The following is a 115,343-nucleotide window of genomic DNA, read 5'->3' as shown; positions in this document are numbered from 1 at the left end:
AAATTTTCCTGTTGAAAGTTGAATGTCAAGAGACAGAAAGGAGGTCGACAATGGCCGACGCAAAACCGAGAGTCAAATTCAATACCGCAGGCGATTTACTCGTATCAAGTGCTCAGCTTTGTGACCTTCTACGAGTAACTCCTGAAATTATTTCCAGGCACCATAAATCAGGAATGCCGAAAGCTGCCACAGGGTGGTGGAATCTTAGAGAGGTGCTCGCATATCTCGGACATGCAAAAGGGGATAAAACAAAAGACCATTCTGCAGCCACTCGAAAGTTAGTTGCTGAAGCTGACTTAAAAGAGTCTAAAGCAGCGCGTGAAAAAAAGCTTCTTGAAATATTAGAGGGTGAATACATATCTCGTGCTGATGTGGCACAGGCATGGGCTAACCGAGTATTGGAGATGAAGATATCGTTTACCAAATTAGGTAAGCGTATCGGAAGTGAGTTCACGGATCCTGAAGAACGTGCTCGTATAGAAAAGGTGGTGAATGGCCTTGTCGAAGAATACCTCGAAAGCTACGCACGCGCAGGTGAGTACACGCCGAAAGTCAAAGCCAAGGGAAAAGGTAAGCCCAAAGGTTGACTGGTTCCCTGAGGAATTAGAGGCATTCAAGCCACCTGAAAGATACACCGTTTCAGAATGGGCAGATAAGTACAGGGTACTGACTAATATATCTGCCGAACCTGGGCGCTGGCGTACAGCACGGACACCATACCTCAAGGAGCCTATGGATAAATTCACAGACCCTCTCATTGAAAGCATCTCGTTATGTTTTGGTGCGCAGATAGGTAAGACAGAAACAGAACTTAATATGATTGGATATGCGTTACATCAAACCGCGTCTCCAACTATGATGGTTTATCCGACGGATACTATCGCGAAATTCGCTAGTGATAAACGTGTGCAGCCAATGATTAGGAGCGTAGAGCCGCTTGCGGACATGTATGACGAAAGCAGTAAGCTACTAGAGTTAGACTTCGTTAACGGGAATTACATGGTGCTCGTAGGAGCGAACTCACCAAGTAGCTTGTCAAGTCGGTCAATTAAGTACTTATTCTTCGATGAAATTGATAAGTACCCAGCTTTCTCCGGTAAGGAAGCGAATCCGATTAAGCTGGCTGAGGAACGTACCAAGACATTCGTTGATAAGAAGATTGTAAGGGTGTCAACTCCTACGATTGAAAGTGGCAATATTTGGCAATCCTATATGGACGCAAATGAACGTAAGCAGTATTACGTGCCATGTCCGCATTGCGGGGTGTCGCAGACCCTCAAATTCAAACAGATAAAATGGCCGGAAGAACACCATGGCAATGCGGATATGATACGTAATACCGCATATTATGAGTGCGAACATTGTAAGCACCGTATTGATGATAAGCATAAGATGGATATGCTCCGGCAAGGTGAATGGCGGGCGGTGAATGAATCGCAAGTTCGAGTCGTCCGGTCGGTCGCCTATCATCTATCATCTCTATATTCTCCATGGGTCACCTTCGGGGATGTAGCGTATGAGTTTGTCAAATCAAAAAATACGCCAAGTGAGCTAATGAACTTCATCAATTCGTGGCTAGCAGAGCCGTGGAAATCTGCGAAAACTAAAAGCACGCAGAACCTCGTGTTTACGCAATCGGAAGTTCCTCGAGGTATTGTGCCACAGCATGCGCCACTACTTATTGCATCTGTCGATGTGCAGCAAGATCATTTCTGGTGGGAGGTTAGAGCCTACGCTCATGGTGTATCAAGTTACTTAGTCGATTATGGTCAAGCAAGTAGTTGGTCAGACTTAACCGAGATACTCATCGATAGAGAATATCCATCAGAGTATGGTGAAGCTCGTAAGATTGTGAGGGCCGGTATCGATAGTGGCTACCGAACAGATGAAGTATATCAGTACTGTGCGCAGTACCCAGAAGTATGTGTGCCGGTTAAAGGCGATTCTTCGCACAGTCCTCTAGCGCCGCCTTATAAGATGAGCAGCATCGAGAAGGGCGTCATCGGAGGCATGAAGCTGTACGTAGTGAATACCGATTATTGGAAGGACTTTATATTTGCACGTATGGTACGTCCGGCTAATGAGCCTGGCACAATTCATTTATTTAAGGATTGCCCAGAGGAATATTCGGAGCACCTCCGGTCGGAGGAAAAGCAAGAAATCCGAAATGTAAAGACCGGAGCAGTTACAGTGCAATGGAAACCATTAACCAGTCATCCAACAAATCACTTGTTGGATACGTGTGTATACAACGCCATGGTGGCGGACTCGGTAGGTGTTAAATACTTACCCGAATATAATCTGGATACCGATGAGGAGGACGAAGATACGGATGCTGAAGATTTTAATGCAGATAGTCGAGGTTGGTTTAGTTAAGAAGGAGGTGAGACCATGAGCGCAAGAGAAGACTTGGAGCGTATTCGAACGATAATCGAGGAAATCGAGACGAATGGATACGCCGAGATGTCTGTAGGTGGTAAGCGATTTAAGACGCATGACCTGCCGACATTATACGCCCGTGAACGTGAGTTAATGTCTCGCGTTGATGATGAGGAAGGCAATAGCACGACATCCTACGTGTCATGGGAGCGACGATGAACATACTCGATAAGGTAATAGCATATTTCAATCCAGAACGAGCTGCCCGTAGAGCATATTTCCGTAGTTCGCTTGAACGTGGATATGATGCGGCGTCAACAGACCGATTGAGTGGCGACTGGATGCCAGTATTTGGTACAGCTGAACAAGTAGCATCAGGCCAACGTGATTTGATCCGAGGTCGTGCACGTGCAGCAGAACTTAATAGTGACCTCGCTGAAAGTGTTGTATTGGCATTACTACGGAATGTAGTAGGTACCGGAATAAAGCCACAGTGCAAAATCAAGACCCGCGCAGGAAAGCTGAACGAAAGACTCAATAAGAGAATTGAGGAGGCTTGGTCTGATTGGGTGGATAAGGAGAATGCGGATATCCGAGGAATATCTACATTCTATGAATTGCAAGAAATGGCTCTACGTCGAATGGTCTATGACGGAGAAATCCTAGTCAATATGACCTCCGAAGGTACAGATATACCACTATCGCTACAGCTTATCGAGGGTGAGAATATCGGAGCCGTATCGGTAAGCGAGAATGGCAACAATATTGTTAATGGTGTGGAAGTTAATAAATATGGAAGACCAATAGCGTATCACGTATTCCAAACTGATCCGTTAGGGATACGGTCATTTAACGAGGCACGATTACCAAGTACTAGGGCTTTCCTATTACATAAACCGCGTAGGCCTAGTGAACTGCGCGGGGTTAGCATGTTAGCCCTCGTATTAAAGCGCATTCACGATGTAGATGAATATATGGATGCCGACCTTATAGCGGCTCGTGTAGCCGCATGTTTTGGCGCGTTTGTAACAAGTAATACTGGGAACGCTCCTATAATTTCTAACAAAACGGACGGCAAAGGTAAGAAAGTTCGTTCAATGGCACCAGGGATTATCCAACATCTACGTGCAGGTGAATCTATTTCGTTTGCGGAACCTAAGCGAAATGCAGGAACCGCATCAGAATATTCGGCGACCCAAACAAGACGCATAGCGTCGGGCATGGGCTTAAGCGCGGACATAGTGACGCGCAACATTAGTGGTAACTTCTCCGCAGCTCGGCAGAATATGCTGGAGGACCAGCAATCATTCAAGCAGATGCAGCGTTTTATAATCGAGCATTTTTGCATGCCTGTATGGCGGGCTTTCATTGAAGCATGCTACCTAAAGGGAATTATCCCGGCCAATGACTATGCAGCAAACCCAAAACTTTATAAGAAAGTAGCGTGGTTAGCTCCAGGCTGGTCTTGGATTGACCCTGTTAAGGAAGTTAATGCTAACAAGGAAGCTATTAAGGCAGGACTCACAACGCTCGAGGACGTATGCAGTGCATCTGGTAAAGACTGGGAAGAAGTACTTGAACAGCGGAAGCTAGAACAAGACCGCATTAAGGAATTGGGTGTTGCCCTTGATATGAATGGGGACATAACGAATCTAGCGGATGATACCACTACTGATATGAAAGGAGATGATAGCTAGTGGGGAAATTTGCAAAGAAGCAGCTCTTAGGTAAATATGCCCGAGAGGCGCAAATTACAAACATCGAGGCGAATGATGACCGTACCGTCGAATTGTCCTTTTCCTCTGAAGAACCATATGAAAGATGGTTCGGAACAGAGATATTGTGTCATGACGAAGGATGCGTTAACCTAGACCGATTTAATAACGGTTTAGGAACATTGCTATTCAATCACAATCGCAGTGCAGTTGTTGGTCACATCGATAAAGTGTGGATTGAAGATAATCGCGGCAAGGCGATTGTTCGATTCGATGAAGATGATGAATCTGAAAAGATTTATCAAAAAGTGTTAAAAGGCACGTTACAAGGTGTGAGTGTCGGATATGACATAAGTCGATATGAGGAATTAATCGATTCCGATTCTAAAAGTTCCAACGGTCGATTTACTGGTCCGGGTTATGTAATCACAGACTGGGAACCGTTGGAAATTAGTATTGTGTCCGTCCCTGCAGATCCAAGTGTAGGGGTAGGCAGAAGTGTAGATGATAATGAGGAGGAACCTATGAAAGGTGATGCAAATGCAAAAGGCACTGAGCAAAACGTGCCACAAGTAGTACCGGAAGTACCAGAGTCCGGAGTTAAAGGTTTTAATGCGGATGACGCTAAAAAATTGATTGCGGCAGAACGTGAACGTGTATCCACAATCACTAGCCTATGCCGTGATTTCGAAGTTGACGGTGTAGATGAATTCATCAAATCCGGCAAATCTGTTGCCGAAGTTCGTGAGGCAGTAATGGATGCGTTGCGTGAACGCAATAAACCAGTATCCGTTAAAGTTGGTGAAGCAGATTCTGATAAGTTCCGCATGGCTATGCAAGATGCTTTGATGATGTCTGCAGGCATCCCTGTTGCGAACCCTGCACCAGGCGCAAATGAACTTCGTTCTATGTCCTTGATGGAATTAGCTCGTGAGTCCTTAGTTCGTGAAGGCTTAACCGCTAACTATGCTGACCGTTTGGAATTGGCACGTGAAGCGATTAACTCCACATCCACATTCCCAATTGCTTTGTCTAACGTAGCAAATAAGTCCTTGGTACAAGGCTATGAAACTGCACCAGCTACATTCGATGCATGGACCGGCAAAGGTAGTAACCGTGATTTTAAACCGGCAAAACGTATTTTACTTTCTGAAACAGCTGAATTGAAACTCGTTCCTGAAGGTGGACAATTCAAGGATTCTAAGTTGGAAGAAGCTGGTAACGACGTTCGTGTATTAACATACGGTCGTACATTCAGCTTAACACGACAAGCTATCATCAATGATGATTTGGGTGTGTTCAAAGATATCGCTTCCAAATTTGGTCGTTCTGCAAAGGATACCATCAACAGCATGGTGTACGGGTTGCTAACAGGTAATACCGTATTGAGTGACGGTAAAGCACTATTCGGTACTGACAGAGGCAACTTGGCGGCTACTGGTACTGAATTAAGTGTTGTATCCTTATCTGCGGGTGTAGCAGCAATGCGCCGTCAAAAGCATATTGGCGAAAATCGCAATTTGAACATCGCACCTACATATTTGATTATTCCGCCAGAACTCGAAGCATTGGCTTACGAATTGGTTAAATCCACAGTGGACCCAGCTCGTAGCAATGCTACAGTTAACCCATTCGGCGGTCGATTCACTATTGTAGTTGATGCGGCATTAACAGATCCACATGCTTGGTATTTAGCCGCACGTCCTACAGATGTTCAAACCATCGAAGTAACGTACTTGAACGGTGTTGAAACACCTCGATTGGAAACACAAACAGGCTTTAAAGTTGACGGCATCGAGTACAAAGTAGCAATGGATTGCAACGCAACAGCGCTCGACTTCCGTGGCTTGTACAAAAACCCTGGTAAATAATTAGTAATTGATTTAGGAGGTAACTAGATATGGCACAATTCATTCAAGAATTAGATCGTATTGATTTTAAAAATACAGCATCCGATATGATTGCCGTAGGGGATATTGTCCCTGTCGGCAAAATGCACGGCGTGGCAATAACTGATATTGCGCCTGGTGCAATCGGTGCGGTTAAGGTCACAGGATGTTTTACAGTTGATGCAGTTGTGACAGATGCATTTGCAGTAGGTGATGTTGTGTATTTTGATGAAACGCAAAAGCGTGCAACTAAAACTGACACAAATCCAGTATTGGGCATTGCCATTTCTTCAAAATCTGCAAGCGCTAAGACCGTTGATGTAGCTCTTTGGCCTAATGTAGAAAAGTAATGTAAGGGCGGGCATATGCCCGCCTACTCCATAGGAGGTAATGCACTATGAAATTAGGGTATAAGCCTAATGCACTGCTTTCTGTATTTGGTGAACGAATTACCTACAAAGGCCAAACTATCAAAGCTAGCGTGGAGATTGGCGAATATGATGGTAAAGGTTCTGGATTTGTCGATAAAGCATTAGCTGATAAAGCTCAGATTTGGGTGCGTGCTAAGGATGTTCCTGAACCACGATCAAAAGACGAAGTGTATATCAATGGCGAGAAATGGTACGTTGATCACGTTTCAAACTTTGACGGCACGATGTATTGCCTTGAAATCGTCCATAACGTGAGGGCGGTGAGACCGTGAGTAATGAACCTATTACGATTACAGACACAGCCACACCGTATCTGAATTTCATTGCAGAAACAAAACCGGACTGGATGCGTAAGGCATTAAAGTCAACAGGTTGGATGATGCAAAAGGAAATTAAGCAGGGTATTCGGTCGGGTGCACCAGGTGGACGTAGATATCCAAATTTCATGGCACCAGCTCGCCGAGCTGCGTTCGAGTCAGCATTCGGTGCTAAACTTCGTAAAGCTTATCAAAGCGGAGGACGGGCAGAACGGGAAGCCTGGGGTTCGAAATCGCGAAATGCCTTACTTGATATGGGCATTAGCGCCAGGACAATCGGCTATAGTCCACTCGGTAAGCTATCGAATGCAGTCGGATATCAATATGACAAAGGCAAGCAATCCGTCCGTGTCGGGTGGTTATCAAATTCGGCTAAACGGTTAGGTGAACGTATCGAGGAAGGATACACCAAGCAGATTACGGAGCCTATGCGTAAGAAGTTATTTGCTGCAGGTGTACCGTTACCGAAGGGAAAATCGATGTTCAAAATTCAGCCGCGTCATACTTATGGTCCTATGAAAGCAGCGTTACAGCCTAAGCTTAAACCTTATATCGAGGATAAGATAGGCGACTACGCTATTTATGGACCATCTGCACAATCCGCATCTCGACGTAACTACAAGGTAAGGTGATTTGATGCAACAGACAATTCCAATGTCACGCATTGTCAATCGATGGGCTGAAGCTTTATCGACGGATGAGGCGTTGACTAAATTTTGCAATGAAAAATACGGAAAGCCGGCGCAACTGTATGTCGGCTACGACGATGTCGATGCTCCGCTTGAGGATGATTGCCCTTGCATCATATTACTACCAAGTAGTAAAAGCGAAGGACTTGCGGATACCTACACATATTCATTAATGATTGTATGGGGGATTGTCCATAAAGGTGCAACGCGCATTAAGAATATTATTCGTTACGATGGAGCGCTAGAATCGGACAACCTAGGGCAGCTAATTATTGAATGCATTTGTAAGGTGAATCCGGCGTTCCCAGTAATCGACATTGACTATGAATTAGACTCAATGAATTGGCGCCCAGTGTTTACTGGACGATTAACAGCTACTATAGAAATCCCGCATGTAATCGGCGGAAATATTGAATATTAAAGGAGGAAATGCATATGGCAACAGCGAAACGCGCACAGGGCTCTCAGTCCCATGTGGCGATTGCGTTTGAGGCGGATTTTGGTACAACGCCAACCACTGGCGGTGTAATCACTCCGATTATTTCTAGCTCCGTAAAAGCTAGTCAAAATTTAAACGACTCCACAGTAATCCGTGGCGATCGTAATCCCGCAGCGCCATTCCGTGGCAACATTGACACGTCCGGTAGTTTAACCGTGCCTGTTGGTGTAATCGATATCGGATATTGGCTAAAAGCTGCATTCGGTCAACCGACTTCTAATACAACTGGCCAAGCACCAAATAAGAAGTCTGAGCACGTATTTAAAATCGGTAATACGATGCCGTCGTTAACTATTGAACAGGGCTATCCTGATGTTAACGTGTTCCAACAATTCGCCGGTGTGCGAGTTAGTAAATTAGGCTTTAAATTTGGCGGTGATGCTGAATTAACTACATCTGTGGATGTAATGGGCTGTAAGGAAACATTAGCGACCACTACATTTGATGCTGCAGCTAAGGCTGTAAATTTCTTACCATTCCAAAATCTTAATGCAACCATCAAAGAGGGTGGCGTTACTGTGGCCAATATACTAAGTTGCGATATCAATTTTGATTTTGGCCTGGATGGCGATTCTTACGCTATCGGCGGTAAAGGTTTTAGAACATACATCGACCCAGGTATTGTATCAATTTCAGGGACGATTAAGGCGTTCTTCCAAAATAAGGACCTCTTGAATAAAGCGATTAACGGTACAGAATCTAGCTTGGAATTGCGACTTGAACAAGATGACTGGTCGCTTACATTCAAGTTGCCTGAACTTGTATATGAACGACAATCTCCAGGCATCGATGGTCCGCGCGGCGTCAATATTGAATTGCCATTCAAGGCGTACTACCGTGCAGATACAGGTAGGTCCGCTTCTGTAATCACATTAGTTAATAATCAAGAACAATACTAGGAGGTGCCAACATGGCATTTGAAGATATCAAAGTAAGAGGCTTAACATTCGCCGAACGTGGTGAATTAATTAAATCCGGGTTAGACCCATTGTATACACCTGTTCCTGAAGAAGCACCGGATACAGAACGCTTATTGCGTTCTCGTGAACTTGCGCAGTGGATTATGCAGCGCATCTACGGCTTGACTGAAGATGAAATCAACGCAGCACCAGACAATGATCTTATGGAAGTTGCGCTTGATACAATGCGTTTTACGCATGAAAAAAAGGCTGAAATCGAAAAAAACTAATTGATGCGTGGAGTTGGCTCAGCTCCGACAAACCAAAATACTGCTCCGATTGTATCAAGATGCAACGTGAGACTAAACAGAATTTTGATTGCTCGGAGTGTGAGTTTAATTCCCCGCATCAATTAGATGGAACGAGACAAGCCATGCGAGTATACAACGCTAGCCGGATGCAGCGACGTTGGCATCCTGGTGGCATTGCTGGATTCGATATGCCTGCGGTGTTAGAAGTGGCGAGGGCTTACGGCATCGAGCCACTACCTCACCTTATCGATTTACTTGTATTATTAGAAGCCAAAGAATTGGAGGTGGCGCACAAGAATGGCCAATAATTTAATTGATATTGTCGTTCAGCTGACAGATAAGAATACGGAAGCCGGACTCAAGAAAATTACAGCTAGTGCTGAAGGCGCCAAATCCGCCCTTGGCAAAATGAAGAATGACCTCATGGCGATAGGTGCCGGTGTCGGTGTTGTAGGCATCGGCGCTAAACTTGCCAAGGAGGCTATCCAGTGGGATGTAGCTGTTAAGAAACTATCGGGAATTACTGGTGCTACGGCAAAAGAAACCAGTGAATTATTAGCTGTGTCTAATTATATGGGCGTTGCTATGGAGGATAGTGCAGGTGCATTTGCTAAGTTTTCAAAAAACGTCGGAGTGGCCAAAGAGAAAATGGAAGTCGCACGGGCTGAGGGTAAACTTAGCACTGATATATTCAGTAAATTAGGTTACTCGCTTGAAGATATCCAAGGTAAGAATACCGTTGAAGTGTTCAAGATGATACAAGAACGCTTAAGAGGGATGAAGGACGGAGCTGAGAAGACTCGTGTCGAAATGGAACTCTTTGGACGTACTGGGTATCAGATGCACGCCATGCTTAACATGTCCGCTGAACAGATGGATAAGGTGGCTGAACGTGCCAAGGCAATGGGGCTTATCATCGACGATGAGACTGCAGCTAAATCCGCAAAGCTAAATCGGGAATTAAAGGATTTAGAAAATACAGGGAAAAGGCTTGCAGTATCTATCGGCCATGAGTTAGTTCCTGTGTTTAATGACTATGCAAAAGGCGTGTTAGATGTAGCTAAAGAATTCGAGTCGATGACTGCTGAGCAAAAGGAAGCTATCGGCGGAATAGTTAAATTCGGCGCAGAAGCTGGAGCTGTAATCGTAGTTATGAGGTCACTAACCAGCGCACTCGGATTTATGCGATTGGCCACACTTGCTGCAGCCGGTCCTTGGGTAACATTAGCTACGGTAATTGGACTTGCTGGGAAAGCATTACTCGATTTTCGCTACAACGAAAAAACATCTGGCTCTTATATGGGTGTAGATGTTGACGGGAAGCGTATTCACAAGAATACGAATTCGACACAAGGAATGTCTGATAAGTTCCGTGAATCACATGACGCACGTTATTGGGTAGAAGACTCAGCTTTATTCGGATTCATTAAAAATGACCGCATGGCTACCAAAGAAGAAGGTGCTAGAATCGATGCAGCGCTTAAAGAAAAGGAAGCTGCAGACGAGGCTAGAAAGAAAGCTGATGAAGAGCTTGCAAAAGCGAAAGAGGACCTTGCCAATGGCGGATTAACAAATACCGAAGCTATCAACAAGGCGAATGAGGAAGCAGCAAAAGCAGCCAAAGCCCAAGAGCAGGCAGCTAAGAAAACTCAACAAGCGGCCGAAAAGCTGACGAGTGCTGTGGAACGCATGGCGGATTTGTACCGATCACTTACCTTGCAAAGCTTACAAATTGACGGCAGTCAATACGAAATTGATAAGCTAACAGCTAAAAACCAGTATGAATCCAACAATAAGAATATCCGCGATATCATCCGTTCCGTTTCAGGACTGGGTGGAAGCGCTACTGGCGAAGCCGTGAGTGTGCTAGATGCAGCTAATGAACAACTCGGTAAGGCATATGAGTTAGGTGCAGATGGTACATGGGCTACTGACTGCGGAAAGCTATTCTCCGACTCTGTATTGCAGGCATTTGGTAAGGACGTACCTCGATATGTCCCATCTATCATGGATGCAGCTAGAGCCGCAGGCGCATGGCACGATGCAGGCGACGGGTACACGCCTAAGGCCGGCGATGGTGTCGTTGTACTTGGTGATAATCACATCGTCATTAGTGATGGTGCAGGAGGGTATACGGGGGCTAACTCTAGTACTGGAGTAGTTGCCAAGCCATCTGTTGAAGGTGATTTCGGTGCTATCACAGGGTACGTAGACACTAGCTTGTTAGCAGGTGCTACATCGAGTACCTTTGCAGACACAGCAGGTAGTGCAGCAAATGCTAAGAAGCTTGCTGAGTCAAATCTAACTGCCCAAGTTAGAGCTAAGAACGAAGAGGTGTATCAAAAGAGACTTGCTGAAGCTGAACGAAATCAAGCTATCCGTGTTCGTAAGATGAATGAGGATATTAAGAAACTCGATCTTGAACGCACAGGCGACCGTTTGCAATTACTCAAAGCGGAATCTGAAGCACAAAAAGCTCAAATTGATGATAATGTTCGTGAGTACACAAAGGCAGTAGGGGATAAGGAACTCGCTGAGAAGAAAGCTCAAGCAGAGCGTTTAAAATTGGCGTCTGACACTGAGCAGAAAATCAGGGAGTTGGCGTACACCCAAACGAGTGAAACCGTTGACCACTTAACCAATATGGTTACTCTTGGTCGCTTATCTCGTAGTGATGCGGACGCACTGCTTGCTGAAGAGCTAAAAGCTTATATTGACTACGCACGTAGTGAAGTCAATGAGGCCCAGTTAAGTGCTACTCAAAGACTGCAGATTGAAAAGAACCTGTTAGAGTCCCAGCAAAAGCTGTGGGAACTCGCAGGTCGCAGTCTTAAAACAAGCCTACAAGAAGCAGCTCGACAATATAAGCAAGAGACTACCAATTATGCGGACCTTGCTAAATCGACTTTCGATAGTACGATGAGCTCTATCAACTCAGCATGGACGAATAATCTCGAGGCTATGGCAACAGGGACGAAATCATTTAGTAAAGGTATTAAGGACATATTCAAGGATATGACAAATGCCATTATTAAGATGATGATTCAACTAACATTCCAACAATATGTACAGCCTAAACTACAAAGCCTATTTGGTGGTGTAGTAAGTGGTATCGGTGCTATAGGTGCCGGTCGTGGCAATGTATCTTCGTTTGCTAGTGGAGGTTCTTTCAGCAAAGCATTTACAGGTAATAGCTTTGGTAAGTTTGCTAGTGGTGGTATAGCACCTGCAGGTATGACATTAGTTGGTGAGAATGGACCAGAGCTCTTACAGTTCAACTCCTCACACCGCATTTACAACGCTAGCCAAACACGTAAGATGATTGGCGGTGAAGGAGCTAGTAAGGTAACGGTTAACATCATTAATCAATCTGGCCAACAGCTTGATAGCCAACAACAAGAAACTAAGTTTGATGGCGAACAAATGATAGTTGATGTAGTAGTATCTAGTCTTATGACAAACAAAGGAGGTATGCGGGACGCTGTTAAAGCGGCCGCAGTATAGCGTATGTTAGAATTTCCAAACATAAGATATCCGATATACCCTATCGATGAAACAACACCTGATGTGAGTCGTAAGGCTCAGGTAGAAAATATGACGATGCTAACCCATCGCAAAACTACAAAAGCGTTACGATCATATTCAGTAAATTACAAGATACCGACTTCGGAATATATCAAGTTAAGGGATTTCTTTGACCAGGTAAATACTGCAGAGGTATTCCTTTGGACACATCCGGAGACATTAGCGAAGGTGAGAGTAAGGTTTGCGGACCAACTCCATTTCTCCGCTAGTGATTACGGTATATGGAATGGTTCTATTCAATTACAGGAGGCTTAGATGTTAACGCTATCAACTGCATCTATCATCGAGAAAAATAAGATATCCTCCACTGGAGCATGGGTAATGGCTATTGAACTTCATCATCCGGAAGGGAATATCCTCCTCGTGAATAATACGGAGGACTTAACCTTAGCCGGAAAGAAGTACACAGCCTTTCCCTTCAAGCTAGAGGATATCAACGAGGACACTAAGCAGATGCCTAACGTTAAACTCTCTGTAGCGAATGTAACCGGTACTATCCAACGGTTGGTAGAAAAGAATAAAGGCCTCACAGATTGTGAGGTCAATATTCGAGTATTTAATACTAACTTACCGGACATTATTGAACTAGAAGAAACGTTCATCATTAATGCATCCCAATCTAAAGCAGACTGGGTGGTGTTCACATTAGGTACAGACTTCTCATTCTCTCGTAGGTTCCCACCTGTTCGAGTAATGAAAGACTACTGTCCTTTCAAATTTAAGTCTGTAGAGTGCGGATACAAAGGGTACGCACAATCATGTAACAAAACTCTAAAACGCTGTCGTGAGTTAAATAACAGCGTTAGATTTGGCGGTGAGCCAACAATACCACAAGGGGGCTTATATGCGTCTAACTCTAAATAACCTAGTAGGTACTCCGTGGAAAGAGTTGCCTTGTTGGGAGCTTGTGGTAGAGGTGTATAAGAGAGCCGGTATTCAACTTGAGCCATACGCAACGTATTGGCCAGATATGAACTCTCCCTGGCACGAAGTCAAGGAGCCGGAAGTAGGGGACATAATTGTCATGAACCTCTACGGTAATAATGCTGATCATATCGCAGTGTATGTCGGCGAAGGTAAGATGATACATTCTACCGAATATGCAGGCGTATGTATCGTACCAATAGACAGACTAAGAAAACGTATATTAGGAGTGTACAGGCACAAGGAGGCTCAAAATGATTAGATTAGTAATTGCTCGAAACCCATTCGACCTTACCACTAGACAAGAGACTCTTGTGCCTTTTGTTGAAGGTAAAAAGCTTAACCAATATTTCACTGAACCCGGTGAATGGGTGTACTCCATAAATGGTGAGTTAGTAGATGATACCGCATCACCTACAGATGAAGCCTATGTGGTAGTACTACCTAAAGTTGAAAAGCAAGCGCTTGGTATTCTGTTATCTATCGGTTTATCTATTGCGACTGCCGGCATCGCCTCAGGGGCGATATTCGGTATTACTAGTGTATTAGGTCGTACGTTAGCAGCAATGGCTATCGGCATGATTGGTAATGCGATCATATCTAAAATATCTGCACCTAAGACAGATAGTTCTAATACCGAGCAGTCCGCTACTTATGGGTGGCAAGGCGCACAGACTGTTATTGGCCAAGGTCATCCTTTAGCCATTACTTATGGTAAGTGTAAAAGTGCGGGTATGCTTATATCACGTCACGTAACGAGCGACGGAAGTAAGCAATATCTTAACCTATTATACTGTGCCGGAGAGGGCCCTATTGACGCTATAACGGACGTTAAATTAAATGGTAACCCTATCGGTAACTATAAAGAAGTTCAACTCGATGTAAGACTGGGAACAAATGACCAAGAGATTATCCCTAACTTTAATGATAACTATGCAGACCAACCATTAACGTATGAACTTAACAACGACTGGTCTATACATCAAACGCAAGGTAACTTATCTACTGCGCTAGAGGTTACTATATCACTCCCTAACGGTTTGTATTATTCAAACGACCAGGGCGGACTAAGTGAAACTTCAGTCACTATTGAAGGCGGTTATCGTAAAGTTGGTTCTGCAGAGTGGATACCATTACCGATTAGTAACAATGGTGGACAAAGTGCCATGATTGAAAAGACAGATAATCGTTGGTTTAAACGGAACAGTCATTCAAGAACATCCATCGATAATAGCCAATATACTGGCGTTATCAAGGATAGTTCAAATAAAGCTATCTATCGTGTGTTCCGGTTCGATGTAAAGGAACCAGGACAGTACGAAGTCCGTATGCGGTGTGCACATAAGGACGGTAACTCTAACCGCCATGTGAACAAAGTATACTGGTCACAGTTAACTCAAATTGTTTATGATGACTTCATTCATCCTGGTAAGGTTCTCATTGGTATTAAGGCATTAGCGACTGACCAATTAAATGGTAATGATCCAAATGTAACATGGATACAGGAGCGCAAAACAGTATGGGTATTTAATACCTACACCGGAGCGTATGAGTCTAAACCGGCTAATAACCCGGCATGGGCTTGCTACGATATTCTTCATCATTGCCGTAAGATTGGCGATGAGTATGTAGTTAAAGGCGCTCCTCGTGAACGCTTCGTATATGACGCATTTAAGGCGTGGGCTGATAAGTGCGATGAAAAGCATATTACATTTAACTACATTTACGACAATGCCAGTCAAGTATGGGATGCACTTAAATACGCTGAGAATGTAGGTAGAGGCAAGGTAATACCTTTAGGTACTCGGTTTAGTTGTATATATGACTATGCTGCTACACCTACTCAGCTATTCACTGTAGGCAATATCAAGATGGACTCTTTTATGGAAGAGTTCCAGGCTACATCATCTAGGGCAAACGCTATCGAGGTATCTTTCCTTAATAAGGCTAAAGACTATGAGCGTGACGTACTCCCTGTATTCAGTGAAGAGTATGATGTAACTACATCCCTTGCTAGCCCGGCGCAAGTCGAACTCATGGGATGTGTGGATGTAGACCAAGCCTACAATTACGCTAAACACTACCTAAGAGCGAATAAGTACGAGGTGCGTACTTGTACCTTCGAGGCTTTCACAGACGCCATAGCGTGCACGATAGGGGATGTAATCCTATTACAGCATGATGTGACAGACTGGGGGCAAGGTGGCCGTGTAGAGTCTGCCGTAGGTAATAAGGTAATCCTTGATAGAGAGGTTACTTTTGAACAAGGTAAGACTTATAGGCTCATGGTACGCAATGCTAAAACGGATGCATTAGAGTCTTACGACGTAACTGGTGTAACTGGCAGAACCTTAACGCTTGCTAGTAATGCAGTTATTCAGACTGACGATTTATATACCTATGGTGAAGCTACAAAAGAAGCTAAACCGTTTAGGGTATTATCCATTAGCAAGTCCAACTCTGAAATGACACGTAAGATATCCTGTATCGAATACTACCCTGAGTTGTACGCCGGTGATGATGGATCAGTGCCAATCATCGACTACACGACGAAGTCTGACGTGATTAAGGTTATTAACTTAGTCTTAATTGCTGACGTTAAGACCTTAAAGGACGGTACTGTACTTTGTGATATTAACGGTACTTGGCAACTACCAAGGGGTAAAGTGGCCAAAAATATCATCGTATATTACAAACCTGTTACTGCTAAGGAGTGGCAACAGTTCAAGGTATTAGATGGTAGTGCTACTAGCGTGACTATTCCAAGTGTAGCGACTGACGTCAACTACGACGTTAAGATTGTATGTACAAATAATACTGGTGCTGCGTATGAAGGTGTGGAGCGTGCAGTGTATGTGAGTGGTAAGGAAATACCACCGGCTACACCTAAAGGCTTTAAGGTAACGCAGGATGCAGTAAATAGTAGCGTACTTCACTTATCATGGGAACCTAATACAGAGGCTGACCTACATGGGTACACGCTATATGACGGTAACGATGTAGTGTTAATTAAGCATATAGGCGGTACTTCGTACTCGTACTTCATTCCTAATACTGGTAATTACCAATTCAAGATATCTGCTATTGATACATCCGGGAATGAAAGCGGTAAGGCTGAGGCCCGTATCACAGCAAGTGTATCCGCTGAGAGTGTGGCTACACCTAAAGCACCGGCTCGTGGTGAGGTAACAATCGGTAAGACGATCGTTGCTGCATGGGACCCAGTAGAAAATACCTACATCGATTATTACGAAGTTCGACTTGATAGTAATGTTGGCCAAGCTAACAATAGACTTGCCAAGACTACAGATATTCGCTCTGAAATTAAGTTATCGGCTCGTAGAGATGCGGTATTCGTTTACGCTCACAATCCTGTTAAAGGTTATGGTCCGGCTCTTAGACTTGACTATAACGCAGTAGTTCCTAAAGCTCCGACGAATGTCAAAGTAAAAGGTAATATTACTGGCGTTAGCGTGGTCTTTGATAGCATCCCGGATACTTGCATAGGCGCTAATATCTACATCGGTACAGAGAAGTATTTCGTTACTACAAACGTAAATATGATACCTCATGACGCAGGTGTATTTGATGTTAAAGTCGCTTATGTTGATGTATTTGGTGAGGGTGCGTACTCTGATATCGTTGGGACTTCAGTACCGGCTAGCATTGACCCGGCTTTAATCGATAAGGAAGCTCTTGGCATTAAGTCTATGGATGAAAAGATTAAGGAGCTTACAAAGACTGCTAATGAATATTCTACCGAAGTTAAAAGCTTAACCACTAATATGGCTACTCAATTTAGCCAATTAGAAAACGGCATTGACTTAAAATTGAAAGCATTAAATGGTGATGAGTTAGTTAGTCGAATCAATCTGAGTTCTGCAGGAACAAGAATTGACGGTAAGTTGCTTCATGTAACCGGTGATGCTCTGTTTGACAATAACATCATTACTAAACAGATGCTGGCTGCTAAAGCCGTGTCTGCAGATAAGATGGACGTCGAAGAGTTAAGCGCGATCAGTGGTAACCTTGGGACTGTAACAGGTGGTAAGATTATCGGCGGTACGATCCAAAATAAAACCGGTACATTCAAAGTTGATGCTAACGGTAACATCATAGGCGCTAACATCACAGGCTCACGTATTGATGCTCAGTCAATTATGCAAGCTGGGTTTAAAATCAGAAACATTGATGTACAAATCTATAAAGTACGTCATGGTGACTGGTGTCCACTACCAGAAGGGTTTAATGAAAGTCAATGTACGTTTATTCCTGTCGGTTATATAATGACCGAACGTTATTTTGACAGCGACTATAACTACTATAAAACCAAAGTGCCAAGTCCATGGGAGAATAAAACTCCTTATAAAATCAGCAAAGATGAATATAACCAGCAAAAAGCTCGATATATTGGCTGGTGTAGCGTGTATATGCAAAAGGATGAACGAACACAATCTAATATAGGCGTTGCTGACAAACGCAGAGCGGTAGTAGAGGCTAAAGGGGAAAGTTCACATAGCAGTGAAAATAACGATTTTTACACTAAATCCTATTTCTACGGTGAGCTGTACATATTAGTTATTGCACGACAATAAGGAGGCTATATGGTCGAACAAGATTTTACACTCCACTCCGGGCAAGATTTTGATATTACATATGTCGTACCACCTGAAAGTGATATGACATTAAGTCAATATAAAGGCGCTTGTAAAATTCGCAAGCGCCCATATGACGATATGATATTAGAGTTGCATCCGGTGGTAGAGTCAAAACAGGTAAGGTTTTTCATTTCTGGCCAAGAGTCAGCGAAGAAGAAGATAAAGGGTGGCGATTACATCTACGACGCATTCCTTTATAACGATGAACACTGGCTAAAGATTGGTCAAGGTACGATTACGATCGTGCCGGATATTTCTATGCATGATTAAAGGGGAGGTAACTTATCATGGCGGATAACACATTAACTTTGAAATTTGATGAAATCTCAGCAATGGCCCTTATCGAGAAGGTAGGAAAAGGGATTATACTGCCTATTGTTAATGACGCAGGTAAAAGTGCATACGCAATAGCCGTTGCTCATGGCTTCCAAGGCAGTGAGCAAGACTGGTTAAATAGCTTACGTGGTCCTAAAGGTGATAAAGGTAGCGCGGAAGAGACGGCTCAAATATTAAAGAAAGATGGCGAATTTCTCAAAAGCGTAAAAGGTCCTAAAGGTGATGCGGGTAGTGCCGAAAAAGCAGCTGAGCTTTTGAAATCTAAAAATATTTATTTAGAAAATACAAAAGTAGATACTATACTCACTAAGTTGATCGAAACGCTGTCAGAAAGTGGCTATATCGCAGACGCTACTTTTAGACAACTCGAATATACTCAACCACGCACAGGGCAAGATTATATCGACCTCACAGGAGAACCTCATTTTAAAGTTGCCATTAATGATGGTGAAAAACGAGAGTTTGAAAGCGATAATATGCGAGTGGCTATCGAGCCGTTTGGGCCTAAGAATATCGAGCTTAAATATTATGATCTAAACGATAACGAGCAACTAACTCTTATTATTAGAGGTACAAATGCGACACCAGACAAAGCAGAAACCGCTACCAATGGCGTAGTGTATAAGAAGTTTGGCGACGATTTAGAAATTGATGTATCTAATTATGATGGAACATCGGTATTTAATTTCGGACCTAGTGCGTGGACTGTTAGCAATGAAGCTCATATCACTATTAAGACCAACAAGAAGGTGGTTCTATTGCTTAACGATGCAAGCATTAATAATAATCAGTCAGCGCCAATCATTGACCAATACAGCAAGATGTCAGTTAATGAACCTACGTTGATTATATTTAAAGCTGTTAATTCTGATACGCATATGTTGATAGGTTTTGACAATGCTGACGGAACTCACACTTATGCTTATACTCGTGGTAGAGATTTATATATCACTTGGGATAGCACCCAAAACAAATATGTTAACAGTGCTACAGAAACACTTTAATAGTAATGTAAGGGGAAACAATGCAAGTAATAACAGATTTTCTATGCGAGGCATGGCGAACTCTGACAGACTCATTCGCTATTAAAGCCCTGCTTGCTGTAGTGGCAGAGGTTGGCATATATATGCTAGGGCTCAAACATGTGCAGGTGCTAGGGATATTCATTATACTGGTATTCCTAGACCTTATAACACGCTGGGCGGCTATTAGCTATCAAATGCTTATTGATATGGGGGCGAACCCAGAGAATATAAGCGGTTATGATAAATATATAGCCATTCCTGCAGCATGGGGTAAAGGCTTAATCTCATCTAAGCATATGCGAAAGCCCTTTATTACAAAGGTGCTAACATATTGCTTAGCAACGGCTGGGGCGTGGTGTTTTGATTTTATGAGTGGTCAATATGCTTTTGCAGTCAATCTAGTTTGGCTATATCTTGGCTCAGTTGAGTTTCTAAGTATCCTCGAGAATATGAGGGACGGAGGAAATAGCACAATCGCAGGGCTTTTGGATGTAGTGCATTCTAAAATAGATAATATAGTAAAGAAGTAAGAGTGGCCCTACGGGGCCCTCTCTAATGGAGGTGCATATAATGAAAATTGGTACATACTTTGATGATTATGAGTTCGCTTGCAACTGCCATCGTCATGAAGTCGATGAAAACGGACATAATAAACTGGATCACGTCATCGACAAGCGTTTAGTAGACTTGTTAGACGCTATCCGTGAACGTTTAGGGGTACCATTATATATCAATAGTGGTTACCGTTGCCCAGAACATAATGAGGAAGTAGGGGGCGTTTCTAATTCTCGACATGTAGAGGGCACAGCGGCTGACATTACATACGATGGCATTGATGTTGACTATCTTGCACAGATTGCCGAAGAATGTGGTGCAGACGGAATTGGTTGCTATTATTATCAGGACTTCGTACATGTTGATGTACGAGGTTACGAGGCACGTTGGTCTGATCTTGATTAAAAGGGGGCTATGTATGTATGAGAAAATCACGAACTACCTCAAAGCAGTTAAATCTCAAATTACTGTTAAGCGGTTTATTCTTATTTGTGGTTGTGTGTTGCTCCTCATTGGTGCATGCCAACTCGTTGACGGCTACTTCACCGCAAGAGGCAACTATCAACGTGCCGTTGACAAGTTGGAACGAACTCAAAGGGAACTTGATACAAGCAGACGCCTTAATCAAGAGCTCAAACTTGTCATTGAACGAGGCTCAGACCTTAACCGCCAAGCAAGCGATAGAATTGGACGAATTGAAGATTATCAACGAAGAACGGAGCAAGGAATTGGCCGAGCTCAAAGCTATCAACGAGAAACAGGGGCAAGAGTTAGCGAAAGCATCGGAGCTAACAACCAAGCAAGCGAACTCATTGGAAACAGCCTCCGTATCATTGAACGAGTTGAAAGCGGAACTAAAGAATAATAAGCGAACAGAACAAAGGTTACGCAGGCAACGTGATACATGGGCAATTAGTAATGCTGCATTATTTCTTGCGGGTGTGTTGCGTAGATAGACGGAGGTGATCCAATATCTCCTTACCATGTGAAGGTGGACACATGGATTGATTTCAAAAGATTAAAAGAGCCTACTAACTTAGAAAATATCTAGGTCAGTAGGCTCTGTTTTTGTTTGTAAAAATCAAAATAAACACTTGCTTTTATACACGATATAGGGTATAATAAAGATGTAGAAAGGAGGTGATAAACATGGACATAATAAAAGAGCTAACAAGCTTAGTAAATGAGTTAACGCTACTGACACTAGCAATCATCATTTTAAAACTTGTTAGCAAAGAGTAAAAAGCAGGCGGGTGAAAGCCCCGCCACCTTCTCAACATCATTGTAAATCAACGAGGTGAATTATGCAATATATAGAATGGCTGATTAATATAGCAACTCTTATTGTTTTGATATTAGTAATTAAACGTTTAGTTAGAAGGTGATGAAATTGAAATTTGAACTAGATGATATTATGACTACACAAGAGGCGGCAGAACGTTGGAATGTTACTGCTGATTCTCTTAAACAAAACTGTAGAGGTCGTGTAAAGAATGGATTTAAAGAGGGCGAGTTTAAGAAGTCTGGGAAAATGTGGCTAGTTACACGTCAAGGTATGGAACGGTTATACGGAAAAGAATCCGCTTTAAGTAGTGTAATAAAAAACGTGTCAGACGATCATTAGGCCTTTAAATCTCTGCATAATTTGTAACGGTTGCTTAACCGTTGCTCAACCTAAAATTAAAGAAAAGCAGTGTTTATGCGGATAGTTAGCTATATATGATTATCTCTGCTGAGTAATCACAAATAAAACACGCCCCTCATTGAGGGGCTTTTTATTTTGCCTAAAATTGTGTAACTTAGTATAATAGGACTATTAAGATATATATTATAGTAAGGGAGTTAATCTTGTTTTATATTGTACTCATTATTTGGCTTTTATTAGATCAATTATCTAAATATTATGTAATGAATCATTTTTTGTTAGGGGAATCGTTACCGGTTATTCCTAATGTATTCCATTTAACATATATTATTAATCGTGGTGCTGCTTTTGGTATGCTCGCAAATCAACGTTGGTTCTTCTTGCTCGTAGCGGTTATTCTGCTTGGTGTATGTGTTTACTATTGGAAGTACTTGTCTAAAGGGCCGTGGACATTGCAAATCGGATCTGCTTTATTAGTGTCTGGTGCCATTGGCAATGGTATTGACCGTTATATGATTCATGGTGTTGTGGATTTCTTTGATTTCCGTGTATGGCCTATTTTTAATATTGCAGATATCGGTATCTGTGTAGGTGTAGCTTTTGTGGTTTATCATTTATTTACTGTGAAAGAAGACCATGAGTAATTGATACTTTCACAGTGCTGAAAGATTTTTGAAACTTCGGACATATGCGGACGTATGCGGATATATTATATATAATACGTAACTATAAAGAGGTAGAGGATGAACGAATATATTGTTAGTGCTGAACAAGAAGGCATGAGACTAGATGTGTTTTTAACGGAACAGATGGAAGGTTCTCGTAGCTATATTCAAAGTTTAATTAAAGGCGGTCACGTTATCGTTGGTGGTAAAGTAGGTAAGGCCAATCTTCGTCTCACTCCTAACATGGTCATTCAGGTAGAGATTCCCGAACCTGAATCTGTAGAGGTAAAGCCTGAAGATATTCCATTAGATGTATTGTACGAAGATCATGATATTATCATCGTAAATAAAGCACGTGGTATGGTGGTGCACCCAGCGGTAGGTAACTATTCCGGTACACTTGTAAACGCCTTATTATTCCATTGTAAAGATTTATCTGGTATCAATGGTGAAATTAGACCTGGCATCGTTCATCGTTTAGATAAAGATACATCTGGTGTTATGATGGCTGCCAAAAATGATGCTGCTCATATTGGATTGGCGGAACAAGTAAAAGAGCATTCTGCAAAACGTACATATTGGGCTCTTGTACAAGGTAATATCGTAGAAGAGAAGGGGACCATTAAGGCTCCTATTGGTCGACATCCTAAGGATCGTATGAAAATGGCTGTAGTCTTTGAAAATAGTAAAGATGCAGTTACTCATTTTAGAGTATTAGAGCGTTATGGTCATCAAACCTTGGTAGAGTGTAATTTAGAAACAGGTAGAACACATCAAATTCGCGTTCACTTTGCTCATATTGGGCATCCTGTTGTTAATGATCCATTCTACGGCTATCGCCGTATGGACTTCCCTATTGAAGGGCAAGCGTTACATTCTCGCTCTTTAGATGTAAAACATCCGATTACAGGCGAAGACATGCATTTTGAGGCACCAGTACCAGCTGATTTTGAGGCGTGTTTGGAATTCGCTAAGACGTATCGCGAAGATAAACGAAAATAATCTGATAGAACACATTTTGTACTTAATTTTGTACTTAGTTTACTACTTATTGGTATATAGGGGCATAGAGATAGCTATGCTGTAAGGGCGTATATATGGAAAAGAAACGCTTACTGATGGACCAAGACGCTATTATGCGTGCTGTTCGTCGTATAAGTCATGAAATTTTAGAACGCAATAAAGGTTTATCTGATGCACTTATTGTCGGCATTGAACGACGTGGTGTTATCTTGGCAAAACGTTTACAAGCCGAAATCGAGCGCATTGAAGGCATCCATATTGACTGTGAGTCATTAAATGTTGCTATTTACCGTGATGATCGTGATGCCCGGCCTAAAGAAGGGGAGCCGTGTACGATTGATACAACGGAAAAGACGATTATCCTTGTGGATGATGTGCTATATACAGGTCGGACCATTCGTGCTGCCTTAAATGCATTGATGACAGCAGGTAGACCTAAATCTATTCAATTAGCGGTGCTCGTCGATCGTGGTCATCGTGAACTACCTATTCGAGCAGATTATGTAGGTAAAAATATTCCTACGTCTCATCTTGAAAGCGTATGCGTTGCTGTCGCTGAACTAGATGGTGAAGAAGGGGTTACAATACAGGAATAGCCTGTATTGTAACCCCTTTTTGAGTTCAGATGATGTACCCCAGTTTAGTTGTATAGATTTATAATAGAGTATGTAAGTACTTGTAAAACAGTTACTTAATATATTGCGGTGTATAGGAATAGTCCCTATGACCTATACGATTACTTTCATTATGAAAGCATAAGACTTGGATATCGGTAGCTAATGTATCGATATGATGCATTGTTTGTCCTAATGCGCTTAGTTCATTAGGTGCTTTAGCCCATTTTTGAATCAGTGGTATTTCGTATTCGTTACGGAGCCATTGACGACCTCGATCGTTAAAGGCTAATAGTCGAGCATATTGTGGGCCTTCTGCCATGGCGTTTTGTAATACATCTTTGGTTATACCTAGTGTGAGATAAGCGCCCATTCGTTGTAAGCGGGCATAGGTATAGCGCTTAGATTTAATTTCTTCTGTGGCTGTAGTCCAAGACGTCTGTTGAGCTGCTTTTGACCATAAATGCTCAATTCCTTCACTGAAATCACCAAATTTTTCTAGCTCTTTTGGCGTTGTACGCCGACTTAAACTGTGTATCATATCGTGGTAACGGTTATAATTCACATAATTACCGTTTTCTATTACTTGAGTCATATCAGATGCAATGGATGGAGGAATAATAGATTGAAGTTGAGAGGATAGATTACCAGTGCTAGTGATACATTGAGAGGATAGATTACCTGGACTAGTGATAAGTTGACGCAATGCTGTGCCGGATGGCAATTCATCAGTAAGCATTTCTTCGTGATGATTAGAAGTACGTAAAATAGGTATGTATTCAAGCTTTGCATTATACGCCAAGCCTGCGCGAATATATTCAAGGCCTAATAATGCATTTGGTGTATTGAGTATTTCCGTATCTAAAGCTTTGCGGAAAGCCGCACCATAGGACATGCCTTCCTTAATATAGGTTCGCAACTGTTCTTGTGTACTTTTACAATCCATACGTTTGGCTATGTCTACGAGAGCATCTAAGTCAGCCGTCTCAGAACCAAAGGAGAGGGCGTCCATAGATAGCGCTTTCACCATGCGAATGGCACCAGTCCCAAATAATTGTGCGCTACCTGTAGAATAGAGGGTAGGTAGCTCAATGACAATATCTGCACCACCGAGAATGGCCCAACGAGCGCGATCAAATTTAGAGAAGAGTGCAGGTTCCCCGCGTTGCACAAAGGAGCCACTCATGATACAAATGCGCAGGGCATCAGGATGTAGCTGTGCTAAGCTATGCAGTTGATGAGCGTGACCATTGTGAAATGGATTGTATTCGCATATAATACCGATTGTTTTCATAGTGCCTCCTTTCATTAGTGTTAGTGTAACAAAGCGAAGAGGGACTGTAAATAAAATTTCATAATATCTATATAAATAGCTAGTTTATATGGGGAATATTGTGTGTAAATATTAAGTTTAGTATAGATTTTCTTGTCTCTATAAGCTATAATTAACTGTAAATGCTGAATTGATGTGAGGTATATGATGAAACAAAATTGGAAACGTACATTACAAGGGGCTCTGCTCGGTGCTGCGCTACTAGCAATGGCGGGATGTGGGTCAAATAATGTAATGGATACATATAGTTTTGGCCATCAAGTTATCCGTGCTGGTCAATCTGAGATTACCATCGCTTTGCCGTATGAAATGGGTAAAAGTACAAAAAATATGACTGATGATGGATATCCTATCGATATTTATGGGTCTGTTACAGAACATATGGTAATTGAAGTTGAAGCATTGCGTGCTGGTGAAAATAAACCATTACCTACAGTTGATGAATTCTTAAATCGTAGCAAATCTGAATTCACTAAACTGGGTGCAACCATCAAGGAAGAGTCCGTAGCATTAGGTGGAACATCTGCTAAGAAGCTAGATGTAACGTATGCAACGCAAGGGCAAACATTTAGATTTTCTCAATACGTATTCTTAGATCAAGGCGTATTGTGGAATATAATCTACCAATATCCTGAAAAGGATCAGGTAGGTGCTGATATCAGCAAAGAAATTCAAAACAAGATTCAAGTTACACAACAGAAAGAGGGTTAATCGATGAACGTATTAGTAGTTAACTGCGGTAGTTCTTCCTTGAAATATCAATTACTTGATATGACAACTGAAACAGAATTGGCAAAAGGTCTTTTTGAAAAGATTGGTGATCAAGACGCTATGTTCACTCACAAACGTCCAAACGCAGACAAATTAGAACGCGTTGAACCAATCTTGAACCATAAAGAAGCACTTCGTATTTTGCTTGATATTTTAGTTGATGCTGAATATGGTGTAATTAAGTCTATGGACGAAATCGACGCTGTTGGTCATCGTGTAGTACATGGCGGTGAAAAGTTCGCTGACTCCGTATTGATCACTCCAGCTGTTATGGATGCATTAGAAGAATGCAGCTCCTTGGCACCATTACACAATCCTCCAAACATTCAAGGTATCGAAGCTTGCCAAGCTATTATGCCTAACGTACCACAAGTTGGGGTATTTGATACTGCATTCCACCAAACAATGCCTAAAGAAGCTTACATGTATGCGCTTCCTTATGAATACTATGAAAACTATGGTATCCGTCGTTACGGTTTCCATGGTACATCCCACAAATATGTTGCACAACGTTGCGCTGAATTGATGGGTAAACACATGTCCGATCTTCGTATTATCACATGTCACTTGGGTAACGGTTCCTCCTTGGCAGCGATCAAAGGTGGTCGTTCTATCGATACTACAATGGGCTTCACTCCATTGTCTGGCTTGATCATGGGTACTCGTTCTGGCGATATTGACCCAGCTATCGTTCCATTCTTGATGAATAAAACTGGTATGAACTACGAAGAAGTAGACACTGTCATGAATAAAAAATCCGGTGTACTTGGTATTTCCGGCGTGTCTAACGACTTCCGTGTAATCGAAGAAGCAGCGGCTAATGGTAACAAACATGCTCAATTAGCATTGAATATGTTCCACTACAAAGTTCGCCGTGTAATTGGTGCATTTGCAGCAGTTATGGGTGGTGTTGATGCTATCGTATTCACAGCTGGTATCGGTGAAAACGGTATCGGTAACCGTGATGCAATCTGCAATGGTTTAGAATACTTAGGTACTCGTATTGACTCCGAACGCAATAATGTTCGTGGTAAAGAACAAGAAATCAGTGCTGAAGGCTCCAAAGTTAAAATCTTCGTAATCCCTACAAACGAAGAAATCATGATTGCTCGCGATACTCAACGTATTACATCAGCTTTGAAAAAATAATATAGTTCGTATCTGAACTAGGTGACTAATAGAGTCATTAAACCCCGTCTATATCTAAGATATGGACGGGGTTTTTGTAGTTTTTATGCATAGAATACCTTATAATAGGATGTATAGTTATAAAGTAGTGATTTCTTTTAAAGGGGTAAAGTATGACGGTATTATATGAAGAGAAGTCTCAGCGCGCTAAAAGTGCAGAGTTATTAGTAATGTGTTTTGTATTCTTGTTGCTGTGTGCAGTAGCATATACAACATATCGAAGTATTCAATTACATACGGTATTATTAGCTGAGTATTTCATTGAAATTATGGCTATCATTGTTATTGTTAAACAAGCGGTTAGTCGATATACATATATTTTGACAGATACAAAACTCATCATTGAAGAATCCTCTTTCTTTAGAAAACGTCATTTTGAAGTAGATTATGACATGATCGATGGGGTATTTAAGTTCGAACGCGAGCTATTGTCGAATATTAAATATCGCTACAAATATAGAAAATGCTCCACCTCTGATCCACGTCCTATCTGGTCTTTGGTATATGCTATTGTAGAGGACAATAAGGTTAAGAATGGTCGCTTATTGTTAAAAGCGGAAGATAGATTCTTTGAAATATTAGAAGAAAAAGTTCCAGGCCGTATTCGTGTGCCACAAGCAGATATCGTCTTTTATGCATCAGTTCGTGCTGATGCGGTAAAACACGGTGAAGATGTACAAGAATACTATAAAAAGTTAACAACACCTGAAAAGGATGGCCCTGATATTCTTGTTTAATTTACAGATATTTTCTAATGTATATTATCTAAATTAATTGGAATGGTTTTATTTATAAAACGGTGAAATTAACTAAAATTTGTATATGATAAAGGAGTGTAAATGGCTGGATTATATTTGGCGAGCCAATCACCACGCAGAACTGAATTATTAACACAAGTTGGTATTGACCATACTGTAGTATCGAGTAGTTACGAAGAGCCTAATGAAGGTTACGATAGCCCTATTGAGATGGTAAAAGCTCAAGCTCTAGGTAAAGCTCGTTGTGCTGTAGGCATTCCTAAAGGTGGCATCGTACTAGGTGCAGATACTATTGTGGTCCTAGATAACGAAGTACTAGGTAAACCTCAAGATGAAGCTGATGCACGGCAAATGCTAGAACGTTTGTCGGGTCGATCTCATTCTGTAGTAACTGGCGTAGCACTGCTTATCAAAGGGGATGAAGTAGTATTTCACAATGAAACAAAGGTGTATTTCAAAGAATTAGCACCTTTTGAAATTGAATCTTATATTGCCAGTGGCGAGCCTATGGATAAGGCGGGTGCCTATGGAATTCAAGGTAAAGGGGCACTTTGGGTAGAGAAAATAGAAGGTTCTTATACTAATGTAGTAGGATTGCCAGTTGAGCATGTATACGACGAACTATGCAAAGCATTAGGAGCTAAATAACTCTATCATTTTATAGCTATAATGTTATAATTGGCTGTGCTGTGCTGTGCTGTGCTGTGCTGTGCTGTGCTGTGCTGTGCAAGAAATATATAGAGAGAGTAGATGTGTTGGTTACTTGATAGATAGATAGATAGATGGGATAATCTTTTTGAATGGAGAGATTCTATGGAAGTACCAACAGTAAGTGTAAAAGACATGTTGCCATTTCAACGGCCCCGAGAGAAGTTTCTTACTCTTGGACCATCTCACCTGGCAATGGAGGAGTTATTAGCTATTTTATTGCGAACAGGCGTAAAGGGGCAGTCCGCCATATCACTGGCCAGTGATATTGTGCAATCCTTTGACGATGGTGTATATGGTCTCAATCGAATGACCGTTGAAAATCTCGTGAAAATTAAAGGTATTGGCACCGATAAAGCGGTGACCTTATGTGCAGCTCTTGAAATGGGACGGCGCCTAGGGGAGCTTAAAATTAAGGAAACATACCAAGATTTTTCGCAGCCTTTTGTCATAGCCCAATACGTAATGGAACGACTTCGCCATGAAGATGTAGAGCATGTGTGGGCTGCGATGCTCACATCGCGCAATAAGCTTATTCAGTTAGAGCATATTTCTAATGGTGGTCTAGTATCGAGCCTTGTAGAGCAACGGGCGGTCTTTAAAAAGGCCATAGCTTGTAATGCTGCGGCTATCATCTTGATTCATAACCATCCGTCAGGAGATAGTCGGCCTAGTGATGAAGATATACGCCTTACCAAGTTATTTGTCAGTGCTGGTCAATTTATGGGGATTCCCGTGCTTGATCATATTGTCATAGGGGACAATGAATTTACTAGCCTCAGTGAGATAGGTAAACTTAGCTAGGAGAATGAAATATTAGAAAACCATAAATTTTTACGCTCATATATTAACTAAAAGCACTCATTTTGATGAGTGCTTTTTACTATTTTTATGTATGACTTATGAGTACATGACGTATGCGTTATCAGTGCTTTTACCATAGGGGAAAACCCTCTATATCAATGGAAAAAGTCTCTCTATCTATGGTAAAATGGAATGATGATGTAATGAAGGAGAAATTACTATGAGTTCCATTTTACCTACTCTAGGAAGAGATGTAAGTATAGATATTGGTTCCATACAAACGCGCCTCATGGGTGGGACGCGAGGAACCGTTATAAGCGAACCATCGATTATAGCAACAGATACAAAACAAGAAAAGGTAGTTGCCGTTGGGGATGAAGCAGCACGCCTTGTATTGCGCATGCCAGATATGTGGCGCCCTTTGACGCCTTTAAAAGACGGCTTTATCGTCGACTATCGCGTTATGCATACCATGCTTAACTATTTTTTAAATAAGGTTTCTAATGCATTGCGTCGTGCTCGAGTTCTCGTAGGTGTTCCTTGTGGCATGACCGATGTTGAACAAAGAGCTATGATGGATGCTGTTATTCAAGCTGGTGCTCGAGAGGTATTCCTCATTGAAAGACCTGTAGCGGCAGGCATTGGTTGTGGGGTACCTATCTTTGAAGCCCGTGGATCTATGATTATTGATATCGGCGGCGGTACCGTTGATATGGGCATTGTTTCCTTAGGCGGCATTGTAGATAGTAAAACCATACGCTTTGGAGGTTCTGATATTAACAATGCGCTTTTGCGTTACGTTCGAGAGTGCTTTGGTGTTATCGTATCAGATGAAACTATCTTAGATATTAAACATACCGTAGGTACTGCCATTGCTCCATTAGAGGATGCTGAGTATGCCTTCCAAGGTCGTGATATGATGAATGGCTTAGGTAGACGATGTGTAATACACCAATCTGAGGTATATCAAGTAATCAACGATTGTATTGTGGGCTTACTTGATGAAGTTAAGCAAATGATTCGTTCTGCAGCTCCTGAGATTGTAGCGGACATTATGCAACATGGAATTTGGCTAACAGGTGGTACTGCTAGACTAGCTGGTTTAGCCGATCGTATCGGCACTGAGTTAGGTGTGCCTGTTCACGTTCCAGAAGCGCCTGAAACAAAGGTCGTTGTGGGCCTTAACGGTGCATCTTCCGATTTAGTGAGCTTATCGCGTTTTATTGTAAATTCTAAGAATAGAAAGGGCCGAGACTAGTATGATACAGTCAGATAAAAAATTAATTATCGTCGTTGTCATTAGCTGTATCCTATTGGCATTACTCGGCTTTGCTTGGAAACAACGAACTAGTATTCCTTTTGTTACTGTTACTCTTGAAGGAATTACGACTCCTTTTGCCTATGGCTCTGCCCGTCTATTAGAGGGCGTACAAACAAGCTTTACGGTGCTGAATAATGCTATTTCTTCTACCATTGAAAGCGAAGCAGAAGCGTCTCGTAAAGCTGCATTAGAGCAAAAGGTTGTTAACTATGACGAGGTTGTAGCAGAAAATATTCGCCTACGTCAACTTTTGAACTATAAGAGCAATCATCCAGAGTTTTCCATGACTTTGGCTGGCGTTATTACTAAGGATTACGGTACATGGACCAATACTTTCACCATCGATAAAGGTAGTGAAGAAGGCATGGCCGTAAATATGGCCGTCGTTGTGCCAAGTGGTGTAGTTGGTTTTATTACTGACGTGTATCCACACTCTGCTCGAGTTCAAACAATTCTTGACCCTCGTAGTGCAGTAGGCATTCTCGTACAGCGTCCCGAATCTCGTTTGTCTGGGGTTGTAAAAGGTAATGGTAATACACCGCGCACACCGTCCATGGTGAACATCGCTCGCGATGGTGACGTATTGGTAGGGGATAAATTGATTACCTCTGGTTACGGTGGTATCTATCCGAAAGGTTTACCAGTAGGCAATGTGCAATCTATTGAAAATGACACAGAAGGCTTTGTAAAAAATGCAGTAGTTACACCGAGTGTTGACTTCCATCGCATTGAAGAGGTGTTCGTACTTACGTCATCCTCCCTTAGCGCACCGCAAAAGCCTGAGCTTGAGCCTAAACTTGTGCCTCAAACGCAACGAGATCAAGTAGAAGGGGTAAAGGGGGCCGTTAAACAATGACGCGTCTAGCTTTAGTCCTTTGTGGATTTTTAATTTACTTTATTCAGGCTCAACTGTTGCCTGCTATATTCCATACAAACTGGTTACCAAACTTGATTTTAACCATTACTGTTATGGTGACTCTTTTTAAAGGGCGTCGCATGGGCATCATGGTAGCCGTTGTAGGTGGTATCGTTCACGATGTACTGATATCTAACTTCTTTGGGCTCCATTTATTCCCCTATGTAATCGTGGTGTATCTCTTATCTGCAGTGAAACATCGCATTTATGAAGAACGTTGGTATTGGTCGAGCGCCATAGTGGCTATCTGTACATTATTAGATGGCTTGATTCGTAGCTTTATGATATTAGCTAGTGGTGGTGACTTACACCTAGGTGTATATCTATTACATATGGTCGTACCTGTTCTATTTTGGAATGGCGTATTGGGAGCTATTGTGCATGGCTTATTGTGGCGTAAAGAGGAACAGCAAGATTATATTTGGTAAGTTTGGTTAGGAGGTGAAAGAGTGCTAGAAGGCCTCTATAAACGGAAAAAAACGAGTCGCTTTGATGTACTCTTTTACATTGTAGCGGCCATATTTATAGTGTTAGCTCTGCGTTTGTTGACGTTGCAAATCTTGGCTGGTGGTTATTATCAAGCTAAGGCGGAAGGCAATCGATTGCGCATGGTTACAATGACAGCTGCTCGTGGTATTATGTACGATCGAAATGGTCAAATCTTAGTCGGTTCTAGACCAGCTTATACTATTTCTATTATGCCAACTGGTAAGGCCTTAGATGAAGGGGAAGTTGCTAAATTAGCAGCATTACTAAAAATGAAGCCTGAGGATATTACGAAAAAGGTGAATGACCACAAGTATGGTTATGAGCCAATTCGTATTGCCAACGATATTTCAATGGACGTAGTAACGACTATTGAGGAACACCGTCATGAATTACCAGGCGTAACGATTGATGTGGAGCCACTTCGTTATTATCCATATGAGACTATGGCATCTCAGCTCTTTGGCTATGTAGGGGAAGTGAGCGAGGAAGAATTAGAAGAGTTAAAACAGAAGGATCCGAATACCCTTGTTAGTGGCGGCACTATTCTAGGTCGTTCCGGTCTTGAAAGATTATATGATTCTATTTTGCGCGGTACCGATGGTGGTAAGCAGGTAGAGGTAGATGCTACAGGTCGCCCTGTGGCGGAGGTGGACCGGAAACATACGGTTCCCGGCTCTAATATTCATCTAACCATTGATGTGAATTTACAAAAGGCTGCAGAAGAAGCTGTTAAAAATCAACTCGATCAACTGCGGGCCCAAGGTATTCCAGCCCAAGGGGCTGCTGTAGTGGCCATGGACCCTAATACAGGCGCCATTTTAGCTATGGTTAGTGCTCCTGAGTTCAATCCAAACTGGTTTGCTAAAGGCATTACAACAGCTCAGTGGAATCAGCTTAATAACGATAAGAATCATCCTTTTGACAATAAGGTTATTTCTGGTGAGTATCCACCAGGTTCTCCGTTTAAGATTATTACGGGGACGGCTGCGCTAGATCTTAAAAAGGTTACGCCTGAAGAGATGATCTTTGATAGCGGTAAACATTGGCTTATTGATAAGCGTAATGCGGAAGGTGAAGCATTAGGTTGGCTTAACTTTAATAAAGCCCTTGCCAAGTCTGACAATGTTTACTTTTATGAAATGGGTAATCGCGTTGGCATAGAAGAGCTTGTAAAATATGCAGGCTATTTTGGTATTGGTGAAAAAACGGGTATCAATTTGGCTGGCGAGGCTGCTGGTAATATGGCAAGTCCTGCGTATAAGCGTAAAGTCTTTGATGAGGATTGGTATTTAGGGGAAACCTTTGATGCAGCTATCGGTCAGTCTTTCACCTTGACTACGCCGTTACAAATGGCAGTTATGCTCAGTGAAGTCGCCAATGGTGGTATTAAATATCGACCATATGTGGTGAGTCGTATCGATAATAAAGATGGTACTCCTAAAGAGATTTTTGGACCTGATAAATTAGGTATTTTACCAGTTCCTAAAAATATTATGGATCTTATCCGAGAGGGCTTGCGAGACGTTACTAATGAAGGCGGTACAGCAGGGGAATTATTTAAAGGTTTCCCAATTCATGTAGCCGGTAAAACTGGTACGGCGGAAAATGCTCACGGTCGAGATCATGGTTGGTTCGTAGCCTATGCACCATATGATAAACCACAAATAGTTGTGGTTGCCCTTGTTGAGCAAGGTAGTTTTGGTGCCGGATCTGCAGGTCCTATCGTACGTGATGTATTGGCTGCGTACTTTAATGTACCAGTGAATAAGAAATCTAATGATACAAATAGTAAAAGTAACAAAGAAACCGCTACTGGGGCCAATACTACTAATGGACAGAAGCCGCAGAATACGGTAACGAGTGGGCAACCAAGAAAGGATTAGTATGGGCGAAATCATCGGTGTTGTATCTGGTAAGGGTGGTGTAGGTAAAACTACCATTACTGCTTGTCTAGGTGCAGCCTTAAGCCATGCAGGGCATCGCGTATTGCTCTGCGATGGAGACTTTGGATTGCGCGATTTAGACCTTGTATTAGGTGTGGCAGATGAAATAATCTATGATGCACTTGATGCGAGTGAAGATAAAGAATATACAGATGACGCGATCGTATCAATCGTTGAAAACTTAGATTTTTTACCTGCTAGTCAAAGTGCTCGCTGGGAAGATATAGGTCGCAAGAAATACAAAAAGTTAGTACGTCGTCTCTGTGATACATATGATTACATTTTAATCGATGCACCTGCAGGTATCGGCAAGGGAATAGAGTCCATTTTAGACTTAGTAAGTCGCTGTATCGTTGTGACACATCCTTTATGGGTGTCTTTGCGCAATGGGGCTCGTATGATTCAAGTCTGTCAGGAACATAACATTCGCGACTATGCCATAGCATTTAATGCAGTGCCTATGGAAGGTGAGGACATCAATTTATATGATATGTTAGAGGTTCTACGCGCTGAATATGTAGGGGCTATGATTCCTTACGATGAGGATGTATTGACTTATACGCAAGAAGGTCATTTATTAGAACTTGTTTCTAAGGATCTAAAATCAGTATTAGCACCTCTTGTAGATTATGTTGTGACTGGCGATTGTTGGGAAGATTATGATGTACAAAAGCAATTTGATGATTATGTAGCTAACAAGAAAGCTAGTAAGGCGCAAGCGAGTACACCTAGTCTTGCTACAACAGGTGAGTCAATCTTTGACGATTCTAGCAATGTTCATTACATCAATCGTGGTGGTTGGACTACGCAACGATTGTTGGTACAAGGTAAGCAAAGCTTGTGGCGTCGCCGCAAGTTGAATTAGGTGATATGATGTGGCAGAAAATATGGACAGATAGTGATTGGACTATCATCATATGCACTCTATTACTCGTTGGAATTGGCCTTACCGCTATTGGTAGTGCTACCCATGTGAATCAAGAGTCCATCGGATTCGGTAGTTTAGTAGTAAAACAGCTAGTATTCTTTTTAGCCAATGTAGCTGTTGTTATAGGCATGCAATTTGTTGATTACCATCGCCTTAAAGGGTGGGGGAATATCATTTATGGCATTACCTTGCTCATGCTAATAGCCGTTATGGCGGTTGGTACCTCTGCACTAGGGGCACAGCGTTGGATTCAATTGGGGCCTATTACAATTCAGCCATCAGAGTTTTCTAAACTATTGATGATTATCTGTATGGCAAAAATGCTAGAGCCTCGCATTGGCAAGTTAGATACCTTTAAATCTCTACTCTTGCCAGTACTATACGTAGGTATTCCCATAGCGCTCGTATTCTTGCAGCCTGACTTGGGGACATCCCTCGTGTATATTGCAATCTTTGTGGGGATGCTTTTTATTTCTGGCATTAAAACGCGATTGATTAAAATTATTGCAGGCACGGCTTTTCTTTTGATGCCATTAGGCTGGTTTGTACTGAAAGAATATCAAAAACAACGTATTCTCGTATTTTTAAATCCCGATATCGATCCTTTTGGATCTGGGTATCATATTATCCAATCTAAGATTGCCATCGGTTCAGGTATGATTTTTGGTAAAGGTATCTTTAATGGTACACAAAGTCAGTTGAACTTTTTACCAGAAAATCATACGGACTTTATTTTCTCTGTCATCGGTGAAGAATTTGGCTTTGTTGGATGTATTGTGGTATTGCTCTTATTGTTTATGTTGATTTATCGCAGCATTCAAGTAGCATATACATGTAATGATAACTTTGGTATGTTATTAGCGACGGGGATTGGTACGATGTTTGCCTTTGAGGTTCTCGTAAATGTAGGCATGACCATTGGTATCATGCCTGTAACGGGTATTCCATTGCCATTCCTAAGTTATGGTGTTAGTGCATTAACCACTAATATGCTGAGTATCGGTATTTTATTAAATATTGCTATGCAGCGCACAAAATATATATTTTAATATCCTTTTGTAGGATTGATTGTGAAAGAAGTCTTTCAAAAAGATGGAGGATGTATGGTTCAATTAGATACGTCATGGTTACAACATGTCCAAAAGCCCGCTCGTTATACAGGCGGCGAATATAACAGTATCGTAAAAGATCACAGTACTGTTGATGTAACAATGGCATTAGCTTTTCCCGATGTGTACGAAGTGGCAATGAGTCACTTGGGCATCAAAATTTTATATGGTTTAATAAACCGTCGTGAAGATGCGGCGGCAGAGCGCGTATTTGCACCGTGGCACGATATGGAAGAAGAAATGCGCAAGCGTAATATTCCTTTATTCTCCTTGGAAACGCGTACACCTATTAAAGACTTTGATGTGTTAGCGTTTACACTTCAATACGAAATGAGCTTCACAAACATTCTAAATATGCTCGATTTGGCAGGTATTCCAATGTACGCTAAGGACCGCGATATGGATTTTCCATTATTAGTATGTGGTGGCCCATGTGCGTTTAACGTAGAGCCTATTGCAGATTTCTTTGATATCGTATCTCTTGGTGAATCTGAAGAGTGGGGCGATGAATTTGTTGACCTTTATAAAGCTGAAAAAGCAAAAGGATTCCCTGGTGGTAAGGAAGGATTCTTACGTAAAGTAGCTCAAATTCCTGGTACCTATTGTCCGGCGTTATACGATGTAGAATACACAGAACAAGGTGATTTTAAATCGATTACACCTCGCTTTGAAGAGGTGCCACCGGCTGTGGCAAAACGCATCGTAGAAGATGTAGAAAATGTGTTCTACCCTACAAAACCTGTAGTACCATTCTTGGATATCGTGCATGACCGCGCAGTATTAGAACTGTTCCGCGGCTGTACACGAGGCTGTCGTTTCTGTCAGGCTGGTATGTTATACCGTCCTGTTCGTGAAAAGACACCAGAGCGTTTGCTTCAAATTGCTAAGGACACGATTGCTAACACTGGGTATAATGAAATCTCTTTGATGAGCTTAAGCTCTGCGGACTATTCTAAATTGCCTGAGCTAGTAGACATGCTCATGGAAGAGTTTAAAGACAAACAAGTGAGCGTAAGCTTGCCATCCTTGCGTATCGATAGTTTCTCCATCGATATTGCGAAAAAGGTGCAACAAGTGCGTAAGAGTGGTCTTACCTTTGCTCCTGAGGCCGGTACACAACGTATGCGCGATGTTATTAACAAAGGCGTTAGCGAAGAAGACTTATTGGCAGCGTGTACAAATGCCTTTAAATCCGGATGGAATACAGTTAAGCTGTACTTTATGATGGGCCTTCCTACAGAAACTGATGAAGATTTAGCAGGTATTGCTGATTTGGCGTATAAGGTGCTTGATTTGCATCGTGACATTACAGGTAAACGTAATGGTTCTGTAACTGTCAGCGTATCCTTCTTCGTACCGAAAACACATTCTCCGTACCAATGGTATGGTCAACAAGATGTAGAGGAAATTCATCGTAAACAACGTTACTTGAAGTCTCTCATCAATAATCGCAATATTTCCTATCATTACCATGATGGCTATACTGGCTACATGGAGGCTGCCTTTGCTCGTGGGGACCGTAGATTATCTAAGGTTCTCGTAAAAGCCTGGGAAGCAGGTTGTAAATTTGATGGCTGGACTGAGTTCTTCAATTATGAAACTTGGTTAAAAGCCTTCGCTGATTGTGGTTTGGATCCAGCATATTATGCACGCCGTACACGTGACTTTGATGAGCCATTACCTTGGGATCATCTAGACTGTACGGTAAGTAAAGCATTCCTAAAACGCGAGTGGGAACAAGCGGTAGAAGCAAATCTTACAGGCGATTGTCGTCGTGCTCCATGTAAGGGCTGTAATGTATGTCCAGAGCTTGATACAGCTATAATTGACTATAAGGAGGGTGGCAGAGTTGAAAAAGTTACGTTTGGCCTTAAATAAAGGCGAAGAATTGAGATTCTTGTCGCACCTTGATTATGCACAAGCTGTAGAGCGTATGATTCGCCGCGCCGGAATCAAAATGGCTTATTCTGAAGGTTTTAATCCACATATGAAAATTAGCTTCTCCTCCGCACTTGCTTTAGGCGTAACGGCAGCGGCTGAATATATCGATATGGATGTACTAGAAGAAGATTCTTTAGAGTCCATCATGGCGCGTTTAAACCGCGTAGCACCTCCAGGTCTTGAGGTGCTAGGTGGCAAAGAAATGCCTGAAAAGGTGAAAAAGATGATGGCTATCTGTAACTTTGCTATTTACGAAGTTACAGGTCCTGTAACGGATGAAAATGCTGATTGGGATGCATTACTAAAACCTTTCAATGAAGCACCGGAAATTTCTTATGAAAAGGTAACGCCTAAGAAGACTCGCACCATCGATGTGAAAGAATTTGTAAAAGAACCTATCGTAGCATCTGTTAAGGATGGGATGGTAACCCTTACGATGGGCATCGGTATCTATCCGCAAGGTACAATTAAACCTAGCGAAGTGTGGAACCTTGGTAAAGAACAATATAACTGGCCTATTACGACGGGCTATGAAATTCACCGTAAAGCCATTATGGTAGAAAATGAAGAAGGTCGTTACACTCCATTGGAAATTAATTACTAATACTTTTTACATAAATTTTAAGCGTTTATATAAGCTTTAGTGATTTAAAAGACCTAAATATTTTGAATTTAAGGAAGGGAGGGATAGGATGCATAAAATTTTGGTCAATGTTATGCGCGAAGAAATCCGCATGGCTGTTATCGACGAAGAAGGACAGTTAGTAGACTTTGTCTTAGAGCGTACTGATGAGTCTCATATGGCAAATCATATGTACAAGGGTACTGTTAAGAACGTACTTAACGGCATGCAAGCGGCCTTTGTTGATATTGGGGGCTCTCAAAATGCGTATTTGAACCTTCAACAAGGGAAGGAACAGAAAATCTTGCCACGCCTATCTGTGGGGCAACAAGTTCTTGTGCAAGTCGTAAAAGAGGAAATGCTCGGTAAAGGGGCTCGCGTTACTGCTGATGTAAGCCTTGCCGGTCGTTTTATGGTACTTTTACCATATTCTGAAGGTATGCACATCTCTAAAAAGATTACCGATGAAGCGTTACGAGCAAAGTTGCAAGAGTTGGCGGCACCATATGTGCAAGAAGGTTGTGGTTTTATTATCCGCACCGCAGCGGCTAAGGCCAGCGCTGATGAAATTGGACGAGATATGGACTACTTGTGGCGCACATGGCAACATGTGTTAAAGCGCTTTAAGGTGGCTAAGAGCGGCACTGATCTCTATAGTGATGCGGACTTTTGGTTCCGTCTTGTGCGAGATTATGCGCATCGCAATGTAGAGGAAATCATCGTCGATTCCGATATGGGCGAATCACGATTGATGGACCTTTTAGGTCATGGCCCTACATCACAGCAAATTAAAGTGACACGCCATCGTGACAGTACGCCTATCTTTAAAGCCAATCACATTGAACCTCAATTAGAAGATCTTATCTCTCGTGATATCAATCTTCCTTCTGGCGGCTCTATCCGCATTGATCATACGGAGGCACTTACCGTATTCGATGTGAACTCTGCTCATTATACGGGTAAATCCAATAAGCTAGAAGATTTAGCTTTCACCGTTAATAAAGAGGCGGCTAAAGAAATTTGTCGACAATTGCGATTGCGCGATATTGGTGGTATTATCGTTGTCGATTTTATTGACATGAAGGATAAACAAAATCAACAAGAATTGTTGAAAGTATTAAGTGCGCAAGCCAAGTTAGACAAGATGAAAACTGTGGTATGTGGTATTAGTTCACTGGGTCTCGTGGAAATGACCCGTAAGCGTGCACGCCAAGGCTTGCAGACCTTGATGTTCGATACCTGTCCTCAATGTGGAGGGACGGGGTATATGTTGTCTGGTAGAACTGTATATATGCAGATTGTTCGACGTATCCGTGAATTATTTAAATCGGGCCGCATTAAATCTAATCTAGAAATTGAAGTCCATCCAGAAGTAGCTCAATATTTAACAAAGGCCGTTCTTGAGGACCTAGGCGAGTCTATTGGCCGGAAGATTTCTATTGTGGTAAATCCACAAATTAGTCGTGAAGGCTATTCTCTAATGGCTGTAGCAGAATAAAGTAAGTAGTTTGTTTATAGAGGAATATTGTGTCAGTATTTGAAATTGTATTAATTAGTGTTGGTCTTGCTATGGATGCCTTTGGTGTCTCTATCGGTAAAGGTTTATCCATGCCCGTAGGTGAGAATGGTCGAAAAGTGACCTTAGCGTTTTTATTTGGTTTGTTTCAGTTTCTCATGCCCGTTATAGGCTGGCTTATAGGCCGTCAGTTTATTGATGTCATAGCTGAATGGGATCATTGGATTATCTTCGGTCTTCTCGGCTATTTAGGTATTGCTATGATTAGAGAAGGGCTTAGCGACGAAACTGATGAAGACGATGATAAGCAGTTTTTAGGTGCTTGGGAAATGATGATGCTCTCCGTAGCCACCAGCCTTGATGCAATGGCTGTAGGGCTTACCTTTGCCTTCATGCCCATCAATGTGTGGGAAGCATCTACCATGATCGGAGTTATTACCTTTGGTATTTCTTTAATTGGTGTATACTTAGGTAAATTTATGGGCCAGTTTGTTGGGAAATATGCAGATATTCTCGGCGGTGGCGTATTAATTCTCATCGGTACTAAGATACTCTTACAACATCTTGGGATTATCGGAGAGTTTTAAAGGTTTGTATATATATGAAAGTATTAGAAACTGAGCTGTTTATGTTGAATTTAGTTTGACATGGATAGGTAAATAGGATATACTATATCAGTATTAGTTCGGTTTACTGAACTTTGCAATCCGCGTGAAGCAGGTTTAAACGCCCGACCGAAGTTCGGGTCGGGATACCGAATTCAGCGAGTTCGATAACAAGGAGGTGTTCTCATGTACGCAATTATTAAAACTGGTGGTAAACAATATCGCGTTGCTGAAGGCGATGTAATTACTATCGAAAAATTGGAAGCAGCTGCTAACGAGTCCGTTACATTCGAAGAAGTTTTGACTGTAGTGAATGACGGCGACGTTAAAGTTGGCGCTCCTCTTGTAAACGGTGCAAAAGTTACAGGTACAGTTCTTGAGCATGGTAAAGGTAAAAAAATCTTAGTATTCAAATACAAAGCTAAATCCAACTACCGTCGTCGTCAAGGCCATCGTCAACCGTTCACAAAAGTTCGTATTGAATCTATCCAAGCTTAATTATGGTTTCCATTGGAATCCAGCGGAACAGTGACGGTCAAGTGATTGGTTGTCATATGTCCGGTCATGCAGGATATGATGAGCATGGCTTCGATATCGTATGTGCTGCAGTGTCTGCCTTATCGGCAACGGCAATGTTAGGACTTACCCAAATTGCTCAGCAAGAAGGGGAATACACGAATAGCGAAGGTCAATGTGATATGGTTCTCTCTGGTACGATTAACCAGAGTGGACAGGATATTCTGGGGACTATGATCCTTGGTTTAAAGGAAATTAGCCGTCAATATCCAGAGTTTGTCCAAATACACGAAATATAGGAGGTGAACTTAATGTTTACTTTTGATTTGCAATTGTTCGCACATAAAAAAGGTGTGTCCAGTACTCGTAACGGTCGTGATAGTGAATCTAAACGTCTTGGTGTTAAATGCCATGATGGTTCCATCGTAAAGAGCGGTAACATCATCGTTCGTCAACGTGGCACTCACTTCCACCCTGGTACTAACGTAGGTATCGGTAAAGATGACACTTTATTCGCACTTGTGCCTGGTAAAGTAGCATTTGAACGTGCTGGTCGTTATAACCGTAAAGTTAGCGTATACCCTGTAGAAGCTTAATTTTACAAAGACTATTAATCCCTAGTGGTTTTCCACTAGGGATTTTTTGCTTTTCTGTAGTATGTGTGTCTTATAGAAATATTATAATTAAGGTTACCATTATTATTTTGACAATGATATAATATTTAAAATCATTATAGATTGAAATAACTGAATAACTAGCCACAGTGAGGAGATGTTTTGGTTTTAATATACATATGATGAGATAGGGGGCATTATGACACTGCTAGAATTATCTAATATATCTTATATTGTAAAAGATAAATCTATTATCCGAGACGTATCACTATCAGTAAATCAAGGCGATTATATTACTATTGTAGGCCCTTCTGGGAGTGGTAAAAGTACACTTTTAAAATTATGTAGTGATCTGATTAGTCCCACTTCGGGGATTATTACTTATAAGGGGAGAGATTTAGCTACTATAGACCCTGAAAGCTATCGTAAAGAGGTGGGCTACTGCTTTCAAAGGCCGTATTTGTTTGCGAAAACAGTACGTCACAATATTCTATTTCCTTACGATATTCGCGGTTTAGAGCCGGATATGAATCGTATAGAATATCTCTTTGATCTACTACATATGCCACTAAATTATATGGAGCGCCGTAATGATGAGTTGTCTGGTGGTGAAATGCAACGAATATGCCTCATTCGGAGCCTTATTTTTGAGCCTAAAGTGTTGCTTTTAGACGAGGTTACGTCTGCCTTGGATGCGACGAATACATCGATTGTAGAAAATGTTATTGATGAGCTTCATAAAAAGGGAATCACCATTATCTCCATTACTCATAATGAAGAGCAAAGCTTGCGTACTGCAAATCGCCGCATCACTATCGTAGACGGTCAATTAGCTAAAGAGGAGGTACTGAGATGAGTCAGTTTCAAACTATTTCTGCTACTTCCTTATGCCTTGCATCTGTATTAGTGATTATCAGTATACTGATATCTTATAGACAAGAGTTGAAGCTAGAGAAAGATATCTTTATAAGTGCTGTGAGAGCTACTATACAGCTCTTTGTTATCGGCTTTATTTTATCCTATATTTTTAGCACGGAAAGCCCTATATTTATAATTGGGCTATTAGGCTTTATGGCTATAAATGCAGCCTATAATTCTTCTAAGCGCGGAAAGGGAATTCCTTATGCTCTATGGATTTCTTGGTTTGCTATAACTGTAGGTGCAAGTATTACTTTAACAATTCTACTTTTAACGGGTGTGCTTAACTTTACTGCTTATCAAGTGATTCCTGTTGGTGGTATGGTCATTAGTGGTGCTATGGTAGCGATTGGGCTTTGTTATCGTCAAATGCTATCGAATTTTGAATTGCGTAAACAAGAGGTGGAAATTAAATTAGCCTTGGGTAGTACACCTAAACAAGCTTCGAAAGCGATAGTTCGTGATGTTATAAAGACGGGTCTACAACCTACTGTAGATAGTGCCAAGACATTAGGTATCGTAGCGCTGCCGGGGATGATGACAGGCCTAATATTGGCGGGTATGCCTCCTTTAGAAGCTGTAAAATATCAGATAATCGTTACATTTATGTCACTATCTACCATATCTATTGCTTGTTTTATTACATGTCAATTAGCCTATAAAACATTTTTTAATAACCGAAATCAGTTAAATAAGTAGTTTTAGATATATTTATTTAACATCATAATTTACTAATAGAATATTTATTCAATTTTAGCGTAGTATCCGAAAGGGTACTACTCTTTTATTATAGTGTGTCAAATTCCTATGTTTTTTAGTAGGAATAGTGGTATACTATATACAGTATCAGTGAAATACCAGAAGACTGGTTGTCATATACTTTCATAAACCTAAAGAGGGGTGGCATTGCCACTAGAAAGAATTGAGGTAAGTACTATGTATGATGTAAAATCTCCAAAGGCGGAGGAGTTTATTTCCCATCAGGAAATCCTTGATACTCTTGCTTATGCAGAGGAAAATAAGGAAAATCGAGAGTTGTTAGATGCTATTTTAGCAAAAGCTGCTACGTTTAAGGGGTTAAACCACAGAGAGGCAGCAGTTCTCTTAGAATGTCCGTTACCTGAATATAAGGAAAAGCTCTTTGCGTTAGCAAAAGAAATCAAGAAAGCCATATACGGTGATCGTATCGTATTATTTGCACCATTATATTTATCTAACTATTGTATCAATGGCTGCGTATACTGCCCGTATCACTCTAAAAACCGCGATATTAAACGTAAGAAGTTGACCCAAGACCAAATTAGGGAAGAGGTTATTGCTTTAGAAGCGATGGGCCATAAGCGTATCGTAATTGAGTCTGGTGAAGATCCTCTTAATAATCCACTTGAATATATTTTGGAATCCATTAAGACTATTTACAGCATTAAAAATAAAAATGGTGAAATCCGTCGTGTAAATGTAAATATTGCAGCTTGTTCCGTTGAGGACTACAAGAAATTACATGAAGCCGGTATTGGTACGTATACACTGTTCCAAGAAACATACAATAAAGAAAACTATGAAGCATTACATCCAACAGGCCCTAAGAGCGACTACGCCTACCATACAGAGGCGATGGACCGCGCTATGCAAGGTGGTATTGATGATGTTGGTATCGGTGTTCTTTACGGCTTAGAACATTATAAATATGATTTTGTAGGTTTGTTGATGCACGCAGAGCATTTAGAAGCAGTATTTGGTGTAGGGCCACATACTATTTCTGTACCTCGTATTTGTCCGGCTGATGATATTGATGTAGATGATTTCAGTAATGCAGTACCTGACGATGTATTTGAAAAAATTGTTGCTCTCATTCGTGTATCCACACCATATACAGGTATGATTATGTCCACACGCGAAACTCAAGAAATGCGTGAACGCGGATTGGCTCTTGGTATCTCCCAAATCAGCGGTGGCTCTCGTACTAGTGTAGGTGGTTACAAAGAAGAAGAGAAACCAGAAGATAATTCTGCTCAATTTGATCGTAGCGATACGCGTACATTAGATGAAATCGTAGATTGGTTATTAGACCTTGGTTATGTACCGAGCTTCTGTACTGCATGTTATCGTGCAGGTAGAACAGGGGACCGTTTCATGGCCCTTGCTAAATCCGGTCAAATTCACAACTGTTGCCAACCAAATGCGTTGATGACATTAAACGAATACATCATGGACTACGGTGATGAGAAGACTAAAACTCATGGTGCGAAGGTTATCGAACAACAGTTAGAAAATATTAAAAATGATTTAGTTAAAGAAAAAGCTAAAGCTTATATTGCACAGATGAAAGACGGCGAACGGGACTTCCGGTTCTAGGTAATTCACTGATATAGAACCTCCTATTGATAATGGGAGGTTCTTTTTTGTTGAGAAAATGTCAAAAGTTAAATGAGAATTAAATATATAAAATAGTTTATTTTATTCGCTTTTTGATGTATAATAAATAAAAATGATAATGATAATACGTTGAAATTTTATACTAATATTGATTATAAACTACTGAGGGATATGATGATTAAGAAAAAACGTTGGCGCCTCTGTGAAGGTGATCGAGAGAAAGAAAATATCTTAATCCGTGAACTTGGTGTGAACCCTATTGTGGCAAAATTAATGGTAAATCGCCACATAGATGTTGACGAAGGGCGGAAGTTTTTACAAAGCTCTTTGTCAGATTTGTTAGATCCATTTACCTTAAAAGATATGGATGTAGCTGTTTCGCTAGTTCAGGAGACAATTGAAAAACATAAACCAATCGTTATTTATGGCGATTATGATGTAGATGGTATTACGGCAACATCTGTACTCTATCGATTTTTAAAGAAGCTAGGTGCCGATGTTACCTATTACATACCAGAGCGTCAAAGCGAAGGATATGGTCTAAATTTAGAGGCTTTAGAGCACCTTATAGAGAGGGAAACTTCTCTGGTTATTACCGTAGACTGCGGTATTAGCTCTTACGATATTGTAGAGGCTGTACGTGACCGTATCGATATGATTATTACGGATCATCATACGGCACCAGATTTGATCCCACGAGCAAAGGCTGTTATTAACCACAAGCAAAAGGATTGTCCATATAAGGATAAAAATTTATCTGGCGTCGGTGTGGCTTTTAAATTATGCCAAGCATTGTGGCTTACCAAGCATGGTGAATGGTATTTAGATGATTTAGATATCGTTGCTTTAGGTACTGTGGCGGATGTAGTGCCTTTGGTGGGTGAGAACCGCATCATCGTAAAAGCAGGCCTTGAGAAGATGAATAGTCAGCCTAATTTAGGCATTAAAAAGCTCATCGATGTAGCGGGACTACATGAGCGAACTATAACATCTGGGCATATTGGTTTCACCTTAGCACCTCGCCTGAATGCAGCTGGTCGTGTAACGCATGCTACGCGTGCTGTTGAACTACTCGTGACCGATGATGGTGATATAGCAGAGGCGATTGCTGAGGAATTGAACGAAACCAATCGTGAGCGACAAGAACTAGAGCGTAATATCCACGAATTGGCTCGCATTGATGTGGCTAATCAAGGCCATAAAGCTGACTATGTAACTGTTGTAGCTGGTGAAGAATGGCATCCTGGTGTCATCGGTATTGTTGCTTCTCGTCTCGTGGAGGAGTTTTATAAACCGACCTTAGTTATCAGCATTCATGATGGTGTTGGCAAAGGCTCTTGTCGTAGTATCGACGGTTTTAATATGTATGATGCGTTAAAGTCTTGTGAAGACCTTTTGCTACAGTTTGGTGGTCATTCTGCAGCAGCAGGCTTTAGCATTGACGCAAATCGCATTGACGAATTGCGAGAGCGTTTAACGGAGTATTGTAAAAAGATTGTTACTGCCGAGGAATATATTCCTGTAGTGGCCATTGATGCGGAACTACCTGTTGATGATATCGATGTTGATATTATTGACCGCGTATCAGCCCTTGAACCTTATGGGATGGCTAATAGCACACCGATTTTTGCTGTAATGGAAGCTACGGTACAGGATATTATGCTCATGGGGCAGTTAAAAAATCATTGTAAGGTGATTTTTGCAACCTCGAATGGAACCGTAGATGCTATCGCTTGGAATCGTCCAGACTTATTTAAATCTATATTTGTAGGTTCTGTTGTGAAAGTAGCCTTCTCCTTGCAAAAGAATGAATGGCAAGGTATGGTTTCTCCACAACTCATGATTCAAGCGACTGAGCCACTGACTGAAGAGCCCATAAAACTGACTACAGAAGGGCTTAGACAGATGTATGTTATTGTAAAACAGTCTATGCGTGGTCACAGTCAATCGCTTTATAATGTAGAACAAGATATATTGCGCCGTAAGCCGGCAGATCAAAATAATCGCAGTGCTCTTACATCTATCGATGTCTTTAAAGAATTGGGCATTGTTGAAGAATATACAAGTGATGATGGTCAATTAATGCTTAGATGGAATGCCATTGAAGGAAAATTAGATCTTGTCACATCCGTAACATTCCTTACTTATAGTGTATAGGAGGTGACACCATGACAACTGTAAATGAAGAAGGCAAAGCTTTGGTTGAACAAAGCACTTTTGATAAAGAGAAAGCCTTAGCTGAATTTATGGAGTATATCCATACGTATTTAACAGATGACGAGTGTAACCAAGTATTAAAGGCGTTTGAACTTGCTGATAAAGCTCACGAAGGTCAGTTTAGAGCTTCTGGTGAACCTTATATCATGCATCCACTAGCTGTAGCTGATATTTTGGCACACTTACAAATCGACCATATTACGCTTATGGCAGCGCTTATGCATGATGTGGTTGAAGATACATCCTATTCCAAGGAAGATTTAGAGGAAATGTTTGGCTCTGAAGTAGCATTCCTTGTTGATGGGGTAACAAAATTAAACCAATTCCAATATGAAACAAAAGAAGATCGCCAAATGGAAAATTATCGGAAGATGATTTTAGCGATGGCAAAGGACGTGCGCGTCGTTGTTATCAAATTGGGTGACCGTTTACATAATATGCGTACCTTAAAGCATATGCGCAGTGATAAACAAAAACGCATTGCTAAGGAAACGCTCGAAATCTTTGCTCCCCTTGCTCATCGTCTCGGTATTTTCAATGTGAAATGGGAGTTAGAGGATTTATCCTTCCGCTATTTAGAACCGGAAAAATATTATGATCTCGTAGATCAAATGAAGCAAAAACGCCAAGTCCGTGAAGATATCGTTAATGATACGATGAGTCAACTCACTAAGGCTTTAGGTGAGGCCCATATTAAGGCAGATATCAAAGGCCGTCCTAAACATTTTTACAGTATTTACAAGAAGATGAAAAAGGACAATCGCGATTTGTCACAAATCTATGATTTGCTTGCAGTTCGCGTAATCGTTGATAGTATCCCTGATTGTTATGCGGTACTCGGTATTGCTCATAGCTTGTGGAAACCATTGCCATATCGATTTAAAGATTATATTTCCATGCCAAAATCCAATATGTATCAATCCTTGCATACTACGGTTATCGGTACCATGGGACAACCTGTAGAAATCCAAATTCGTACTTGGGAAATGCATCGTGTATCCGAATACGGTGTTGCTGCTCACTGGCGGTATAAAGAAGGTAATAAAAACGGCGATAAAGAGTTCGACCAAAAGGTTGCTTGGTTGCGCCAAGTTCTAGAATGGCAAGATACAAGCAATCCAACAGAGCTCGTTAATGCTTTGAAATTAGACGTATTCTCCGGTGAAGTATTCGTATTTACACCTAAGGGGGACGTAGTTAAGCTGCCAATTGGTTCTGTACCATTAGACTTTGCCTATCGTGTTCATACCGATGTAGGTCATCGCTGTGTAGGTGCTAAGGTAAATGGCAAAATTGTACCGCTTGATTACACCTTGCAAAATGGTGATATCGTCGATATTATTACGTCTAAAACGAGTAAACCAAGCCTTGATTGGCTTAACATTGTAGGTTCCTCTGAAAGTAAGAGCAAAATACGCAACTGGTTCAAGCGCGAAAATAAAGCTGAAAATATTGAAAAAGGCTTAGAAGCTCTTGAAAAAGAAGCAAAACGATTAAATTATAGCTGGAAAGAATTGATTGCAGATAATCGACTTCAACAGGTTACGAAACAGCTCAAAGCAGGTATAGAAGAAGAAATGTTTGCTGCTTGTGGTTATGGTGGTATCCCTGTAAGCACTGTTCTCTTGCGTTTAATTGAACTCTATAAAAAATCTAAAGAAGCAGAAGAATCTAAACGTAGTACAGCGCAAATTCTTGAGAAATTAAAATCTCAAGGCCAAAAGAAAACGAAAAATGGCACTGGTGTCCTTGTAAAAGGAGAAGCTGGCGTTATGGTGCGGATGGCAAAATGCTGTAATCCTGTACCTGGGGACGATATTATCGGTTATATCACTCGCGGTCGTGGTGTTTCAGTACATCGCAGTGATTGTTGTAGCCTAGGACATACACCTGAGGATTTAGAACGTATGATAGAGGTGGCTTGGGATGGAGCTTCTAGTGAATCCTTCCACGTAGGTATCGATATTCAAGCTTACGATCGGGCTGGTATTCTTATGGAAGTTATGGCTGTCCTTTCAGAGTTGAAAATTACCATTACCAATATCAATGCTAAGGTCCAAGAGGATACAAAAAATGTAAGTATTAATGTTACGGTTGATATCCGTGATATTTCACAATTAGATTTTGTAATGACTAAGTTGCGCCGTATTCGTGAAGTGTATACGGTACAACGTAGTAGAGGAGGGGCTTAATGAGCGAACAACAATTAGTGCTTATGCGCATGCCTTTAGGTCCACTAGGAACCAATTGCTATGTCATAGGCGATAAAGCGGTTGGTGAGGCTTTCATCATCGATCCTGCCACACCGGAAGTATTAGATGCGATAAAGAAACATGACTTGAAGCCAAAAGCTATTTTGCTTACACATGGTCATGGTGACCATATTGGGGGCGTTCAAGACATTGTAAATGCTCATCATGTACCTGTATATGTGCATAAGGGTGATGTGCCGTATTTATCTGATCCTGAGCTTAATCTCAGTGCCTATAGCAATCCTACGCCAATTAAAGTGAAGGCTGATATTATTGAGGTACAGCAAGGTGACCATATTACCTGTGGTGATATTGACCTAGAAGTCTTAGAAACACCAGGGCATACGCCAGGTGGTGTGTGCTATTACATGGAAGGTCTTGTATTTGTAGGGGACACTCTCTTTAGAGATTCCGTAGGTCGTACAGATTTTCCAAATGGATCATATGAGACGTTGATGGAATCCATCAAAACTCAGCTTTATAAACTGCCTAATAATACGATGGTATATCCTGGTCACGGGCCAGAAACCAATATAGAGTATGAAAAACAATACAACCCATTTGTTGGGCAGTAGGTTTAAATGAAGTATTTTTACAAATTGTAGAGGGGATAATTATCATGAACACAACATTAGAAAAATTAAAAGAACGCATTAAAGACAAAAAATACAAATTAACAACGCAACGTCAAACAATTTTACAAGCCTTCATCGATGCTGATGAAAATCATTTAAGTGCAGAAGACGTATATGTACTTGTAAAAGAAGTGGCTCCTGATATCGGCTTGGCTACTATTTACAGAACACTTGATCTCTTCACTGAACTTGATTTGTTGAAACGTCTTGATTTTGGCGATGGTCGTAACCGTTACGAATTGAATGACGAAGAGTTTGCTCATTTCCACCATCATTTGATCTGCGTAAAATGTGGCAAAGTATCCGAGTTTGAAGACGATATGCTTGAAACATTAGAGTCCATTATCGCTAAAAAATTGAACTTCCGTACTATTGACCATCAATTAAAAGTATATGGTTATTGCAGTGATTGCCAAAGCCATATGACTGAAGCAGAGCTTGAAAAATTAGAGCGTATGGCTCATCACCATGGTTAATACATATCTATATACGGGGCCATTACCCCTTGGCTCCGTAGTAGCTCATAACTGTGGTGCAGCGGGGCTCTTTTCTGACAAGGTGGAGCCAGATGTAATCCTTGAAGCTTGTGAAGTGGATGGGAATTATACACTAACTGTTACCATTGGCGATACAATTCAGACGTTTGATGGGCCTGTTTCCTCTATGGGACGACGTCAAATAGGTCAAGCCTTACTGCGCTACTTGCGTGAATATCAAGGTTTACCAGCTGAGGCTCCTTGGGGGACTATGGTAGGTGTACGCCCAACTAAGCTACTACATAAATATATAGATACATATGGCTCTGTCCACGCAGCAACTCGTCACATTAGGGACGAGTTTTCTGTGTCTATGGAAAAGCTTAATACATTAGGGGCCATCGGTGAGTATCAACGGCCATTTTTAGCTGATACAGACGATAAAAAGGTGAGTCTCTATTGTGGTATTCCATTTTGCGATACTCGTTGTGTATACTGCTCATTTCCTTATGGACTCTATCAGGACTATGATGGAAAAAGGCAATTTTTAACTGCCTTAGGCCGGGACATAGAGGATATGAAAACTATTGTTGAATCTTATGGTTTAACGGTAGATACTCTTTATATGGGTGGCGGTACTCCGACGGTGTTAGGGGATGAAGACTTTCACCAAGTTCTAAAACAGCTGTCTATACTTGTTCCTGAAGGTCATGAGTTTACCGTAGAAGCAGGGCGGCCAGATTCTGTGAATTCAGTAAAACTACGATCTATGTTAGAGCTAGGTGTAAATCGTATTAGCATTAATCCGCAAACGATGCAAGACGATATTTTGCGGCGCATTGGTCGTGGACATAGTGCACGTGATATTGATGAGTTGTTACAATATGTAAAAGCAAATACGTCTCTAGCGGTAAATATGGATTTTATTGCAGGCTTACCGAATCAAACGATGCAAAACATGGTAGAGAATATGGATTATGTATGTCAAAATCTGCCGGAAAATGTTACAATTCATACGTTAGCATTAAAACGTGGTAGCCCATTGTACGATTTAAATATGCAAGATGATATTCCAGCGGAACATCTGGTAGCAGAAATGGTACAATATGGTAAAGAGCGTCTTGAAGCGGCTGGTTATGTACCATATTATCTATATCGCCAACAATATATGCGGGGGCAGTTAGAGAATATCGGTTATACCTTACCAGGCAAAGCATGCGAATACAATATTCAGATTATGGAAGAGCGTCAAAACATTCTATCCATGGGGCCAGGAAGCTCGTCTAAGTGGATGCGCGCCCCTGAATATCGGCAATTGAAACAGCATATGCCAAAGGATGTAGATGTTTACCACGGAACGATAGATGCACTATTAGAGAAACGACATAGAATTTGTGAAAAATTTTGGGAGGTTGTGTAATGGCTATTAGAAAACCAAGAGGTACACAAGACTTTTTGCCAGAGCAGATGATAAATTGGCACTATATTGAACAACGTATGCGCGAGATTTGCAAAGTATACGGGTTCAATGAAATTCGCACACCTGCCTTTGAAGATACTAAATTATTCTTACGCGGCATCGGTGAAACTACAGATGTAGTACAAAAAGAGATGTACACCTTTACTACAGGTGATGAAGGTGGTTCTAGCTTCACATTGCGCCCAGAAAATACAGCATCCGCTGTGCGCGCATACTTAGAAAATAAAGTATATGGTAAAGAAGGCCTTACAAAATGGTATTACATGGGGCCTATGTTCCGACATGATAAACCACAAGCAGGGCGGTACCGTCAATTCCACCAATTCGGTGCAGAGGTACTAGGTTCTCAATCTCCAGTGGTAGATAGCGAAGTTATCTGCATGGTCGTACAATTGCTAAAAGACTTTGGCCTTAAAGACCTCAATGTAGAGGTAAACTCTGTAGGTTGTCCAACATGCCGCCCTGTATACCGTGAAAAATTAATTGAGTTCTTTGAACCTAAAAAAGAACAATTATGTAGCGATTGCCAAGAGCGTTTATACAAAAATCCATTGCGTATCTTGGATTGCAAAAATGAAACATGTAAATCTTTGTCCGTAGGTGCTCCTGAAATTCACGAACATTTATGTGGCGAGTGTCATGATCACTTCGAAGAATTGAAAACATATTTATCTGCTGCTAATGTACAATATACATTGAACCCTCGTCTCGTACGCGGTCTTGATTATTACACTAAAACAGCGTTTGAAGTGCAATACACTCCATTAGGTGCACAAAGTGCCGTAGCCGGTGGTGGACGTTACGATGGCCTCGTAGAGGAACTCGATGGTCCTCATACGCCAGCGATTGGTTTTGCTATGGGCATGGAGCGTTTATTATTAGCTCTTGAAAAACAAAACTTATTGCCTGAACCAACTGTAGAACCATCTGCGTTCGTAGTAGCCCTAGGTGATGCGGCTAAGGTAGAGGCTTTCAAAATCTGCCAAGCATTACATGATGCCTATGTAACCGTTGAAATGGACGGACAGGGCAAGAGTATGAAGGCACAATTAAAATATGCTAACAAAATTAATGCAAAATATGTTATCATATTGGGTGATGATGAATTGGCTCGTGGAGAAGCCATTATCCGATTCATGGATACTAGTGAACAAGAGACTGTATCTCTCGATGCAGTGTCTGAGCGTATAACTTCTTTGGTGAAAGGATGACAATTAGAATGGAAACAATGCAAGGCTTACACCGTACGCACGGTTGTGGCACCATCTCTGAACAAGAGGTAGGTAAAGAGGTCGTATTATGTGGTTGGGTTGAACGCCGTCGTGACCATGGTGGTTTGATTTTCTTGGACTTACGCGATCGTTCTGGCGTAGTACAAATAGTAGCGTCCCCAGATCATAACGTAGAATCTTTCCACAAAGCAGAGGATGTTCGTAATGAATATGTTCTTTGCGTGCGTGGCACTATCACAAAACGTGATGATTCTGCTATCAATCCAAACCTTCCTACAGGTGCATATGAAATGTTCTGTGAAGAGTTGCGCGTATTGAACTCCGCTAAAACGCCTCCATTCTATATCCAAGATGATATCGATGTAGATGAAAATATTCGTTTGAAATACCGTTATCTTGACTTGCGTCGCCCTGAAATGCAACGCAACTTGATTTTACGTCATAAAGTAACAAAAGCTATGCGCGACTTCTTCGATAGCCGCGATTTCTTGGAAATTGAAACTCCAATGCTTACTAAATCTACACCTGAAGGTGCTCGTGACTATCTAGTTCCTTCCCGTGTAAATGCTGGTACATTCTACGCATTGCCTCAATCTCCACAAATCTTCAAACAAATCTTGATGGTTGCTGGTTATGAAAAATACTTCCAAATCGCTCGTTGCTTCCGCGATGAAGATTTGCGTGCAGACCGTCAACCTGAGTTCACTCAGCTCGACTTGGAAATGTCTTTCGTAGACGAAGAAGACATCTACTCCATGCTTGAAGAAATGGTAGCTCATGTATTCAAAACTGCAATGGGCAAAGAAATCACGTTGCCTATGCCTCGTATTACATGGGATGAAGCAATGGATAAATATGGTTCCGACAAACCAGACCTTCGCTTCGATATGGCGTTTACTGATGTAACTGATCTTGTAAAAGATACAGAGTTCAAAGTATTCCGCTCTGTAATCGACAATGGTGGCGTAGTTAAAGGTATCGTAGTACCTGGCGACGCTGGCATTCCTCGCCGTGAGCTTGATGACCTCGTTGAATATGTAAACCGTTATGGTGCAAAAGGCCTTGCATGGGCTTGCTTCAACGAAGATGGTTCTATCAAGTCTCAAATCATGAAGTTCTTAGGTGAAGATACAATCCGCAATATCGGTGAAAAAATGGGCGCTAAAGGTGGCGACCTCGTATTGATGATTGCTGATAAACCTGCTACTGTGGCACGTGCATTAGGCGAATTGCGCCTTGAAATGGCACGCCGCATGAACATGATTGATCCTGATAAATTAGCATTCACATGGGTAACTGATTTCCCTATGTTCGAATATAACGAAGATGAAAAACGGTATGTTGCAATGCACCATCCGTTCACAATGCCACGCCATGCGGATCTTGATAAATTAGAATCCGATCCTGGCAGCGTAAAAGCGATTGCTTATGACATGGTATTGAATGGCGTAGAAATCGGTGGCGGTTCCTTGCGTATTTACCAAGCTGACGTACAAGAAAAAGTATTCAAAGCAATTGGTTTATCTATCGAAGAAGCAAGATCCAAATTCGGCTTCATGCTTGACGCATTCCAATATGGTGCACCTCCTCATGCAGGCTGTGCATTCGGCTTAGATCGTCTTGTTATGTTAATGGCAAAACGTCAATCTATCCGCGACGTAATCGCATTCCCTAAAACACAATCTGCTTCTGATGTTATGAGCCAAGCTCCATCTGAAGTAGAACCTAAGCAATTAAAAGAATTGCATATTAAACCAGATATTGAGGAAGAAGAAGAGCAATCTTTAGTGTAAAAACATAGGCAAGAATTGATTAAAATTGAAATGTCAAGTCTTGTTAATTACTAATCTTTCTGATACTATTTATGTATAAGATATCCCTGCCATGTGCGTGTGATATCGCAGTTTTGAGCCAACACATTTACTTCGGGAGTCCGGACTCTCGTCTGAACGTTACGCCCTTACGGGACAACCGCAGGATGAGGAGGGCACCCACCTGCCCTAAGCAGGATCAAAACGCGGTACATTACGGCATGGTGGGGCTTTTTTGCGTGTAAAAATAGCGTTAAAATATAAGAAAATAGTTAATATATTATGGATTAATCAATAGTTAAGAACTTATGGATTGAGGTGAGAGAATGGATAGTTTATTTGATTTGACGCCTACAAATACATATGAGCCGCTTCCTGTGCGGATGCGTCCTACTAAATTAGACCATTTATATGGTCAGGAGAAGGCTGTAGGAAAGGGAACTTTCTTGCGTGCTATGGTAGAGAAGGATACTATACCATCCATGCTTTTTTATGGACCTTGTGGAACGGGTAAAACTACATTAGCTGGCATTATTGCCAAGATGAGTAATAGTCATTTTGTAAATTTAAATGCTACTAATGCAGGCATTGGTGAATTGCGCACCATCATTGAAGATGCGCGTAAGCGTGTTCGTTCTCTGCAACAGCGAACCATTCTATTCCTCGATGAAATTCATCGTTTTAATAAAAGCCAACAAGATGTGCTGTTACCTTGCGTAGAGGATGGCACAATTATTCTTATTGGTGCAACTACAGAAAATCCGTTTTTTGAGGTTAATAGACCTCTTTTATCTCGATTGAGACTTATCACATTAGAGGCCCTTACACCAAAGGCTATCGGTCAAATTCTGCGTCGTGCTATTACCGATGAAGAGGCAGGTCTTGGTAAACGTCGTTTACAAGTAACCGACGAAGTACTAGAGGATGTAGGCATCTTCGTCAACGGTGACGGTCGGATGGCCCTCAATATTCTCGAACAAGCAGCAGCTATGGTTCCCGACGAAGGTACTATATCTATTGAGGTCCTTGAAAAGGTTGTAGGCCGCCGTATTTATACATACGACAAAAAAGGTGATAGCCACTATGATACGATTTCTGCTTTTATTAAAAGTATGCGCGGCTCTGATGTACAAGCGACAGTGCATTATTTAGCTCGTATGATTGAAGCAGGGGAGGACCCGAACTTTATCGCTCGTCGTATTGTGATTTGTGCCGCTGAGGATGTAGGTCTTGCTGATCCACAAGCATTGATTTTGGCAAATGCTGCAGCTCAAGCGGCTCATATGGTAGGTTTTCCAGAGGCGCGTATTATATTGTCCGAGGCTGCATGTTATGTGGCGTTAGCGCCAAAAAGTAATTCTACCTATATGGCAATCGATGCAGCTATTGCCGACGTGCGCCACAAGGATTGTGGGCAGGTACCAGATCATTTGAAGGATAGTCATTATAGTGGGGCTAGCAAATTAGGTCACGGGAAAGCCTATAAGTATGCTCATAACTATCCGAATGGCTATGTAAAACAACAATATTTACCGACACCTCTAGTAGATGCCACCTATTACAATGGCATAAAAAGAGGTAGAGAAGAACAATTGCTTAACGACTGGGAAGAACGTCGTAAAAGTTAACTAAATACTTCGATATATGCTATAATATAATGATAAGTTAATTTACTGTAATGTTATATAAGTAAGGGGTTTGTATAGATTTATGGCAGAAGAAAACACTTCCACCAAAAAACGCAACACACGCCGCAAGCGAACAAGTACAAAACAGCAATCAAAGTCTCAAGGCTTTTCTTTGCGCAGCGAAGTTAAAGGCCTTATTGTCATTGCCTTTGCAGTGATCTCTTTACTCGGTTTCTTTGGTTTTGAGCTTGGTCTTGTTGGTCAAATTTTAACAGGTATATTCCGCTATGGCTTTGGTTTAGGTGGCATTATTCCTTGTTTATGCGTTTTCTGGGTAGGTTGGCGATTATTATATAAGGGCACATTTATTTCCTTTACAAAACGCGGTGTAGTAATGACCTTGTTTTTCCTATTCTTGTTAGCTCTTGTTCCATTGTGGCGTGTTCCTGAGGGGCAGGAACTCATTACTACCCAATTGGCTAATCAAGGTGGTGTAGTAGGTGGAGCTATTGCAACATTTATGCGCACTTTATTAGGTAATTTAGGTGCCATAATTCTCGATGTGTTCTTGTTATTAGCCTTTGGTCTTCTTATTACTAGATTATCCTTGCGCAGTGGCTTACAAAAGGCAGCAGATAAAACTCAAGTAGGTTTAGACGTAGCAAAAGAGGTAGCCGCTGAGAAGGTGGCAGTTGCGAAAGAGGTCTTTGAGGACTGGAATGAGCAACGCAAAGAAGCTGCGGAACAACGTAAAGCCTATAACAGAGAAAAAGATACACGCTTTGAAGATGCTGCTGATCAAGCATTAGATAGCTTAGAAAAACGTGGTATTACTACCGATAGAGATATCTTTGAAACTGATACTTCTGTAGATGTAGAACCTATACCAGACACAGTTACAACTGTAGAGCCGCCAAAAGCGCCTACATCTTGGAAGGAATTAGCTGAATTAGAAGCGCGTAATCGTGCAGCTGAGCAATTAGCAACTATTTCTGATGCATCTGGCGATGCTAAGACGTATGATGCTGATGATTTTGATCAATTTTCTGATACGCATCGATCTACTGGCGATGATTATGTGTATGTTCCAGATGAGGATTATACATATACACCAGACGAAGGCTATACTGATGAATCTGAAGCAGCAAGAAAGACTGAAGAGGAAGAACCTGAATTTTCCTATCAAGATACAACGATTGGTCCATTGGAAACTAATCATGGGGCTATTGCGTCTGCCGTGCCAGGCACGGGTGCTGCTGCTAGTTCTGTAAGTGCTGGAGCCGGTATGGCCGGCATGGGCTTACAAGTGCCATCCATTATTAGCACTACAGAGGATACAGCCCAAGTTGCAGTATCTAAAGACGGTCAAATTCACCGTACTTACGATAGACCTTACCATTTCCCAAGCCTTGATATTTTGGCGAAAGGGAAGGGGAGTCTAAATAATGGGGAAGAAGTAGCTCACAATGCGATGATGCTTGAGAATGTATTGAGTAACTTCGGTATTACGGCTAAGGTTGTAAATGCTACACAAGGTCCGACCGTTACGCGTTATGAAATCGAGCCTGCTCCTGGGGTGAAGGTTAGCCGTATCGTTAATTTAACAGATGATATTGCTCTTAATTTAGCTGCGCAACATATTCGTATGGAGGCTCCAATCCCAGGTAAATCTGCTATCGGTATCGAGGTACCTAATAAGACAACTGAAGCCGTTCATTTGCGTGATGTTTTAGATTGTAGTGACTTTAAGGATGCTCGAGGTGGTATTCCTGTAGGTCTTGGTAAGGATATTGCAGGGAAACCTGTGATCACAGACCTTGCAAAGATGCCTCACTTGCTCGTAGCAGGTACGACGGGTTCTGGTAAATCTGTATGTGTAAATACTTTGATTTCCAGTATTCTCTTTAGTCGTAAACCAGAAGAAGTTAAGCTTCTATTAATTGACCCTAAGATGGTTGAATTGTCTATTTACAATGGTATCCCTCATTTGATGGCACCAGTTGTAACCGATATGAAAAAAGCAGCAGCTGTATTGCGTTGGGCCGTTCGAGAAATGGAGGCGCGCTATAAAGCTTTTGCAGCATCTGGTAAACGTGATATTAAGAGCTATAATGAAGCACACCCTAAGGCAGCTATGCCGTTGATCGTACTGATTATCGACGAGTTAGCTGACCTTATGATGACTGCTCCAGATGACATTGAAGAATCCATTAGTCGTTTGGCACAAATGGCTCGTGCTGCAGGTATCCACATGGTACTTGCTACGCAACGTCCATCTGTTAATGTTATTACTGGCTCTATTAAAGCCAATGTACCAAGCCGTATTTCCTTTGCTGTAGGCTCTCAAATTGACTCCCGTACTATCCTCGATATGGCGGGGGCCGAGAAATTGCTTGGTAAAGGTGATATGTTATTTGCTCCAATTGGGGCGAATAAACCAATTCGTGTACAAGGTGCATTTATCTCTGATGATGAGGTTGAAAACCTCGTAGAATTTGTGAAAGCTCAACGCGAGCCAGAGTATGATAATACGGTAACGCAAGAGGCAGAAAAGGAAGCTGAAAAAGAAACTTCCGATGATAATGATGTATACCGCGATGAATTATTAGAGCGTGCGGTAAATCTTGTTATGGAATCTGGTCAAGCCTCTGTATCCATGTTACAGCGTCGTTTCCGCATCGGTTATACCCGTGCAGCACGACTTGTAGATACAATGGAAGACCTTAAAATCGTTGGTCCTAGCATGGGCAGTAAGGCTCGAGAAATTTTGATGAGCCCTGAACAAGCGAAAGCTAGATATTTCTCTGACTCCAATGATGAGCAATAATTGAATGAGTATGATATTACGTAGATTTAGAAAGGAACGAAAATGGCTGAATTAGGCGAAGAATTACGACGTGAACGGGTAAGACGTAATCTAACCTTTAAAGATGTGGAGCAGGTGCTACATATCAAAACAACCTATTTAGAGGCTATCGAAGATGGCAACTATGACATCATTCCTGGACAGGTCTACGTAAAAGGCTTTATTCGTAATTATGGCAATTACTTGGATCTAGATGGAGATCGTTTGGTGAAAGCCTATCAAAGCCAAGTAGGAGATATTGACACCTTTTCTTTGCGCTCTGTGACGAGACAGAAAGCTCAAGCCGCTCCTACTTTGGTGCAAAGCGAATTCGTTGAATACCAAACCTCTAAGAAGCGTATGTCCTTAGAAACGCGACAACGAAAACGCCAACGTTCTATCGTTCAAGAGCGTATTGTTTTGGGCATTATTTTATTCTGTATGGCATTATTTTTACTGTGGTTATTCCTTTTCTAATAGTTGATTAGGAATGATAGAAAGGCATTTGCACAATCAATGGATAGATTTTTAGTAACAGAACCTTCGGATATGAAGGAACGAGGTTGGGCCGAATTAGATTTCGTTCTCATCAGTGGGGACGCCTATGTGGATCATCCGTCCTTTGCTCCTGCGGTTATCGGTAGATACCTAGAATCCAAAGGCTATCGTGTAGGCATTATAGATCAACCAGATTGGAATGATGTAGAGGCTTTCAAAAAACTAGGTAAACCGCGTCTAGCATCCCTTGTTACGGCAGGGAATTTAGACTCAATGCTCAATAAATTTACGGCGGCAAAGAAAATTCGCCGTCAAGATGATTACTCGCCAGGCGGTGAAGCTGGTCATCGTCCAGATCGTGCTACCTTGGTATATGCAAACCGCATGAAGGAGGCTTATAGTGATGTGCCGCTCATTATCGGGGGCATAGAGGCATCCTTACGCCGATTTGGTCATTATGACTACTGGTCAGATACAGTGCGTCGCTCTATCTTAGTCGATTCTAAGGCGGATGTACTCGTTTACGGTATGGGTGAACTTCAAATCGTCGAACTAGCTGATGCGTTAGATCAAGGAAGATTTAAAGAGTCCTTGCCATCTATTCGTGGTATTTGTTATATGACCAAGGAAATCCCTACTATAGACTATGTTGAGTGTCCATCTTTTGAGGAAATTAAAGCGGATAAGATGGCTTTTGCTGATGCATTCCGTATGCAGTATGATGAACAAGACCCATTCTATGGTCGTATAGTAGTACAAAAACATGGTGATAGATATCTTGTTCAAAACACACCTGCATTGCCACTTACGCAGGAGGAAATGGATGGGGTGTATAATCTGCCCTATACTCGCAAGTGGCATCCTAAATATGACGATAAGGGTGGCGTACCAGCATTAAGCGCAGTACAGTTTAGCCTTGTGAGCCAACGTGGTTGTTTTGGCAGTTGTTCTTTCTGCGCTATTACAAACCACCAAGGTCGTATCATCCAAAATCGCAGTCATGAGTCTTTGATTGACGAAGCTCAGATGATGATTAATATGGATAACTTTAAGGGGTATATTCACGATGTAGGGGGGCCTACCGCGAATTTCCGTCATTTAGCCTGTGATAAACAAGCTGTATATGGTGCTTGTAAAGGGCGTACTTGTGCCGCACCAGAGCCTTGTGAGAACTTGAATACAAATCATGATGATTACATTGCTTTACTTCGTAAGTTGCGCAAGTTAAAAGGTGTGAAAAAAGTATTTGTTCGCTCTGGCTTGCGCTATGACTATGTGCTAGCGGATAACAATAAAGACTTTGTGCGCGAGCTCTGTGAGTTTCACGTCAGTGGTCAGTTAAAAGTAGCTCCAGAACATGTGTCTAAACGTGTAACCAACATGATGGGCAAGGCTGGAAAGGAAGAGTTCCTCACCTTTAAATCTTGGTTTGAAGAGGCTAATAAAAAACTTGGTAAAAAGCAATACTTAGTACCATACTTTATGAGCTCTCATCCAGGCTGTGCCTTGGAGGATGCTATCGAATTAGCGGAGTTTTTGCGTGATCACCATATGTACCCTGAACAAGTACAAGACTTTATTCCTACACCGGGTAGTCTGTCTACTTGTATGTACTATACAGGCATTAATCCTTTAGATGGAAAGCCTGTATATGTAGCTAAAAAGGGTAGAGATAAAGCTAAGCAACGCGCTTTGATGCAGTTTAAAAATATTGAAAACTATGACCTTGTTAAAGAGGCCCTCATAGAGGCTAATCGACGTGATTTAATTGGTTTTGGCCCAGAATGTTTAATTCCGCCACGCCCAATTGGTCGCAATAGTAATCGTACTAGTAAGGGGAGACCATCTCGTAGTGGTATGACTAAAGGTCATTCGCCTAATAAAAGCCGTGGTGGTCGTTAATTATAGAGATTAGTTTTACTAGTTTCGTTGGGGATACGTTATGTCTTATAGGAGGCATATATGAAACGGTGGATTGCTCCGGGCGTTTTAGCCCTTTTTGTAGTAGGGATGTTGACCTACGGCATGAACTTTTACCATCAAGAACAAATCGAACATGCAAAAGAACCTGTTCGCGGTGAAATCACAGTCTATACAGACTTGCCAAATAATTTAACTACAATGCTGGCTGACCGTTATGAAGCAGAACAAAATGTAAAGGTTACGATCATGCCTCTTACAGAGGATCAAATGGCACAACGGTCAGCATCAAATGTGGCTGACACATCTGGGGATTTAGTACTCACCTCTGAGGATAATCTCGTTGTAGGTGCTAATACTGGTAAATATGCACCAATCGTTAATGAACGAATTGATGAAGTACGAGATACATTTAAAGATCCTAATGGCTACTGGGTTGGCCTTTGGTATGATCCTATCGTATTTGTTCAGAATGATACCTTTTACAATGGTATTGGCAAGTATATTACTACTTGGGAGACACTGGGAAAACAAGGTGACTGGTCTATTATTATGACGGACTTTGTAGCGTCTCAGAATGCGGCAAATTTGCTATACAATATGGTGGAGTACAAAGGAGAACCAGAGGCTCTTGAATATTTGTATAGCTTGAAACCACACGTAGTACAACATGCTAAATTCCTGTCTACTCCAGTACGCTTAACTGCATTAGGGGAGACAAATATTGGGATTGGTAACTTATCTGATGTAGCTCAGTATAATCGTCATGGGTATCCAATTAAGTTCATATACCCTAAAGATGGCACATCTTACTATGTGACCGGTGCTGCGGTGTTAAAAAACTCAAAGCATAAAGCAGATAGTGTTGAATTTATTAATTGGTTGTTATCTACAAAAACAGCGAAATATATGGTAGAAAATAATTTTACCTTTATGTTCACCAATCCTGAAATGGATGAGCCGAAGGATTCTATAGGTCAAGATTTAGTGCTATGGCCTGTTAATGGCGGCTATACTACGGAAGGTAAAAAGTTATTGTTAAATCACTGGGTTAGTCAAGTACGGTTCCGTAAAGACTAAGTCCGCTGAATGGATCCTAGAAATAGGAAAAGAGATAGAGACAGAATCGAGTGAAGAAAGGATATAGAATGGGTAAGAAATTAGGGTATGTTAGCCTAGGTTGTGCTAAAAATTTAGTAGATACTGAAGTAATGTTAGGTTTGTTGAAAGACAATGGCTATACCATTACAGAAGACCTAAGCGAAGCAGACCTTATCGTTGTTAATACCTGCACTTTTATTGAGAAGGCAAAGGCTGAGTCTATTAATACCATCCTTGAAGTTGCTCAATATAAGGAAGATGGTCGCTGTAAGGGCCTTATTGTAGCCGGTTGTCTTAGCCAACAATATCAGGATGAATTATTCCAAGAAATTCCTGAAATTGATGCATTAATCGGTACTGGTGCATGGGACCAAATTATGGTAGCCGTTGATGCCATTGAGCATGGCAATCGCAGTTGCATTATGGAGAACATTACGAACATCTATGATGAACGTATGCCTCGCATTCAAACTACACCTCGTTACAGTGCATATGTAAAAATTGCAGAAGGCTGTAATAATGGTTGTACTTTCTGTATTATTCCAAAGGTGCGTGGTGCATTCCGTAGCCGTACAATCGAGTCTATTAAAGCCGAAGTAAAACGCTTAGCAGCATCTGGTGTTAAAGAGGTCGTTCTTATCGCTCAAGATACGACTAGCTATGGTATTGACCTCAACGATGGTAAACCATTGTTGACTACGTTGTTAAAAGAATTAACTACAGTAGAAGGCATCGAATGGATTCGTATGCTCTACTTATATCCAACATTCTTCTCCGATGAATTGTTAGATATTATCGTTAATGAGCCAAAACTTTGTAAATATGTAGATATTCCGTTGCAACATGTTAATAACGATATCTTGAAGCAAATGAATCGCCGCGATGATCGTAGTGATATTGAGCGTTTGCTTAAGAAAATTAGAAATGCACCTACACATATTACATTGCGCACATCTATCATCGTTGGCTTCCCTGGTGAAACAGACGAGCAATTTGAGGAACTTTGCGACTTTGTAAAAGAAATCAAATTCGATAATATGGGTGTGTTTACTTACTCTCAAGAGGAAGGTACACCTGCAGGTGCTCGTGAAGACCAAGTTCCAGAAGAGATTAAAGAAGAACGTTACCATGTTCTTATGTCCATCCAAGCTGCTATTTCTGAAGAGAATAATCGCGACTTAGAAGGTACCATTGATTATGCGATGGTCGAAGAAATCGAAGAAGGCGATAATAATACATTGCTTGCAAAAGGTCGTTTGAAATCTCAAGCTCCTGATGTAGATGGTAATATGTACATTGAAGACTGCGGTGAAGATATTAAACCTGGTGACATTCTCAAGGTACAAGTAGAACAAGGCTTTGCTTACGATGTAGTAGCTACGGTTGTAGAATAAAACACAGCTCGATTCTTTCGATTGTGGAGGTGATCTGATGATTGTAGAACTTATTTCTACAGGTTCAGAATTATTGCTAGGCGATACAGTGAATACGAATGTATCTTGGCTAGCACAAGAATTAAATAAATTAGGCTATACTATTGCTCATCAATCTGTAGTGGGGGATAATCCTAAGCGCATGGCAGAGGTCTTTCAATTAGCTAGCTCTAGAGCGGACATCGTTATTAGTACTGGCGGATTAGGACCAACGCAAGGAGATATTACACGAAATGTATTAGCCAACTCTATAGGTAGACCTATTGTATTTAATCAAGAGGCTATGGATGAGGTTAAAAAATTCTTTGACCGTGTAAAACGTACCGTGCCAGATGCAAGTCGTCGAGAAGCTGAGTTGCCTGAAGGTGCAAACGTATTACATAATCCTGTAGGTGTAGCACCAGGTGTTGTCGTAGAAGATGGTGATACTACATATATACTTTTGCCTGGACCTCCTGGAGAAATGAAGGGGATGTTCCAAGAGAGCGTAGTACCTTATTTAGATAATCGCTTCGGTTCGCAAGGTGTTGTCACATCCTATCGATATGGCGTATACGATATCCGTGAAATCGACTTAGAGAACACGTTGATGGACCTCATTAAGAATCAATCGAATCCGACCATCGCTTTGCTCATCAAAAAGGGTTATATCGAGGTTCGTATCACCGCTAAGGCTGACACTTTAGAGGCGGCACAAGCACTTCTCAATCCTTGGGACGCTATTATCCGAGAACGATTAGGCTCTCGTGTAGGCCGTGATTTGACTGTTTCTATGGAGGAAACCCTCGGTCGTGCTCTACTCGAGGAGCACAGTACAATAAGTACTGCTGAATCTTGTACCTCTGGTTTAGTCGGTAAATTATTAACTAATGTGAGTGGCAGTAGTGAGTACTACATGGGTGGCGTTATTTCATATAGTAACGACATAAAACATCGTGTACTAGGTGTACCTCAAGATATGCTCGATACGTATGGTGCCGTAAGTGAACAAGTCGCTAAGGCTATGGCGGAAGGGGTAAAATCTATTGGCCAAACGACCTATGCCGTTTCTACGACGGGCATAGCCGGTCCTGGCGGAGGTAGTCCTGAAAAGCCAGTTGGTCTAGTGTGGTTTGGTGTTACTGGGCCGCATGGCACCGTAGCTCATAAAGCAAATCTAATTGGTAATCGAGATGATATTAGACAAAGTGCAGCAGAGCTAGCACTATATTATGTGTATACTTATATAACAGAAAAGGGGAAATAAAATAATGGCTGTAGATGGCAGACAAGCAGCGTTGGATAACGCGTTAAAACAAATTGAAAAAGACTTTGGTAAAGGCGCTATTATGCGTCTTGGTGAAGCGGCTGATCGCATGAACGTAGAGGTTATCTCCTCCGGTTCTCTTGCTATCGATATCGCTGTTGGTGTAGGTGGTTTCCCTCGTGGTCGTGTGATTGAAATTTACGGCCCAGAATCCTCTGGTAAAACAACAGTAGCACTTCACGCTGTAGCAGAAGCACAAAAACAAGGTGGCATTGCGGCATTTATTGATGCGGAGCATGCGATGGATCCAGTATATGCACGTAACTTGGGTGTAGATATCAATAATTTATTGATTTCTCAACCAGACAATGGTGAGCAAGCTCTTGAAATTACGGAAGCTCTTGTTCGCAGTGGCGCTGTAGATATCGTCGTAGTTGACTCCGTTGCAGCTTTGGTTCCTAAAGCTGAAATCGAGGGTGAAATGGGCGATGCTCACGTAGGTTTACAAGCTCGTTTGATGAGTAAAGCATTGCGTAAATTAACTGGTATCATCAGCAAATCTAAAACGGTTGTTATCTTCATCAACCAATTACGTGAAAAAGTAGGCGTAATGTTTGGTAACCCTGAAACGACAACTGGTGGTCGTGCGTTGAAATTCTATTCTTCCGTACGCCTTGATGTTCGTAAAGGTGAATTAATTAAAGCTAATAACGAAAACGTTGGTGCTCGCACTAAAGTTAAAGTTGTTAAAAACAAAGTAGCACCTCCGTTCAAGACAGCTGAATTCGACTTGATGTACGGCGAAGGTATCTCCAAAGCTGGTACGCTTATCGATATCGGTACAAATATGGAAATTATCAATAAATCTGGTGCATGGTATTCCTACAATGGGGAGCGTATGGGCCAAGGTAAAGAGGCTGCTAAACAGTACTTGCTTGATAACCCACAAGTAGCAGACGAAATCGATCGTATTATTCGCGATACATTGGCGGTAGGTACAGAAGAAATCGACGTAATCGGTGAAGAAGTAACTGAAGAAGAATAATCATGAGTGACGAAACGATGCAAGCTGCTATGGATCAAGCGTATCGCTTCCTAGCTCAACGATTTCTTAGTTCCCATGAACTAACACAAAAAATGAGACGTAAACAATTCGAGGACCCAATCATTGAGAGGGTCCTTGAACGCCTTAGAGAGTATGATTATATCAACGATGAGCGCTTATCTGAGCAGGTATTAGCGTACTTGATGAAAGAGCAGAAATATGGGGCCTACATGATTAAACAAAAGATGAAACTTCGGGGCCTTGAGATTCCCCAAGAAATTTCTTCTTATGATGAAGTAAAAGCGGCCTATCGAGTGGTGGAGAAAAAATTTGGCTCCATTCTCAATGAGGACCGCACTCCTCGTATAAAAGTATTCAACTTTCTCAAATACAGAGGGTTCTCAACAAGTACAATTCAAGTCGTATGTAATGATTTTTATGAATAAAGTATGCTTTTTGAGAGCCCGTACTAGGCTTGTAAAATCTTGACAGAAAGGACGTTCAAGTCTAAAATTAATAATAGCTTTATTTATTTATATGATGATAAGGCTAATTGATAATTTAATGCATGAAAGGCATAAAAAGGAGCATGAAAGCTCGATTTTGAGAATTTAAGAGGAGGTGAGACAGATTTTAGAGGATGTGGGACATATTTTAGAGTATTGTCTAATTGCAGTGGTAATGGTACTGATTGGACTAGGGGCAGGCTATTTTTTTAGAAAAAATATTGCTGAAGGAAAACTGAATCAAGCTGAGCAAGAAGCTGCACGCATCATCGCTAACGGTGAGCGCACAGCTGAGTCTAAAAAGAAAGAAGCTTTATTAGAAGCGAAAGAAGAAATTCATAAGCTCCGTTCCGATGTGGAACGAGAAAATAAAGAGCGTCGTTCTGAACTTCAACGTATGGAACGCCGTATTCTTCAAAAAGAAGAATCTTTGGATAAAAAATTAGACAATATTGAACACAAAGAGGAAGCTTTACATCGCAAAGAAGCTGAATTAGTCCAAAGCCGTGAAAAGGTAGAAGCTTTGTACGAAAAACAAATGGCAGAATTGGAACGCATTTCTGGCATGACTTTCGAAGAAGCGAAAAATATCTTGTTAACGAATGTAGAACAAGAAATCCGTCATGAAACGGCGATTATGGTTAAGGAAATGGAACAGCAAGCTAAGGATGAAGCGGAGAAAAAAGCGAAAGAAATTATCTCCTCTGCAATCCAACGTTGCGCAGCTGACCATGTAGCGGAAACTACCGTATCCGTAGTGGCATTGCCTAATGATGAAATGAAAGGTCGCATTATCGGTCGTGAAGGCCGCAATATTCGTGCACTTGAAACATTAACAGGTATTGACTTGATTATCGATGATACACCAGAAGCAGTTATTCTTTCCGGCTTCGATCCAATTCGTCGTGAAGTGGCTCGTATTGCATTGGAAAAATTGATTGTAGACGGTCGTATCCATCCAGCTCGTATTGAAGAAATGGTTGGTAAGGCTCGTAAAGAGGTGGACCAAACTATTAAAGAGGCTGGTGAACAAGCGACATTTGAAGCTGATGTTCACGGCTTACATCCTGAAATCGTTAAGATCTTAGGTCGTTTGAAATATCGTACTAGTTACGGTCAAAACGTATTGAAACATTCCATCGAAGTATCTCATTTAGCAGGTTTAATGGCAGCTGAACTTGGCTGTGATGTAACATTGGCTAAACGAGGTGGCTTAATTCATGATATCGGTAAAGCATTGGACCGTGAACTTGAGGGCTCTCATGTTCAAATCGGTGTTGATGTAGCTCGTAAATATCGTGAAAGCGCAGCAGTAATCAACTGTATTGGTGCTCATCATGGTGATGAAGAGTTCCAAAGTGTTGAGGCTGTATTAGTAGCTGCTGCTGATGCTATCTCCGCAGCTCGTCCAGGAGCGCGTCGAGAAACATTAGAAAACTACTTGAAACGTTTATCTAAATTGGAAGAAATCGCTGAATCCTTCGAAGGCGTTGAAAAATGCTTTGCTATTCAAGCCGGTCGTGAGATTCGCGTTGTAGTAAAACCGGATAAGATTGATGAAGCTGAGTCTACATTACTCGTTCGGAATATCGTAAAACGCATCGAGTCTGAACTCGAATATCCAGGCCAAATCAAGGTCGTAATTATTCGTGAAACTCGCGTTGTGGATTACGCAAAATAATATGCAATAAGCGATAAGTATAGGCTGCAATGTTATCATTGCAGCCTATTGTTATCAAAATATTGGTAATGGTATTGTTTAATACGGCGTATAGGAATCCTTATGTATTTTAGCTTGATAGATAAGGATTCCTATGATTCGTATATGGGTTTTATACTATTTTAATAATTTAACTGATTAAAATCTTTTACAAATAGAGGATTTTTTATTTGTATATCGAATTAATATATATATGGGGAAGGAGGCGTTGGCTATGAGTCGATATTTTGAAAATGAATTGATTGAACAAATCAAAGATGCTAATGATATTGTATCAGTTATATCCGAGCATATAGCCTTAAAGAAACGCGGCAAGAACTATTGGGGTTGTTGTCCTTTCCATAATGAAAAAACGCCATCCTTTAGCGTTGCCCCTGAAAAGGGTTTTTATTATTGCTTTGGTTGCCATGCATCGGGAAATGTTATTAAATTTCTTATGGAGTTAGAACATTTAACCTTTGTAGAGGTACTAGAACGGCTAGCCAACCGAGCTAATATTCCATTGCCAGAGGCGAAGCTTTCACCTGAGCAGCGAGCTCGAGATGAAAGGCGTAAAAAACTATATGAAGCTTGTGATTTAGCAGCCACATTTTTCCATAACTGTCTCACGCAAACCTCTATGGGAAAGGTGGGGCTCGATTATTTGAAGAAGCGGGGACTTACGAAGGAAACCATAGAACAGTTCAAGCTTGGATTTGCCCCTGATGGTTGGGACAAGTTATATCGTGCCTTCCATGAGCGCGGTATTGATGATTCAATTTTATTAGAGTTGAATTTGGTACGTAAAAACCAGAAGGGACAATTCTATGATTTCTTTAGAAATCGTATTATGTTTCCTATCATGGATGGTAAAGGGCGAGTAGTTGCGTTCGGTGGTCGTGTCATGGATGACAGTACACCAAAATATTTAAACTCCCCAGAGTCATCTATCTTCGAAAAGGGTAAAATACTATTTGCTTTTGATAAGGCGTACAAATCGATTCGTCAGGAGAGACAAGCCATTCTCGTAGAAGGGTATATGGATGTTATATCAGCCCATAACCATGGCGTTACGAATGTGGTCGCCTCTTTAGGGACTGCTTATACAAGAGATCATGGTCATATCTTGATGAGACAGGCTGATGAAATTGTACTAGCCTATGATATGGATGGTGCTGGACGCCAAGCGGCTGCTAGGGCCATTGAATTATTACAAAATACAGACTTTAAGGTGCGTGTTCTCGCCATGCCAGATGGAAAAGATCCTGATGATTATATACGTAATCATGGTGGGCAGGCATTTAAAGACTTAGTTGCAAAGGCTGTGAAGCCTCTTGACTATTTATTGAGTGAGTCTTTAATTAAGCACGATACAAACGATACTGAAGGAAAACAAGCCGTTATGGCTGATGTGTTCCCATATATTGCAAATATAGATAGTCAAACACAGCGAGATGACGCATTAAAAACATTGGCACTGCCACTATGGCTTGATAATAGTAGCATATTTAGATACTTCCGAGATTATGTGAAAAAAGGACAAATTGAATTAGTAGATACTGCATCAGCACCTTTGCCAACACAGGATTTACCTAAGGGGGATGCGGAAAAATTATTGTCCTTAGCTTTCACTGATGGGGAAATATTATCTCATATGATGAGCTATTTGCCGATAGAAGACTTTCAAAAAAGTGAATATCGATGTATAATAGAAAAGATTTTCTCCTTATACAAGACTGAAGGTCATCTGGATGAAACAGCAATTCAGTCTGTTTTAACGCCGTCAGAGTATGATATTTACTCTAGATTGGTTGTGATGAGTGACGATGAATATAAGGTGCAAGTGCCTGGATTAATCCGCAAGATAAGGCTCCATTCATTGCGTGAACAGTATAAAGCGCATTCAATTATGGCGGATCAACTAAAACGGGCAGGAGATTCGACGTTTATTAGCGAATTACATAAATGTCAGGAAATACAGAATTTAATTAGAGAATGGTCTAAGTAAACAATACTATAAAAAGGAGAGCGCTGTGGCTAAGAAAGTACAAAAAAGTCAAATAGAGGAGATTGTGGAACAACTTCTTGAAAAAGGCCGTAAGACCGGTGTGTTGACACAATCCGAGATTTCAGATGCTCTTCATGAGCAGGCGGAAATCACTGCAGAACAATTAGATGACATTTATACCACTTTAGGTAAATTAAATATTGAGGTTATAGCTGACATCGATGCAGAAGATGTAGATGAAAATCCAATCGTACCAGAAGAAGATGCTGAAGAGGTTGTTAGCGAGAAGAGTATCTCCATCGACTTAAGCGTAGACTCTGGTGTTAATATCGATGACCCAGTGCGTATGTACCTCAAAGAGATTGGTCGTGTTCCTTTGCTTTCTGCGGACGAAGAAATCGTTTTAGCAAAGCAAATTGAAGCTGGCGCAGCAGAAGATGCTACATATAAAGATATTCAACTTGCCAAAAAGGCTAAGAAAAAATTGGTAGATGCTAACTTGCGCTTAGTTGTAAGTATCGCAAAACGCTATGTAGGTCGTGGTATGTTATTCTTGGATTTGATTCAAGAAGGTAACCTTGGTCTGATTAAAGCGGTTGATAAATTCGACTATACAAAAGGTTACAAATTCTCCACATATGCTACATGGTGGATTCGTCAAGCGATTACGCGTGCTATTGCGGACCAAGCTCGTACGATTCGTATTCCTGTACATATGGTAGAAACAATTAATAAATTGATTCGTATTTCTCGTCAGTTATTGCAAGATAAAGGTCGCGAACCATTGCCAGAGGAAATTGCGGAAGGCATGGGGATTACTGTAGAGCGCGTGCGTGAAATTCAAAAAATCGCACAAGAGCCAGTATCCTTGGAAACTCCAATTGGTGAAGAAGAAGATTCCCATTTAGGGGACTTCATCGAAGACCAAGATGCAATTGCTCCAGATGATGCAGCTAGTTACATCTTGTTGCAAGAGCAAATTGAAGATGTATTTACATGCTTAACGGATCGTGAGCAACAAGTATTGATCTTGCGCTTTGGTTTGAAGGATGGTAAACCTCGTACATTAGAAGAAGTGGGTCAACACTTCAATGTTACTCGTGAACGTATCCGCCAAATCGAAGGTAAGGCGCTTACTAAATTGCGTAATCGCGGTAAACGCGATAAAATCAAAGACTTCTTATAAGATAAAGAATCTCGTAAGGGTTGTAATGCAGTGTTCTTTAACACTGTGTTACAGCCCTTTTGTGTTAAAATAAAGATATGATTCATCGTTTTATGCTTATGAAACAGTTATAGAAATGCGGTGTACCTTGACTTAGTACTAGCCTATTCGGTATAATTAATAAGCTAGAAACTAACTGTGGGCCTATAGCTCAGGGGTAGAGCAACCGGCTCATAACCGGTCGGTCCCTGGTTCGAACCCAGGTGGGCCCACCAATTATGTTGATATCTACCGTCCTTGAGAATTCAAGGGCGGTTATTTTTATATACTAATAGTAGAGGATATTATGGAACCTAGACCTATGATGGACCGCTTGGAAGCGGTGTTTTCAATCGTGCCAAAGGCTCATGCTATTGCAGATATCGGTACTGATCATGGCTACTTAGCGGTAGAACTCATTAATCGTGGTCGTGCTGAATTTGTCATCGCTGGGGATGTGCATAAAGGACCGTTAGAGTCAGCAAAAGAATATGTTAAGTCCCGTGGGCTTGAGTCTAAGGTAGATTGCCGTTTTGGGGATGGTCTAAAGGTAACGCAGAAAGGCGAGCTAAATGGTGCCATCTGCTGTGGTATGGGCGGCTTTTTGATGCGCGATATTGTAGATGCAGGACCTGAAGCATTAGAGTTCTACGTGTTACAACCACAAAATGGGCAAAAAGAATTGCGTCAGTATATGGTGCAAAAAGGCTATGTTATCGTTCTTGAAATTATCGTTGAAGATGCAGGTAAATTATATACTGCATTTTTAGCGATTCGCGAAGATTGTGTAGAAAAGTATACTGGTACACCAATTCAAGAAAATGTGTATGCCGCATTGCCTGAAGAATCCTTATTGTGGTCTGTGGGGGCTCTTCTTGAACAGGAACGTCCACCTCTTTGGAAGAAATACATTGACTATTTGATTTACCAACGCCAATGTGCACTAGATGGTATGACTGATAAATTGAGTCATACCGATAAATATAAGGAACTAGATGCTGAAGTGGCATTTCTTTGTAGTCTTTTAGAAAATAGATAAAAGGAAGTGAGTTATATGACAACGGTTCAACATGTTATTTCATTGATGGAACAATTAGCACCGCGTTCCTATGCTGAATCATGGGATAATGTAGGTCTTATGGTAGGTGATCGTAATACAGTGGTTACAGGTGTATTAACGACCTTAGATGTTACAGCGGAAGCTATAGCCTATGCTATTGAGCATAACTACAATATGATTATTAGCCACCACCCATTAATCTTTAAAGGTTTAAAACAGTTATCATGCGATACGGTGCAAGGTCGTATGATTAATCAGTTGATTCAGCATAAGATTGCCGTTTATAGTGCTCATACAAATCTCGATATCGCACCAGGTGGTCTTAATGATATGTTGGCAAATCAATTAGGTCTTATTGACATAAAAGGTTTTGTTAAAACTGGTGAAGAAGTGCTATATAAGGTGACTACCTTTGTACCTGAAAGCTCTGCTGATGTGGTTCGTCATGCTATGGGGGCCGCAGGGGCAGGAAAAATTGGCAACTATGAGTACTGTAGCTTTAGTCTTCACGGTGAAGGTCGCTTCATCGGTAATGAAGCGTCTCATCCTGTCATCGGTGAAGCAGGTGCTTTAACGGTAGCACCTGAGGTACAAGTGAATGTTATCGTTGATGGTACTCATTTAAGCCAAGTGATTGAGTCTATGAAAGCAGCACATCCTTATGAAGAAGTGGCTTATGAAGTGGTGTCCTTAGTATCTCCTACAGCATCTACTCAGTATTTAGGTAGAGTTGGCCGCTTGCCAAATGCATTAAATTTGGATACCTTCCGTGAATGGGTACAAGAAGCTTTACCATTGGCAAATATTCGCTTAGCAGGTATTGGACCTAAGGAGATTCAATCTATTGCGTTATGCTCCGGAGCTGGTGCTGAATTTATTAAAGATGCGGCTCGATTGCATGTGGATGCATATATTACAGGTGATGTGAAGTATCATGAGGCCCAAATGGCTAAGGAGTTAGGACTCCTTGTAGTTGATGCAGGGCATTTTGGTACAGAATCTATTGTAGCTGATGGTTTGCGGGACTATTTGCTCGGAACAGGTCTTTCTATTCCTGTTCAAGCTTTCACAGAGCAGAATGATTTCTTCTTTTTATAATATTGCATTTTCTTGCAACAAATAGCTTAGCTATGATAAACTGAATTGAAGCAAGTATGAAAGACGGTTGCGAGTCCATAGGACTCGAGGAAAGTCCGAGCTCCATAGGGCAGGATGCCAGATAACGTCTGGCGAGGGTAACCTTAGGGAAAGTGCCATAGAAAAGGAAACCGCCACGTCAGTGGTAAGGGTGGAAAGGTGAGGTAAGAGCTCACCAGCAGTCTGGTAACAGGCTGGCTCGGTAAACCCCATCCGGAGCAAGACCGAATAGGGAAGGGTTAAGGGTGGTCCCGCCTACCTTCCGGGTTGTGTCGCTCGAGCGTGCAGGCGACTGTACGCCTAGAAAGATAATCGTCACCGCGCAAGCGGAACAGAACTCGGCTTATTGATTGCTTGCTTCCATATTTAAGATATAATTTATAGTAGTATATAAGATTGTAGATCTTTGTTAGGAGAACTTCATGGCAATTACAGCGATTACTAGTGTACAAGAATTTGATGAAAAAGTACTTGGCTCTAAAGGTTTAGCTATTGTTGATTTTTGGGCTGCTTGGTGCGAACCTTGCACTGTTATGCGTCCAGAGGTAGAAGCAGTAGCAGAACGCTTCGAAGGGCAAGTAGAATTCTTCAGTGTTGATGCAGAAGATAAAAATCTTCGTGGCGTTTTGTTGAAAGAAGACATCGATGGCATTCCATCCATGGTATTCTTCCGTGATGGCAAAATGCTTGATTCCCTTGTAGGTTACAAAAAAGCTGACGTGCTTGAGGCCCTAATTAAGGAAATCATGTAACAGGCTAATAACTGTTAAAAATTACAAAAACATAGCATACAGAGCTGTATATAAGAGAAATTACCTCTTATATACAGCTTTTTTGCTTAAATTCTATAGTTATTAGTTTTATAAAGTGTTATAATAAAGTAATAAGAATGTGATTGTTATCATGTATTTTTAACTTTATCGTCTGATAAATTAAGCTTATAAAAATGATTCTATCATATCGTTGTAGTTTATTAAGTAATATACATATATTGCGCAAAGTTGTTGTAAGGAGGCTATATTCCGTGAAGAATCGTGTAAACAGTCTATGGACACTCTTCCAAGAGCGCCGTTTGAGTCGACGCACATTTATGAAATCCTGTGTAGCACTCACCGCCATTTTAGGTCTACCACCAACGATGTTAGACACCGTTGTTAAGGCTGCTGAAACAACTGAATTGCCTACGGTAATTTGGTTACATGGTCATGAATGTACTGGTTGTAGTGAATCTTTTATCCGTTCATCCTCTCCATTTACCTCTGATGTTATTTTGAACATGATTTCTCTTGAATATGATGATACTTTATCTGCTGCCTCTGGTGCACCGTTAGAGGAACATCTAGAAAAAATCATCAAAGAAAAAGCTGGTAAATATATCTTGGCGGTTGAAGGTGGCGTGCCACTTGACGAAGATGGTGTTTACTGCACTGTAGGTGGTCGTACATTTAAACAATCCTTGTTAGAAGCGGCTAAAGGGGCTGCAGCGATCATCGAATATGGTTCTTGTGCTTCTTGGGGTGGTATCCAAGCGGCTAAACCAAATCCAACAAACACAGTATCTGTATCTTCTGTTGTATCTGGTAAACCAATTATTAAAGTTCCTGGCTGTCCTCCGATTCCAGAGGTTATGACTGGTGTAGTAATGCACTATGCATTGTTCGGTCAAATTCCACCTCTTGATGCACAAGGTCGTCCTAAACAATTTTATGGCAATCGTATTCACGATACTTGCTACCGTCGTGCCTTCTTTGACTCTGGTCTATTCGTTGAAAAATTTGACGATGATGCATCCAAATCTGGTTGGTGCTTGTACAAAGTAGGTTGTCGTGGACCTCAAACATATAATTCTTGTGGTAACTTGCGTTGGTGGAATGGTTTGTCCTATCCAATTCAATCCGGTCACGGCTGTATTGGTTGCTCTGAAAAGGGCTTCTGGGATAATGACGTATTCTATAAACGCTTACCTGACATTCCATTAGCGAATACCATTACAACTGCTGATACAATTGGTACTGTAGCTGCTGTTGGCGCTACTACAGCGGTTATTGCTCATGGTGCTGCAACCCTTATTCGCAATAAATATCTTGATATTCAAGAGGAAAAACGCTTGAAAGAACAAGGTTTATGGGATGAAATGAAGCATAATAATGGAGGAGGTCACTAATGAAACGCGTAGTAGTAGATCCGATTTCCCGTATTGAAGGTCATTTACGGGTAGAAATAAAAGTTGATGAAGCAAGTGGTAAGGTAGAGGACGCATTGTCTTCTGGTACTGCTTGGCGTGGTATCGAGCTCGTTGCAAAAAACCGTGACCCTCGTGACTTATGGGCCTTTGTACAACGTATTTGTGGCGTATGTACAACAACACATGCTTTAGCATCTTTACGTGCTGTAGAGGATGCATTAGGTATTACGATTCCTAAGAATGCGAACTATATCCGCAATATTATGCATAGCTGTTTAGATGTACATGACCATATCGTGCATTTCTATCACTTACATGCTCTTGACTGGGTTAGCCCTGTAGCGGCTCTTAGTGCAGATCCAGCTAAAACAGCGCAATTACAAAATGACGTATTAGCTACTTATAATATTAGTGGTTTAGCTCCGGCAGAAACAGCATCTAAAGATTCTGCATATCCTAAGGAGTTCCCTAAAGCAACTACTGCGTATTTTACAGCAGTACAACAAAAGGTTAAGAAAATTGTTGAATCTGGCCAATTAGGTATTTTCTCTGCTCAATGGTGGGATCATCCAGATTATAATTTATTACCACCTGAGGTTCATTTGATGGCTGTATCCCATTATTTGAATATTCTTGACCGTCAACGTGATATCGTAATTCCTCATGTTGTATTTGGTGGTAAAAACCCTCATCCACATTACATCATTGGTGGTATGCCATGCGCTATCTCCATGAATGATATGAATGCGCCTATCAATACGCAACGTCTTGCTGCAGTGGAACAATCTATTGCATTGGCTAAAGACTTGGTAGATAACTTCTATGTACCCGATCTTTTAGCTATCGGCAAAATGTACGTAGAAAAAGGCATGATTGATGGCGGTGGTCTTGCGAAAAAACGCGTTATGTCTTATGGTGACTATCCTGACGATACTTATACAGGTACTTCTGATGGTGACTACCATAAAAAATGTATTGTTCGTTCTAATGGTGTAGTAGAAAACTTTGCATTAGGCGTAGATAAAGCTACATTTATCCCACTGGAAGGTAAGGATTTCATGGATCCTCAATACCTTAGTGAAGAGGTTGACCACTCTTGGTTCACATATCCAGATGGTACGAAAACACTTCATCCTATTGATGGTGTTACAGATCCTAAATTCACAGGTCCTAAATCTGGTACTAAAGAGAAATGGGAGTATCTTGACGAAGATAAAAAATACTCTTGGATTAAATCCCCAACTTTCAAAGGTAAAACTGCAGAGGTGGGTCCATTAGCAAAATATATCGTTGTATATACAAAAGTAAAACAAGGTATTATTAAAGAACCTACTTGGGCAGAAGCTATGATTGTTCGTCAAATCGATACAGTGTCCCAAGTATTGGGTGTACCTGCACATGTATGGATGACAACTATGGTAGGTCGTACAGCATGTCGTGGTCTTGATGCACAAGTAGCAGCAAATATTAGCCAATACTTCTTTAATAAACTTGTATCCAATATCAAAAATGGTGATACTGCAGTAGCAGATATGACTAAGTTTGAACCAAATACATGGGAAAAAGATGCAAAAGGCGTTGGCCTTGTAGATGCGCCTCGTGGTGGTTTGGGTCACTGGATCCACATCAAAGATGGTCGCTCTGCAAACTATCAATGTATCGTACCGTCCACATGGAATGCATGTCCTAAGACTGCAGCTAATGAACATGGTGCATACGAAGATTCCATGATTGATACAAAAGTAAAAATTGCAGATAAACCACTTGAGATTTTGAAGGTTATTCACTCCTTCGACCCATGTCTTGCCTGTGCAACCCATTTATACAATAAAAAAGGCGAAAAAATCGTTTCCGTCAATACTGATGCATTGTGTAAATAAAGGGTGGTGGACTTATGTTAATACATACTGACAAAAAGGCGTATGTCGTATTTAGTTTATGGCTGCGCATCTTCCACTGGACTATGGTACTTAGCGTAACAGCTTTATTCTGGACGGGTCTATATATTGGTGACCCAGGTTTTGCTGCCATAACAGGTAATCCGGAGCCAACCTTTGCAATTGATGGTTGGTTTTCTATGGAGACTATGCGCCGAATTCATTTCGGTGCAGGGGCAATTTTAACATTCTCCTTTATTTTCCGTATTGCTGCAGGTTTCTTTAATCGTGGTGATAGATTATTACCTAAATTCAGCCAAAAACGATATTGGTATGGTCTTAAAGAAACTACATTGCACTATTTGATGATTCCTCAAAAACATGAACATCATTGGATTCGTAACTCTTTGGCGAGAACGGCCTATTTGATGGTATATATTATGTTCTTCTTTGAAATCGTTACAGGTGCTACCATGTACGCTATGATCGATCCGAATGGCTTCTTAGGCACTCTTTTGTCTCCTTTAGTTGGCCTATTTGGTGGGGAATATAATATTCATATAATCCATCACTACATTGCTTGGGGCTTCTTGTTCTTCACAATTGTGCATGTGTACATGGCATTCCGAGAAGACGTTATGGAAGAATCTGGAGAGGTATCAGCTATGGTTTCTGGTATGAAATACTATGCTCACGATCCAATTGATATTGAGGACCTCAATGGTAAACGCCGTCGTGGTGAACGTATTGATAAACCATCCTTCACTACGTATCGTCCAAGCAATCCTGACGATCCAAAAGAAAGAGAATTAAAGAATGATGACTGATACAAGTACTGACTTCATCAGTGGCTTGGAACAATACGCGGACTCTGAGGGTCCGCGTATTGATTTAAGTAGCCTTTATGATGATGGAAATAATGAAATTGTTCTGCTTGGAGTAGGGAATATATTACTTACCGATGAAGGGCTTGGAGTACATGTTGTAAAAGACTTAAAAGAGTCTTTTACTTTTACACCTGCCATTACCATTATAGATGGTGGCACTATGGGGATGGAATTACTGACCTATATGAGAGGTATGAAGAAAATCCTTCTCGTAGATGCAATTAATGGAGGGGAACCGCCTGGAACAGTTTATGAGTTCCTTCATAAAGAGTTAGAGCAATATTTTACTGAGCATATTTCTGTGCATGAAGTAGGTATGCAAGATATTTTACGTATCCGCGCCATTCAAGAGGAGCCTCTAGAGGATGCTGTAGTCATTGGTGTAGAGCCAGAATCCCTTGAGATTGGTTTTGAACTAAGCGAGGTTGTTCAACGGGCCTTACCAGAGGTAAAAGACCGTGTCCTTAATGTACTTCGACAATGGGGCGTACAAGTAGAACCGAAATTATAGGAGTATATATGATTGAAAATTACAACAATGTAAGGGCTGTATTAAATGAATTGCGTTTAGCTCTTAAAAACTTACGTGAGACTGGTGAAACCTATTCTATTTATATTGAAAAAACAGGCCTTACAGAGGAAGAACAAGTGGAAGTATTAGAAACCCTTGGACGTGGTCATATTACAATTAGTTTTAATGAAACTGATCAACCTGTAGAGTGGTATGAATCTCAATTCTCAGGGATTTGGATTGGTACCTTTAAAAATGGTCGCGATGACTCAATTTTGCACACTGTAGAGGTAGCAAAATATCCTGTTGTTGCTGGTGCGTACGAAGAAGATATGGAAATGGCAGAAGAGGATTTACAATCCTGGATTGATGCTGCAGGACTATAACAGAAAAGGACCTTTGAAGTGGATTCCCAAATTAAACATGATTTGGGGATCCATTTTATGTTGGGCCTCCTTTTCATTTGTGGCCTTTTTATATAAGTGAAACATGTATTTTTGTATAAGTGAAACATGTATCATTGTAAAAGTTATGAAATTGTATTATTATATAAAGCCTCTTTTCTTTTAAGAGAGTTTTGTGGAATAAAAATTTTAATTCATAATAGTGGGGCTAAATTAATAAAATAACTAAATTTTATATGAATATAAAATGAAATAAGGGTGTTTTGATGCGTTTAATAACAAAAATACATCGGATATTTTGATTAATACTTTATAAAAGTAGAAATAATCATTATTCCTTAATTTAGTGGAGAAATAAAATTATTTTATAATTAGCTGTATTGAGTAAAATTTTAAATAAATATATGTGTTATTAATTTGCTATACTTATATATAAGCTAAATGAAGCATGTTTTTAGTAATTTCTTAAAGAATAGCTTAATTACTGGGTTTATAAGTAGAATTTTGTCTATTGTTAACCTTAATAATTTGCCTTAATTTACTAATTAACATAAAATATGTGAGTAAAATACTTTGGAGGATTTATGTTACTTTCTATTGTAGTACCTGTATATAACGAAGAGGAAAACATAGCAATTTTCTATGAAGCCATCACTGATGTTATGTCAGGTCTCACGTACGATTATGAACTAATCTACGTAGATGATGGATCTAGTGATTCGTCAGCTATGATATTACGTGAAATTGCATACAACGATAAACATGTAAAAGTGCTATTGCTTGCTCGTAATTTTGGGCATCAGACAGCACTTACGTGTGGTCTTGATTATGCTCATGGCGATGCAGTTATTACAATGGACGGTGATATGCAGCATCCACCGGCATTGATTCCTGAACTCGTTCGGTTATGGGAATCGGGGTACGATGTGGTGCGCACCATTCGAGATTCAACTGAGGACGCTAGTTGGGCTAAATCTTTCACGTCTAAGTATTATTACAAGCTAATGAACAAGATGGCTGATGTTCCTATTGTGGAAGGTGGATCTGATTTCCGCCTCATGAATAGTAAAGCATTAGGCACGTTGAAACGGTTTAGAGAACATGGTCGTTTCTTGCGCGGTATTGTTGGAGCCTTAGGGTATAGACAAGCTGAGTTGCACTTTGTAGCTCCACCTCGATTTGCAGGGGTTTCAAAGTTTAGTGTACGCAAAATGATTCGATTTGCTCTCGATGGGGTAACAGCCTTTTCAAGGGTTCCTTTACGGGCCGCTTTATATGTAGGTGTACTCTGTGGTGGTATGAGCTTCTTGCTTATCTTACATCTGTTGTATGTATACATTACAGGACAAGCCTTGAATGGGTGGACTACGTTAGGCGTATCCATTTTGTTTATTGGAGGGATTCAACTCGTCGGACTGGGAATTATTGGCGAGTATGTAGGTCGTATTTTTGAAGAGGTGAAGCAACGGCCTTTGTATTGGGTTAAGTCAGCTATAAATTTTGAAGAGCATGAAGAGGCTCCGTTACTCGGACCTAGTAGTGCAGATGTATTTATGGCAGCAGAGACTTATACTCACAAACGCAAAGAAGACTAGCTGTATTTGTAGATGCAAATAAATAGACGGTTAGTATATTTTGAATAAATAACTTACTTTAAAAGGTTGGAAAGGAAGCATATGAAGTCAAAATATAGTAAGGTTAAAATAACGGCATTAACATTAACTTTTGTGTGTGCCACAACAGCCATGGTTGGCGCAACAACATTACAATATGGTGATAAGGGCAAAAGTGTTACAGCGGTTCAACAACAACTAATTAAGCACGGTTATAATGCTACAGACAAAAATGGTGTATATGGTAAGGAAACGAAATGGGCAGTTCGTCTGTTCCAACAAGATCGTGGCCTTCCAGTGGACGGTATCGTAGGTCCTGCTACGTATAACGCATTGATGGGTGCTCCTCGTTCTACGAAGGCAGTATTGACTCAAAATGCAGCGACTAAAGCAGTAGCAACGAAATCCGCTTTCACAAACAATAATGCGACATCTCGTCGTATTGCTGGTCAATCCATTAATGGCAAAAACGTTAAACTAAACAATATTGCGAAAAATGAAACACCTAGCAGCATTCACGCTATCTTGGCAGAAGCTGACAAATACCGTGGTGTACCATATGTATTTGGCGGTACGACTCCAAGTGGTTTCGACTGCTCTGGTTACGTTAAATATGTATTCGAAAAACAAGGTATTTCCTTACCTCGTTTGGCGGACGAACAATATAACGTAGGTGTTGAGGTTTCTCGTGCGAACTTGAAAGCAGGGGATTTGGTATTCTTCGAAACATATGAGCCAGGTCCATCTCATTCCGGTATCTATATTGGTGATGGCAAGTTCATCAGCGCCACTTCCAGTCGTGGTGTTGCAGTAGCAGACCTTGATACAGGATATTGGGGCGAACGCTACATCGGCGCGAAACGCGTTGTGCGCTAATTTAATAACTAGCTATAAAAGAGGCTATACGAATCAATTAAGTTCTGTTGATTTGTATAACCTCTTTTTCTCATTTCTAGAAATATTGAATTTTATCCTTGTATTTGCTATTGTGAAAGTCGGTAAATTCCGCATAATCTCAATGTTTTTAATAGATTTTATGTCGTTTTTACGATATAATGAAGAGTAAATAATTTTAGGAGGAATATACACATGAAGGGTAATGAGCTGCGTCAAGCATATTTGCAGTTTTTTGAAAGTAAAGGACATTTAAAATTAGATACTTTTTCTCTTATACCAGAAAATGATCCATCTTTATTATTGATCGGGGCAGGTATGGCGCCATTAAAGCCTTTCTTTACAGGTAAACTGGTACCTCCTTGTCATCGTATTACAACAAGCCAAACATGTATGCGTACAGGTGACCTTGAGAACGTAGGCCGCACAGCGCGTCACCATACATTCTTTGAAATGCTTGGTAACTTCTCTTTTGGTGATTACTTCAAAAAAGAAGCTATCCATTGGGCATGGGAGTTCTTAACTGAGGTTATTAAACTCGATAAAAATAGATTATACGTTACTGTATATCCAGATGACCAAGAGGCATATGATACTTGGCATAAAGAGTGTGGAGTAGAAGAAAGCCACATTTCTCGCTTAGAAGACAACTTCTGGGAAATCGGTGAAGGCCCATGTGGTCCAGATAGCGAAATCTTCTTTGACCAAGGTCCTGAACATGGTTGTGATGATCCTAACTGTGCACCAGGCTGTGATTGCGATCGCTACCTTGAAATCTGGAACCTTGTATTTACTCAATTTAATAAAATGCCAGATGGTTCCTATGAGCCATTACAACATAAAAACATCGATACAGGCGCTGGTCTTGAGCGATTGGCTTCTGTATTGCAAGGTTGCAGAACTAACTTCGAAACAGATTTGATTTATCCAATTATCGAAGCTACTGCAAAACGTGCTGGTGTTACTTATAACGATAATCCTAATACCGATGTATCTTTGAAAGTTATTGCTGACCACGCTCGTGCTGTAACGGCATTGATTTCCGATGGTGTATTGCCATCCAACGAAGGTCGCGGTTATGTATTGCGTCGCATTTTGCGCCGTGCTGTACGTCATGGTCGATTATTAGGTATTGAGGGTATCTTCTTAACACCGCTAGTTGATGTAGTAGTAGATATTCTTGGCCCTGGTATTAAATCCATTTCTGAGAAGAAAGACTTCGTTAAACGGGTAGTTCAAAACGAAGAAGAACGCTTTAACCAAACATTGGAACAAGGTCTTGAGTTATTGAACTCCTTGATCGACACATTGGCTGCTGAAAAAGCAACTGTAGTTCCTGGTTCTGAAGTATTCAAATTATATGATACTTATGGATTCCCTTGGGAATTAACAGAGGAAATCGCATCTGAACGTGGTTTTACAATCGATCATGAGGGCTTCGAAGCTGCTATGAAAGAGCAACGTGAACGCGCTCGTGAAGCTCGTGTTAAAGAAGATGCGAAGGTAGCAACACCAGACATTACTTTCTTGAAAGACGAAGAACTTCTTGAAGATGAGTCTGTTAAAGCATCTTCTGTATTGATGGTAGGTAAAGGTGCTGAGCGTTTACAAACAGCTGCTGACGGTGATGAAATTACGATTATCGTACGCACAACTCCATTCCATGCAGAAGGGGGCGGTCAATTAGGCGATACAGGCTTCATCGTGGGCCCAATGGGTAAAGTAGAGGTTCATAACACAAAACGCTTACCTGAAGGCACAGTATACCATATCGGTACTGTTGTAGAAGGCTCCATCTCTGAAGGGGATGATGTAGCTCTTGAAGTAGATACAAACCGTCGATCTGCAATGGCTCGTAACCATACAGCAACTCACTTGTTACATGCGGCTTTGAAACAAATTTTAGGCGACCATGTTAACCAAGCTGGCTCTTTAGTAACGCCAGATTACTTGCGTTTCGACTTCACTCATTTCTCTCCTGTAACACAAGAGGAACTTGATCAAATCGAAGCCCTTGTAAATGAAGAGGTACTTAAAGCTACTGATCTTGCTATTGCTGAAATGTCCATGGACGAAGCAAAAGAAAAAGGTGCGATGGCACTCTTTGGTGATAAATATGGCGACGTAGTTCGCGTTGTAGAGGTTCCAGGCTTCTCCGTTGAACTATGCGGCGGTTCTCACGTAGGCAATACTGCCTTCGTAGGCTCCTTCCGTTTAACTTCTGAAGCTGGTATCGGTTCCGGCGTACGTCGTATTGAAGCTATTACTGGTCGTGCAGCTCTCGATGCAGCTAAACAAGATCGTTTGACCATCGAACGCATGGCGGGCGAGCTTAAAACTAAAGCACCTCAAGTAGAAGAACGTCTACATCAAGTGTTGGCAGAAGCTAAAGAAACTGCTAAAGAATTAGAACAAATTCGTAAAGAAGTTTCTGCTGCAGGTGCTGCGGATATCATTGCTGGTAAAGTCATGATTGGCGATGTTGCATTTGTAGCGGCTGCTGTAAAAGCATCCTCTATCGATGAATTACGTGACTTAGCGGATATGGGCCTTGATCAATTAAATGGCTCTGGCGTAGTCCTCGTAGGTGCTGCTATGGGTGACGATAAAGTTAACTTTGTATGTAAAGTATCTAAAGACGTTGTTGCTAAAGGTGCAAAAGCTGGTAACATCGTAAAAGCTGCGGCTCAAGTAGCTGGTGGTAATGGCGGCGGTCGTCCAGATATGGCTCAAGCAGGCGGTAAGGAACCAGCTAAATTGATGCAAGCATTAAAAGCTGGTGGTGATGAATTAACATCTATATTACAATAGGCATATAATTTTATAATTATATTTCTACCTGTTATAGAAAAAATTCATAATGCATAAAAAGTTAATGACTATGTACCTTTGATTCAAGTATAATAGTAGGCGAGGTTTCACTTTTACAAGTGAAGCCCGCCAATGTAATAAAAAGGAGGGATACGATGAAAGTTTCTGATGAAACCATGCTATTCCGTAAAGTAGACGATGAACCGATGACAGCAGAAGAAGTGCTTACTCGTGTTTATCAATCTATTCAAGAAAAAGGTTACAATCCAATCAATCAAATTTTAGGTTATCTAATCTCTGGTGACCCAGCGTACATCACTAGTTATAATAATGCACGTTCTGATATTCGTCGCTTAGAGCGAGATGACTTGATTGAGGAATTGTTGAAAGAATACGCAAAGGCTAAACAATTATAATGAGAATTATGTCATTAGACGTGGGCAGCCGCACTATCGGTATTGCCTGTAGCGATGCACTGCTCATGACTGCACAAGGTATTGAAACCATTCGTAGAACATCTCTTGAAAAAGACTTTAATCGCTTACAAGAACTCATTGCTGAATATGAAGTACATGAGCTTGTAGTAGGTATGCCGAAGAATATGAATGGTACAAAAGGTGAACGAGCTGAAAAGACTGAAGAATTCGTTGAAAAGATGAAAGAAGTCATCGATTTACCTGTTTCATATTGGGATGAGCGGTTATCTACGGTTATGGCTGAACGCCAACTCATTGCAGCTGACGTAAGTCGTAAAAAGCGTAAATCTGTTATTGATAAAATGGCAGCGGTTGTAATTTTGCAAGGATACTTAGATCGCTTGCAGTTCAATAAATAAATCTTTTTTTCCACAAGGAGGGTTTCCAATGGTTGACCAAAACTTTGAAGGTGAAGTGTATTATTTAGAATTCGAAGACGAAAACGGCAATAAACAATACTTCACAGAAGATGTTGTTCTAAACCATGAAGGTCGTGAGTATGCAGTTCTTGTACATGTACAAGACGAAGATGCAGACCACGAAGGTCAAGATGACACATACATGATCTTGGCTAGCATCGAAAAAAATGAAGAAGGCGTAGAAGAATACGTACCTTTAGATGAAGAAGATGAAGTTTTTGAAACTCTAGTAAAATTGTATGAAGAAATGGGTGAAGACGAATAATCGTCTTTAAACATAAATCTAGCGTATTGCGTAGAGCAATGCGCTATTTTTATGTTTGGAGATAGTTAGTATTGAATTATAAACTAAGGTGTTCATTCATATTATTAGCATGACAAAAAACTATAATTGATATATCACATAAGCAGAGGGAAACAAGGTGATTAATACCCTTTTGTGTAGGGGAAATATAGAGTTTATGGTATAATAAAGTGATAAATACTGTTATGTTACAGAAAGGAACTCAAGGACGTGAGAAAAGCCTTAAGATATATTCTAATTCTTGCTATTATTGGTGTATTGATTATTGGCGGTGGTCTTGGTGCACTATACCTGATACCTAATACCTTCGCTCAAGATGATGGTACCCAAGTTTTAGTTATTGAAAAGGGTCAAACGGGCTCTGAAATTGCAGATATGCTCTTTGAAAGAGGTCTTATCCGTTCTACCCAAGGTTTCAAACTTTGGTTGTACTTGAGCGGTACTAATGACAAGCTCCAAACTGGGCACTACCAAATTCCTAATAAGGTAACTGTGCGCGAACTCATTTCTTTATTACAAGAAGGTCATGTAGAATCTATTCGTGTCACAATTCCAGAAGGTTATACCGTAGGTGACATTGCTATCGTTCTTGAAAAAAATCAAATCATGAAAGCAAAGGATTTCTTAGCTGAGGCAAAGACTTATGTACCATATCCATATATGAAAGGTACAAAACCAGCTACATATCCGGTGGAAGGGTTCTTGTTCCCAAGTACTTATGAAATTCCTGTGGGGGCTACACCTCGAGAAGTTATTCAAATGATGGCTGATGAAATGAATCGTTACCTTACACCAGCTGTAAAGAAACAAATTCAAGCGCAGCACATGAGCATTCATGACTTTGTTACATTAGCATCTATTGTTGAACGTGAGTCTTTATTTGATGCCGATCGTCCTACTATTGCAGGTGTGTTTAAAAAGCGTTTGGCTCATGGTATTCCATTACAATCTGATGCGACCATTTCCTATGTACTTGGTTACGCAAAAGAAAACGTAACAATTGGTGATACTCAACTACAAAGCCCATATAATACATATGTATCTAAAGGTTTACCACCAGGACCGATTGCTAACCCTGGTAAAAAATCTTTAGACGCAGTATTACATTCTGAAAATACAGATTACTTGTACTTTGTAGCAGATAAAGAAGGTCATAATCACTTCTCTAAAACATACGAAGAGCATTTAGCGGAAGTTAATAAGATTTATGGTGCAGATACTGCAACAAGTGCGACTCCTTCTGCCACTACAGAAATTGCCGCACAAGCAGGTCCTAACTATGACGTAGCAGTAGCAACTACAGAGCCTGACTACAACTATAGTTCTGCAGAAGCGGTGGAAGCAGATTCTCAATATGTTGACGTCGAACCTACGTATAAATACACGCCAACAACTGTTCCAGCAGCTGAGGTTCCAGCTCCTACGCCTGCTCCAACACAAAACCAAGCACCAACTCAAGTTACACCAACTACTCCATCTAATGGTAATAGCAGTAATAATACTTATGTACCGACTACTAATCGTGCACCAGAAACGACTCCGTATGTAGCTCCAAGTACACAAGAGGTACCGCGTATTGAAGTGAAACCAGCTGAATCGGTTGATCGATCTACGATCAACGTGCCTACTGGCAATAGCAATAAATAATGTAGGAGATTGAATCTACTTTCATGACTTTAAATAATATTTTAAATGAACAGCGTATTTATGCGATGATTAATGATGTACCGATTTTACGTGAATCTGAGGTTCATCTATTTGAAGAATTAATAGGTTTGTACCGGCCCACCTCTGTGTTAGAGGTGGGCACCGCCATTGGTTACTCAGCTTTATTGATGGCTCCGCTACTCGATAAAGAGGAGGGACACATTACATCTATTGAATTAGATGATGTGCGTCACGAAATGGCGAAATATTATATTAACCAATCCGATTATGCCGATAAAATTACATTGTTGAAAGGCGATGCATCTCAAGTCTTAACGGAACTCACTGGGGAATATGATCTAGTGTTCTTAGATGGTCCTAAGGGACAATATCTAAAGCAATTAGAGCTCATTTTGCCTCATGTGAAAGAAGGAGGCGTTATCCTTGCGGACAATGTACTCTTTAGAGGCTATGTAAGGGGCGATAAGGAGCCGCCAAAACGGTTCAAAACTATCGTAAAACGGTTAAAAGAATACTTAACATATGTTGAAAATAAAGAATTGTTTAACACCACCATTTACCCTATGGGTGATGGCATGAGTGTGAGTGTGTGGAAAGGGCACAACAAATAATGGCAGAACATTTTATGGAATTGCTTTGTCCTGCAGGGAATATGGACAAGCTTAAAATGGCGATTCGCTATGGTGCGGATGCCGTATATTGCGCAGGTAAACGTTTTGGCTTGCGCGCAGGTAACTCTAATTTTTCCGACGAGGAATTAAAGGAGGCTGTAGAATTCGTACATGCTCATGGTAAAAAACTCCATGTTACATGTAATATCATTCCTCACAACGAGGACTTTGAAGGTTTAGAGGACTATTTGAAATTCCTTGAAAGTATCGGTGTTGATGCAATCATCGTTGCTGATATGGGCATTTTTAGCCTTGCTAAACGCGTGGCTCCAGGTCTTGAACTTCACGTGAGTACCCAAGCTTCCACTACAAACTGGCACACAGTTCAAATGTGGAAAGAGCTAGGTGCTACACGCGTCGTAGCAGCTCGCGAAGTATCTTTAGCAGACCTTAAAGAAATGAAGGATAATGTAGATATTGAAATCGAATCCTTCGTACATGGCTCCATGTGTATTTCTTATTCTGGCCGTTGTCTTTTGTCTAACTACATGACCGGTAATCGCGATGCGAACCGCGGTCAATGCTCTCAATCTTGTCGTTGGAAATACTCCCTTGTAGAATCTAACCGACCTGGTGAATACTATCCAATTGAAGAAGATGAGCATGGTACATATATCTTTAACTCTAAAGATTTGTGCTTGATTCACCGCATTCCAGATTTATATGAAGCTGGCGTAGATAGCCTAAAAATTGAAGGTCGTATGAAATCTGTTCACTACTGCGCAACAGTAGCGAAAGTATACCGTACAGCGATTGATGCATACCTTAAAGAAGGTAAAGATTGGTACGTTCGTCCAGAATGGATTGCAGAATTAGAAAAAATTTCCCACCGTCCATATACAGATGGCTTTGCAGAAGGTCGTCCTGACGAAACGGCTCAAAACTATGGCAAATCTACTAATACACAAAGCCATGACTTCATCGGCTTAGTTATGGGCTACAATGAAGAAGAAAAATACGTTGATCTTGAACAACGGAACAACTTCAAAGTAGGCGATAAAGTAGAATTCTGCCAACCTAAAGGGGACCTTGTAGAAACTGTAATTGAAAAAATGACAGACGAAGATGGTAATCCAATCGACGTAGCGCCTCATGCACAAATGAAGGTTCGTATCTATATGGATACACCACTTGAGCCGTACTCCATGATGCGTCGTGAGTGCAAACCTAAAGAGGATTAATAGTTTACATATACTAATAAAAAAAATCTTATATTTGAGTAATAGTTACATTAACAATGGTGTTTAGATTATAATAGTAAGCGATATATGGAGTAGCTTTGAAGGAGGGCCTTTATGAGTGGTACAGCTTTAGAACCGAGTAAATCTATCGGTGCATTTTCAGATGTACCTGACTTACCGACCTCCGGAGAGGAAGCGTATGTGTACTTTCATATAGATCCTACACATACGAATTTCATCAATCGTATCATTGAAGGCTATGAATACTTAGGTGTTATGACCTCTGTAGATACATGTGGGCGGTGCATGTTGCGCTGTACGCCCTCTACGCGGTCATTGGCTATTGACGTATTACGTAGTTTATCTGATTATGTCACTATCGAAAATTAAGTATATTGTTGGTTTTATCTATATCTAGTGTGCATCTATGTAAATCTGTTACAGCATCTTATAGGGCATACGACTAGAACCAAGTATATGAATAGTAGAGAAATGAGAGTATATCTATGAAACAATCTATTTTGAAACGTGCATTATTAACAGCTTGCCTTGGTGTATCTATGGCAGGCGTAGCTATGGCAGGTCCTGTAGGCCCTGTCATCATTCCTCAAGCAGGGGATGTAGTAGTCATCAATCATGGCCCTGATATGACTTTCACAGGGAATATCAATTTTGATGTGGAAAGCCAAACTAATAATAATCTACAAATTGGTTCCACAGTAATTCCTAATGTTGTATACGGTGCAGCGTTCAATAAATTAGGTGCACCAGATACAATTATCCCAGCGCAAACTTACGTATATGTAGGCACAAAAGATGGGGCGAATGCTTTCACAGAGGCTAGCGATGCTGACAAAAAAGGGGCTAACTGGAATGTAGAAACCTTGAAAAAAACTAAATCTGGTGACGTACAATTGGCAAGCCGTGGCATTCCTGAAAAGCCATTGGCAAACCAAGTAGCAACTATTAAAGATTCCATTATGCTTAGCGCCGTAGACCTCAGTACAACAGAGGTAGGCCGCAATAGCAAGGGCGTTCTATACATGACGGTTCCTAAGGAATTAAAATTGACTGCTGACACAGGTATTCCAGAAGACGTACGGGAAACAATGCCAGCTATGTTCCGTGGTAAAATGGGGGACTCCCTCATGGTAAATCTTATGCCTCTCAATGAAGAGGAGAAACAACAATTAGCGGTAAATCCACATAATGCAAATACAATCGTATTCAACCGTGGTATGAGCATGGCGAAAATGATTGGCTCTTCTGCACGTACTAGCAAAGTGTACACATACATGAAGGACCATTACTTAAACCTCGTTATCGTAGCGAAAGATTACGACGATAATGGTGCTCGTGGCAGCGGTGTTATGATGGTTTCTAAACAAGATAACTCCAATGATGTGCTCTTAACACTTTACAAAGGCCCAGACCTTTCCAATAGTAAGTTGGAAAAAGTAATTGGTGCTATGTTATCTACAAACTTCAAACGCTAATAATCTAGCCTATGTACAGTGAGCTGTAGTACAGCTACATTGGTTAGCGTATATATGATAATCTTAATAAACGGCTCGAGTTTGATATGTACCCTTTTTAATGGACAACCCGTAAAGGGGGTACATATCAGTTATATCGGGCCGTTTTTATATGATGTGTTTGAAGGCATTTCTTTTATTTATAGATTTTGTGAAATTTACAGTTAAACTGTATTGAATTTTTTAATTCTCTATGATACTATAATCTAGTAAAAGTTATGCAAAGGACATGATTCTCATATCCCTGTGTACCAGAGAGAGGCTGATGCTGGAAATGCCTTACACATATATCAGAGTTACCCCCTTTAAACTGATTTGTCGAACCTAAGTAGGCAAATACGGCCGCCACCGTTATCGGGCTTAATGAAGTGAATTAACTATACACATATATTCGTATAGGTAGTTAACTAGGGTGGAACCGCGAATGATCTTCGTCCCTTGTTTGTAGGGATAGAGGGTCTTTTTTTATTACCAAAATCCAACTATCCTAGTTTATAAATTGGAGGAAAGAAAAATGGCAGATGTAAAAATCATTTTACCTGATGGTAGTGCAAAGGAATACGCTGCTGGCACTACTCTTGGGGAAGCAGTAAAACAATTATCTAACAGCTTGGCTAAAAAAGTACTAGCTGCTAACGTAAACGGTGAATTAACAGACCTTCGCGAAGAACTCGTAGATGGTTCTGAAGTAGCTTTCTTAACATTCGAAGAAGATGGCGGTAAACATACTTTACGCCATACAGCTTCTCATATTTTGGCACAAGCGGTTAAACGCTTATGGCCTGAAGCTAAATTGGCTATCGGTCCTGCTATCGATAAAGGTTTCTACTACGATATCGATATGGAACATACTTTGACTCCTGAAGATTTAGGCAAAATCGAAAAAGAAATGAGCCGTATTGTGAAAGAAAACTTGCCTATTACTAAATCTGTAATGTCTCGTCAAGAAGCTATTGAGTTCTTCAAATCTAAAAACGAAGACTACAAGGTAGAATTGATTCAAGACCTTCCAGAAGATGCAGTAATCTCTTGCTACTCTCAAGGCGATTTCATCGATCTTTGTGCAGGTCCTCACGTAGCATCCACTGGTAAGGTGAAAGCTTTCAAATTACAAAGCATTGCAGGTGCATACTGGCGCGGCGATGAAAAAAATAAAATGTTGCAACGTATTTACGGTACAGCATTTGAGAAAAAAGAAGACCTTGATGCATACCTTCACTTACTTGAAGAAGCAGCTAAACGCGACCATCGTAAACTTGGTAAAGAACTAGGCTTGTTCGTTATCAAAGAAGAAGGCCCTGGATTCCCATTCTTCCTACCAAAAGGTATGGCACTTCGCAACGAATTGGAAAACTTCTGGCGTGAAGTTCACCATGAATTTGATTACGAAGAAATTCGTACGCCAATTATTTTGAATAAACAATTGTGGGAAACATCTGGTCACTGGTTCCATTACCGTGAAAACATGTACACTACAATTATCGATGATGAAGAATATGCAATTAAACCAATGAACTGCCCAGGTGGTATCTTGGTTTACCAAAACGAAATGCATTCCTATCGCGACTTCCCATTACGTTACGCTGAACTTGGTTTAGTTCACCGCCATGAATTGTCCGGTGCGTTACATGGCTTGTTCCGCGTACGTGCCTTTACTCAAGACGATGCTCACGTATTCATGTTGCCAGATCAAATGCAATCTGAATTGATGAAAGTTATTGAATTATTCGACCGGATTTACAGCCAATTTGGTTTGAAATACCATGTTGAATTGTCTACTAAACCAGACAATGCAATGGGTGATGATGCAATTTGGGAAGCCGCTACAGAAGCATTGCGTAATGCGATTGAAGCCAAGGGTATCCCTTACGTAATTAACCCTGGCGATGGCGCATTCTACGGTCCTAAACTTGACTACCATATCGAAGACTCCTTAGGTCGTACATGGCAATGTGGTACTATCCAATTGGATATGAACTTGCCTGAACGCTTCCAAATTGATTACGTTGGCGAAGATGGTCAAAAACACCGCCCTATCATGATTCACCGTGCATGCTTCGGCTCCATGGAACGTTTCATCGGTATTTTAACTGAACACTATGCAGGCGCATTCCCAACTTGGATGGCTCCTGTACAAGTTAAAATCTTGCCTATCTCTGAAAAACATGTTGAATATGCTAAAGAATTGGCAAAACAAATGCACCGCGACTATGTACGTGTAGAAGTGGATGATCGTAGCGAAAAAATCGGCTATAAAATCCGCCAAGCACAAATGGCAAAAGTTCCTTACATGCTTGTGGTAGGCGATAAAGAAGTTGAAGAAGGTACAGTTAACGTTCGTAAACACGGCGGTGACGAATTGGGTTCCGTACCATTCGAAGAATTCTTCAATTCTATTAAAATCGAAATCAAAGAACGTAACTAACCTTAAAGGGATTAGTTATTTCTGATGACTCTATAATAGGTAGGGTTTGGTTTTTACGTAGTGAACCAAACCCTACCTTTTTGTTTTCCTCTAAATAAAGTTTTTAGATAACTAAATAATTCAGAAGATTAAGAAATATATATTGCATAATTACAGTTAAGCTGTATAATTTAATATTAGTGAACTTAGTACAAATATTAAGTTGACTTATATTCTCTTTAATTGTTACCTGTGAGTAGCGAAAGGAAAAAACTATGAAAGATGTAAATTCATACGGCTGGAAAGCTGTCATTGGTTCTTCTGTGGGCTATGCCATGGATGGTTTTGATCTCTTGATTCTAGGCTTTATGCTAACCTTGATATCAGGGGATTTAGGTTTGTCTACGGGACAAGCTGGTTCGTTAGTTACGTGGACCTTAATTGGCGCTGTATTAGGTGGCTTCGTTTTTGGTACCTTATCGGATAAATATGGCCGTGTTCGCGTCTTAACGTGGACTATCGTACTCTTTGCCGTATTTACTGGACTTTGTGCTTTTGCTCAAGGCTATTGGGATCTACTTATTTACCGTACAATTGCTGGTATTGGTTTAGGTGGTGAATTTGGTATCGGTATGGCATTAGCTGCTGAAGCGTGGCCTGCGAAACACCGTGCAAAAGCGACAAGCTATGTTGCTCTTGGCTGGCAATTAGGCGTATTGGCCGCTGCATTATTAACACCGTTATTGATTCCTTACATCGGATGGCGCGGCATGTTTATGGTTGGTATTATTCCTGCCTTTGTGGCCTGGTTCTTCCGTGCGAAATTACACGAACCAGAAATCTTTGTACAAAGCAAAGAGGTAAATGAACATTCCCATAGTGAATCCTTTAAATTACTTGTGAAAGACGCAGCCACTACGAAAACATCGATTGGTGTGGCTATCTTAACATCCGTTCAGAACTTTGGTTACTACGGTATTATGATCTGGTTACCTAACTTCTTGAGTAAGCAATTAGGTTTCTCCCTTACTAAATCTGGTTTATGGACTGCCGTTACAGTATGCGGCATGATGGTTGGTATTTGGCTATTTGGACGATTAGCGGATAAACTTGGTCGTAAACCTACATTTATCCTGTTCCAAGTATGTGCAGTAGCTTCTATTTTGATTTACTCCCAACTTTCTGATCCAACAGCGATGCTATTTGCTGGCGCTATTCTAGGTGCCTCTGTAAACGGTATGATGGGTGGCTACGGTGCCTTGATGGCAGAAGCGTACCCAACAAGTGCTCGTGCAACAGCTCAAAACGTATTATTTAATATCGGTCGTGCTGTAGGTGGCTTTAGCCCAATGGTGGTAGGTATGATTATCTCTATGTACTCCTACCAAGTGGCAATTGCCTTCCTTGCGATTATCTATGTAATCGATATTTTAGCAACAGTATTCTTGATTCCTGAACTAAAAGGTAAGGAACTAGAATAGGAAAAGTAATCTAATACAATTAAAAATCCTACAATTTCCGGAAATCAGAAATTGTAGGATTTTTTTAGTTTATTGATGTTAAGCAATTCCAATCCAATGCCAGTATGTAAATGCGAATATGAGCATCATTACATAGCCGATGATAGTTAATGGAATACCTGTAGTCATAAATGTTTTTACATCAAATGTATCTGTACCGTAAGCTAGCATGCCTTGTGGCGAGTTTACTGGTAATACTAGACCAAAGCAGATTGCATATTGCATGAGCATTGTTACTCCTAAAGGGTTAAGTCCTTCTGCGCTATGGCTCATAACGATAGAGATTACTATTGGAATCATCGCGGAGGATAGAGCTGTAGCAGAGGCAAAGCCTAAATGGATAACAATAAGGAATGCAGCCATTACAGCAATTAAAATGAATACGCTCGCTGTTTCGAGGGAGAATGCATTAACAAATACTTGAGCAAGCCATGTAGCGGCTTTTGTTTTGAGTAATACCGCACCAAGACCAATGCCTGCACCAAACATTACAATAGAACCCCAGTCGATATTTGGTTGGGCAAATTTCCAGTCCATAATACCGATCTTAGGGAAGAAGAATAAAGCGATGGCTACAATTGTAGATGTTGTAGTATCGATAGAGTGTAATTTGCCACCTGTAGCCCACAATGCAAGTAGGGCGATAGAAATACATAATAATTTCTTTTCGTCAAAAGACATAGGGCCGATTGCTTCACGCATTTTTGCGAGCTGTACATCACCACCGACGAGCTCTTTAAATTCTGGTTTTATAAGAGCTTGCGTTACAAAGTAGGTGATAATAACCATGATAATGGAGAACGGAGCAGCTGCAGTGAGCCAATCAATCCAACTTACAGCACTTTTCATTTGTGTTTGCATAAAGCCAACAGCCACAAGGTTTTGGGCCGCTGCCGTTTGAATCATGATGTTCCAGAATGTATCTGCCTGTATGGCACCTACCATGAGAAGAGCTGCTACACGGCTTTTACGTTCAATACCTAAGTTTTCGACAATACCAATAATAATTGGTGCCAAGCAAGCAATACGAGCCGTCGCACTTGGAACAAAGAAAGCAAGGATAAGACCTGTAATAATAACACCTAAATAAATACGGCTAACTTTCGTGCCTACACTAGATAAAACCATCATGGCAATTCGACGATCAAGTCCTGTTTTACGCATAGCTACAGAGATAAACATAGCGGCACCTACGAGAATCATGGCAGGGGAGGAATAGCCAGAAATAATAAGTTTTAAAGCGTTGGCTGTACCCATCGCCTTAGCCGGTGCCTCTGGATTTGGTGAGAAACCTAATAATAAGGCGGTGAGGGCCGTAATCATAGTGGCACTTACAGGATAGGATACAGCTGAAGTCATCCATAAAATAATAGCAAAGGCAAGGACACCAATCATACGATGACCGCCGGTAGATAATGTTTCAGGTGTAGGTAATAATAAAATACCACCTAAAACAATGAAGGATAAAATAAGTCCAATATTTTGAGCAGTTGTACGCGCCTTTTGTGGAGGGGCAGTAGTTGTTACACTCATAATAAAACTCCTTTCAATTTGTGTAATACCTATTACTGTATAATAATAAATAAGGTAAACTATATAAGCTAAACTATCCTATAAAGTATACCGTTCTATAAAGTACACTATATAAGCTAGATTATTCTATAAATAGTATTGTATCGTATTTTCTATAGAATTAGTTGTATAATTTATAAGAATATTGTATACATAAAGAGCGAGAGGTGTCAGTAAGTATACCTATATACAGAACTTATAATGTCTGTTATACTATAAGAGTTGTAATAGTAAATTCATTGTTAAAAGCCCAATATTTTTTATTGACTTTCACCATTCGATTTGTTATTATAATTAAGTAATTTATGAAGCAGAGGCCATCCGCCACTCACCTAATACCAAGAAGTATGAGGTTAATATAGAGAACTCTATTCGGATGGTGTTTGCCGTCCGTTTTTTTTTATTCTCTTGGAGGTGAACGCTATTAGCAAGGATACACCACGCATTAATGAAGAGATTCGTGCTCGTGAACTTCGTGTCGTAGGTCCTGAAAACGAACAAATCGGCATTATGTCTGGCCGTGAGGCATTGGCATTGGCTGAAGAAAAGCATCTTGATCTTGTGGAAATTGCACCTAACGCTAAACCACCGGTAGCTCGTATTATGAACTACGGTAAATATCGTTATGAACAACAAAAACGCGAGAAAGAAGCGAAAAAGAAACAAAAAATCGTAACTTTAAAAGAAGTTAAGTTACGTCCACATATTGAAGACCATGACTTTTACGTAAAAATGAAAAACGCATCCAAATTCTTGGGTGAAGGTAACAAAGTAAAAGTAACTATCATGTTCCGCGGTCGTGAACTTTCACATCCAGAACTTGGCATGGCAGTATTGACACGTTTCGCTGAAGAACTCAAAGAAACAGCGTCTATTGAAAAAGCAGCTAAATTAGAAGGTCGTAACATGACCATGATTTTAGTAAGTAAATAAGGTATTGGGAGGATTATAATTATGCCAAAAATTAAAACTCGTCGCGCAGCGGCTAAACGTTTCGCAGTAACTGGTACTGGTGAATTCAAGCGTGCAAAAGCTTTCAAAAGCCACATTCTTGAGAAAAAATCTCCAGCTCGTAAACGTAATTTACGTAAAGCTACATTGGTTGCAAAAGCTGACCACAAACGCGTAGCTAAATGCTTACCATACGCTTAATCGTTAACTATTAGATCGATAACATCGTAATTTAGGAGGAATATACAATGGCAAGAGTGAAAAAGGGCGTTACAGCTCATGCACGTCATAAAAAGATTTTAAAATTAGCTAAAGGTTACCGCGGTACACGTTCCCGTTTGTTCAAAAAAGCTAACGAAACAGTAATGAAAGCGTTGTACTACGCTCGTCGTGACCGTCGTGCGAAAAAACGCGAATTCCGTCAATTGTGGATCGCTCGTATCAACGCAGCGGCTCGCATCAATGGCACAACTTACAGCCGTTTCATCGCTGGTTTGACTAAAGCAGGCGTTGAAGTTAACCGTAAAATGTTGGCTGACTTGGCAGTTAACGATGCAGCAGCATTCGCTAAACTTGTTGAAGTAGCTAAAAACGCTTAATAGCATAACTATACAGACTAAGGACTCTCTTTGGAGGGTCCTTTTTTGTATGGTGAAAGTATGATATAGTGAAAATACATATCGTGTTGTGTAAAAGCGGGAGAATAGAGGAGGAGTAGGTAATGGAACAGTTATTTTATCTGTTGATACCTTTAGGACTTTGTTTGTTTTATTTAGGTATTAAATACACGATTCGCTTTGGTAGAGCTAAGATGCTCTATGAAATGCCCTATGTAAATAAAGAAGGCACCTTTACGTTAGAGCGAGCAGGTACTTATGGCCTATGGCTTAGTGGAAAAATGTTTACAAAGGCGCCTATAGGTGAATTTGGTTTTAACTTAGTTGATGAAAAAACGGGAAGGACAATTCCTTTATTTCTATCTATTATGCGCGCTCGAGTTAATGGCATTACTCACTCTAGAATGGAATTATATACCTTTGATGCGGGGCCAGGCACCTATAGACTATCCGTTACAGAAGATCCCTTTGTACTAGATGCAGTTATGAAAAAAGTAGGCGATAAGGTGATTAAAGGTGCTATTGATTATAATCAATTTACTATACAAATCTATACACATACTTCCTTTGTTTTAAGGTTTATATCAATTTGGATGATTGTACTTGGGCTTCTTAGTGCTGTATTAGGGGGCATTCTTCCAAACATTTAGTGTGAAAGACTAGATAGTCTTGTTATTTTATATAATGAATAAATTATCAGAAAAATGAAATATAAAAAGAGGACTTTTATTATAGCTTGTAGAACTAACACAGTAATGACCTATTTAAAGGTGTTTGTTAAAAGGAGACAGTATTATGGGAATCTTTAAAAAGCTATGTATGACCTCTATGTTAGGTGTTATGTTGGCGGTACCTACGTATGCAACTGTTGTTACAGGTAGTCAGTCCGATGTAAACTTGGAATTAAAATATCCATTGGTATATACCAATAATATGTTTGCACAAAAGGCAATTAATACAGACATTGCTAACTATGTTTTATATGCGAAATCAGTTTATTACGATCAACATGCATATCAAGTAAAGCAAAATTATAAAGTGACCTATGAAGACGCTCAAGTAGTATCCATTTTGTTAACTACATATCACTATCATGCTGGTAATGCACATGGTATGTATAACACTAAAGGCTTAGTATATAACAAGATTACGGGCCAAAGAATTCCGCTATATAACTATGTAAAAATTGCTAATCCACAACAAATAGAGAGAGGCATTAACTCTGGTATATTGCGCTTCTATAGTGAAGGTCATAAAAAAGCAGACCTACTACCTAACTGGAATGTAGAATATGTTTCTGATAACTACTACTTGAAAGGGAAAGGCGCTATAGGTCTTGTATATCAACCATATGAATTGGGACCATACTCTTATGGGAATACATTTGTTGAATTTTCACCAAAAGCCATTGAATACTTTAACCGTATGAATAGTTAAAAAATAGTATATTAGTAGGTTGAGTTCTAATATAAACTTGAAATAGCATAACAGCCTGTAATACTTATGTAGAGTATTACAGGCTTTTACTATGTAATGGAAGAGAATATTTATAATATGGTATTCTATATGTATAAGATACAGTCGTTATATATGAAAGGTTGAGAGAGAATGAAACGTACGTTGTTAAGTTTATTATGCTTAGGCTGTGTTACTTTTACTAGCCAAGCAATAGATATTAATATCCCCGGTACAGATTCTACAATATCAAAGGATGCATATCAAAACTATCGGAAGGTAGATGCGACAGCTAAGAAGATGGAAGCCGATGTGGGCGATAGGGTGAGGGCTAAATATGCAAATAATATGCCTAAAAAATGGACGATAGATGAATTAGTCTATTTAACTCAAGAATTAAATCATTCAGTTAACTTCTCATCTTCTGTTTTTATTCTTAAAGATAATGGAGCTAATCTAAAATTTACTTTTCCTGAGGGGACTCAGTTTGGTAAAACCATTAAGGGGGACCCATTAACTGCAGAGATTAAGCACGGAAACTTTCTTTTAATTGATGGGAATCTAAATTATAACATTAGCAAAGAAAATCAAAGCACATCAACAGGTAATTCATTTTCCTATCCGACTATTAAAAATGCAACATGGGAGATTAGCCCCACAAAAACGGGTTCATTAGAGGGGGCTATTAATTTTAAAGTTAAGACAGAACCTTCAGTATCGTATCGGATTGCTTTTGATTTGACTAAAAAGAAAGAAGTGGAGCTGTTGAAAACACATGATCAAGAGTATGTATATAAGCAGCTCATGTCTCCTTTGGTTAATTATGTGTTGCCGTCTATTGAGCCAGCTAAGCAATTACTTTCAAAAACTAAACCTATCACAATTAATGGATTTACATTCCAAACGTTGAAATCTAGTGATTTAACGTATAACGGTCCTGCTAATGATGCTATTTACATTTATGATGGTAAAAGCTATCGTGAAGGTATTATGGTAAGAGAGTTACAGCCAGAAGAATTAGCTAAACCACATACAATAAATGCTAAATTGATACAATACTTTGCTATGTATAAGCCTTACTCTGAGTATAGACCAATTCAATATGCAACCGTTTGGAATGATGCTACCCCTGCTATTTATATGGAAGTAGAACGATCCACATCAAAAATGTATATTCAATCCTTATATGATGATAAGTATTTATATACGCACTTTATCATGGCAGATTTAGATTATAAAGTACCGTCAAAAGACTTGCGTGATGTGGTCCAGTATGTAGATAATGCAAATGATAAAGACAAATACTCAAAAAGTTTAGCAGGTATGTCAGCTGTACCAAAGGGTGTATTTGATATGACTTTATTTCCAAAAAAGCAGTAAATAATTATGAAACGTAATGACCTTAGGACCGAACCTATGGAAATAGTTAACCTAAAATGTGAGCCTGATTTAATTTCTACCCTAATTCGTGAAAGCGGAATCTACCCTGCGTATCATATGAATAAACAACACTGGATCTCGGTGGATATTGAAGGATATGAAGATATAGAGAAATTTAAAATGCTGGTGGATATGAGCTATCGGTTGGTGGGGCATAAGTAGCCAAATTTGTTAACAGTTACTATTTTAATATTTTTCTTAGCTTCTGAAAGTATATGACAAAAGCCTATAGTACATGTTTAGTACTATAGGCCTTCGTATTTACCATATTATCTTCTATATCCGCCGCATCCTCTGGTATTAGAGTTTTGACCACAATAACTTTGGCGGGTATTATTATAAACTGTATTGTTATTATTACAGTTGTATTGAGCGTTTTCATTACAATTGTACTGAGTATTTGTATTGCAATTTGTTTGGGAACCATTGCATACGTAATCATAAGCAAATCCTGTAGATACAGCAGCAGTCACGGCTAAGAATGTCATGACAATTATACGTTTTGTAAATTTCATAGATATCATCTCCTTGTTCCTATAAATATATTATACTACTATGAGTCAAATGAAATATGATATTCTATATATAGTATTTGAGAGAATTCAGGAGGGAAATAATTAAATGAAAAAGTTATTATTAGCATTACTAGCTATTAGCACAATTGCTTTTAGTTGTCAGGCAAGAACATCTGAGTTAGTTGGTAAAGGTGAGGGCTACGGTCCTTACAATGGTTGGATTGTTGCAGATATGTCTATAAATGATGGTGTTGTATCTGAAGTAGCAGCATATTCTATGCGTACATTTAAGGAATATGGACTGGTTCCTGTGGCTTATTGTGCATCTGGTGGAAGCCATTTGGGTACTTATTATCTATTTTATGTAAATCCATATCATGATGCAGTAATCATTGGGCGGGAAGCTGGAGTGGCTTCTCATGTTAATCCATTTGCTGCGAAATCGAAACCATTTGATAAAACTGGTGAGTTTATTCGCTATACAGATATGCAAGTTAACCAGGATTTATATAGAAAAATAATTAATGTGGCTAAGGCTGAATTTAATCAATATCAACAAATGACAAAATAGAATTTGCATTTTAAAAAATTACAAAAATATAGTTGCTTTTATATGAATTACACTGTATACTTTAATCAAAAGTATTATAGTGTAATTTTTTTACATGCAAAAATAAAAATAAAATGAATACTATCTTTAAGAAAGAGGTGATCTAGTGTATATTAAAGATATATTTCATAGTAATACAGGGGTATCACAGTATCGACTAGAGGAAAGTACTAGTAATAATGCAGTGTTGTATACATTGTATGGACAAAATGAATTATATGAGGATTTATCTGGTGTACCTGGAGATATGAGTGATAGAAAGCAGATTCGTACAGAGTATAAAGGATCTACTCTTAAAGTAGGAGATTTAATATTTAGTACAATATCTGGCATGGCTACACTTGTTACTAAGGATCATGAGGGATATCTTTTTACTCAAAACTATGTTCGGATGGAGCCTTTAAATACATCAATAGATAAAAAGTTTATGGCTTATTTGATTAATGAGAATCCTAAAATTAAAAAGCAGTTCAAACAAAACTTACAGGGAAGTCAAGTTGTACGATATAGTCTTAGCTTATTAAAAGAAATACAGTTACCAAGACTACCATCAATTGAAACACAACGTATTATGGGGGATATTTATTTTAAACAATTACGACTAAGAGCATTAAAACAGCGTGTGGCAGATAACACATATCGTAAAGCAATTATTATGTTACAGGGAGTAAACTAATATGACAGAGCTAGAATTTGAAAATAAATTAATTGAGCAATTATCAACTGGGATTGTGACTAATGCAGCTAATTCTAATCAAATAGGTGATACAACAGATGCTTATGGTAATATGAAGGTTTATAAAAGTAAACTTTGGAAATATGAGCCAACCATAAAAACAACAGAGGCTCTTTGGGAGAATTTTCGTAAGATTTTATATCAATTGAATCAAAATCAATTGACACAACCATTAAGTGATACGGAATTTAAACAAGTTCAAAAGGTAATTAATGAACTATACACTCCATATCAAGCAGGACAGTTCCTATATGGTATCAATGGTGTATCCCAAGTAGAGGTAGACCTAGATGATGGCCGCCATGTATTTTTAACAGTATTTGATCAAAAACAAATTGGGGCAGGTAATACTGTTTACCAAGTGGTTAGCCAAGTTAAGAGAGAACCACAAATTGCAGGTCGCCCAGAACGTCGTTTTGATACAACACTACTCATAAATGGCTTGCCAATTATCCAAATTGAGGAAAAATCTGTAAAACATTCTGTAGATGAGGCATTAAATCAAATGCATCAATATATTCAGGAAAAACAGTATAGTGATATTTTCTCAACAGTTCAAATTCTAGTCGCAATGACGCCAAATCGAATTAAATATATGGCGAATACTACGTCCGAGCTATTTAATAAAGATTTTGCTTTTGAATGGCAAAATCCTAATGATAATAAGGTGGTTCGCAACTGGACTACCTTTGCAGATATGTTTCTTAGCATACCGATGGCACATCAAATGTCTACATTGTTTACTATTCTTGACGGTACTAAGAATAAACAAATGCTTAAGGTTATGCGTCCTTATCAGGTATATGCAACAAAAGCAGTTTTAAATGAATTAAAACGCGCTGATTTCGATTTACCAATTAATAAATTAGGTTATGTTTGGCATACAACAGGATCCGGTAAAACGATTACTAGTTTCAAAACTGCATGGCTGGCAAGTCGCATGCCAAATGTAGATAAGGTTGTATTCGTCGTTGACCGTATCACATTAACAAAACAAACTGAAGCAAATTATAAGGCATATGACCCTGAAGGTTCTATTGATATTGATGGTAAACAATTTGATACCGTTGGTGGAACAGAGAATACTTCAGCGTTAAAGAAAAAATTAAATGAAAAAGGGTATGGCATCATTGTTACCTCTGTACAAAAACTAAATACTCTCATTAATCGTAAAGACTTTGTGGTACCTAATAAGAACTTTGTGTTTATTGTCGATGAGGCACATAGGTCTACCGGTGGTGAAAGCTTTGAGGACTTACAAAAAGTATTTAAAGGTGCTGCTTGGGTTGGCTATACAGGAACACCTATGTTTGATAAGGTGGTTGGTAAAAAAGGTACTAAGACTCATGAGGTCTTTGGTAAGTTATTACATGCGTATACTATTCGTGAAGCCATTGCAGATAAAAATGTATTAGGTTTTAAAGTGGATTTTGAAACCACTATTGCGGAAGACAAAATGAAACTTGAATACCTACCAAAGTTCTATAAAGATAAATACCCTGATTGGAATGACCTCGATATTGAACGAAAGATTGCTAATCTTACTGATAATGATATGGACGATATGATAGAGCCTAGTTTCTATGATAATAATCAAGATCACGTAAAATTGGTTATAGAAGATATCTTTAAAAATTGGAGAAATCGCTCTAATGATGGTGCTTATAACGCAATGCTTACTACACATGTAGGTGGTAATAGACCTAGTACACCTATGGCATTAATGTACTTTGAAGAATTTGAACGTGTGAATCATGAACGCCAAGAGCAAGGGTTACCAACGTTAAAAGTGGGTATTACTTTCAGTATGAGTACCAATAATAGTGATAACCAATTAACTACAAATGATGGTCTATTACGTGCTATGAAACATTACAATAAAATGTTTGGCACGAGCTTTGGACTAGATGATGTATCAGGTTACACTCAAGACTTAACAACACGTTTAAATCGTACAGCACAAGATGGGCAATATTTAGATATTGTTATCGTAGTGGATCAACTATTGACTGGTTTTGATGCACCGCAATTAAATACACTTTATGTAGACCGTACATTGAAGGATGCAATGCTAATTCAGGCTTATTCTCGAACAAATCGTATTGCCGATAATCAAGGCAAGCCGTGGGGCCGTATAGTCAATTATAGATGGCCAACTAAGAACGAAGAACTTATGAATCGAGCGTTAAGTATATATGCTAACAAGCACTCTGCTGATGTACAAGAAACATTAGTTGATACAAAGGCATTAGTTGATTCTGGTGTTTTAGCAAAACCTTTCAAAGAACAATTTGAAGAAGTAAAACAAGTCGTAAATCGTCTTGCAGATATGACGGATAACTTTACAGAAGTTCCAGCTAGTGAAGCTAAGCAAGAAGAAATGTTTAATCTTATGCGTACATATAGTGCTGGAATGTCAAAGTTAAAACAATATGATCCAGATGTTGTTAATGGAGAAGACATCGGATTTGATTATGATAATCCAGATGAACTTGTTACATTGCTTGGAATGACACCTGAACAAGAAGAAATGTTAACCACATCTCTGTATAACGACTTGAAAGAACGTATTGCTGAAAATCATGATGTACCAGTGGCTCAAATTGAACTGCGTATGATACATGTAAAGCAAATTAGTGTTAACTATGATTACCTTACTAAATTGATTGAAGCATTAATGAATGCCGTTCATGAAAACCGTATGGATGCTGCTGCAGATTATTGTGAAAAAATTAATGATTTTGCAATGGCTTTAGATGATCGTCAATATGCAAAACAAATTAATAATGCAGTTGATGCAATTTATAAAGGTACGTATCCACCAGAAGGGAAAGATATCCAATATCCTGTAAAGTTAACTAGTTTGGACGTTATTGAAGATGTAAATACAATGATTATGAAAGATGACATTTTCGATTTTCGCTTAAAATGGGGAATCATTGATGTCATCAGTAATGACGAAATATTAGATCTATTCTCTCGACATACGGCTGGTAAACAGGATTTAGATAGTACTGGTAGAATTAGTAAGCTAAAAAAAGACGCTCGTGCAGAATATCAAGCAAAAGCTCAAGATACAAATATAGTAAGCCTTAATAAAATTAAATATGGTAATGAACTTGTGGCAGCTTTATATAAATTTGCAGATTCTTATGTTAATGAAAGGTAGTGTTGTTATGATAAAAGGAAAGCGAGGTTATGATGAGTAAAGAAAAACGGAGAGTACCTAAATTACGATTTCCGGGATTTACTGAAGATTGGGAACAGCGTAAGTTTAGTGATTTATATGAGAAAATCTCTGAAAAGAATGATTTATCATATTCACTTAATAAAATTATCTCTGTAGCAAATATGTATTATAAATCTGATGCAAAAGTATCTAATGAAGAATATTTGAAGACTTATAATATATTTCGATATGGTGAAATCGCCTTTGAGGGAAATAAGAGTAAAGACTTTGCTTATGGTAGATTTGTGGAAAACACTATAGGTGATGGAATTATATCTCATGTTTTTGAAGTATTTAGACCAATTGTTAAATATGATATTTATTTTTGGAAATATTATATTAACTATGAACCAATAATGGGAAAGGTTCTTTCAAGATGCACAAAAAAAACTACAATGATGACAAACTTAGTTGCTAAAGACTTTTTGAAAGAAACAGTTTTAGTACCTACCTTAGCTGAACAAAAACAAATTGGGACATTATTAAATACTCTAGATAAATTTATTACCCTTCATCAGCGTAAGTTAGATAACCTCAGATTAAAGAAAAAAGCATTGCTCCAGAAACTTTTTCCGAAGAATGGAGAGCGATATCCTGAACTTCGTTTCCCCGGATTTACTGATGCTTGGGAACAGCGTAAGTTAGGCGAATGTATGGATTCTTTTGAATATGGATTGAATGCAGCTGCTAAAGAATATGATGGTACGCATAAATACATACGTATTACAGATATAGATGACGAAACTCATAATTTTATTCAGAGTAATTTAACCTCTCCAGATATAGATTTTAATTCGGATGTTTCTGATTATAAATTAAATATCAATGATATTGTATTTGCTAGAACTGGTGCAAGTGTTGGTAAAACATATTTATATAACCCAAGTGATGGTGATTTATATTATGCTGGTTTTTTAATTAGAGGAAAAGTAAATGAAGCCTGTGATGCTGGTTTTATTTATCAGAATACTTTAACAAGAGATTATGATTCATTCATCCGAATAACATCACAGCGATCAGGGCAACCAGGCGTAAATTCTAAAGAGTATGCAACATTTAGGCTAAATATTCCTTGTAAGGATGAGCAGGAAAAAATTTCAGAATTGTTAAATCGTTTAGATAAACTTTTTACCCTTCATCAGCGTAAGTTAGATCACTTACAATTAAAGAAAAAAGCATTACTTCAACAGATGTTTGTATAAATAAAGGAGATTTTGTATGGCAGAATCAAAAGCACAGAATATTTCAAGCCAATTGTGGGCTATTGCCAATGATTTGCGTGGCACAATGGATGCAAGTTCTTTTAAAGACTACATTCTTCCATTTTTATTCTATAAATATCTTTCCATTCATCAAGAAGAGTACTTGGTTAATAATGACTTGGTTGATATTTCAGACGGCAAGTCTGTTAATGAGGCATATAAGGAACTTGTTGAAGACGCAGGTTTAGAGGCTTGTTTAATTGATATTGCTGGTACATTAGGATATGCTATTAATCCTGAGGATACATGGGCTTCTTTAACTGAAAGTATTCATAATGGTTCCGTTATTCCGAGTGATTATCAACGATTATTTGAAAACTTTAATAAGAATGCTGAAATTAATAAAGAAGCTGCAGCAGATTTTAGAGGTATTTTTAACTATATCAATCTTGGTGACTCTGGGCTTGGATCAACGACAGCAGGTCGAACTAAGACTTTAAATGCAGTTGTTACTAAAATCGATGAAATCGAGTACAAAGATGAAAATGGTAAAGATATACTTGGTGAGATCTATGAGTATTTAATTGGTAAATTTGCAGCTAATGCTGGTAAAAAAGGTGGGGAGTTTTATACACCTCATGAAGTTAGTCAAATTTTGGCTAAAATTGTTACTGGTAATATACAATCTCAAACGGATACTTTCACAGTCTATGACCCAACAATGGGTTCTGGCTCATTACTATTGACGGTTCGTAATGAATTGCCTGATGGATCTCGTCAAGGTGCGGTTAGCTTTTACGGGCAAGAACTAAATACGGTAACATATAACTTGGCTCGTATGAATTTGATGATGCATGGTGTTACGTATAATAATATGACACTAAATAATGCTGATACTCTTGAAGGTGATTGGCCAGATGGGCCTGACCGTGATGGTATCGATAGACCACGTTCCTTTGATGCGGTTGTTGCGAATCCCCCTTACTCTGCCAAATGGGATAATAATGAAAGTAAGCTTAAAGACCCACGTTTTAGTGAGTATGGTAAATTAGCCCCAGCCTCTAAAGCAGATTATGCTTTCATTTTACATAGCTTATATCATCTAAATAATGAAGGTACAATGGCAATCGTTTTACCTCATGGTGTTCTATTCCGTGGTGCGGCAGAAGGTAAGATTCGCCAAACTATTATAGAAAAGAATTACCTTGATGCGGTAATTGGTTTGCCTGCGAACTTGTTCTATGGCACAAGTATCCCTACAACAATTCTTGTGTTTAAGAAAAACCGTACGACACGCGATGTACTATTTATTGATGCTAGCAATGAATTCGAAAAAGGTAAAAATCAAAATAATTTGAGTGAAGAAAATATTACTAAAATTATTGAAACATACCAAAATAGACAAGACGTTGATAAATATGCACATGTGGCATCTCTCGAAGAGCTCAAAGAGAATGACTACAATCTAAATATTCCTCGATATGTAGACACATTTGAGGAAGAAGAAGAGCTTGATCTTGATGAAATCAATCGTATGATTGAACAAGATAACCAAGAAATTGCACAACTTGAAAAAGAAATAGCCGAACAATTAGCCCTATTAGGCGTCAAAATGTAAGGAAAAGAGGTAGAAAAGACCAAATAGGACTTTTCTACCTCTTTTTGTATTCTTGGGAACAGCGTAAGTTGGGAGCTTTAGCTGAAATTGTACGTGGTGCATCACCAAGACCGATTAGTGATCCAAAATGGTTTGATAATGATTCAAGTGTAGGTTGGTTGAGAATTGCAGATGTTACCGCACAAGATGGTAGAATTCGATATTTAGAACAAAAAATATCTGAATTAGGTCAAGAGAAAACGCGGGTTATAAAAACTCCGCATTTATTACTGAGCATTGCTGCAACTGTAGGAAAACCTGTAATTAATTACGTTCCAACTGGTGTTCATGATGGATTTTTAATTTTTCTAAATCCTAAATTTAATATTTTATATGCATTCTGGTGGTTAGAAATGTTCCGAGAAAAATGGAATAAGTATGGTCAACCAGGTAGTCAAGTAAATTTAAATTCTGATTTAGTGAAAAATCAAGTTATTAATATACCAAATGAAAAAGAACAAGAAAAAATTAGTTCATTTTTAGAATCTCTTGATAAAATTATTACCCTTCATCAGCAAGAGCCATTTCTATGTGGGAACAGCGTAATTGATGGGGTAAAACTATGTTAACAATAGAGGAAAAGTCCGAACTATTTTATATTTATTATGAAAAATGGATACATATATATAAAGAAGGTGCTATTCGAGATGTAACAATGCGAAAATATGAGATAACGCTACTATGGCTAAAGCGATTAGTCCCTGAACTTAGGCTTTCACAATTAAATAGAATATCATATCAACAACTATTAAATGACTATGCGGAGTTTCATGAACGACAAACAACGATGGACTTTCATCATCAAATAAAAGCAGCTATATTAGACGCAGTAGATGAAGGCTTTATTGATAGGGATCCAACACGAAAAGCTATTATAAAAGGGCGTGTACCAAGAATAAAGAAAATCAAATATTTAAATCAGTTTGAATTACATACATTATTAGTTAATTTAAAGTTAACATCAGAAATTAACTGGGATTGGTTAATATTAATAATAGCAAAAACTGGAATGAGATTTTCAGAAGCTTTAGCTTTAACTCCAAAGGATTTTGATTTCCCACATCAATCATTGATAGTAGATAAGACGTGGGACTATAAAGGTGATGGCGGGTTCTTACCAACGAAGAATAAATCATCAGTGAGAAAAATACAGCTTGATTGGCAAACTATTATAAAGTTTTCTGAAATAATTAAAGGCTTACCTGAAGATAAGCCGATATTCGTGAAGGGGCGTGTATTTAATTCAACAATTAATGGTGTATTAGAACGATATTGTAAAAAGTTAGGCATACCAGTCATATCAATTCATGGATTACGACATACACATGCTTCGTTATTACTCTTTGCAGGTGTATCGATTGCAAGTGTCGCAAGAAGACTTGGACATGCAAGTATGACAACAACACAAAAAACATATATACATATAATTCAAGAAATGGAGAATAGAGACATTGATTTAGTGATGCGGTCTATGGCTGGATTAGCATGAGGTTTATTTTGTAGAAATGGCTTTTACTGATGAAGGGTAATTGTAGAGTTCATCTTGTTGAGGAGGGTACTAATTTTATCTTGTTCTTCTATATTATTTGAAAAATAAGCGTCACAATTCTTTAAAATAGTAAAATGTCTTTTATAACCTTCATTTTTATGATTATATTTCTCTAGTAAATAATAATAAAATAGACTATCTATACAAATTAAATATATATTAGATAACTCTAATTTGATTTTGGAATGTAAGGGAGGAGTTTTAATAATAAAATGTGATAATTAAATTAGTTTCTTACTTATATTAGGTCAATAAATTATGAGATAGTCATCACTATTTGGGGTTTAATAAAGGAGATCGTATATGTATTATATAAAAAAAATTCGAATAATGGGCTATAAAGGATTTAAGGATAGTACTATAGATTTTAATAAAGAAAAAAATATAATCATTGGTATAAATGAAATAGGAAAGTCTACAATTCTAGAATCAATTGGTATCGTACTATATAAAGCTATTTATAATAAAATTGATAATAGTTTGGAAAGATATTTTAATAATGATAATAAAATTCGATTTTATGAAAATAAAACTATAGATAGTTTACCAGAGATTATTATTGAGTTGTTTTTAGATTTTGAGGATGAAATATCTTCTTTAAAATTTTCAGGGTTAAACTATATTAATCATCAAAATGAGGAGCAATGTGGTATTAAATTTGAATATAAGTTTGATAGAGATTTCTCTAGTGTTCTTAATTTAAATGAATATGCTGAAAAGAGAATAATACCAATTGAGTATTATAAAGCAGAGTGGCAAACATTTTCCAACTTAAGCTATAAACCACAATTTTTACCATTTAAATATCTATTTATAGATAATTCAAATAATCGAAATGATTTATTTGGTAATTATGCAAAAAGTATATATTTATCGAAAATAGATGACACCACTCAACTAGAATTATCTGGAGCATTTAATCTTGCATTAGGTCAATTTAAAGAGTCTCAGAAGGATAAACTAAATATAGATGATACAAGATTAATTGGGTTAGATGCGAATAAGACACATCTTATGAAATTATTGGATATATATGAGTCAGATATCTCTATTCAAGATATGGGGAAGGGGAAAGAAAATCTAGTAAAAACGGAAATAGCATTAAATAATAGTATGTTTGATATCATATTAATAGAAGAACCAGAGAATCATTTAAGCTATACTAATACAAGAAAATTACTAGATTTGATTAATAGTTTTACCAATGCCCAAATTATAATTACTTCTCATAGCTCCGTTATAGCTAGTCATTTAGATCTAAAAAATATTATTTGGCTGAATAATGATGGTTCACACTCTTTAAAAGATTTAACTAATGATACGGCAGAATATTTTAATAGATTAGATAATCTAGATATTTTACGATTCATATTGGCAGAAAAATGTATTTTAGTTGAAGGAGCTGTAGAATATATTTTATTACCACAAATAATTTATAAACTCACTGGATCTAAAATTTCAGAATTGGGTATTGATATAATTTCAATGGGTAGTATTTCTCATGAACGGTATAGAGAAATTGCATCTATATTAAACAAGCGTAAAATAGTTACTATTACTGATAATGATAAAAAGCCATCATTAACAGGGTCCAATATTGAAGATAATTTTGCTATTTTTAGAGGAGCCACTATTGAAGACTGGACTTTAGAGGCTGCCTTTTATAATTGGAATAATTCTTACTTTGATGAACAGTATGAAGATAGAAAAACAGAAGCAAAATATAATGGCGAAGAATGTCCTAAGGCTTTAGCTCATATGCTAAAAAATAAAACAGAGAATGCTATTTTTATGGCTACTAATATTGAGGATATTGAAATTCCTAATTATATACAAGAGGCGATTAAATGGATAAACGAATAGTTTTAGCTACAGCTGGTTCAGGCAAAACTTACCACATAACTCACTCTATTAATGTTGCTGAACGAGTATATATTATATCATTTACAAATAGAAATGTAGATAATATTGTAATAGAGTTAAATAATCATTATTTTAATAAAATCCCAAGTAATATTATAGTTTCTACATTTGATACATTTGTGCTCCATCAGTTGATTAAGCCATTTTCTAATATATTGGAGATAGTAGATAAAAATATTTTAGGGGTTGATGTAATAAGTAAGCCTGAAGTTGATGGGCGGAATGCTAATTATAAACCAGTTTCAGATCCACTACATTATATGAACTCTAATCAACAACTATACGTAAGTCGTATGAGTAAGTTATTTATGAAGCAAGCAGAACCAATCAAAGAGGTTATTCTTAGAAGATTGGAGAAATACTGTGATTGTATATATTTTGATGAGTTTCAAGATTATAATGGATTTGATTTTAAAGTGCTACAATATATTATCGAAAAAGCTAATATTAATGTTAAAGCCGTAGGCGATATATTTCAAAGTCTTGTTGCGCCTATAAGACATGATGGTACTGGTTCAAATAAGCCTTTCAGTACTATTAATGCTGTTGATGATTTGAGATGCTATTTTTCTGATAATATTAAAATTGATACCGATACACTTATTAATAGTAGAAGAGTTACTAAAAAGGTAGCCGAATTTATCCAAGATCATTTATTTATTAATATAGGTTCGAATTCAGAATTACAAGGAAATATAATATGGGTTGAAGATATAGAACAGATAGATTTATTAATGAGAAATAAATCTATTACTAAATTAGTATGGAATAGAAAAGTAGCTATTAATTCAATGGAAACACATATTAATTGGTCATACTCAAAGGGTGATACTTATAAAGAATGTTGTATTATATTGACTAATGATACAAGTGATTTAAGTAAATGGAACCAATTGAGCTCATCAACTCGTAACAAATTATATGTAGCTCTTACAAGATCCAAAGGAAATGTTTATTTAATTACTAAAGAGAATTTTGATAATTGGAAACAATCGCTAGTAAATTAATTATATTAACCGTTTATTTGTCTTATAAAATTAAGTAGAAAAAGAGAAAAATTCTTTATAAAGAATTCAAAAAATGAAGAAATATCATATTTTTGGATACTTTAGATTCAGAAGTAAAGGTCTCATATTTAGTTAGTCCAATTTTAAGTTTAACGTTGCTATTAAAGCATTAGAATATGTAAAATTAATCAATTATACGAAGTATAACCCACAAATTACATTAACACAGGCCGGTCTATCTCTTAATGTGGCTCAATTAGATGTAGAGTTGGATGTTAGAGATAAAGCAAAGGCCTATTGGGAAGAAAGTAGTGCAAAAAGAAAGATTAAAAATAGTATTATTTCTGATTCGGAATCAGATGATGAAGAAGCCGATGCAGATGTTGTAGTTAATGATCCAGTTGATGATTTTAAAACAAAATTACAAGAGGCTATAAGTAATATGTCTCCTGCTAAGTTTGAACAATTCTCAAGGGCTTTACTTACTGAAATGGGCGTTAAGTTTACTGAGAAAAGCATTAAAATTTTAAATGATGGTGGTATAGATGGTTA

Annotated in this window: 106 protein-coding genes, 1 tRNA gene, 2 other RNA genes and 1 other annotated feature (1 of these 110 only partly in view); of the genes, 106 read left to right on the top strand and 3 right to left on the bottom strand. The window is 39.7% G+C overall.

Annotated elements, in window-relative coordinates; genetic code table 11:
• Positions 1-50 precede the first annotated feature (50 nt).
• The 25 genes from VEHSUH06_RS10185 to pyrR all read left to right on the top strand — a co-directional run bounded on the left by VEHSUH06_RS10185 (position 51) and on the right by pyrR (position 24,141).
• Positions 51-587, top strand: coding sequence for a hypothetical protein (locus tag VEHSUH06_RS10185; RefSeq protein ID WP_105098795.1), 537 nt, complete (start codon positions 51-53; stop codon positions 585-587).
• A gap of 145 nt (positions 588-732) precedes the next feature.
• Positions 733-2,376 (top strand): terminase gpA endonuclease subunit, encoded by a 1,644-nt coding sequence (locus VEHSUH06_RS10180; protein WP_233187943.1) that lies wholly within the window; start codon positions 733-735, stop codon positions 2,374-2,376.
• A gap of 87 nt (positions 2,377-2,463) precedes the next feature.
• Entirely contained in the window at positions 2,464-2,598 is a 135-nt protein-coding gene (locus VEHSUH06_RS10915; protein WP_255404248.1) for a hypothetical protein, read from the top strand.
• Positions 2,583-4,076, top strand: a complete 1,494-nt coding sequence (locus VEHSUH06_RS10170) for a phage portal protein (RefSeq protein WP_370397697.1) — start codon at positions 2,583-2,585, stop codon at positions 4,074-4,076. The genes VEHSUH06_RS10915 and VEHSUH06_RS10170 overlap by 16 nt, the downstream gene beginning before the upstream one ends.
• Positions 4,076-5,965 carry a prohead protease/major capsid protein fusion protein gene (locus VEHSUH06_RS10165; RefSeq protein WP_105098791.1) on the top strand — a complete coding sequence of 630 codons (1,890 nt, stop codon included), beginning with the start codon at positions 4,076-4,078 and terminating at the stop codon, positions 5,963-5,965. Before VEHSUH06_RS10170 ends, VEHSUH06_RS10165 begins: the two co-directional genes overlap by 1 nt.
• Positions 5,966-5,994: 29 nt before the next feature.
• Positions 5,995-6,333 (top strand): DUF2190 family protein, encoded by a 339-nt coding sequence (locus VEHSUH06_RS10160; protein WP_105098790.1) that lies wholly within the window; start codon positions 5,995-5,997, stop codon positions 6,331-6,333.
• Between the two features lie 47 nt (positions 6,334-6,380).
• Positions 6,381-6,686, top strand: coding sequence for a hypothetical protein (locus VEHSUH06_RS10155; protein ID WP_105098789.1), 306 nt, complete (start codon positions 6,381-6,383; stop codon positions 6,684-6,686).
• The gene (locus VEHSUH06_RS10150) at positions 6,683-7,363 is read left to right on the top strand and encodes a hypothetical protein (protein WP_105098788.1); all 681 of its coding nucleotides are present in this window, start codon (positions 6,683-6,685) and stop codon (positions 7,361-7,363) included. The genes VEHSUH06_RS10155 and VEHSUH06_RS10150 overlap by 4 nt, the downstream gene beginning before the upstream one ends.
• Positions 7,364-7,367: 4 nt before the next feature.
• Positions 7,368-7,841: a hypothetical protein gene (locus VEHSUH06_RS10145; RefSeq protein ID WP_105098787.1), complete on the top strand. Its 474-nt coding sequence runs from the start codon at positions 7,368-7,370 to the stop codon at positions 7,839-7,841.
• Positions 7,842-7,855: 14 nt separating this feature from the next.
• On the top strand, positions 7,856-8,818 hold the full coding sequence (locus VEHSUH06_RS10140) for a phage tail tube protein (RefSeq protein ID WP_105098786.1): 963 nt from the start codon (positions 7,856-7,858) through the stop codon (positions 8,816-8,818).
• An 11-nt stretch (positions 8,819-8,829) separates the two neighbouring features.
• On the top strand, positions 8,830-9,108 hold the full coding sequence (locus tag VEHSUH06_RS10135) for a hypothetical protein (protein WP_105098785.1): 279 nt from the start codon (positions 8,830-8,832) through the stop codon (positions 9,106-9,108).
• Positions 9,109-9,251: 143 nt separating this feature from the next.
• Positions 9,252-9,437, top strand: a complete 186-nt coding sequence (locus VEHSUH06_RS10130) for a hypothetical protein (protein ID WP_105098784.1) — start codon at positions 9,252-9,254, stop codon at positions 9,435-9,437.
• Positions 9,427-12,633: a phage tail tape measure C-terminal domain-containing protein gene (locus VEHSUH06_RS10125; RefSeq protein WP_105098783.1), complete on the top strand. Its 3,207-nt coding sequence runs from the start codon at positions 9,427-9,429 to the stop codon at positions 12,631-12,633. Before VEHSUH06_RS10130 ends, VEHSUH06_RS10125 begins: the two co-directional genes overlap by 11 nt.
• Positions 12,634-12,969: 336 nt before the next feature.
• Positions 12,970-13,578, top strand: a complete 609-nt coding sequence (locus VEHSUH06_RS10115; protein WP_105098781.1) for a DUF1833 family protein — start codon at positions 12,970-12,972, stop codon at positions 13,576-13,578.
• Positions 13,559-13,900, top strand: a complete 342-nt coding sequence (locus VEHSUH06_RS11000) for a C40 family peptidase (protein WP_105098780.1) — start codon at positions 13,559-13,561, stop codon at positions 13,898-13,900. The genes VEHSUH06_RS10115 and VEHSUH06_RS11000 overlap by 20 nt, the downstream gene beginning before the upstream one ends.
• A complete protein-coding gene (locus VEHSUH06_RS10105; protein WP_105098779.1) occupies positions 13,893-18,233 on the top strand; it encodes a host specificity factor TipJ family phage tail protein in 4,341 nt (1,446 codons plus the stop codon). The genes VEHSUH06_RS11000 and VEHSUH06_RS10105 overlap by 8 nt, the downstream gene beginning before the upstream one ends.
• A gap of 9 nt (positions 18,234-18,242) precedes the next feature.
• Positions 18,243-18,566 carry a hypothetical protein gene (locus VEHSUH06_RS10100; RefSeq protein ID WP_105098778.1) on the top strand — a complete coding sequence of 108 codons (324 nt, stop codon included), beginning with the start codon at positions 18,243-18,245 and terminating at the stop codon, positions 18,564-18,566.
• A gap of 17 nt (positions 18,567-18,583) precedes the next feature.
• Complete coding sequence (locus VEHSUH06_RS10095) at positions 18,584-19,636, top strand: hypothetical protein (RefSeq protein WP_105098777.1); 1,053 nt, start codon at positions 18,584-18,586, stop codon at positions 19,634-19,636.
• Positions 19,637-19,656: 20 nt separating this feature from the next.
• Positions 19,657-20,187 carry a phage holin family protein gene (locus tag VEHSUH06_RS10090; RefSeq protein WP_105098776.1) on the top strand — a complete coding sequence of 177 codons (531 nt, stop codon included), beginning with the start codon at positions 19,657-19,659 and terminating at the stop codon, positions 20,185-20,187.
• Between the two features lie 40 nt (positions 20,188-20,227).
• The gene (locus VEHSUH06_RS10085; RefSeq protein ID WP_233187942.1) at positions 20,228-20,617 is read left to right on the top strand and encodes a D-Ala-D-Ala carboxypeptidase family metallohydrolase; all 390 of its coding nucleotides are present in this window, start codon (positions 20,228-20,230) and stop codon (positions 20,615-20,617) included.
• Between the two features lie 94 nt (positions 20,618-20,711).
• Complete coding sequence (locus VEHSUH06_RS10725; RefSeq protein WP_158251721.1) at positions 20,712-21,077, top strand: hypothetical protein; 366 nt, start codon at positions 20,712-20,714, stop codon at positions 21,075-21,077.
• A gap of 519 nt (positions 21,078-21,596) precedes the next feature.
• Complete coding sequence (locus tag VEHSUH06_RS10075) at positions 21,597-21,836, top strand: helix-turn-helix domain-containing protein (protein ID WP_105098774.1); 240 nt, start codon at positions 21,597-21,599, stop codon at positions 21,834-21,836.
• Positions 21,837-22,060: 224 nt separating this feature from the next.
• Positions 22,061-22,501: a signal peptidase II gene (gene lspA, locus VEHSUH06_RS10070; RefSeq protein ID WP_009350982.1), complete on the top strand. Its 441-nt coding sequence runs from the start codon at positions 22,061-22,063 to the stop codon at positions 22,499-22,501.
• 99 nt (positions 22,502-22,600) lie between these two features.
• Positions 22,601-23,524, top strand: a complete 924-nt coding sequence (locus tag VEHSUH06_RS10065) for an RluA family pseudouridine synthase (protein WP_009351200.1) — start codon at positions 22,601-22,603, stop codon at positions 23,522-23,524.
• A gap of 95 nt (positions 23,525-23,619) precedes the next feature.
• Positions 23,620-24,141, top strand: a complete 522-nt coding sequence (gene pyrR / locus VEHSUH06_RS10060; RefSeq protein ID WP_009351104.1) for a bifunctional pyr operon transcriptional regulator/uracil phosphoribosyltransferase PyrR — start codon at positions 23,620-23,622, stop codon at positions 24,139-24,141.
• Positions 24,142-24,232: 91 nt separating this feature from the next.
• Here pyrR and VEHSUH06_RS10055 read toward each other — a convergent pair whose 3' ends face one another.
• Positions 24,233-25,453 (bottom strand): nucleotidyltransferase family protein, encoded by a 1,221-nt coding sequence (locus VEHSUH06_RS10055; protein ID WP_009351016.1) that lies wholly within the window; start codon positions 25,451-25,453, stop codon positions 24,233-24,235.
• Between the two features lie 186 nt (positions 25,454-25,639).
• On the opposite strand from VEHSUH06_RS10055, the gene VEHSUH06_RS10050 reads away from it, so the two are divergent.
• The 64 genes from VEHSUH06_RS10050 (at position 25,640) to VEHSUH06_RS09735 (ending at position 96,289) form a co-directional block, all read left to right on the top strand.
• Positions 25,640-26,203 carry a hypothetical protein gene (locus VEHSUH06_RS10050; RefSeq protein ID WP_054746832.1) on the top strand — a complete coding sequence of 188 codons (564 nt, stop codon included), beginning with the start codon at positions 25,640-25,642 and terminating at the stop codon, positions 26,201-26,203.
• Between the two features lie 3 nt (positions 26,204-26,206).
• Positions 26,207-27,412, top strand: a complete 1,206-nt coding sequence (locus VEHSUH06_RS10045) for an acetate/propionate family kinase (RefSeq protein WP_105098773.1) — start codon at positions 26,207-26,209, stop codon at positions 27,410-27,412.
• Between the two features lie 152 nt (positions 27,413-27,564).
• Positions 27,565-28,188 (top strand): hypothetical protein, encoded by a 624-nt coding sequence (locus tag VEHSUH06_RS10040; protein ID WP_054746829.1) that lies wholly within the window; start codon positions 27,565-27,567, stop codon positions 28,186-28,188.
• 102 nt (positions 28,189-28,290) lie between these two features.
• On the top strand, positions 28,291-28,857 hold the full coding sequence (locus VEHSUH06_RS10035; protein WP_105098772.1) for a nucleoside triphosphate pyrophosphatase: 567 nt from the start codon (positions 28,291-28,293) through the stop codon (positions 28,855-28,857).
• A gap of 165 nt (positions 28,858-29,022) precedes the next feature.
• A complete protein-coding gene (gene radC, locus VEHSUH06_RS10030; RefSeq protein WP_105098771.1) occupies positions 29,023-29,721 on the top strand; it encodes a DNA repair protein RadC in 699 nt (232 codons plus the stop codon).
• Between the two features lie 220 nt (positions 29,722-29,941).
• On the top strand, positions 29,942-30,979 hold the full coding sequence (locus VEHSUH06_RS10025; RefSeq protein WP_105098770.1) for a rod shape-determining protein: 1,038 nt from the start codon (positions 29,942-29,944) through the stop codon (positions 30,977-30,979).
• Between the two features lies 1 nt (position 30,980).
• Complete coding sequence (mreC, locus tag VEHSUH06_RS10020; protein WP_009351048.1) at positions 30,981-31,898, top strand: rod shape-determining protein MreC; 918 nt, start codon at positions 30,981-30,983, stop codon at positions 31,896-31,898.
• The gene (gene mreD, locus VEHSUH06_RS10015) at positions 31,895-32,386 is read left to right on the top strand and encodes a rod shape-determining protein MreD (protein WP_009351172.1); all 492 of its coding nucleotides are present in this window, start codon (positions 31,895-31,897) and stop codon (positions 32,384-32,386) included. The genes mreC and mreD overlap by 4 nt, the downstream gene beginning before the upstream one ends.
• Positions 32,387-32,407: 21 nt before the next feature.
• A complete protein-coding gene (gene mrdA, locus VEHSUH06_RS10010; protein WP_105098769.1) occupies positions 32,408-34,330 on the top strand; it encodes a penicillin-binding protein 2 in 1,923 nt (640 codons plus the stop codon).
• A gap of 1 nt (position 34,331) precedes the next feature.
• Entirely contained in the window at positions 34,332-35,255 is a 924-nt protein-coding gene (locus tag VEHSUH06_RS10005) for a P-loop NTPase (protein ID WP_105098768.1), read from the top strand.
• Between the two features lie 8 nt (positions 35,256-35,263).
• A complete protein-coding gene (rodA, locus tag VEHSUH06_RS10000; protein WP_105098767.1) occupies positions 35,264-36,367 on the top strand; it encodes a rod shape-determining protein RodA in 1,104 nt (367 codons plus the stop codon).
• Between the two features lie 54 nt (positions 36,368-36,421).
• A complete protein-coding gene (locus tag VEHSUH06_RS09995; protein WP_105098766.1) occupies positions 36,422-38,305 on the top strand; it encodes a TIGR03960 family B12-binding radical SAM protein in 1,884 nt (627 codons plus the stop codon).
• Positions 38,277-38,972: a TIGR03936 family radical SAM-associated protein gene (locus tag VEHSUH06_RS09990; RefSeq protein WP_105098765.1), complete on the top strand. Its 696-nt coding sequence runs from the start codon at positions 38,277-38,279 to the stop codon at positions 38,970-38,972. The genes VEHSUH06_RS09995 and VEHSUH06_RS09990 overlap by 29 nt, the downstream gene beginning before the upstream one ends.
• A gap of 88 nt (positions 38,973-39,060) precedes the next feature.
• Positions 39,061-40,488: an Rne/Rng family ribonuclease gene (locus VEHSUH06_RS09985; protein ID WP_105098764.1), complete on the top strand. Its 1,428-nt coding sequence runs from the start codon at positions 39,061-39,063 to the stop codon at positions 40,486-40,488.
• 29 nt (positions 40,489-40,517) lie between these two features.
• The gene (locus VEHSUH06_RS09980; RefSeq protein ID WP_105098763.1) at positions 40,518-41,093 is read left to right on the top strand and encodes a manganese efflux pump MntP family protein; all 576 of its coding nucleotides are present in this window, start codon (positions 40,518-40,520) and stop codon (positions 41,091-41,093) included.
• Between the two features lie 204 nt (positions 41,094-41,297).
• On the top strand, positions 41,298-41,609 hold the full coding sequence (gene rplU, locus VEHSUH06_RS09975; protein WP_004698652.1) for a 50S ribosomal protein L21: 312 nt from the start codon (positions 41,298-41,300) through the stop codon (positions 41,607-41,609).
• Positions 41,610-41,611: 2 nt separating this feature from the next.
• On the top strand, positions 41,612-41,926 hold the full coding sequence (locus tag VEHSUH06_RS09970) for a ribosomal-processing cysteine protease Prp (protein ID WP_105085892.1): 315 nt from the start codon (positions 41,612-41,614) through the stop codon (positions 41,924-41,926).
• A 12-nt stretch (positions 41,927-41,938) separates the two neighbouring features.
• A complete protein-coding gene (gene rpmA / locus VEHSUH06_RS09965; RefSeq protein ID WP_004696430.1) occupies positions 41,939-42,223 on the top strand; it encodes a 50S ribosomal protein L27 in 285 nt (94 codons plus the stop codon).
• A gap of 217 nt (positions 42,224-42,440) precedes the next feature.
• On the top strand, positions 42,441-43,097 hold the full coding sequence (locus VEHSUH06_RS09960; protein WP_105098762.1) for an ATP-binding cassette domain-containing protein: 657 nt from the start codon (positions 42,441-42,443) through the stop codon (positions 43,095-43,097).
• The gene (gene fetB, locus VEHSUH06_RS09955; RefSeq protein WP_105098761.1) at positions 43,094-43,858 is read left to right on the top strand and encodes an iron export ABC transporter permease subunit FetB; all 765 of its coding nucleotides are present in this window, start codon (positions 43,094-43,096) and stop codon (positions 43,856-43,858) included. Before VEHSUH06_RS09960 ends, fetB begins: the two co-directional genes overlap by 4 nt.
• Positions 43,859-44,095: 237 nt before the next feature.
• On the top strand, positions 44,096-45,514 hold the full coding sequence (gene hydG, locus VEHSUH06_RS09950; protein WP_105098760.1) for a [FeFe] hydrogenase H-cluster radical SAM maturase HydG: 1,419 nt from the start codon (positions 44,096-44,098) through the stop codon (positions 45,512-45,514).
• Positions 45,515-45,709: 195 nt separating this feature from the next.
• Positions 45,710-47,692, top strand: coding sequence for a single-stranded-DNA-specific exonuclease RecJ (recJ, locus tag VEHSUH06_RS09945; protein ID WP_105098759.1), 1,983 nt, complete (start codon positions 45,710-45,712; stop codon positions 47,690-47,692).
• Positions 47,693-47,703: 11 nt separating this feature from the next.
• Positions 47,704-49,944 carry a bifunctional (p)ppGpp synthetase/guanosine-3',5'-bis(diphosphate) 3'-pyrophosphohydrolase gene (locus VEHSUH06_RS09940; protein WP_105081949.1) on the top strand — a complete coding sequence of 747 codons (2,241 nt, stop codon included), beginning with the start codon at positions 47,704-47,706 and terminating at the stop codon, positions 49,942-49,944.
• Positions 49,944-50,579, top strand: a complete 636-nt coding sequence (locus VEHSUH06_RS09935) for an MBL fold metallo-hydrolase (protein WP_105081948.1) — start codon at positions 49,944-49,946, stop codon at positions 50,577-50,579. The genes VEHSUH06_RS09940 and VEHSUH06_RS09935 overlap by 1 nt, the downstream gene beginning before the upstream one ends.
• A 44-nt stretch (positions 50,580-50,623) precedes the next feature.
• Positions 50,624-51,115 carry a Fur family transcriptional regulator gene (locus VEHSUH06_RS09930; RefSeq protein ID WP_054746808.1) on the top strand — a complete coding sequence of 164 codons (492 nt, stop codon included), beginning with the start codon at positions 50,624-50,626 and terminating at the stop codon, positions 51,113-51,115.
• Entirely contained in the window at positions 51,108-52,535 is a 1,428-nt protein-coding gene (gene hemZ, locus VEHSUH06_RS09925; RefSeq protein ID WP_105098758.1) for a coproporphyrinogen dehydrogenase HemZ, read from the top strand. The genes VEHSUH06_RS09930 and hemZ overlap by 8 nt, the downstream gene beginning before the upstream one ends.
• Positions 52,535-53,806, top strand: a complete 1,272-nt coding sequence (gene hisS, locus VEHSUH06_RS09920; protein WP_105098757.1) for a histidine--tRNA ligase — start codon at positions 52,535-52,537, stop codon at positions 53,804-53,806. Before hemZ ends, hisS begins: the two co-directional genes overlap by 1 nt.
• Before the next feature lie 8 nt (positions 53,807-53,814).
• The gene (gene aspS / locus VEHSUH06_RS09915; protein ID WP_105098756.1) at positions 53,815-55,620 is read left to right on the top strand and encodes an aspartate--tRNA ligase; all 1,806 of its coding nucleotides are present in this window, start codon (positions 53,815-53,817) and stop codon (positions 55,618-55,620) included.
• Positions 55,621-55,700: 80 nt separating this feature from the next.
• A non-coding RNA gene (gene ssrS / locus VEHSUH06_RS09910) (6S RNA) lies at positions 55,701-55,873 on the top strand.
• Between the two features lie 91 nt (positions 55,874-55,964).
• Positions 55,965-57,266, top strand: a complete 1,302-nt coding sequence (locus VEHSUH06_RS09905; protein ID WP_105098755.1) for a replication-associated recombination protein A — start codon at positions 55,965-55,967, stop codon at positions 57,264-57,266.
• Positions 57,267-57,348: 82 nt separating this feature from the next.
• Positions 57,349-60,093, top strand: a complete 2,745-nt coding sequence (locus VEHSUH06_RS10875; protein ID WP_105098754.1) for a DNA translocase FtsK — start codon at positions 57,349-57,351, stop codon at positions 60,091-60,093.
• 42 nt (positions 60,094-60,135) lie between these two features.
• A complete protein-coding gene (locus VEHSUH06_RS09895; RefSeq protein ID WP_054746804.1) occupies positions 60,136-60,588 on the top strand; it encodes a helix-turn-helix transcriptional regulator in 453 nt (150 codons plus the stop codon).
• 39 nt (positions 60,589-60,627) lie between these two features.
• The gene (locus VEHSUH06_RS09890; protein ID WP_105098753.1) at positions 60,628-62,511 is read left to right on the top strand and encodes a YgiQ family radical SAM protein; all 1,884 of its coding nucleotides are present in this window, start codon (positions 60,628-60,630) and stop codon (positions 62,509-62,511) included.
• Between the two features lie 60 nt (positions 62,512-62,571).
• On the top strand, positions 62,572-63,609 hold the full coding sequence (locus VEHSUH06_RS09885; protein WP_105098752.1) for an ABC transporter substrate-binding protein: 1,038 nt from the start codon (positions 62,572-62,574) through the stop codon (positions 63,607-63,609).
• 68 nt (positions 63,610-63,677) lie between these two features.
• On the top strand, positions 63,678-65,024 hold the full coding sequence (gene rimO, locus VEHSUH06_RS09880) for a 30S ribosomal protein S12 methylthiotransferase RimO (RefSeq protein ID WP_105098751.1): 1,347 nt from the start codon (positions 63,678-63,680) through the stop codon (positions 65,022-65,024).
• 37 nt (positions 65,025-65,061) lie between these two features.
• Positions 65,062-66,309 (top strand): competence/damage-inducible protein A, encoded by a 1,248-nt coding sequence (locus VEHSUH06_RS09875; RefSeq protein ID WP_105098750.1) that lies wholly within the window; start codon positions 65,062-65,064, stop codon positions 66,307-66,309.
• Positions 66,310-66,313: 4 nt separating this feature from the next.
• On the top strand, positions 66,314-67,354 hold the full coding sequence (gene recA / locus VEHSUH06_RS09870) for a recombinase RecA (protein WP_105098749.1): 1,041 nt from the start codon (positions 66,314-66,316) through the stop codon (positions 67,352-67,354).
• 2 nt (positions 67,355-67,356) lie between these two features.
• Entirely contained in the window at positions 67,357-67,800 is a 444-nt protein-coding gene (locus VEHSUH06_RS09865; RefSeq protein WP_105098748.1) for a regulatory protein RecX, read from the top strand.
• A 196-nt stretch (positions 67,801-67,996) separates the two neighbouring features.
• Positions 67,997-69,541, top strand: a complete 1,545-nt coding sequence (rny, locus tag VEHSUH06_RS09860; protein WP_105098747.1) for a ribonuclease Y — start codon at positions 67,997-67,999, stop codon at positions 69,539-69,541.
• 253 nt (positions 69,542-69,794) lie between these two features.
• Positions 69,795-71,567, top strand: coding sequence for a DNA primase (gene dnaG / locus VEHSUH06_RS09855; RefSeq protein WP_105098746.1), 1,773 nt, complete (start codon positions 69,795-69,797; stop codon positions 71,565-71,567).
• Between the two features lie 25 nt (positions 71,568-71,592).
• The gene (gene rpoD / locus VEHSUH06_RS09850) at positions 71,593-72,753 is read left to right on the top strand and encodes an RNA polymerase sigma factor RpoD (protein WP_105098745.1); all 1,161 of its coding nucleotides are present in this window, start codon (positions 71,593-71,595) and stop codon (positions 72,751-72,753) included.
• Between the two features lie 179 nt (positions 72,754-72,932).
• Positions 72,933-73,007 (top strand) — tRNA-Ile (locus VEHSUH06_RS09845).
• Positions 73,008-73,078: 71 nt separating this feature from the next.
• Complete coding sequence (locus VEHSUH06_RS09840) at positions 73,079-73,810, top strand: class I SAM-dependent methyltransferase (RefSeq protein WP_105098744.1); 732 nt, start codon at positions 73,079-73,081, stop codon at positions 73,808-73,810.
• 15 nt (positions 73,811-73,825) lie between these two features.
• Positions 73,826-74,929, top strand: coding sequence for a Nif3-like dinuclear metal center hexameric protein (locus VEHSUH06_RS09835; RefSeq protein ID WP_105098743.1), 1,104 nt, complete (start codon positions 73,826-73,828; stop codon positions 74,927-74,929).
• Between the two features lie 50 nt (positions 74,930-74,979).
• Positions 74,980-75,330: RNase P RNA component class A (gene rnpB / locus VEHSUH06_RS09830), an RNA gene on the top strand.
• Positions 75,331-75,390: 60 nt separating this feature from the next.
• Complete coding sequence (locus VEHSUH06_RS09825; RefSeq protein WP_054746797.1) at positions 75,391-75,720, top strand: co-chaperone YbbN; 330 nt, start codon at positions 75,391-75,393, stop codon at positions 75,718-75,720.
• A 272-nt stretch (positions 75,721-75,992) separates the two neighbouring features.
• A complete protein-coding gene (locus VEHSUH06_RS09820; RefSeq protein WP_054746796.1) occupies positions 75,993-77,132 on the top strand; it encodes a hydrogenase small subunit in 1,140 nt (379 codons plus the stop codon).
• Positions 77,132-79,033 carry a nickel-dependent hydrogenase large subunit gene (locus tag VEHSUH06_RS09815; RefSeq protein WP_105098742.1) on the top strand — a complete coding sequence of 634 codons (1,902 nt, stop codon included), beginning with the start codon at positions 77,132-77,134 and terminating at the stop codon, positions 79,031-79,033. The genes VEHSUH06_RS09820 and VEHSUH06_RS09815 overlap by 1 nt, the downstream gene beginning before the upstream one ends.
• 14 nt (positions 79,034-79,047) lie before the next feature.
• Complete coding sequence (gene cybH, locus VEHSUH06_RS09810) at positions 79,048-79,857, top strand: Ni/Fe-hydrogenase, b-type cytochrome subunit (protein ID WP_105081931.1); 810 nt, start codon at positions 79,048-79,050, stop codon at positions 79,855-79,857.
• Positions 79,850-80,428 carry a HyaD/HybD family hydrogenase maturation endopeptidase gene (locus VEHSUH06_RS09805; protein ID WP_105098848.1) on the top strand — a complete coding sequence of 193 codons (579 nt, stop codon included), beginning with the start codon at positions 79,850-79,852 and terminating at the stop codon, positions 80,426-80,428. The genes cybH and VEHSUH06_RS09805 overlap by 8 nt, the downstream gene beginning before the upstream one ends.
• Positions 80,429-80,436: 8 nt before the next feature.
• Positions 80,437-80,814, top strand: a complete 378-nt coding sequence (locus tag VEHSUH06_RS09800; RefSeq protein ID WP_009351019.1) for a hydrogenase expression/formation C-terminal domain-containing protein — start codon at positions 80,437-80,439, stop codon at positions 80,812-80,814.
• Between the two features lie 602 nt (positions 80,815-81,416).
• Entirely contained in the window at positions 81,417-82,427 is a 1,011-nt protein-coding gene (locus VEHSUH06_RS09795; RefSeq protein ID WP_105098741.1) for a glycosyltransferase family 2 protein, read from the top strand.
• Positions 82,428-82,508: 81 nt separating this feature from the next.
• A complete protein-coding gene (locus VEHSUH06_RS09790) occupies positions 82,509-83,321 on the top strand; it encodes a C40 family peptidase (protein WP_009351205.1) in 813 nt (270 codons plus the stop codon).
• A gap of 213 nt (positions 83,322-83,534) precedes the next feature.
• The gene (gene alaS, locus VEHSUH06_RS09785) at positions 83,535-86,150 is read left to right on the top strand and encodes an alanine--tRNA ligase (RefSeq protein WP_105098740.1); all 2,616 of its coding nucleotides are present in this window, start codon (positions 83,535-83,537) and stop codon (positions 86,148-86,150) included.
• Between the two features lie 155 nt (positions 86,151-86,305).
• The gene (locus tag VEHSUH06_RS09780; RefSeq protein ID WP_009351224.1) at positions 86,306-86,566 is read left to right on the top strand and encodes an IreB family regulatory phosphoprotein; all 261 of its coding nucleotides are present in this window, start codon (positions 86,306-86,308) and stop codon (positions 86,564-86,566) included.
• Positions 86,566-86,985, top strand: coding sequence for a Holliday junction resolvase RuvX (gene ruvX / locus VEHSUH06_RS09775; RefSeq protein ID WP_005386119.1), 420 nt, complete (start codon positions 86,566-86,568; stop codon positions 86,983-86,985). Before VEHSUH06_RS09780 ends, ruvX begins: the two co-directional genes overlap by 1 nt.
• 28 nt (positions 86,986-87,013) lie before the next feature.
• Entirely contained in the window at positions 87,014-87,310 is a 297-nt protein-coding gene (locus VEHSUH06_RS09770; protein WP_009351240.1) for a DUF1292 domain-containing protein, read from the top strand.
• A gap of 249 nt (positions 87,311-87,559) precedes the next feature.
• The gene (gene mltG / locus VEHSUH06_RS09765) at positions 87,560-88,996 is read left to right on the top strand and encodes an endolytic transglycosylase MltG (protein ID WP_105098739.1); all 1,437 of its coding nucleotides are present in this window, start codon (positions 87,560-87,562) and stop codon (positions 88,994-88,996) included.
• Positions 88,997-89,019: 23 nt separating this feature from the next.
• A complete protein-coding gene (locus VEHSUH06_RS09760; RefSeq protein WP_105098738.1) occupies positions 89,020-89,628 on the top strand; it encodes an O-methyltransferase in 609 nt (202 codons plus the stop codon).
• On the top strand, positions 89,628-90,869 hold the full coding sequence (locus VEHSUH06_RS09755) for a U32 family peptidase (protein WP_105081926.1): 1,242 nt from the start codon (positions 89,628-89,630) through the stop codon (positions 90,867-90,869). The genes VEHSUH06_RS09760 and VEHSUH06_RS09755 overlap by 1 nt, the downstream gene beginning before the upstream one ends.
• A gap of 114 nt (positions 90,870-90,983) precedes the next feature.
• Positions 90,984-91,259, top strand: a complete 276-nt coding sequence (locus VEHSUH06_RS09750) for a DUF4911 domain-containing protein (RefSeq protein ID WP_105098737.1) — start codon at positions 90,984-90,986, stop codon at positions 91,257-91,259.
• Positions 91,260-91,375: 116 nt separating this feature from the next.
• Entirely contained in the window at positions 91,376-92,365 is a 990-nt protein-coding gene (locus VEHSUH06_RS09745; protein ID WP_105098736.1) for a hypothetical protein, read from the top strand.
• Between the two features lie 248 nt (positions 92,366-92,613).
• Positions 92,614-92,846, top strand: a binding site (T-box leader).
• 72 nt (positions 92,847-92,918) lie between these two features.
• A complete protein-coding gene (gene thrS / locus VEHSUH06_RS09740; RefSeq protein ID WP_105098735.1) occupies positions 92,919-94,829 on the top strand; it encodes a threonine--tRNA ligase in 1,911 nt (636 codons plus the stop codon).
• 254 nt (positions 94,830-95,083) lie between these two features.
• Complete coding sequence (locus tag VEHSUH06_RS09735; protein WP_105098734.1) at positions 95,084-96,289, top strand: MFS transporter; 1,206 nt, start codon at positions 95,084-95,086, stop codon at positions 96,287-96,289.
• 78 nt (positions 96,290-96,367) lie between these two features.
• On the opposite strand, the gene VEHSUH06_RS09730 is transcribed toward VEHSUH06_RS09735, so the two are convergent.
• The gene (locus tag VEHSUH06_RS09730) at positions 96,368-97,861 is read right to left on the bottom strand and encodes a DASS family sodium-coupled anion symporter (RefSeq protein WP_105098733.1); all 1,494 of its coding nucleotides are present in this window, start codon (positions 97,859-97,861) and stop codon (positions 96,368-96,370) included.
• A 453-nt stretch (positions 97,862-98,314) separates the two neighbouring features.
• Here VEHSUH06_RS09730 and infC point away from each other — a divergent pair, with 453 nt between their 5' ends.
• The 7 genes from infC to VEHSUH06_RS09695 all read left to right on the top strand — a co-directional run bounded on the left by infC (position 98,315) and on the right by VEHSUH06_RS09695 (position 102,525).
• Positions 98,315-98,833, top strand: a complete 519-nt coding sequence (gene infC / locus VEHSUH06_RS09725) for a translation initiation factor IF-3 (protein WP_005386139.1) — start codon at positions 98,315-98,317, stop codon at positions 98,831-98,833.
• Between the two features lie 21 nt (positions 98,834-98,854).
• The gene (rpmI, locus tag VEHSUH06_RS09720; protein WP_004696338.1) at positions 98,855-99,052 is read left to right on the top strand and encodes a 50S ribosomal protein L35; all 198 of its coding nucleotides are present in this window, start codon (positions 98,855-98,857) and stop codon (positions 99,050-99,052) included.
• A gap of 47 nt (positions 99,053-99,099) precedes the next feature.
• A complete protein-coding gene (gene rplT / locus VEHSUH06_RS09715; protein ID WP_005376311.1) occupies positions 99,100-99,450 on the top strand; it encodes a 50S ribosomal protein L20 in 351 nt (116 codons plus the stop codon).
• A 122-nt stretch (positions 99,451-99,572) separates the two neighbouring features.
• Positions 99,573-100,118, top strand: a complete 546-nt coding sequence (locus VEHSUH06_RS09710; RefSeq protein WP_105098732.1) for a hypothetical protein — start codon at positions 99,573-99,575, stop codon at positions 100,116-100,118.
• 145 nt (positions 100,119-100,263) lie between these two features.
• Positions 100,264-100,905 carry a PdaC/SigV domain-containing protein gene (locus tag VEHSUH06_RS09705; protein ID WP_105098731.1) on the top strand — a complete coding sequence of 214 codons (642 nt, stop codon included), beginning with the start codon at positions 100,264-100,266 and terminating at the stop codon, positions 100,903-100,905.
• A gap of 171 nt (positions 100,906-101,076) precedes the next feature.
• Complete coding sequence (locus VEHSUH06_RS09700; RefSeq protein ID WP_105098730.1) at positions 101,077-102,303, top strand: hypothetical protein; 1,227 nt, start codon at positions 101,077-101,079, stop codon at positions 102,301-102,303.
• Between the two features lie 6 nt (positions 102,304-102,309).
• Entirely contained in the window at positions 102,310-102,525 is a 216-nt protein-coding gene (locus VEHSUH06_RS09695) for an MmcQ/YjbR family DNA-binding protein (protein WP_105098729.1), read from the top strand.
• Between the two features lie 107 nt (positions 102,526-102,632).
• On the opposite strand, the gene VEHSUH06_RS09690 is transcribed toward VEHSUH06_RS09695, so the two are convergent.
• On the bottom strand, positions 102,633-102,878 hold the full coding sequence (locus VEHSUH06_RS09690) for a hypothetical protein (protein ID WP_105098728.1): 246 nt from the start codon (positions 102,876-102,878) through the stop codon (positions 102,633-102,635).
• Positions 102,879-102,984: 106 nt separating this feature from the next.
• On the opposite strand from VEHSUH06_RS09690, the gene VEHSUH06_RS09685 reads away from it, so the two are divergent.
• The 10 genes from VEHSUH06_RS09685 to VEHSUH06_RS09640 form a co-directional block, all read left to right on the top strand.
• Positions 102,985-103,449: a hypothetical protein gene (locus tag VEHSUH06_RS09685; RefSeq protein ID WP_105098727.1), complete on the top strand. Its 465-nt coding sequence runs from the start codon at positions 102,985-102,987 to the stop codon at positions 103,447-103,449.
• Between the two features lie 145 nt (positions 103,450-103,594).
• Positions 103,595-104,164, top strand: a complete 570-nt coding sequence (locus VEHSUH06_RS09680) for a restriction endonuclease subunit S (protein WP_105098726.1) — start codon at positions 103,595-103,597, stop codon at positions 104,162-104,164.
• 1 nt (position 104,165) lies between these two features.
• Positions 104,166-107,393, top strand: a complete 3,228-nt coding sequence (locus tag VEHSUH06_RS09675; RefSeq protein WP_105098725.1) for a type I restriction endonuclease subunit R — start codon at positions 104,166-104,168, stop codon at positions 107,391-107,393.
• 29 nt (positions 107,394-107,422) lie between these two features.
• On the top strand, positions 107,423-108,655 hold the full coding sequence (locus VEHSUH06_RS09670) for a restriction endonuclease subunit S (protein WP_105098724.1): 1,233 nt from the start codon (positions 107,423-107,425) through the stop codon (positions 108,653-108,655).
• A 16-nt stretch (positions 108,656-108,671) separates the two neighbouring features.
• The gene (locus tag VEHSUH06_RS09665) at positions 108,672-110,273 is read left to right on the top strand and encodes a type I restriction-modification system subunit M (RefSeq protein WP_105098723.1); all 1,602 of its coding nucleotides are present in this window, start codon (positions 108,672-108,674) and stop codon (positions 110,271-110,273) included.
• Between the two features lie 44 nt (positions 110,274-110,317).
• Entirely contained in the window at positions 110,318-110,881 is a 564-nt protein-coding gene (locus tag VEHSUH06_RS09660; protein WP_233187938.1) for a restriction endonuclease subunit S, read from the top strand.
• A complete protein-coding gene (locus tag VEHSUH06_RS09655) occupies positions 110,875-111,801 on the top strand; it encodes a site-specific integrase (protein WP_105098721.1) in 927 nt (308 codons plus the stop codon). Before VEHSUH06_RS09660 ends, VEHSUH06_RS09655 begins: the two co-directional genes overlap by 7 nt.
• Before the next feature lie 363 nt (positions 111,802-112,164).
• Positions 112,165-113,724 carry a TOPRIM nucleotidyl transferase/hydrolase domain-containing protein gene (locus VEHSUH06_RS09650; protein ID WP_105098720.1) on the top strand — a complete coding sequence of 520 codons (1,560 nt, stop codon included), beginning with the start codon at positions 112,165-112,167 and terminating at the stop codon, positions 113,722-113,724.
• Entirely contained in the window at positions 113,709-114,791 is a 1,083-nt protein-coding gene (locus tag VEHSUH06_RS09645; RefSeq protein WP_105098719.1) for an AAA family ATPase, read from the top strand. Before VEHSUH06_RS09650 ends, VEHSUH06_RS09645 begins: the two co-directional genes overlap by 16 nt.
• 247 nt (positions 114,792-115,038) lie before the next feature.
• Positions 115,039-115,343 carry the 5' end (the start) of a restriction endonuclease gene (locus VEHSUH06_RS09640; protein WP_233187937.1) on the top strand. The gene runs 310 nt beyond the window's last position, so only the first 305 of its 615 coding nucleotides appear in the window; its start codon is at positions 115,039-115,041; the stop codon falls past the right edge of the window.

Source organism: Veillonella sp. S13053-19 (genome assembly GCF_002959835.1).
GTDB classification, from domain to species: Bacteria; Bacillota; Negativicutes; order Veillonellales; family Veillonellaceae; genus Veillonella; species Veillonella rogosae.
The sequence above is the reverse complement of the archived record's forward strand: the minus strand, read 5'-3'. Positions and strand labels throughout refer to the sequence as shown.

Excerpts from the sequence above, each read along its gene's own strand:
- VEHSUH06_RS10185 (WP_105098795.1), top strand. The coding sequence starts at position 51 with ATGGCCGACGCAAAACCGAGAGTCAAATTCAATACCGCAGGCGATTTA.
- VEHSUH06_RS10180 (WP_233187943.1), top strand. The coding sequence starts at position 733 with ATGGATAAATTCACAGACCCTCTCATTGAAAGCATCTCGTTATGTTTT.
- VEHSUH06_RS10915 (WP_255404248.1), top strand. The coding sequence starts at position 2,464 with ATGTCTGTAGGTGGTAAGCGATTTAAGACGCATGACCTGCCGACATTA.
- VEHSUH06_RS10170 (WP_370397697.1), top strand. The coding sequence starts at position 2,583 with ATGGGAGCGACGATGAACATACTCGATAAGGTAATAGCATATTTCAAT.
- VEHSUH06_RS10160 (WP_105098790.1), top strand. The coding sequence starts at position 5,995 with ATGGCACAATTCATTCAAGAATTAGATCGTATTGATTTTAAAAATACA.
- VEHSUH06_RS10155 (WP_105098789.1), top strand. The coding sequence starts at position 6,381 with ATGAAATTAGGGTATAAGCCTAATGCACTGCTTTCTGTATTTGGTGAA.
- VEHSUH06_RS10145 (WP_105098787.1), top strand. The coding sequence starts at position 7,368 with ATGCAACAGACAATTCCAATGTCACGCATTGTCAATCGATGGGCTGAA.
- VEHSUH06_RS10140 (WP_105098786.1), top strand. The coding sequence starts at position 7,856 with ATGGCAACAGCGAAACGCGCACAGGGCTCTCAGTCCCATGTGGCGATT.
- VEHSUH06_RS10135 (WP_105098785.1), top strand. The coding sequence starts at position 8,830 with ATGGCATTTGAAGATATCAAAGTAAGAGGCTTAACATTCGCCGAACGT.
- VEHSUH06_RS10130 (WP_105098784.1), top strand. The coding sequence starts at position 9,252 with ATGCGAGTATACAACGCTAGCCGGATGCAGCGACGTTGGCATCCTGGT.
- VEHSUH06_RS10125 (WP_105098783.1), top strand. The coding sequence starts at position 9,427 with ATGGCCAATAATTTAATTGATATTGTCGTTCAGCTGACAGATAAGAAT.
- VEHSUH06_RS10115 (WP_105098781.1), top strand. The coding sequence starts at position 12,970 with ATGTTAACGCTATCAACTGCATCTATCATCGAGAAAAATAAGATATCC.
- VEHSUH06_RS11000 (WP_105098780.1), top strand. The coding sequence starts at position 13,559 with ATGCGTCTAACTCTAAATAACCTAGTAGGTACTCCGTGGAAAGAGTTG.
- VEHSUH06_RS10105 (WP_105098779.1), top strand. The coding sequence starts at position 13,893 with ATGATTAGATTAGTAATTGCTCGAAACCCATTCGACCTTACCACTAGA.
- VEHSUH06_RS10100 (WP_105098778.1), top strand. The coding sequence starts at position 18,243 with ATGGTCGAACAAGATTTTACACTCCACTCCGGGCAAGATTTTGATATT.
- VEHSUH06_RS10095 (WP_105098777.1), top strand. The coding sequence starts at position 18,584 with ATGGCGGATAACACATTAACTTTGAAATTTGATGAAATCTCAGCAATG.
- VEHSUH06_RS10090 (WP_105098776.1), top strand. The coding sequence starts at position 19,657 with ATGCAAGTAATAACAGATTTTCTATGCGAGGCATGGCGAACTCTGACA.
- VEHSUH06_RS10085 (WP_233187942.1), top strand. The coding sequence starts at position 20,228 with ATGAAAATTGGTACATACTTTGATGATTATGAGTTCGCTTGCAACTGC.
- VEHSUH06_RS10075 (WP_105098774.1), top strand. The coding sequence starts at position 21,597 with ATGAAATTGAAATTTGAACTAGATGATATTATGACTACACAAGAGGCG.
- VEHSUH06_RS10065 (WP_009351200.1), top strand. The coding sequence starts at position 22,601 with ATGAACGAATATATTGTTAGTGCTGAACAAGAAGGCATGAGACTAGAT.
- pyrR (WP_009351104.1), top strand. The coding sequence starts at position 23,620 with ATGGAAAAGAAACGCTTACTGATGGACCAAGACGCTATTATGCGTGCT.
- VEHSUH06_RS10055 (WP_009351016.1), bottom strand. The coding sequence starts at position 25,453 with ATGAAAACAATCGGTATTATATGCGAATACAATCCATTTCACAATGGT.
- VEHSUH06_RS10050 (WP_054746832.1), top strand. The coding sequence starts at position 25,640 with ATGAAACAAAATTGGAAACGTACATTACAAGGGGCTCTGCTCGGTGCT.
- VEHSUH06_RS10045 (WP_105098773.1), top strand. The coding sequence starts at position 26,207 with ATGAACGTATTAGTAGTTAACTGCGGTAGTTCTTCCTTGAAATATCAA.
- VEHSUH06_RS10040 (WP_054746829.1), top strand. The coding sequence starts at position 27,565 with ATGACGGTATTATATGAAGAGAAGTCTCAGCGCGCTAAAAGTGCAGAG.
- VEHSUH06_RS10035 (WP_105098772.1), top strand. The coding sequence starts at position 28,291 with ATGGCTGGATTATATTTGGCGAGCCAATCACCACGCAGAACTGAATTA.
- radC (WP_105098771.1), top strand. The coding sequence starts at position 29,023 with ATGGAAGTACCAACAGTAAGTGTAAAAGACATGTTGCCATTTCAACGG.
- VEHSUH06_RS10025 (WP_105098770.1), top strand. The coding sequence starts at position 29,942 with ATGAGTTCCATTTTACCTACTCTAGGAAGAGATGTAAGTATAGATATT.
- mreC (WP_009351048.1), top strand. The coding sequence starts at position 30,981 with ATGATACAGTCAGATAAAAAATTAATTATCGTCGTTGTCATTAGCTGT.
- mreD (WP_009351172.1), top strand. The coding sequence starts at position 31,895 with ATGACGCGTCTAGCTTTAGTCCTTTGTGGATTTTTAATTTACTTTATT.
- VEHSUH06_RS10005 (WP_105098768.1), top strand. The coding sequence starts at position 34,332 with ATGGGCGAAATCATCGGTGTTGTATCTGGTAAGGGTGGTGTAGGTAAA.
- rodA (WP_105098767.1), top strand. The coding sequence starts at position 35,264 with ATGTGGCAGAAAATATGGACAGATAGTGATTGGACTATCATCATATGC.
- VEHSUH06_RS09995 (WP_105098766.1), top strand. The coding sequence starts at position 36,422 with ATGGTTCAATTAGATACGTCATGGTTACAACATGTCCAAAAGCCCGCT.
- VEHSUH06_RS09985 (WP_105098764.1), top strand. The coding sequence starts at position 39,061 with ATGCATAAAATTTTGGTCAATGTTATGCGCGAAGAAATCCGCATGGCT.
- rplU (WP_004698652.1), top strand. The coding sequence starts at position 41,298 with ATGTACGCAATTATTAAAACTGGTGGTAAACAATATCGCGTTGCTGAA.
- VEHSUH06_RS09970 (WP_105085892.1), top strand. The coding sequence starts at position 41,612 with ATGGTTTCCATTGGAATCCAGCGGAACAGTGACGGTCAAGTGATTGGT.
- rpmA (WP_004696430.1), top strand. The coding sequence starts at position 41,939 with ATGTTTACTTTTGATTTGCAATTGTTCGCACATAAAAAAGGTGTGTCC.
- VEHSUH06_RS09960 (WP_105098762.1), top strand. The coding sequence starts at position 42,441 with ATGACACTGCTAGAATTATCTAATATATCTTATATTGTAAAAGATAAA.
- fetB (WP_105098761.1), top strand. The coding sequence starts at position 43,094 with ATGAGTCAGTTTCAAACTATTTCTGCTACTTCCTTATGCCTTGCATCT.
- hydG (WP_105098760.1), top strand. The coding sequence starts at position 44,096 with ATGTATGATGTAAAATCTCCAAAGGCGGAGGAGTTTATTTCCCATCAG.
- recJ (WP_105098759.1), top strand. The coding sequence starts at position 45,710 with ATGATTAAGAAAAAACGTTGGCGCCTCTGTGAAGGTGATCGAGAGAAA.
- VEHSUH06_RS09940 (WP_105081949.1), top strand. The coding sequence starts at position 47,704 with ATGACAACTGTAAATGAAGAAGGCAAAGCTTTGGTTGAACAAAGCACT.
- VEHSUH06_RS09935 (WP_105081948.1), top strand. The coding sequence starts at position 49,944 with ATGAGCGAACAACAATTAGTGCTTATGCGCATGCCTTTAGGTCCACTA.
- VEHSUH06_RS09930 (WP_054746808.1), top strand. The coding sequence starts at position 50,624 with ATGAACACAACATTAGAAAAATTAAAAGAACGCATTAAAGACAAAAAA.
- hemZ (WP_105098758.1), top strand. The coding sequence starts at position 51,108 with ATGGTTAATACATATCTATATACGGGGCCATTACCCCTTGGCTCCGTA.
- hisS (WP_105098757.1), top strand. The coding sequence starts at position 52,535 with ATGGCTATTAGAAAACCAAGAGGTACACAAGACTTTTTGCCAGAGCAG.
- aspS (WP_105098756.1), top strand. The coding sequence starts at position 53,815 with ATGGAAACAATGCAAGGCTTACACCGTACGCACGGTTGTGGCACCATC.
- VEHSUH06_RS09905 (WP_105098755.1), top strand. The coding sequence starts at position 55,965 with ATGGATAGTTTATTTGATTTGACGCCTACAAATACATATGAGCCGCTT.
- VEHSUH06_RS10875 (WP_105098754.1), top strand. The coding sequence starts at position 57,349 with ATGGCAGAAGAAAACACTTCCACCAAAAAACGCAACACACGCCGCAAG.
- VEHSUH06_RS09895 (WP_054746804.1), top strand. The coding sequence starts at position 60,136 with ATGGCTGAATTAGGCGAAGAATTACGACGTGAACGGGTAAGACGTAAT.
- VEHSUH06_RS09890 (WP_105098753.1), top strand. The coding sequence starts at position 60,628 with ATGGATAGATTTTTAGTAACAGAACCTTCGGATATGAAGGAACGAGGT.
- VEHSUH06_RS09885 (WP_105098752.1), top strand. The coding sequence starts at position 62,572 with ATGAAACGGTGGATTGCTCCGGGCGTTTTAGCCCTTTTTGTAGTAGGG.
- rimO (WP_105098751.1), top strand. The coding sequence starts at position 63,678 with ATGGGTAAGAAATTAGGGTATGTTAGCCTAGGTTGTGCTAAAAATTTA.
- VEHSUH06_RS09875 (WP_105098750.1), top strand. The coding sequence starts at position 65,062 with ATGATTGTAGAACTTATTTCTACAGGTTCAGAATTATTGCTAGGCGAT.
- recA (WP_105098749.1), top strand. The coding sequence starts at position 66,314 with ATGGCTGTAGATGGCAGACAAGCAGCGTTGGATAACGCGTTAAAACAA.
- VEHSUH06_RS09865 (WP_105098748.1), top strand. The coding sequence starts at position 67,357 with ATGAGTGACGAAACGATGCAAGCTGCTATGGATCAAGCGTATCGCTTC.
- dnaG (WP_105098746.1), top strand. The coding sequence starts at position 69,795 with ATGAGTCGATATTTTGAAAATGAATTGATTGAACAAATCAAAGATGCT.
- VEHSUH06_RS09840 (WP_105098744.1), top strand. The coding sequence starts at position 73,079 with ATGGAACCTAGACCTATGATGGACCGCTTGGAAGCGGTGTTTTCAATC.
- VEHSUH06_RS09835 (WP_105098743.1), top strand. The coding sequence starts at position 73,826 with ATGACAACGGTTCAACATGTTATTTCATTGATGGAACAATTAGCACCG.
- VEHSUH06_RS09825 (WP_054746797.1), top strand. The coding sequence starts at position 75,391 with ATGGCAATTACAGCGATTACTAGTGTACAAGAATTTGATGAAAAAGTA.
- VEHSUH06_RS09815 (WP_105098742.1), top strand. The coding sequence starts at position 77,132 with ATGAAACGCGTAGTAGTAGATCCGATTTCCCGTATTGAAGGTCATTTA.
- cybH (WP_105081931.1), top strand. The coding sequence starts at position 79,048 with ATGTTAATACATACTGACAAAAAGGCGTATGTCGTATTTAGTTTATGG.
- VEHSUH06_RS09805 (WP_105098848.1), top strand. The coding sequence starts at position 79,850 with ATGACTGATACAAGTACTGACTTCATCAGTGGCTTGGAACAATACGCG.
- VEHSUH06_RS09800 (WP_009351019.1), top strand. The coding sequence starts at position 80,437 with ATGATTGAAAATTACAACAATGTAAGGGCTGTATTAAATGAATTGCGT.
- VEHSUH06_RS09795 (WP_105098741.1), top strand. The coding sequence starts at position 81,417 with ATGTTACTTTCTATTGTAGTACCTGTATATAACGAAGAGGAAAACATA.
- VEHSUH06_RS09790 (WP_009351205.1), top strand. The coding sequence starts at position 82,509 with ATGAAGTCAAAATATAGTAAGGTTAAAATAACGGCATTAACATTAACT.
- alaS (WP_105098740.1), top strand. The coding sequence starts at position 83,535 with ATGAAGGGTAATGAGCTGCGTCAAGCATATTTGCAGTTTTTTGAAAGT.
- VEHSUH06_RS09780 (WP_009351224.1), top strand. The coding sequence starts at position 86,306 with ATGAAAGTTTCTGATGAAACCATGCTATTCCGTAAAGTAGACGATGAA.
- ruvX (WP_005386119.1), top strand. The coding sequence starts at position 86,566 with ATGAGAATTATGTCATTAGACGTGGGCAGCCGCACTATCGGTATTGCC.
- VEHSUH06_RS09770 (WP_009351240.1), top strand. The coding sequence starts at position 87,014 with ATGGTTGACCAAAACTTTGAAGGTGAAGTGTATTATTTAGAATTCGAA.
- VEHSUH06_RS09760 (WP_105098738.1), top strand. The coding sequence starts at position 89,020 with ATGACTTTAAATAATATTTTAAATGAACAGCGTATTTATGCGATGATT.
- VEHSUH06_RS09755 (WP_105081926.1), top strand. The coding sequence starts at position 89,628 with ATGGCAGAACATTTTATGGAATTGCTTTGTCCTGCAGGGAATATGGAC.
- VEHSUH06_RS09750 (WP_105098737.1), top strand. The coding sequence starts at position 90,984 with ATGAGTGGTACAGCTTTAGAACCGAGTAAATCTATCGGTGCATTTTCA.
- VEHSUH06_RS09745 (WP_105098736.1), top strand. The coding sequence starts at position 91,376 with ATGAAACAATCTATTTTGAAACGTGCATTATTAACAGCTTGCCTTGGT.
- thrS (WP_105098735.1), top strand. The coding sequence starts at position 92,919 with ATGGCAGATGTAAAAATCATTTTACCTGATGGTAGTGCAAAGGAATAC.
- VEHSUH06_RS09735 (WP_105098734.1), top strand. The coding sequence starts at position 95,084 with ATGAAAGATGTAAATTCATACGGCTGGAAAGCTGTCATTGGTTCTTCT.
- VEHSUH06_RS09730 (WP_105098733.1), bottom strand. The coding sequence starts at position 97,861 with ATGAGTGTAACAACTACTGCCCCTCCACAAAAGGCGCGTACAACTGCT.
- rpmI (WP_004696338.1), top strand. The coding sequence starts at position 98,855 with ATGCCAAAAATTAAAACTCGTCGCGCAGCGGCTAAACGTTTCGCAGTA.
- rplT (WP_005376311.1), top strand. The coding sequence starts at position 99,100 with ATGGCAAGAGTGAAAAAGGGCGTTACAGCTCATGCACGTCATAAAAAG.
- VEHSUH06_RS09710 (WP_105098732.1), top strand. The coding sequence starts at position 99,573 with ATGGAACAGTTATTTTATCTGTTGATACCTTTAGGACTTTGTTTGTTT.
- VEHSUH06_RS09705 (WP_105098731.1), top strand. The coding sequence starts at position 100,264 with ATGGGAATCTTTAAAAAGCTATGTATGACCTCTATGTTAGGTGTTATG.
- VEHSUH06_RS09700 (WP_105098730.1), top strand. The coding sequence starts at position 101,077 with ATGAAACGTACGTTGTTAAGTTTATTATGCTTAGGCTGTGTTACTTTT.
- VEHSUH06_RS09695 (WP_105098729.1), top strand. The coding sequence starts at position 102,310 with ATGAAACGTAATGACCTTAGGACCGAACCTATGGAAATAGTTAACCTA.
- VEHSUH06_RS09690 (WP_105098728.1), bottom strand. The coding sequence starts at position 102,878 with ATGAAATTTACAAAACGTATAATTGTCATGACATTCTTAGCCGTGACT.
- VEHSUH06_RS09685 (WP_105098727.1), top strand. The coding sequence starts at position 102,985 with ATGAAAAAGTTATTATTAGCATTACTAGCTATTAGCACAATTGCTTTT.
- VEHSUH06_RS09675 (WP_105098725.1), top strand. The coding sequence starts at position 104,166 with ATGACAGAGCTAGAATTTGAAAATAAATTAATTGAGCAATTATCAACT.
- VEHSUH06_RS09670 (WP_105098724.1), top strand. The coding sequence starts at position 107,423 with ATGATGAGTAAAGAAAAACGGAGAGTACCTAAATTACGATTTCCGGGA.
- VEHSUH06_RS09665 (WP_105098723.1), top strand. The coding sequence starts at position 108,672 with ATGGCAGAATCAAAAGCACAGAATATTTCAAGCCAATTGTGGGCTATT.
- VEHSUH06_RS09655 (WP_105098721.1), top strand. The coding sequence starts at position 110,875 with ATGTTAACAATAGAGGAAAAGTCCGAACTATTTTATATTTATTATGAA.
- VEHSUH06_RS09650 (WP_105098720.1), top strand. The coding sequence starts at position 112,165 with ATGTATTATATAAAAAAAATTCGAATAATGGGCTATAAAGGATTTAAG.
- VEHSUH06_RS09645 (WP_105098719.1), top strand. The coding sequence starts at position 113,709 with ATGGATAAACGAATAGTTTTAGCTACAGCTGGTTCAGGCAAAACTTAC.